Source organism: Lachnospira multipara ATCC 19207 (assembly GCF_000424105.1).
In the GTDB taxonomy this organism is placed as follows: domain Bacteria; phylum Bacillota; class Clostridia; order Lachnospirales; family Lachnospiraceae; genus Lachnospira; species Lachnospira multipara.
The window spans coordinates 57,672-173,014 of sequence record NZ_AUJG01000003.1 but is presented as its reverse complement, the minus strand read 5'-3'; the positions used below and the strand labels follow the sequence as shown (position 1 = coordinate 173,014).

The 115,343-nt window shown below is 35.9% G+C and carries 105 protein-coding genes and 1 other annotated feature (1 of these 106 only partly in view); of the genes, 91 read left to right on the top strand and 14 right to left on the bottom strand.

Annotated elements, in window-relative coordinates; translation table 11 throughout:
* Window positions 1-75: 75 nt before the first annotated feature.
* Window positions 76-810, top strand: a complete 735-nt coding sequence (locus G600_RS0104995; protein ID WP_027430964.1) for an ABC transporter ATP-binding protein — start codon at window positions 76-78, stop codon at window positions 808-810.
* Window positions 800-1,474, top strand: coding sequence for an ABC-2 transporter permease (locus G600_RS0104990; RefSeq protein ID WP_027430963.1), 675 nt, complete (start codon window positions 800-802; stop codon window positions 1,472-1,474). Before G600_RS0104995 ends, G600_RS0104990 begins: the two co-directional genes overlap by 11 nt.
* A 218-nt stretch (window positions 1,475-1,692) precedes the next feature.
* Here the strand turns inward: G600_RS0104990 and G600_RS0104985 are convergent, their stop codons facing one another.
* Complete coding sequence (locus tag G600_RS0104985) at window positions 1,693-3,027, bottom strand: MATE family efflux transporter (RefSeq protein WP_034245587.1); 1,335 nt, start codon at window positions 3,025-3,027, stop codon at window positions 1,693-1,695.
* Window positions 3,028-3,229: 202 nt separating this feature from the next.
* Window positions 3,230-4,258, bottom strand: a complete 1,029-nt coding sequence (locus tag G600_RS0104980; RefSeq protein ID WP_034245584.1) for a branched-chain amino acid aminotransferase — start codon at window positions 4,256-4,258, stop codon at window positions 3,230-3,232.
* 401 nt (window positions 4,259-4,659) lie between these two features.
* Between G600_RS0104980 and G600_RS0104975 the strand changes: the two genes are divergently transcribed.
* From G600_RS0104975 to G600_RS0104965, 3 genes are all read left to right on the top strand, one after another.
* Window positions 4,660-4,884: a hypothetical protein gene (locus G600_RS0104975; RefSeq protein ID WP_027430960.1), complete on the top strand. Its 225-nt coding sequence runs from the start codon at window positions 4,660-4,662 to the stop codon at window positions 4,882-4,884.
* 337 nt (window positions 4,885-5,221) lie between these two features.
* Window positions 5,222-6,763 carry a phosphodiester glycosidase family protein gene (locus G600_RS0104970; RefSeq protein WP_051195367.1) on the top strand — a complete coding sequence of 514 codons (1,542 nt, stop codon included), beginning with the start codon at window positions 5,222-5,224 and terminating at the stop codon, window positions 6,761-6,763.
* Window positions 6,764-6,781: 18 nt separating this feature from the next.
* The gene (locus G600_RS0104965) at window positions 6,782-7,864 is read left to right on the top strand and encodes a hypothetical protein (protein ID WP_027430958.1); all 1,083 of its coding nucleotides are present in this window, start codon (window positions 6,782-6,784) and stop codon (window positions 7,862-7,864) included.
* A 285-nt stretch (window positions 7,865-8,149) separates the two neighbouring features.
* Here the strand turns inward: G600_RS0104965 and G600_RS0104960 are convergent, their stop codons facing one another.
* The gene (locus G600_RS0104960; RefSeq protein ID WP_027430957.1) at window positions 8,150-9,391 is read right to left on the bottom strand and encodes an NAD(P)-dependent oxidoreductase; all 1,242 of its coding nucleotides are present in this window, start codon (window positions 9,389-9,391) and stop codon (window positions 8,150-8,152) included.
* A 205-nt stretch (window positions 9,392-9,596) separates the two neighbouring features.
* On the opposite strand from G600_RS0104960, the gene G600_RS0104955 reads away from it, so the two are divergent.
* The 12 genes from G600_RS0104955 to G600_RS0104895 all read left to right on the top strand — a co-directional run bounded on the left by G600_RS0104955 (window position 9,597) and on the right by G600_RS0104895 (window position 22,578).
* Entirely contained in the window at window positions 9,597-10,193 is a 597-nt protein-coding gene (locus tag G600_RS0104955) for a cytidylate kinase-like family protein (RefSeq protein ID WP_027430956.1), read from the top strand.
* 100 nt (window positions 10,194-10,293) lie between these two features.
* On the top strand, window positions 10,294-10,533 hold the full coding sequence (locus G600_RS0104950) for an RNA-binding S4 domain-containing protein (protein WP_027430955.1): 240 nt from the start codon (window positions 10,294-10,296) through the stop codon (window positions 10,531-10,533).
* Window positions 10,534-10,560: 27 nt separating this feature from the next.
* Window positions 10,561-10,887: an FtsB family cell division protein gene (locus G600_RS0104945; protein ID WP_027430954.1), complete on the top strand. Its 327-nt coding sequence runs from the start codon at window positions 10,561-10,563 to the stop codon at window positions 10,885-10,887.
* Window positions 10,880-12,436 carry a tRNA lysidine(34) synthetase TilS gene (tilS, locus tag G600_RS13785; RefSeq protein ID WP_162141495.1) on the top strand — a complete coding sequence of 519 codons (1,557 nt, stop codon included), beginning with the start codon at window positions 10,880-10,882 and terminating at the stop codon, window positions 12,434-12,436. The genes G600_RS0104945 and tilS overlap by 8 nt, the downstream gene beginning before the upstream one ends.
* Before the next feature lie 144 nt (window positions 12,437-12,580).
* Entirely contained in the window at window positions 12,581-13,114 is a 534-nt protein-coding gene (gene hpt / locus G600_RS0104935) for a hypoxanthine phosphoribosyltransferase (protein WP_027430953.1), read from the top strand.
* Between the two features lie 70 nt (window positions 13,115-13,184).
* Complete coding sequence (gene ftsH, locus G600_RS0104930) at window positions 13,185-15,029, top strand: ATP-dependent zinc metalloprotease FtsH (protein WP_027430952.1); 1,845 nt, start codon at window positions 13,185-13,187, stop codon at window positions 15,027-15,029.
* Window positions 15,030-15,397: 368 nt separating this feature from the next.
* Window positions 15,398-16,744, top strand: coding sequence for a magnesium transporter (gene mgtE, locus G600_RS0104920; RefSeq protein ID WP_242826353.1), 1,347 nt, complete (start codon window positions 15,398-15,400; stop codon window positions 16,742-16,744).
* Between the two features lie 499 nt (window positions 16,745-17,243).
* Window positions 17,244-19,358 (top strand): glycoside hydrolase family 13 protein, encoded by a 2,115-nt coding sequence (locus tag G600_RS0104915; RefSeq protein ID WP_027430950.1) that lies wholly within the window; start codon window positions 17,244-17,246, stop codon window positions 19,356-19,358.
* Window positions 19,359-19,488: 130 nt separating this feature from the next.
* On the top strand, window positions 19,489-20,361 hold the full coding sequence (locus G600_RS0104910; protein ID WP_027430949.1) for a GDSL-type esterase/lipase family protein: 873 nt from the start codon (window positions 19,489-19,491) through the stop codon (window positions 20,359-20,361).
* A gap of 139 nt (window positions 20,362-20,500) precedes the next feature.
* Window positions 20,501-21,211 carry a tRNA (guanosine(37)-N1)-methyltransferase TrmD gene (gene trmD / locus G600_RS0104905; protein ID WP_027430948.1) on the top strand — a complete coding sequence of 237 codons (711 nt, stop codon included), beginning with the start codon at window positions 20,501-20,503 and terminating at the stop codon, window positions 21,209-21,211.
* On the top strand, window positions 21,211-21,849 hold the full coding sequence (nth, locus tag G600_RS0104900) for an endonuclease III (RefSeq protein WP_027430947.1): 639 nt from the start codon (window positions 21,211-21,213) through the stop codon (window positions 21,847-21,849). Before trmD ends, nth begins: the two co-directional genes overlap by 1 nt.
* A 27-nt stretch (window positions 21,850-21,876) precedes the next feature.
* Window positions 21,877-22,578, top strand: a complete 702-nt coding sequence (locus G600_RS0104895; RefSeq protein WP_027430946.1) for a 3'-5' exonuclease — start codon at window positions 21,877-21,879, stop codon at window positions 22,576-22,578.
* A gap of 61 nt (window positions 22,579-22,639) precedes the next feature.
* On the opposite strand, the gene G600_RS0104890 is transcribed toward G600_RS0104895, so the two are convergent.
* The 3 genes from G600_RS0104890 to G600_RS0104880 are packed head-to-tail and all read right to left on the bottom strand — an operon-like array spanning window position 22,640 to window position 27,200.
* Entirely contained in the window at window positions 22,640-24,082 is a 1,443-nt protein-coding gene (locus G600_RS0104890; RefSeq protein ID WP_027430945.1) for a HAMP domain-containing sensor histidine kinase, read from the bottom strand.
* Between the two features lie 23 nt (window positions 24,083-24,105).
* Complete coding sequence (locus G600_RS0104885) at window positions 24,106-24,807, bottom strand: response regulator transcription factor (protein WP_027430944.1); 702 nt, start codon at window positions 24,805-24,807, stop codon at window positions 24,106-24,108.
* Between the two features lie 20 nt (window positions 24,808-24,827).
* On the bottom strand, window positions 24,828-27,200 hold the full coding sequence (locus G600_RS0104880; RefSeq protein WP_027430943.1) for an endonuclease MutS2: 2,373 nt from the start codon (window positions 27,198-27,200) through the stop codon (window positions 24,828-24,830).
* 152 nt (window positions 27,201-27,352) lie between these two features.
* Here G600_RS0104880 and G600_RS0104875 point away from each other — a divergent pair, with 152 nt between their 5' ends.
* The 14 genes from G600_RS0104875 to G600_RS0104795 all read left to right on the top strand — a co-directional run bounded on the left by G600_RS0104875 (window position 27,353) and on the right by G600_RS0104795 (window position 38,248).
* Window positions 27,353-28,582, top strand: a complete 1,230-nt coding sequence (locus G600_RS0104875; protein WP_027430942.1) for a S1C family serine protease — start codon at window positions 27,353-27,355, stop codon at window positions 28,580-28,582.
* Window positions 28,583-28,625: 43 nt separating this feature from the next.
* Window positions 28,626-29,564: a 3'-5' exoribonuclease YhaM family protein gene (locus G600_RS0104870; RefSeq protein ID WP_027430941.1), complete on the top strand. Its 939-nt coding sequence runs from the start codon at window positions 28,626-28,628 to the stop codon at window positions 29,562-29,564.
* 144 nt (window positions 29,565-29,708) lie between these two features.
* Window positions 29,709-31,196 carry a 23S rRNA (uracil(1939)-C(5))-methyltransferase RlmD gene (rlmD, locus tag G600_RS0104865; RefSeq protein ID WP_027430940.1) on the top strand — a complete coding sequence of 496 codons (1,488 nt, stop codon included), beginning with the start codon at window positions 29,709-29,711 and terminating at the stop codon, window positions 31,194-31,196.
* A 720-nt stretch (window positions 31,197-31,916) separates the two neighbouring features.
* Window positions 31,917-32,444: an NUDIX domain-containing protein gene (locus G600_RS0104855; protein ID WP_242826352.1), complete on the top strand. Its 528-nt coding sequence runs from the start codon at window positions 31,917-31,919 to the stop codon at window positions 32,442-32,444.
* Between the two features lie 32 nt (window positions 32,445-32,476).
* Window positions 32,477-32,854 (top strand): histidine phosphatase family protein, encoded by a 378-nt coding sequence (locus tag G600_RS13780; protein WP_242826351.1) that lies wholly within the window; start codon window positions 32,477-32,479, stop codon window positions 32,852-32,854.
* Between the two features lie 247 nt (window positions 32,855-33,101).
* Window positions 33,102-33,398, top strand: coding sequence for a hypothetical protein (locus tag G600_RS0104845; RefSeq protein ID WP_027430937.1), 297 nt, complete (start codon window positions 33,102-33,104; stop codon window positions 33,396-33,398).
* 30 nt (window positions 33,399-33,428) lie between these two features.
* Complete coding sequence (locus G600_RS0104840) at window positions 33,429-34,283, top strand: KilA-N domain-containing protein (RefSeq protein WP_027430936.1); 855 nt, start codon at window positions 33,429-33,431, stop codon at window positions 34,281-34,283.
* Between the two features lie 165 nt (window positions 34,284-34,448).
* On the top strand, window positions 34,449-34,904 hold the full coding sequence (locus G600_RS0104830; protein WP_027430935.1) for a GNAT family N-acetyltransferase: 456 nt from the start codon (window positions 34,449-34,451) through the stop codon (window positions 34,902-34,904).
* Window positions 34,905-34,913: 9 nt separating this feature from the next.
* Window positions 34,914-35,318, top strand: coding sequence for a GNAT family N-acetyltransferase (locus tag G600_RS0104825; RefSeq protein WP_027430934.1), 405 nt, complete (start codon window positions 34,914-34,916; stop codon window positions 35,316-35,318).
* A gap of 101 nt (window positions 35,319-35,419) precedes the next feature.
* Window positions 35,420-35,944, top strand: a complete 525-nt coding sequence (locus G600_RS0104820; RefSeq protein WP_027430933.1) for a cysteine hydrolase family protein — start codon at window positions 35,420-35,422, stop codon at window positions 35,942-35,944.
* A gap of 45 nt (window positions 35,945-35,989) precedes the next feature.
* Window positions 35,990-36,256: a GrpB family protein gene (locus G600_RS13775; RefSeq protein WP_155885937.1), complete on the top strand. Its 267-nt coding sequence runs from the start codon at window positions 35,990-35,992 to the stop codon at window positions 36,254-36,256.
* Window positions 36,257-36,849: 593 nt separating this feature from the next.
* Window positions 36,850-37,167, top strand: coding sequence for an ORF6N domain-containing protein (locus G600_RS16150; RefSeq protein ID WP_051195366.1), 318 nt, complete (start codon window positions 36,850-36,852; stop codon window positions 37,165-37,167).
* A 172-nt stretch (window positions 37,168-37,339) separates the two neighbouring features.
* Window positions 37,340-37,660 (top strand): hypothetical protein, encoded by a 321-nt coding sequence (locus G600_RS0104800; RefSeq protein ID WP_027430931.1) that lies wholly within the window; start codon window positions 37,340-37,342, stop codon window positions 37,658-37,660.
* A 54-nt stretch (window positions 37,661-37,714) separates the two neighbouring features.
* Window positions 37,715-38,248, top strand: a complete 534-nt coding sequence (locus G600_RS0104795) for an RNA 2'-phosphotransferase (protein WP_027430930.1) — start codon at window positions 37,715-37,717, stop codon at window positions 38,246-38,248.
* A gap of 121 nt (window positions 38,249-38,369) precedes the next feature.
* Here G600_RS0104795 and G600_RS14965 read toward each other — a convergent pair whose 3' ends face one another.
* Window positions 38,370-38,822: a hypothetical protein gene (locus G600_RS14965; RefSeq protein ID WP_027436966.1), complete on the bottom strand. Its 453-nt coding sequence runs from the start codon at window positions 38,820-38,822 to the stop codon at window positions 38,370-38,372.
* 299 nt (window positions 38,823-39,121) lie between these two features.
* Between G600_RS14965 and G600_RS0104780 the strand changes: the two genes are divergently transcribed.
* The 3 genes from G600_RS0104780 (at window position 39,122) to G600_RS0104770 (ending at window position 41,168) form a co-directional block, all read left to right on the top strand.
* Entirely contained in the window at window positions 39,122-39,412 is a 291-nt protein-coding gene (locus G600_RS0104780) for a hypothetical protein (protein ID WP_027430928.1), read from the top strand.
* Window positions 39,413-39,532: 120 nt separating this feature from the next.
* Window positions 39,533-40,588 carry an ORF6N domain-containing protein gene (locus G600_RS0104775; protein ID WP_027430927.1) on the top strand — a complete coding sequence of 352 codons (1,056 nt, stop codon included), beginning with the start codon at window positions 39,533-39,535 and terminating at the stop codon, window positions 40,586-40,588.
* A gap of 73 nt (window positions 40,589-40,661) precedes the next feature.
* On the top strand, window positions 40,662-41,168 hold the full coding sequence (locus G600_RS0104770; protein WP_027430926.1) for a GNAT family N-acetyltransferase: 507 nt from the start codon (window positions 40,662-40,664) through the stop codon (window positions 41,166-41,168).
* A 92-nt stretch (window positions 41,169-41,260) separates the two neighbouring features.
* Here G600_RS0104770 and G600_RS0104765 read toward each other — a convergent pair whose 3' ends face one another.
* Window positions 41,261-41,599: a hypothetical protein gene (locus tag G600_RS0104765; protein ID WP_027430925.1), complete on the bottom strand. Its 339-nt coding sequence runs from the start codon at window positions 41,597-41,599 to the stop codon at window positions 41,261-41,263.
* A 176-nt stretch (window positions 41,600-41,775) separates the two neighbouring features.
* Between G600_RS0104765 and G600_RS0104760 the strand changes: the two genes are divergently transcribed.
* The 7 genes from G600_RS0104760 to glmM all read left to right on the top strand — a co-directional run bounded on the left by G600_RS0104760 (window position 41,776) and on the right by glmM (window position 51,730).
* A complete protein-coding gene (locus G600_RS0104760; protein ID WP_027430924.1) occupies window positions 41,776-43,107 on the top strand; it encodes a sigma-70 RNA polymerase sigma factor region 4 domain-containing protein in 1,332 nt (443 codons plus the stop codon).
* Window positions 43,108-43,267: 160 nt separating this feature from the next.
* On the top strand, window positions 43,268-44,020 hold the full coding sequence (locus G600_RS0104755; protein ID WP_027430923.1) for a hypothetical protein: 753 nt from the start codon (window positions 43,268-43,270) through the stop codon (window positions 44,018-44,020).
* Window positions 44,021-44,045: 25 nt separating this feature from the next.
* Window positions 44,046-46,922 (top strand): YfhO family protein, encoded by a 2,877-nt coding sequence (locus G600_RS0104750; protein ID WP_027430922.1) that lies wholly within the window; start codon window positions 44,046-44,048, stop codon window positions 46,920-46,922.
* 18 nt (window positions 46,923-46,940) lie between these two features.
* Window positions 46,941-48,206, top strand: coding sequence for a hypothetical protein (locus G600_RS0104745; RefSeq protein WP_027430921.1), 1,266 nt, complete (start codon window positions 46,941-46,943; stop codon window positions 48,204-48,206).
* 187 nt (window positions 48,207-48,393) lie between these two features.
* Window positions 48,394-49,137 carry a polyprenol monophosphomannose synthase gene (locus G600_RS0104740; RefSeq protein WP_027430920.1) on the top strand — a complete coding sequence of 248 codons (744 nt, stop codon included), beginning with the start codon at window positions 48,394-48,396 and terminating at the stop codon, window positions 49,135-49,137.
* A 91-nt stretch (window positions 49,138-49,228) separates the two neighbouring features.
* The gene (gene galE / locus G600_RS0104735) at window positions 49,229-50,245 is read left to right on the top strand and encodes a UDP-glucose 4-epimerase GalE (RefSeq protein ID WP_027430919.1); all 1,017 of its coding nucleotides are present in this window, start codon (window positions 49,229-49,231) and stop codon (window positions 50,243-50,245) included.
* Between the two features lie 132 nt (window positions 50,246-50,377).
* Complete coding sequence (gene glmM / locus G600_RS0104730) at window positions 50,378-51,730, top strand: phosphoglucosamine mutase (RefSeq protein ID WP_027430918.1); 1,353 nt, start codon at window positions 50,378-50,380, stop codon at window positions 51,728-51,730.
* Between the two features lie 288 nt (window positions 51,731-52,018).
* On the opposite strand, the gene G600_RS0104725 is transcribed toward glmM, so the two are convergent.
* A complete protein-coding gene (locus tag G600_RS0104725; protein WP_027430917.1) occupies window positions 52,019-52,642 on the bottom strand; it encodes a hypothetical protein in 624 nt (207 codons plus the stop codon).
* Between the two features lie 168 nt (window positions 52,643-52,810).
* Window positions 52,811-53,644, bottom strand: a complete 834-nt coding sequence (locus G600_RS0104720) for a helix-turn-helix domain-containing protein (RefSeq protein ID WP_027430916.1) — start codon at window positions 53,642-53,644, stop codon at window positions 52,811-52,813.
* Window positions 53,645-53,850: 206 nt separating this feature from the next.
* On the opposite strand from G600_RS0104720, the gene G600_RS0104715 reads away from it, so the two are divergent.
* From G600_RS0104715 to G600_RS0104695, 5 genes are all read left to right on the top strand, one after another.
* Complete coding sequence (locus tag G600_RS0104715) at window positions 53,851-55,224, top strand: MATE family efflux transporter (RefSeq protein WP_027430915.1); 1,374 nt, start codon at window positions 53,851-53,853, stop codon at window positions 55,222-55,224.
* Window positions 55,225-55,408: 184 nt separating this feature from the next.
* Entirely contained in the window at window positions 55,409-56,296 is an 888-nt protein-coding gene (gene ispE / locus G600_RS0104710) for a 4-(cytidine 5'-diphospho)-2-C-methyl-D-erythritol kinase (protein WP_027430914.1), read from the top strand.
* The gene (locus G600_RS0104705; protein WP_027430913.1) at window positions 56,293-56,961 is read left to right on the top strand and encodes a GntR family transcriptional regulator; all 669 of its coding nucleotides are present in this window, start codon (window positions 56,293-56,295) and stop codon (window positions 56,959-56,961) included. Before ispE ends, G600_RS0104705 begins: the two co-directional genes overlap by 4 nt.
* A 14-nt stretch (window positions 56,962-56,975) precedes the next feature.
* Window positions 56,976-57,542 (top strand): DUF1934 domain-containing protein, encoded by a 567-nt coding sequence (locus tag G600_RS0104700; protein ID WP_051195365.1) that lies wholly within the window; start codon window positions 56,976-56,978, stop codon window positions 57,540-57,542.
* A gap of 107 nt (window positions 57,543-57,649) precedes the next feature.
* Window positions 57,650-58,153 (top strand): hypothetical protein, encoded by a 504-nt coding sequence (locus tag G600_RS0104695; RefSeq protein WP_027430911.1) that lies wholly within the window; start codon window positions 57,650-57,652, stop codon window positions 58,151-58,153.
* Window positions 58,154-58,214: 61 nt separating this feature from the next.
* Here the strand turns inward: G600_RS0104695 and G600_RS0104690 are convergent, their stop codons facing one another.
* Complete coding sequence (locus G600_RS0104690) at window positions 58,215-58,967, bottom strand: lysophospholipid acyltransferase family protein (protein WP_027430910.1); 753 nt, start codon at window positions 58,965-58,967, stop codon at window positions 58,215-58,217.
* Between the two features lie 313 nt (window positions 58,968-59,280).
* Between G600_RS0104690 and tig the strand changes: the two genes are divergently transcribed.
* The 33 genes from tig (at window position 59,281) to G600_RS0104525 (ending at window position 97,653) form a co-directional block, all read left to right on the top strand.
* A complete protein-coding gene (gene tig, locus G600_RS0104685; RefSeq protein ID WP_027430909.1) occupies window positions 59,281-60,468 on the top strand; it encodes a trigger factor in 1,188 nt (395 codons plus the stop codon).
* A 195-nt stretch (window positions 60,469-60,663) separates the two neighbouring features.
* The gene (locus G600_RS0104680) at window positions 60,664-62,322 is read left to right on the top strand and encodes a SulP family inorganic anion transporter (protein ID WP_027430908.1); all 1,659 of its coding nucleotides are present in this window, start codon (window positions 60,664-60,666) and stop codon (window positions 62,320-62,322) included.
* Between the two features lie 135 nt (window positions 62,323-62,457).
* Window positions 62,458-63,624, top strand: a complete 1,167-nt coding sequence (locus G600_RS0104675; protein ID WP_027430907.1) for a DUF3880 domain-containing protein — start codon at window positions 62,458-62,460, stop codon at window positions 63,622-63,624.
* Between the two features lie 76 nt (window positions 63,625-63,700).
* Window positions 63,701-64,135, top strand: coding sequence for a MarR family winged helix-turn-helix transcriptional regulator (locus G600_RS0104670; protein ID WP_027430906.1), 435 nt, complete (start codon window positions 63,701-63,703; stop codon window positions 64,133-64,135).
* A 362-nt stretch (window positions 64,136-64,497) separates the two neighbouring features.
* Complete coding sequence (gene mreB, locus G600_RS0104665; RefSeq protein WP_027430905.1) at window positions 64,498-65,493, top strand: rod shape-determining protein; 996 nt, start codon at window positions 64,498-64,500, stop codon at window positions 65,491-65,493.
* Between the two features lie 69 nt (window positions 65,494-65,562).
* The gene (locus tag G600_RS0104660) at window positions 65,563-66,333 is read left to right on the top strand and encodes a flagellar hook-basal body protein (RefSeq protein WP_027430904.1); all 771 of its coding nucleotides are present in this window, start codon (window positions 65,563-65,565) and stop codon (window positions 66,331-66,333) included.
* 160 nt (window positions 66,334-66,493) lie between these two features.
* Entirely contained in the window at window positions 66,494-67,309 is an 816-nt protein-coding gene (locus tag G600_RS0104655) for a flagellar hook-basal body protein (RefSeq protein WP_027430903.1), read from the top strand.
* A 67-nt stretch (window positions 67,310-67,376) separates the two neighbouring features.
* On the top strand, window positions 67,377-67,862 hold the full coding sequence (locus tag G600_RS14960) for a hypothetical protein (RefSeq protein ID WP_051195364.1): 486 nt from the start codon (window positions 67,377-67,379) through the stop codon (window positions 67,860-67,862).
* Between the two features lie 180 nt (window positions 67,863-68,042).
* Window positions 68,043-70,280, top strand: a complete 2,238-nt coding sequence (gene recD2 / locus G600_RS0104645) for an SF1B family DNA helicase RecD2 (protein WP_027430902.1) — start codon at window positions 68,043-68,045, stop codon at window positions 70,278-70,280.
* Entirely contained in the window at window positions 70,274-71,029 is a 756-nt protein-coding gene (locus tag G600_RS0104640) for a ComF family protein (RefSeq protein ID WP_051195363.1), read from the top strand. The genes recD2 and G600_RS0104640 overlap by 7 nt, the downstream gene beginning before the upstream one ends.
* Before the next feature lie 50 nt (window positions 71,030-71,079).
* Complete coding sequence (locus tag G600_RS0104635) at window positions 71,080-71,490, top strand: flagellar protein (protein ID WP_027430900.1); 411 nt, start codon at window positions 71,080-71,082, stop codon at window positions 71,488-71,490.
* 395 nt (window positions 71,491-71,885) lie between these two features.
* Window positions 71,886-72,167, top strand: coding sequence for a flagellar biosynthesis anti-sigma factor FlgM (gene flgM / locus G600_RS0104630; protein ID WP_027430899.1), 282 nt, complete (start codon window positions 71,886-71,888; stop codon window positions 72,165-72,167).
* Between the two features lie 16 nt (window positions 72,168-72,183).
* Window positions 72,184-72,699, top strand: coding sequence for a flagellar protein FlgN (locus G600_RS0104625; protein WP_027430898.1), 516 nt, complete (start codon window positions 72,184-72,186; stop codon window positions 72,697-72,699).
* Between the two features lie 187 nt (window positions 72,700-72,886).
* A complete protein-coding gene (gene flgK, locus G600_RS0104620) occupies window positions 72,887-74,842 on the top strand; it encodes a flagellar hook-associated protein FlgK (protein WP_027430897.1) in 1,956 nt (651 codons plus the stop codon).
* Window positions 74,843-74,860: 18 nt separating this feature from the next.
* Window positions 74,861-76,426 carry a flagellar hook-associated protein FlgK gene (gene flgK / locus G600_RS0104615; protein WP_027430896.1) on the top strand — a complete coding sequence of 522 codons (1,566 nt, stop codon included), beginning with the start codon at window positions 74,861-74,863 and terminating at the stop codon, window positions 76,424-76,426.
* 126 nt (window positions 76,427-76,552) lie between these two features.
* On the top strand, window positions 76,553-78,091 hold the full coding sequence (locus tag G600_RS0104610) for a flagellin N-terminal helical domain-containing protein (protein WP_027430895.1): 1,539 nt from the start codon (window positions 76,553-76,555) through the stop codon (window positions 78,089-78,091).
* 110 nt (window positions 78,092-78,201) lie between these two features.
* Entirely contained in the window at window positions 78,202-78,666 is a 465-nt protein-coding gene (gene fliW / locus G600_RS0104605; protein WP_027430894.1) for a flagellar assembly protein FliW, read from the top strand.
* 1 nt (window position 78,667) lies between these two features.
* On the top strand, window positions 78,668-78,892 hold the full coding sequence (gene csrA / locus G600_RS0104600) for a carbon storage regulator CsrA (RefSeq protein ID WP_027430893.1): 225 nt from the start codon (window positions 78,668-78,670) through the stop codon (window positions 78,890-78,892).
* Window positions 78,893-79,138: 246 nt separating this feature from the next.
* Window positions 79,139-79,609: a flagellar protein FlaG gene (locus G600_RS0104595; RefSeq protein WP_051195362.1), complete on the top strand. Its 471-nt coding sequence runs from the start codon at window positions 79,139-79,141 to the stop codon at window positions 79,607-79,609.
* Between the two features lie 119 nt (window positions 79,610-79,728).
* Window positions 79,729-81,831: a flagellar filament capping protein FliD gene (gene fliD / locus G600_RS0104590; RefSeq protein ID WP_027430891.1), complete on the top strand. Its 2,103-nt coding sequence runs from the start codon at window positions 79,729-79,731 to the stop codon at window positions 81,829-81,831.
* A 98-nt stretch (window positions 81,832-81,929) separates the two neighbouring features.
* Window positions 81,930-82,346: a flagellar export chaperone FliS gene (gene fliS, locus G600_RS0104585; protein WP_027430890.1), complete on the top strand. Its 417-nt coding sequence runs from the start codon at window positions 81,930-81,932 to the stop codon at window positions 82,344-82,346.
* A gap of 24 nt (window positions 82,347-82,370) precedes the next feature.
* Window positions 82,371-82,844 carry a hypothetical protein gene (locus G600_RS0104580; protein ID WP_051195361.1) on the top strand — a complete coding sequence of 158 codons (474 nt, stop codon included), beginning with the start codon at window positions 82,371-82,373 and terminating at the stop codon, window positions 82,842-82,844.
* A 361-nt stretch (window positions 82,845-83,205) separates the two neighbouring features.
* Window positions 83,206-84,018, top strand: coding sequence for a flagellin N-terminal helical domain-containing protein (locus G600_RS0104575; RefSeq protein WP_027430888.1), 813 nt, complete (start codon window positions 83,206-83,208; stop codon window positions 84,016-84,018).
* Window positions 84,019-84,419: 401 nt separating this feature from the next.
* Window positions 84,420-85,232: a flagellin N-terminal helical domain-containing protein gene (locus tag G600_RS0104570; protein ID WP_027430887.1), complete on the top strand. Its 813-nt coding sequence runs from the start codon at window positions 84,420-84,422 to the stop codon at window positions 85,230-85,232.
* A gap of 437 nt (window positions 85,233-85,669) precedes the next feature.
* Complete coding sequence (locus tag G600_RS0104565) at window positions 85,670-86,482, top strand: flagellin N-terminal helical domain-containing protein (protein ID WP_027430886.1); 813 nt, start codon at window positions 85,670-85,672, stop codon at window positions 86,480-86,482.
* 613 nt (window positions 86,483-87,095) lie between these two features.
* On the top strand, window positions 87,096-87,917 hold the full coding sequence (locus G600_RS0104560; protein WP_027430885.1) for a flagellin N-terminal helical domain-containing protein: 822 nt from the start codon (window positions 87,096-87,098) through the stop codon (window positions 87,915-87,917).
* 225 nt (window positions 87,918-88,142) lie between these two features.
* A complete protein-coding gene (locus G600_RS0104555) occupies window positions 88,143-90,440 on the top strand; it encodes a motility associated factor glycosyltransferase family protein (RefSeq protein WP_027430884.1) in 2,298 nt (765 codons plus the stop codon).
* Window positions 90,418-91,476 (top strand): N-acetylneuraminate synthase family protein, encoded by a 1,059-nt coding sequence (locus G600_RS0104550; RefSeq protein WP_081669409.1) that lies wholly within the window; start codon window positions 90,418-90,420, stop codon window positions 91,474-91,476. Before G600_RS0104555 ends, G600_RS0104550 begins: the two co-directional genes overlap by 23 nt.
* Window positions 91,477-91,539: 63 nt before the next feature.
* Window positions 91,540-92,682 (top strand): UDP-N-acetylglucosamine 2-epimerase, encoded by a 1,143-nt coding sequence (gene neuC / locus G600_RS0104545; protein ID WP_034245562.1) that lies wholly within the window; start codon window positions 91,540-91,542, stop codon window positions 92,680-92,682.
* A 13-nt stretch (window positions 92,683-92,695) separates the two neighbouring features.
* The gene (locus G600_RS0104540; RefSeq protein WP_027430881.1) at window positions 92,696-93,397 is read left to right on the top strand and encodes an acylneuraminate cytidylyltransferase family protein; all 702 of its coding nucleotides are present in this window, start codon (window positions 92,696-92,698) and stop codon (window positions 93,395-93,397) included.
* A 9-nt stretch (window positions 93,398-93,406) separates the two neighbouring features.
* Window positions 93,407-95,347, top strand: a complete 1,941-nt coding sequence (locus G600_RS0104535; RefSeq protein WP_027430880.1) for a glycosyltransferase family protein — start codon at window positions 93,407-93,409, stop codon at window positions 95,345-95,347.
* Between the two features lie 12 nt (window positions 95,348-95,359).
* Window positions 95,360-96,529, top strand: a complete 1,170-nt coding sequence (locus G600_RS13755; protein WP_051195360.1) for a DUF4422 domain-containing protein — start codon at window positions 95,360-95,362, stop codon at window positions 96,527-96,529.
* Between the two features lie 20 nt (window positions 96,530-96,549).
* Window positions 96,550-97,653: a glycosyltransferase family protein gene (locus G600_RS0104525; RefSeq protein WP_027430879.1), complete on the top strand. Its 1,104-nt coding sequence runs from the start codon at window positions 96,550-96,552 to the stop codon at window positions 97,651-97,653.
* A gap of 9 nt (window positions 97,654-97,662) precedes the next feature.
* Here the strand turns inward: G600_RS0104525 and G600_RS0104520 are convergent, their stop codons facing one another.
* On the bottom strand, window positions 97,663-98,868 hold the full coding sequence (locus G600_RS0104520) for a glycosyltransferase family protein (protein WP_034245559.1): 1,206 nt from the start codon (window positions 98,866-98,868) through the stop codon (window positions 97,663-97,665).
* Between the two features lie 54 nt (window positions 98,869-98,922).
* Entirely contained in the window at window positions 98,923-100,098 is a 1,176-nt protein-coding gene (locus G600_RS0104515; protein ID WP_027430877.1) for a CgeB family protein, read from the bottom strand.
* Between the two features lie 186 nt (window positions 100,099-100,284).
* Here G600_RS0104515 and G600_RS0104510 point away from each other — a divergent pair, with 186 nt between their 5' ends.
* Both G600_RS0104510 and G600_RS0104505 read left to right on the top strand, forming a co-directional pair.
* Window positions 100,285-101,679, top strand: a complete 1,395-nt coding sequence (locus tag G600_RS0104510) for a class I adenylate-forming enzyme family protein (RefSeq protein WP_027430876.1) — start codon at window positions 100,285-100,287, stop codon at window positions 101,677-101,679.
* A 514-nt stretch (window positions 101,680-102,193) separates the two neighbouring features.
* The gene (locus tag G600_RS0104505) at window positions 102,194-102,562 is read left to right on the top strand and encodes a hypothetical protein (RefSeq protein ID WP_027430875.1); all 369 of its coding nucleotides are present in this window, start codon (window positions 102,194-102,196) and stop codon (window positions 102,560-102,562) included.
* Between the two features lie 127 nt (window positions 102,563-102,689).
* On the opposite strand, the gene fliD (G600_RS0104500) is transcribed toward G600_RS0104505, so the two are convergent.
* Window positions 102,690-104,015, bottom strand: coding sequence for a flagellar filament capping protein FliD (fliD, locus tag G600_RS0104500; protein WP_027430874.1), 1,326 nt, complete (start codon window positions 104,013-104,015; stop codon window positions 102,690-102,692).
* A gap of 395 nt (window positions 104,016-104,410) precedes the next feature.
* Here fliD (G600_RS0104500) and rpmG point away from each other — a divergent pair, with 395 nt between their 5' ends.
* The 10 genes from rpmG to rpoC form a co-directional block, all read left to right on the top strand.
* Window positions 104,411-104,560 (top strand): 50S ribosomal protein L33, encoded by a 150-nt coding sequence (rpmG, locus tag G600_RS0104495; RefSeq protein ID WP_027430873.1) that lies wholly within the window; start codon window positions 104,411-104,413, stop codon window positions 104,558-104,560.
* A 22-nt stretch (window positions 104,561-104,582) separates the two neighbouring features.
* Window positions 104,583-104,783: a preprotein translocase subunit SecE gene (gene secE, locus G600_RS0104490; protein WP_027430872.1), complete on the top strand. Its 201-nt coding sequence runs from the start codon at window positions 104,583-104,585 to the stop codon at window positions 104,781-104,783.
* Between the two features lie 18 nt (window positions 104,784-104,801).
* A complete protein-coding gene (gene nusG, locus G600_RS0104485; RefSeq protein WP_027430871.1) occupies window positions 104,802-105,335 on the top strand; it encodes a transcription termination/antitermination protein NusG in 534 nt (177 codons plus the stop codon).
* Between the two features lie 139 nt (window positions 105,336-105,474).
* On the top strand, window positions 105,475-105,900 hold the full coding sequence (gene rplK, locus G600_RS0104480; protein ID WP_027430870.1) for a 50S ribosomal protein L11: 426 nt from the start codon (window positions 105,475-105,477) through the stop codon (window positions 105,898-105,900).
* 154 nt (window positions 105,901-106,054) lie between these two features.
* A complete protein-coding gene (gene rplA / locus G600_RS0104475; protein WP_034209983.1) occupies window positions 106,055-106,750 on the top strand; it encodes a 50S ribosomal protein L1 in 696 nt (231 codons plus the stop codon).
* A 69-nt stretch (window positions 106,751-106,819) separates the two neighbouring features.
* Window positions 106,820-106,955 (top strand) — a sequence feature (ribosomal protein L10 leader region).
* A 56-nt stretch (window positions 106,956-107,011) separates the two neighbouring features.
* Window positions 107,012-107,509, top strand: a complete 498-nt coding sequence (gene rplJ / locus G600_RS0104470; RefSeq protein WP_027430868.1) for a 50S ribosomal protein L10 — start codon at window positions 107,012-107,014, stop codon at window positions 107,507-107,509.
* A gap of 140 nt (window positions 107,510-107,649) precedes the next feature.
* A complete protein-coding gene (gene rplL / locus G600_RS0104465) occupies window positions 107,650-108,006 on the top strand; it encodes a 50S ribosomal protein L7/L12 (RefSeq protein ID WP_027430867.1) in 357 nt (118 codons plus the stop codon).
* 124 nt (window positions 108,007-108,130) lie between these two features.
* Window positions 108,131-108,346 (top strand): type II toxin-antitoxin system HicB family antitoxin, encoded by a 216-nt coding sequence (locus G600_RS13750; RefSeq protein WP_034245624.1) that lies wholly within the window; start codon window positions 108,131-108,133, stop codon window positions 108,344-108,346.
* A gap of 247 nt (window positions 108,347-108,593) precedes the next feature.
* A complete protein-coding gene (gene rpoB, locus G600_RS0104455; RefSeq protein WP_027430866.1) occupies window positions 108,594-112,556 on the top strand; it encodes a DNA-directed RNA polymerase subunit beta in 3,963 nt (1,320 codons plus the stop codon).
* A gap of 18 nt (window positions 112,557-112,574) precedes the next feature.
* Window positions 112,575-115,343, top strand: the 5' portion of a protein-coding gene (gene rpoC, locus G600_RS0104450; RefSeq protein WP_027430865.1) for a DNA-directed RNA polymerase subunit beta'. It continues 879 nt past the right edge of the window; the window shows 2,769 of its 3,648 coding nt (coding positions 1-2,769); the start codon lies at window positions 112,575-112,577; its stop codon lies off the right edge, out of view.

Genomic DNA, 115,343 nt, shown 5'->3' with positions numbered 1-115,343 from the left:
TATGAAAGGAGATTGAAAATGAAAAAAGCAACAATTATGAATGTTTATGATTTACTTTAATGCTAAGGAGGACATATGGACACAGTTTTAGAAGTTTCTAACCTATCAAAAAAATATGATGATTTCCGCTTGGATAAGGTATCTTTTAAAATAAAAAAAGGACATATAGTGGGGTTTATAGGAACTAATGGTTCAGGAAAATCTACTACAATTAAGTCAATCTTATCTTTGATAAAAAGCGACAATGATAAGATAGAATTTTTTGGAAAAAAATTATCAAAAGATACAAAGAATAGATTGGCAGTAGTATTAGATGATGGATATTTTTATGAAACATTGAAATTAGAAGAAATGAAAAAAATAGTTGCTGCATCTTATAGTAATTGGGATGAAGATAAGTATAAAAAACTAATTTTAAAGTTTAAACTTAATAATAATCAGAAATTAAAAACCTTATCTAAGGGAATGAAGATGAAATTTTCTATTGCCTTAGCTCTAGCTCATAATGCGGAATTAATAATAATGGACGAACCAACAAGTGGACTAGATCCATTGGTTAGAGCACAGTTAATGGATTTTCTAAAAGAAATAGTTGCTAAAGAAAAATGTAGTATATTTTTTTCAACGCACATAATTAGTGATTTAGAGAAAGTGGCAGACGATATAATATTTATTAATAATGGCAAGATTATATTTGAAGATACAAAGAAGAATATAGAAGAAAAATATAGAAAAATACTTAAAAATGAAAATGCTGGTATTGAGGATATTATGCTCTATCAAGTAAAGGGAGAATGGAATGAAGATTAAGAATATATTTTTATTGACTAGAAAAAATTATATGTTAATTCGCAAGTATATTTATATTTCGGCAGTTATTGCATTTTTAGCACCAGGTATTTTAATAGCTAAAACAGAGATTCCAACAGAATTTACAGATTTTTTTGGAAGAGCGATTTTTTTGATTGTTGAAAATGTTATAGTGCTTTTTTTAGCTAATTCTTTGGCATTGATTGAAGAAAATTCTAGTAAAGGATTGGCATATTTATGTACAACACCTTATAGTCGCAAAGAAATTGTTGTATCAAGTTATTTCTTTGATTACATAGTATATTTTAGTTATTGTCTAATATATGGCTTATCTAGCTTATTGTTTAAAAGTAATTTGATTAAATTAGATTGGAATCTGTTTGTAATGGGCTTGATTAGTGCTGTTTTAATTAGAGCGGTCCTTATTCCAATCAGTTTTAAATTTGGATACGATAAGGCTAAATATATAATAACTGTTTTAATAATTGTTATTCCTTTTATTGCTTCATATTTGCCTAACGTTATTGATGTAAGAAATTTTAATTTAATGAGTTTATTTAACATGTCGATTAAAATGAGTTTACTTGCAATAGCTTCACTGCTTATAGCTGAATTATTATCTATAAATGTTAGCTTTTATATATTTGACAATAAAGAATTTTAGGAGTAAGAGATTTATGAGGCTTATTATATTTATTTTGGCGTTTTTATGCGTTTCACTAATATCGTATTATATTAGAAACAGTAAAAAGAAATAAGATATTGAACATGAAATGAGGTGACCACAAAAGTTAAATTTTAAATTTAATTTTTGTGAGTCACCTCATTTACTATAAATTTTATATAGGAATGAAAGTATGCAAATGTTAAACAAGGATAAATTTAATTTGTCAAAGCTTCTTTTTGTATCCATTTGCCGTTTAGGAATCTAATTCCAAAGAATAGGGAACGGCAGCCCCAGTCAATAAACATACCAATCCATACACCAAGCACGCCAAAGCCTAGGACTAGTCCGAAAATGTAACTACTACCGACTCTGAATATCCACATTGATAGGATGCTTACGATCATGGTGTAATGCACATCACCTGCGGCTCTAAGGGCATTTGGCATAGTAAAGGATAATGGCCAGATAAATAAAGATGTAATGTTAAAGGCTCTAAGTACCACAGTGGCAATATCCACAGCCTCAGGAGATAAGTTAAACCAAGTTGGAATGTAGTGACCAAGGAAGAATAGGGTTATGTTGCATATCCAGTCTCCTATGTAGGCCCAAAGAAGTATCTTTTTAACATAGTGCTTGGCTTCATCTTTTCTACCAGCACCAATACACTGACCGACTACTGTAATAAGTGCAAGCCCCATGGAACTTGCTGGGATATTAGCAAAGTCAATGATTGTATAGCTAATTGAGTTTGCTGCAATAGCAGCTTGTCCAAGGGTTGTAACCATGCGGACTACCATAAGTTTACCAATCTGGAACATACCATTTTCAATACCAGATGGAATACCTATAAAGAGAATCTTCTTAATAAGTGAGAAGTTTGGAAGGTAGTCAGAAAGCTTATTAAGTCTAATCGGAGACTTCTCTCTCATAATGAAGTAGCTCATAATGGCGCTACCAACAACTCTACTTAAAAGTGTAGATAGGGCGACACCAAAGACACCCCAGTGAAAGCTTAGAACAAATATAGCATTGCCAATAACGTTTACAATGTTCATAACTAAGCTTATGTATAAACTGATCTTTGAATTTCCCACACTTCTAAATATCGCAGCTCCGGCATTGTAAATACCAAGGAATGGATAGGAAATAGCTGTAACTGTAAAGTAAAGAACCGCAAAGTTCATAATAGCAGCTTCAGTATTACCAAAGATTCCTGATAAAACCGGTCTTGCAAATATAACGGAAATTCCCATCATAATTAGGGCAAATATAAGAAGTACAGTTTCTAGCTGACCTGCAGCTTTCTTAGTACGCTTCTCGTTACCTGCACCAATATATTGGCTACAAATTACGGCACCACCTGTTGCAAGGGCAGCCATAATTTGAATAATAAGTCGGTTAATATTATCTACTAATGCGACACCAGCCACCGCAGCTTCACCTGCCTGTGAAACCATGAGCTGATCCACAAAACCAACTGTTAAAGAAAGAACTTGTTCGCCCATTAAAGGGATAATAAGCTTTTTTAAGTCCTTGTTGGAAAATATCATATAAAACTCCAATCTAACAAATTTACGTGTAAACGAATTGTATTGTAAGCCTTAGGAAGATTTAAAGCAATAAAGAAAATTTTTTTATTTCCTTGATATTACAGATTTTGTAGAAATGAAAATGTAGACTTATAATCTAGGTAAATAAAAAGATGACAGTAAAAATACTGTCATCTCTTTGATATTATTTAAGAATAGGATTTTAGCAAATTGTATGAATCCAACCTTCTGGAGCTTCAATAGTTCCCTGCTGAATTCCAAGTAATGTCTCATATAACTTCTTAGTTACAGGACCCATTTCTTCCATACCACTTGGGAAGCAGATTTCCTTACCATGATCATTAATCTTACCAACTGGTGAGATTACTGCAGCTGTACCGCAAAGACCACATTCAGCAAAATCCTTAACTTCTTCAAATGGAACAACTCTTTCTTCAACCTCTAAACCTAAGATTTCTCTAGCAACATATACAAGTGAACGTCTTGTGATTGAAGGTAAGATACTATCTGACTTAGGTGTAACAACCTTTCCGTCCTTAGTTACGAATAAGAAGTTTGCACCACCTGTTTCTTCAACGTTAGTTCTAGTAGCTGCGTCAAGGTACATATTTTCAGCAAAACCTTCTTCATGAGCTTTAACGATAGGGTAAAGGCTCATTGCATAGTTAAGACCAGCCTTGATATTACCTGTTCCGTGAGGAGCTGCTCTATCAAAATCTGAAACCTTAATAACGATAGGCTTAGCGCCACCCTTAAAGTAAGGTCCTACAGGAGTTGCAAACATTCTAAACTGGTATTCATCTGCTGGCTTAACACCAATAACAGGATTTGTACCAAACATATATGGTCTAATGTAGAGAGTTGCGCCTGAACCGTAAGGTGGAACCCATTCCTTGTTTGCAAGAACGAGCTTATCAAGTGCCTCTAAGAATCTGCCTTCTGGTAATGTAGGCATTTCAAGTCTCTCACATGAATCATTTAATCTACTAGCATTGAGGTCAGGTCTAAATGTAACGATGTGACCGTCCTTTGTTGTATAAGCCTTAAGACCCTCAAAACATGTCTGAGCATACTGTAATACGCCAGCACATTCGCTTAAAACAACCTTATCATCATCTGTGATGCATCCTTCGTCCCATGCTCCATTTTTAAAATTAGTTACATATCTTGCATCAGTCTTCATGTAACCAAAACCAATATTGGCCCAATCAATATCTTTTTTCTCTGCCATAAAAAGTACTTCCTTTCCCAAATATAGACACAATAAGTAAAATAATCTATGTGTTTTATGATATTTTAACTCTTATAAATAACTTATGTCAATATAAATGTCATACAACTTACAAAACTTGTCATACAACTAAAAGAACTCAGTTAATATCTGTAAGGAAAATGTGTAGCTACACATTAAAAAAGAAAATAGAGGAAACTCTTTCTTAATATTTTACAGTTTTTCTGTCTAACTTTGTATACTGTATATATGAAAAACATTAAAAACAAAAGTGGATTTTAAAAAATAGTTTGTGTTATAATAAGTTTAGTTAGAAGGGGTTTTGTGGTAGGCAGTGGTCTAGCATAAAAAACATCCGTGATGGATTAAAATATGGGGCAATAAGAATTGAGGTGTTTTAAGTGGCAGAGATGATGACTACAGAACGTTTACTTAAGGCTGACGTTTCTATGGAAGAGAGCAAGCAGATTGAGCGTGTTCTTAGAAGAAATAACATTTCATATTTTGAGAAGTGGAATTTACATGGTGGTCTTCTCAAATTTATGAATAACAGTAAATCAAGTAAATGTGATATCTACATTCATGTAGATTCATACGACAAAGCTAAAGCAGTTTTAGGAGAGTAAGCTTTTAGCGTGGAACGGGTACTGTATCCGCAGGGTCGATAGGACTCTAAATACAATCTAATTAGGGAGCTTTGAAAAAATCAGACAAGGCATCTAAAGATTTCGGGATTATATTTAGTAGAAATTACTAGTATAATCCCTTTTTTTACTTGAATATTCGTATATAATAGAGTAATATTTTTATTAGAAGAGTTATAGAAAAATATTTACTAGTAGTTTTTAGGGATGGAAACTATCTAGGCATACTAAAAATTTGAGGCATAATGTTCAATAACTATGGGGAAATTATTTAGTTGTTGGAAGACTGCAGCTTTTGCAGCAGAAAAAGAGGTAGAGGATGTTAAAAAGAAAGAAAAATGTGGAGATCGATTTAATCGAGCTCTCAAAGGAAGAAATTCTTGAGAATGAGAAGAAAATTTGGGGTTATTCTCCGGAGTGGAGAAAAAGAGATGTGGCAGCAGATCAAGATTTTATTGCCAAAAAGAATGCTGCTGAGGCTAATAACGAAGAGGCTTCTGTACTAAAAGAGGATAAAGAAATTCCTAGTAAAAAAGAAGTTAAAGAGGATAAAAAACTTCTAGGAGCTAAGGAAGCTAAGGAAATCAAGGAGGAGACTCCTAAGGATTTATCTAAGCTAGAGGACTTATCGAGGCAGAGCAAAGATGTCAAAAGCCTTCAGCCTAATGATCAGATTGAGATTATTGAAATCGAGGATTTAGATCCAAGGGATTTAGATGCCAAGGATTATAACTTAAATGAAGAAATTAAAGAAGAGCAGGATATTCTTGTAGATGATGATTCTGAAGAAGATTTGGCAGATAATTTTTTTGATGACATAAAAAGTAAAAAGAAGTCTGAAAAAAATTTACCTGATAAGAAAAAACTTGGGGCAAAGAAAATCTTTGGAAGGATTGCTCTTTGTATTCTAACGGCTGTGATTATCATTGTTATAGCCCTTTTAGGTCTAGTACTTATAATTGAGCATGGCCCATCGAAGGCAGCCAGAAACCTTTTTGTAAATTCTGTACTTGAAACTAGTGCAGGAAAGTTTCTAGCTACAACTTTTGTTTCAGCAGAAGTAATTGATGAAATTCAGTCACAAAATTCCATCGAACTAACAGATGAGGTTACAGACTCCTCTTTAATAAATGTGACTTCTGAAAATGTAGACACAGAAAACACAGGCACTACAACTGACGAAGATGGTATCGAATTAGTTGAAATTAATGGTGGCTCTTATAATGGTTATCTTTTAAAGATAAAGGATCCTTCAAGAGTTATGGTAGGAACTTGTGGTACATTTGGCGGCTACGGCTTACACGTAGATGCAATTGTTGAAAGATACGGGGCAGTCGCAGGTGTAAACGGCGGTGGCTTTGAAGATACTAATGGTATGGGAAATGGCGGCACACCAATAGGTCTTGTTATTTCAAATGGGGAATTATTATCTGGTGAACTTGATAAAACTTACGATATTGCAGGCTTTGATAGTAATAATGTCTTAGTTGTAGGTAGTATGACAGGTCAGCAGGCAATTGATAGAGGAATTAGAGATTGCTGTTGTTACGGCCCAACTTTAATAGTAAATGGCGTGGCAACAACAGTTTATGGAACAGGTAGTGGAATCAATCCAAGAACCGCAATAGGTCAGTGCGCCGACGGAACGGTTTTGCTACTTGTAATTGATGGTAGACAGATTAACAGTATTGGTGCTACATTTGCAGACATCATTGACGTAATGTTAGAATACGGCGCTGTAAATGCTTATAACCTTGATGGCGGTAGCTCAACAACTCTTTACTATAATGGAGAATATGTAAATAGTACTGCACCGCTTACAGGCTCAAGACTTATACCAACAGCAATTATTGTTAAGTAGAATTTGGGGAGGAAATTTATGAAGAAGGGAGTCTTCTGGAAGGCCTATGGAATCGTAGTTACTTGCTCGCTTGTTTTAATTCTAGCCGGCTTAGGAGTTCTATGGTTTTACTTAGACAATTATGAGAAGTCTAGACCAGAATATAAGGTTGATGAGATAGTTGAAAAATTGAATAAATCGGACATCGACGACTTACTAACACATTTAGACATTCAGGTTACTGAGTTTGAAAATATGGACTCTGTTAAGGAGTATTTAAAGTCCGAGCTTAGTGGAGAGTGGAGCTACACTAAGAATAGAAATGACAGTACAGATGAGGAGCCTTGTTACATTTTAATAAAGGATGGAGACAAGGTGGGCAGCATTAGCCTAAATAAGGATGGCAAGCAGGGAATTTTTAAAATGTCAAACTATAGCCTAGCAAGTTTTAATACGGAGCTTAATAAAACAAGAACTGTAACAATTAAGGCGCCAAACAATGCTGCAGTTTTTGTTAATGGCATTGAATTATCTGATGATTACGTAAGCTCTAATAATGAAGAAGTTGTGGATTTAGAGTATGTTGTAGATTACATTGAGACACCTACTTATAAGAGCTATAAGCTTGATAACATCTATGGTGATTTAGATGTGAAGGTTGTTGGTGTTAGTGGAAATGAATTGTCAGTAGAGGCAACGGAAACAGAGGACGAGAAAATCGTTGCCTATGAGTATTCTTTTGATTGTAGTGAGGATTTTATAAATTCTGTAGATCAAAGAGTGCGTGATTATATTTACGAATATGTAGACTATGTAATTAATACAAAGCAGGTGAGCAAAGTTCAGAGTTATACGCTTTCTGCTAGTAATGCTAGAAAACTTTTTTCAAATTCTGCTGTGGCTATTGCTTGGAATGGTACACCTAAGAGTATTGATTATGGCGAGATTGAAACAAGCAATTATCAGCAGTACACAGAGGATTGCTTTAGCGTGGAGGCCAGTGTAACAGCTTCTGTTGTGACAAATAGCGGGGATGTAAGGGAGTATCCTACAACCTTGAAGATTATTTGGGTGAAGAAGAGTGGAAGTTGGTATGTAGTGGACTTTAAGTTGGGGCGTTGAAGTGGTGGAATGTGAAGGGGGGATGAAATCCCTTCTTTGTTGGGGGTCCGAGGGGGCCCCTTTTTTAATGCAGTGTTTTGGGGGAGGGGACGCCAAATGCACTTCGTTGTTTGGCTGTGTATCGCGCCCCGGACGCAAATGTGCTGCATTGCATTTTGCAAATTTGCATAAAAAATACCGACTTCATCTTTAGAGCTTTCTCAATATGGAGTATCTTCTAATTATGATAGTCGGTATTTTTTTCTTAAATTTCTTATTGCTTTTTCTTTTATCCAAAATCTTTCTTTAAGCTTCTTTTTCTTCTTCGCTTAATGACTGCATATACTGATGCATTGATTCTGCTACGACTTTTGAATGTGCTACGGCTTCTACTACTGTTCTTGCGCCGTTTACAACGTCGCCGGATGCAAAGATTCCAGGTCTACTTGTGTGGCCTGTTTCGTCTGCATCGAGTAAGCCTCTTGCTGTTGCATTTAAGCCTTTTGTTGTATTAACAATGGTATTCTGTGGGCCTTGGCTGATGGATACGATGATGCTGTCTGCATCATAGAACTTATCAGTGCCTTCAATATCTGTTAATGTGCCATCTTCTGCTTCTTCTACTTCTCTTAAAATGATGCCGTCGTCTTTGATTTCAACTGGCTTTAGGTTGTAGAGGAACTTTACACCTTCTAGCTGTGCGTATGAGAATTCATACTGGCTAGCTGCAACTTCCTTAGTGATTGATACACAAGTAAGGTCTTGTACACCTTTACGGATGGCTGTTCTAGCCACATCCATAGCTGCATTTCCGGCACCGATTACGATTACCTTCTTGCCTAGCTTATAGCTATCTGGGTTGTTTAGGTAGTTGATACCAAAGTGTACATTTCCAAAGGTCTCACCTTTAATATGAAGTGAGTTTGGCTGCCATACGCCAGTTCCGATGAATATTGCCTTGTAGCCATCGCGGAATAAATCGTCGATGCCAATAGCTCCACCGATTCTTGTGTTTGGTCTTACCTGAATGCCTTTTAATTCTAGGTGACGGTATTCAAGGTCATCGATTACTGACTTTGGAAGTCTGAATTCTGGGATGCCATAACGTAGTACGCCACCGATCTTATCTTTACCTTCAAAAATAGTTACTTTATAACCGTATCTTGCTAAAATAATAGCAATTGTAATACCTGCAGGACCTGAACCTATGATTGCAACTCTCATGCCATTTGATGGCTTTGGGCCGGCAACCATTTTGTTTGCGTATGTTGTTGAAATGTAATTTTCTATTGTTGAGAAATGTACAGGTGCACCTTTTCTACCTAGAACGCAGTGTCCTTCACATTGTTTTTCATGATTACAAACCAAGCTACATACAGTTGTTAAAGGATTGTTCTCGAAAAGCATTTTTCCAGCTTCGTCTAACTTGTTCTCCTTTAAAAGTCTAATGGCAGTTGGGATGTCTGTGTGAATTGGACAACCTTTCTGACACTGTGGTACTTTACACTGCAAGCAACGGTTAGCTTCATCCATTACGTGTAATGCCATAACTTCTCCCTCTTTCTGCGCTTTCTTGCGCTTGTCTTTCTTATGTTAAAAATCATATCATTTTTTATTAAATTAGAAAAGAGAAATACAATAAATTAAAATATTAACAATCTTTTCTTTCAAATTGTTATGAAAAGATGTAAAATGTAACTATGAATAATGACACGTGAAAAATGCCAAATTTTAAATTTTGGGGTGATTTTTAATGGATAAACAAATTATTATATGCATTGGCAGACAGTATGGTTCTGGCGGTCATGAAATCGGGGAGAAGTTATCAAGGAGGCTTGGTATTTCATTTTTAGATAGGAAAATGTTAGACAAGCTGGTAACTAGCATAAAAGTGGACAAAAACGCCGCCGACAAGTATAAAAGGAAGAAACTTTTTACTAGGGAGTCGGATATTGTTATGGATAGCGTTGGGGCTGTGGTAAATGAATTGCAGTTTGACTATATTACAGAGATGGCAGACAGCGGGGTTAGCTTTGTAATTGTAGGCAGATTAGGTGATCAGGTGCTAAAGGGTCGTGAAAATGTGATTACCATTTTCATAACAGGTGACAAGCATGCAAGAATTGAAAGAATTATGTCAAAATATAAGGTGGACTTAGAGACGGCTAAGGAAAAGATAAGCAGGCATGATAGCAATAGAAAGAGATTTCACAACAGTCAGCTGCGCAATAGCTGGGGAAATGCTAAGCGTTATGACCTTTGTCTAAACAGTTCAAAGCTAGGTATAGATAAGAGTGTGGATTACATTATAGATTATTTAATGCTAAGATATGGCAGATCAAAATTCTAAGAGTTTAGAATTAAGGAAGCTTCTACCCTTTACTTAATTTCTTAAAATTTATATAATGGTAGGAGACTAAAAGAGAAAAATATTTAATAAGAGGTAAAAAATGAGATTAGATAAGTATTTAAAAGTATCTAGATTAATAAAGAGACGAACAGTAGCAAATGATGCTTGCGATGCAGGTCGAGTTACAATAAATGGAAAAGTTGCCAAGGCTTCTTATGATGTTAAGGTAGGCGATATTATTGACATCCAGTTTGGTAATAAGAACGTTAAAGCTAGGGTTACAGACGTAAAGGATGTAGTCAAGAAAGAAGAAGCTAAGGAAATGTTTGAGTATTTATAGATTGGGTTTGAAAAAATAGGAGAAATTATGGTTAGGGAATCAAGGAGAGAAAAGGAAAGAAGAAGAAAGCGCCAGCGTTGGTCTACAAAATTAGCACTTGGAGCAGCTGTGGCGGTTCTTGTAATGTTTGCTTTACTACTTATAAATAATCAAATGAATTTAAATGCCAAGAACAGAGAACTTGAATCACAAATCAATGAGGTTCAATCACAGGTGGATGAAGAAACTCAGAGAGCCAGTGACTTAGAGGACTATCAAGAATACATTCAATCAAAGAAATTTGTAGAGGAGATTGCAAAGAATAAGTTTGGATTAATCTGTCCAGATGAAATTATTTTTAAGGCCGATGAATAATAGAGTTAAGAGAGTATATGATTTTATAAATGAGAATAATATGCTAGAGAGCGCCAACTTGATAGTGGGACTATCAGGGGGCGCTGATTCTATTTGCTTAATTTCTATTCTAGATAGCTTTATTAAGGATAATAATCTAGACATTCATTTGCTGGCGGTTCATGTAAATCATGGGATTCGAGAAAATGCCACAAGGGACGAAAACTTTGTAAGAGATTTTTGTAAAAATAAGACAATCGATTTAGTGGTAAAAAGAATTGATTGCATCGGAATTGCAAAGGAATTAGGCCTGACAGTGGAAGAGGCAGGCAGATTAAAGCGTTATGAAATCTTTGAAGAGCTTGCAAAAGAACTAGATGAAAAGATTGGGGCGACCACTAAAACAACTACTAAAACAGCAGCTAAAATAGCTAGTAAATTAGAAAACTTCAATAAGCCTACAAGAATCGCTGTTGCCCATCACCAAAACGATCAGGCAGAGACTATTCTTATGAACATGGCAAGGGGCACAAATCTTAAGGGCCTTAGGGGCATTAAGCCTGTAAGGGACAGAATTATTAGACCGCTTCTTTGCCTTAAAAGGTCGGAGATTGAGGAATATATAAGAGAGAATTCTCTTTCCTATGTAGTGGATGAGACGAATTTTAACAATGACTACACTAGGAATTCTATAAGAAATGTTATAATCCCAAGTTTTGAAAAAAATGTAAATAGTAATTTTGTAGAGAACCTCTCTAACATGGCTAGCCGTATGCAGTTAATGGAGGATTTTATTGAAAATGTCACAAGTGATGCATTTTCAAAAGCAGTCTTAGTAGAGGGCGAGGTCTATAAGATAAATTTAAAAGAGTTAGCTTGTCTTGATAGATTTATTGCAAATGAGCTTATATATAGGGTGTTATCTTTGGCAGCAGCTGCTAAAAAAGACATATATGAGATAAATGTAAAAGATGTTTATAAATTAGTGAGCTTAGAAACTGGTAAGGAAGTAAGCCTTCCCTACGGTCTTGTGGCAAGAAAAGGCTATGATTATATTTTTGTAGAAAAAAGACATACAGTAAATATAGAAGAAAGTCAGAATATAAATATAGAAGATAATCCGGAAAAATTAAAACTAGAAATCGATTTGGAAGCTTTGAAAAAAACGGACATGGAAAATGAGCTTTTAATTGAAAGGGATTTTGATGCATTTTACAAAGGAACAATTATTAAGATAAGAGGCCTTAGATTAAGACTAGTTGATAATAAAATTTCAATAAAAGACTATAACAGTGACTATGCTAAATGTTTTGATTATGATAAAATTAAGTCAACAATAGTAATACGCTATAGAGAAGCAGGAGACTTTCTTGTGGTGGATGAACTTGGACATTCTCATAAGTTAAAGAATGAGTTTATTAATAGAAAGATTGATAGGGATTTTAGGAAATCTTGTCTATTAGTTTGTCAGGATAATGAGTGTTTATGGGCATTTGGCGTAAGAAAATCCGAATCTGCATTAGTTAGTGACACAACAAAAAAGGTTCTTATAGTCGAATTTCTATTGTAATTTTTATTGAACAGAACTTCACTACTTTAAAGTTGTAATAAGTTGGCTTGACGACTAAGATTATGGCACTATAATTAAATTTTATCTTATAATAAATAACTTATATTATAAAGATTAGGAAGATTTAATTTTGGAGGTAATATTATGGATAACCATTCAATTAGCGTACTAATTTCTGAGGATGAATTAGCTAAGAGAATTAACGAATTAGGCGAGAAGATTAACGAGGATTACGAAGGTAAGGAGGTTACACTTATTTGCATTCTTAAGGGAAGCATCTTCTTTACTTGCGAACTCGCTAAGAGAATCCATGTTCCAGTAATTATAGATTTTATTCAGGCTTCAAGCTACGGCAGTGGCACAACATCAAGCGGTACAGTTAAGATTAAGAAGGATCTTGATGAGAGCATTGAAGGCAAGGATGTAATTATTATTGAAGATATTATTGATTCAGGTAACACTTTATCAAAGTTAATCCCTCTTTTAGAAGAGAGAAAGCCTGCTAGCTTAGAGGTATGTACATTACTTGATAAGCCAGAGAGAAGAGAAGTAGAAGTTAATGTTAAATATAATGGTTTCAACATTCCAGATGAATTCGTTGTTGGATACGGTTTAGATTACGATCAGAAGTATAGAAACCTTCCATTTATCGGCGTTTTACATATGGATGAGAACTAATACCTAATTACTTATAGAGTAATCTAGATAGATTATTAGGGGAAGAAAAAACTATATAAGGAGGCTTGGGATGGAGTCAAAGAAGGACAACAGGTTTGGCGGAATGGGTGTTTACTTATTTGTCATTATTGTTATTGCTCTTATTTGGTTCGCAGTTTATTTAATAGGTAACCAGTCAGCGGATTATACTTACAGCGATTTCAAAAAAGACATCAAAAATGAGAATATAACCTCCGTAGACATTAAGCAAAATTCAGAGGTACCAACAGGTGTAATTACTATTACACTTAATGATGATACTACGAAGAAACTTAATGTATCAGATGTAACAGAAGTAGAGTCAGTTCTTGAGGATAACGATATAGAATATACTCTAAAAGATGTAACAAGAGTTAGTGTGTGGGTAACAACAATTCTTCCATTTGTACTTAGCATTGTGGTAATTGTTATTATCTTAATGTTCATGACAAGACAGGCCAACGCTGGCGGTGGCGGTTCTAAGATGATGAACTTTGGTAAGAGTAGGGCTAAGCTAATTAATAACGAAGATAATCAGATTAAATTCGAGGATGTAGCTGGTCTTCATGAAGAGAAGGAAGAATTAGAGGAAATCGTTGATTTTCTAAAGGATCCTACAAAATATACTAACTTAGGAGCGCGTATTCCAAAGGGTGTTATTTTGACAGGCCCTCCGGGAACAGGTAAGACTTTACTTGCTAAGGCCGTTGCAGGCGAGGCAGGGGTTCCATTCTTTAGTATTTCAGGTTCAGATTTCGTAGAAATGTTCGTAGGTGTTGGTGCATCTCGTGTACGTGATCTTTTCGAGGAAGCTAAGAAGAATTCTCCTTGTATAGTATTTATTGATGAAATTGATGCCGTTGCTAGACGTAGAGGTACTGGTATGGGTGGTGGCCACGATGAACGAGAGCAGACTCTAAATCAGTTACTTGTTGAGATGGATGGTTTCGGTGTAAACGAAGGTATTATTGTAGTAGCTGCTACTAACAGAGTAGATATCTTAGATCCAGCTATTTTAAGACCTGGTCGTTTTGATAGAAAGGTTGTAGTTGGTAGACCTGATGTTAAAGGTAGACTTGAAATCTTAAATGTACATGCTAGTAAGAAGCCACTTGGCGATGATGTAGATTTAGATAGTTTATCAAGAACTACAGCAGGCTTTACTGGTGCAGATCTTGAGAATCTTCTTAATGAGGCAGCAATTAATGCAGCTAAGAATCAGAGAAGATATATTAGTAATGAAGATGTTAAATATGCCTTTATTAAGGTGGGTATAGGTGTTGAGAAGAAGAGTAAGATTATCTCTGAGAAGGAGAAGAAGATTACAGCTTATCATGAATCAGGTCATGCTATTCTTTTCCACGTATTACCAGATGTTGGTCCTGTTCATTCAGTGTCAATTATTCCTACCGGTCAGGGGGCAGCAGGTTATACAATGCCTCTTCCTGAGAAGGATGAAATGTTTAATACTAAGGGCAAGATGTTACAAGACATTATTGTTTGCTTAGGTGGTAGAGTTGCAGAAGAGCTTGTCTTTGATGATATTACAACAGGCGCTTCACAGGATATTAAGCAGGCAACTCAAACAGCTAGAGCAATGGTTACAAAGTATGGTTTTTCAGAAAAGCTTGGTACAATTAATTACGATACTGATAATGATGAGGTATTTATTGGTAGAGATTTAGCTCATACAAGACCTTATGGCGAAGCTATTGCAGCTACAATTGATGAAGAAGTTAAGAGAATTGTTTCTGAATGTTATGATAAGGCTAGAAAGATTATTCTTGAGAATAAAGATGTCTTAGAAAAGTCAGCTAATCTTCTTCTTGAGAAAGAGAAGATTTCAAGACAAGAATTCGAAGCTTTATTTGATGAGGATAGTACAGTAACAGAGTAAGAGATACATTTTTATTAAGATTAATTAGGATCGGTTTCGTAAAGAGGCCGGTCCTTTTTTTTACAAAACTTGTCAAGAATTAAAAATTTCGGTATACTGTTATGGGTAATGTAAATTTATGTCAATTATGAAAGGAGGATAAACGCATGAACGATATTCCAGGACGAAGTATGGATGATTCTGTTCCATTGCAGAATTTATTTTTTGGAAAATGTATTTCTTGTGTGAAGTCTTCCTCATTTATATATATTTTCTAAGAAGTTATTCTGTCGAATCGAATTAATCTATCGAGTTTAATCACATTTTTAATTTAATACGGAGCAGAATCATAAGCTTTCCTACTAGTTCACAGGCGTTAATATGAACTTATGATGAATGAGAAAAATGTTCTACTTACGACTCTATTAGAGAATCGTGAGTATCTTAATGTGCGCAAAGAATTGCTAGAAATGAATGAAGTGGATGTAGCAAATTTTATTGAAGAGGCACCAGCTGAAGAAGCAGCTGTTGTTTTTAGAATGTTACCAAAGGATTTGGCAGCAGATGTATTCACTGAATTTAACACAGACATGAAGCACCACCTTGTGGTGACCATGACAGACCAGGAACTTTATAGTATTATCAATGATTTAGCAGTAGATGATGCGGTAGATATGTTAGAGGAGATGCCAGCTACAGTTGTAGAGCGTGTGCTAAAGACAGCAGATCCTAACATGAGAAATACGATCAATCAGTTTATGCAGTATAAAAAGGACTCAGCTGCTAGTGTTATGACCCCTGAGTTTATTGGCTTAAAAGAGGACATGACTGTAAGAGAGGCCATTGACTATATTAGGGAAAATGGTCAGGATAGTGAGACTATTTATACTTGCTATGTTATGGATGCCAAGAGAGTTCTTGAGGGTGTAGTAACTGTTAAGACCCTTTTAGTTTCAGAACTTGATAAGAAGATTTCTGAGATTATGTCTAAAAATGTAATCTTTGTTACAACGGATGAAGATCAAGAAGAGGCTGCAAAGATAATTTCTAAGTATGACTTCCTTGCTTTGCCAGTTGTAGATAGTGAGAACAGATTAGTAGGTATTATTACCTACGATGATGCCATGGATGTCATGACAGAAGAGACAACTGAAGATATTGAGCGAATGGGTGCCATGGTGCCATCAGAGACACCTTATCTTAAGACACCCGTAATTAAGCTAGCTAAGAATAGAATTGTTTGGCTTATGGTGCTTATGATTACAGATATGATTAGTGGCGGAATACTTGCTAGTTGGCAGGAGGCCTTTACTGCAATGCCAATTCTTATTTCCTTTATTCCAATGCTAACTGATACAGGCGGAAATGCCGGTGGTCAGGCATCTACTCTTATTATTCGTTCTCTTGCTATGGGAGAGATTAGACCAAAGGATTGGTATAGAGTTTGGTGGAAAGAGGCTAGAGTAGCGGTTATTTGTGGTTTCTTCTTGGCAGTATTTGATGTGGCTAGAATCTGGATTATGTATCCAGGTCAGTATTTAGTTGGTATTACAATTGGTATCGCCCTGTTCTGTACAGTAGTTATGGCTAAGTCAGTAGGTGGAATCCTACCTTTAATTGCAGCTAAGTTAAAGCTTGACCCAGCTGTTATGGCTTCACCAGTTATTACAACTATTGTAGATGCAGGTAGTTTACTAATTTATTTAAATACAGCAGCATTCTTATTAAGAATATAAAAATTAATTGTGTAAAGTTTGGCTAGGTTTTTTACCTAGCCTTACTTTTTTGATGGTTTGTTAAAAAATAGTCATTCAAATTTGATTGAAATAGCCAAAAAATCACGGATTGTATTCTGTATACATGATACAGTTATGCATAACTACCAAAAAAATCTTAATTTTTTTGGTATGTTTGGTAACACTTTCGATTGCTGATTTGCTATTATAATAACTGTAAAAACCCCCAATACATTATATATTTTTTGCTACACCCCATAATAAGTGAAATACCTTCTCGTGAATAAATCGATCCCCCCAGATTTATTTATTCAGAGGAAATGGGAACGTAAGGAGACGTGCTATGGCACGTCTTTTTTCTTTTTATTCTAATATTCTAAATGAGCGTTTATGATTGAAATCCGATATATTTATCATATTATTCCTAGATTTAACTTGAAAAAATTAACTATACGATATAAAATTATTTTAAAGATATAGCTAAGGGGAGAAGTGTCCTATGAGGTTAATGAGAACATTTGAAAACCTAGCAGATTGGGAGAAGAAAGCTGTATTTATGTGCGGTGTAAAGCCTACACTACACACTAAGTACTTATTTTCTGATGGAACTAAAGATTATAGAAGACCAGAAGAGCCAATGCCTGGTGACGAGGTGGCTATTCGCTTAAGAACAGGAAGGTTTAATGTTGATAGGGCAATCTTAGTTGCTAATAATGTGGAATATGTCATGAACAGAGTAGAATCAGACATTGTATTTGATTATTACGAGGCTAAGATAAAGGTTGGTAATGATAGGGTCTTTTATTATTTTAAGGTAGAAATTGGTAAGGCAATCGGGTATTACAATCAAATCGGGGCAACAAAAGATTTGAATCCTTATTATAATTTCCAAATTTCACCAGGTTTCAAAACACCTGCATGGGCGAAGGGTGCAGTTATGTACCAAATCTACGTGGATAGATTTTACAATGGAGATGAATCTAATGATGTATTAGATGACGAATATAGCTATATAGGAGAGCATGTTACTTCTGTAAAGGACTGGGGAAAATATCCTGCAGCCATGGGCGTTAGGGAGTTTTATGGCGGCGATTTACAAGGGGTGCTTGATAAGCTCGATTATTTAGAGTCCTTGGGGATTGAGGTTATTTATCTTAATCCTATATTTGTATCGCCATCTAATCACAAATACGATATACAGGATTACGATCATATTGATCCACACTTTGGAGTTATTGTGTCTGACAAGGGTGAGTTACTTGATAAGGAAGATCAAGATAACACCCATGCCACACGTTTTATTGATAGAGTTACTAATATGAAAAACCTTGATGCTAGTAACGAGTTTTTCGCAAAGTTTATGAAGGAAGTTCATAAGCGAGGTATGAAGGTCATTATTGATGGCGTGTTTAATCACTGCGGTTCCTTTAATAAGTGGCTAGATAGAGAGCATTTATATAGCTCTTCTAATACAAAATATGAAACGGGTGCCTACGAGGTTGCAGAAAGTCCTTATAATTCTTTCTTTAAGTTTTATAGTAATCAGTGGCCAGATAATGATTCTTACGACGGTTGGTGGGGTCATGATACTTTGCCAACACTAAATTACGAAGAGTCAAAGAAGCTAGAGGAATACATTTTAAATATTGGTAAAAAATGGGTTTCACCACCCTACAATGTTGATGGATGGCGACTTGACGTTGCAGCAGACTTAGGACATAGCGCTGATTATAACCACGAGTTTTGGCGAAAATTTAGAAAGGTGGTTAAGAAGGCTAATCCTAATGCCATTATTTTGGCTGAAAATTATGGCGATTCTTATGACTGGTTGCAGGGAGATCAGTGGGATACCATTATGAACTACGATGCCTTTATGGAGCCTATTACTTGGTTTTTAACTGGTATGGAAAAGCACAGTGATGAGTTTAGGGCAGATTCTGTGGGAAATCCTGATTATTTCTTTGGGGCAATGAGACATAACATGGCGAGAATGGGCCATCAAAGCTATATGATTTCCATGAATGAGCTTTCAAACCACGACCATTCTAGATTCCTTACAAGAACTAATAGAATGGTAGGTAGAACTGCTAGCCTTGGTCCTGAGAAGGCTTCTGAAAATGTAAACAAAGCCGTTTTTAAAGAAGCGGTGGTAATGCAGTTTACATGGCCTGGAGCACCGACTATTTACTATGGAGATGAAGCGGGAGTCTGTGGATTTACAGATCCAGATAATAGAAGAACTTATCCATGGGGAAGTGAAGATAAGGAATTAATAGCTTTTCATAGGGATATTATTAAGATGCATAATGAAAATCAGGTGTTTAGAACGGGCTCTTATAAGCCACTTTACTCAGAGCATAACATTTTATCCTATGCAAGGTTTACAAGGGAAGATTCAGCAGTGGTTATTATTAATAACAGCGAGGATGAAAGAAGAGTTAGAATATCCTTAGTAGAGGCTGGCTTCTCATATGATGATGACGTGGAACAGATAATGGTTACTTTTGAAAATGGATATAGTACCGATAAGCTAGGATATCATTTAAAGAACGGATGGCTAGATATTGGACTTAGAAAGACATCAGCAGTTGTATTAAGACGCTTAAGGTGGTAAAATAGGGTAGTGAATTGGACAAAATCTAATTCACTACCATTTGTTTTTTTAGGCAAATGTCATCGTTAGGCCCTAAGATATTATTAACTTAACCTAACCGAAATAAGAAGAAGTGCGAGGATTTTTTATAATGGCTACGGATAATAACAACGGGGGTAAAGCTAAGATTAAGATTAACCGTAAGATGAGAACTTGGAACAAGTTTAAGAAGTATATTATAGGTGGGGGTTTGGCGATTCTAGTTGTTGTACTTGCAATTGTATTTACTAGTGTATTAACTAAAAAGTCAGTTAAGTCTACAAACAATAAAGAGACTACAGCAGTTGCAGAGGCAACTACAGAAATTGTAACAGAAACACAAGCACAGACAGAGGCTGAAACAGAGTCTGAGACAGAAACAACTGCAGCAGCAACAACTGGTAATAGCTATTCAGTATCAGCAACAGCAACAAGTGAGTCTTATACATCAAGTGCTTTCTATGAGAATGCAGCATTCCTTGGAGACTCAGTAATTAGTGGTATTAGCCATTATGGATACGCAGCATCAACTAATGTAGTAACAGATGCTAATATGACAACAGATAAGGCAGCAGGTTTTGTTGACTCAGTTGCAGCTATTAATCCAAGTGTTGTTTATGTAATGGTTGGTCTTAATGATTTCAACTATGGTACAAGATCTTCTAATGATGCATATCAGTATATGCTTCAGTTAGTAGCATCACTTAAAGAGAAGTTACCAAGTGCTAGTATTGTGGTACTTTCAGTAACACCAATTAGTCAGACATATGATGATGCTCATAATGCTAATCAGGCAGATATTGATACATATAACAATTTATTAAGCGAGGGTGCAAGCTCTAACGGTTATACATTCGTTAATATTGCAGATGCCTTTAAGGATTCAACAGGTCATTTATCATCAGATATGACTAATGCAGGTTATGAACTTAAGCCTGACTACTATCCATTCTTACTTAATAAGCTTGCAGAATGTTTACAGTAATAAACTAATCGGTGAAAAAGATTCCGATGAATACTTGATAATATTTAGAAATTGATGCTAAAGTTCTTGGTGTGCGAGGGCTTTAGCATTTTTAATCAGTTGGACTAAGCTCTAACTAAGTTTAGATACGGAGGAATTTATGAAATTTCATGTTTTAACATTATTTCCCCAGATGATTATGGATGCCCTTAATACTAGTATTACAGGCAGAGCAATAGATAAAGGTATCCTCTCAGTTAATGCGGTGGATATAAGAGACTATACTCACGACAAGCACCTTAAGGTGGATGACTATCCTTATGGTGGTGGAGCCGGAATGGTAATGCAGCCGGGTCCTGTTGTGGAGTGTTATGAAAATATTGTCACTAAGGGAACAAAGCCAAGGGTGGTTTATATGACTCCACAGGGAGAAACATTTTCACAGGCAAAGGCTAAGGAATTAGCACAGGAAGAGGAATTAGTGATTCTTTGTGGACACTACGAGGGTATTGATGAGAGAGCCCTAGAGGAGATAGTTACAGACTATATCTCTATTGGAGACTATGTGCTTACAGGTGGTGAGCTTGCGGCTATGGTAGTTATTGATTCTGTCTCAAGACTTGTGCCGGGAGTCCTTAATAACGATGTTTCCGCTGAAACTGAGAGCTTTTCTGATGGCTTATTAGAATACCCTCAGTACACACGTCCTGTGGAATTTAGAGGCAAAAAGGTGCCGGAGGTATTACTTTCAGGACATCATGCCAAAATCGATGAATGGAGACATGAGAAGTCTTTAGAGAGGACAAAGCGCTTTAGACCAGATCTTTATGAGGCGTACTTAAAAGATCATCCAGAAGAAAGGAAAAATTAATGGCGACTAAAAGGACCAAGGAGATTTTAGCTCTTTTAGATGAGCATTATGGAAGGGATTATAGGGTTAGTTTAAATTACAATAGCCCTTGGGAGTTATTAGTGGCTACTATGATGTCGGCTCAGTGTACAGACGAGCGTGTCAATTTAGTTACTAAGGAGCTTTTTAAGAAATATAAGACAGTTTCTGATTTTGCAAAGGCTGACTTAAAGGAGCTTGAAAAGGATATCCATTCCGTTGGCTTTTATCACAATAAGGCAAAGAACATTATTGCCACAGCTAAGATTTTGTTGGAGAAATATAATGGCGAGGTGCCAAGCAAGCTAGAGGACTTAACTAGTCTTGCAGGAGTTGGAAGAAAGACAGCCAATGTCATAAGGGGTAACATTTTCAATGATCCAAGTATTGTGGTGGATACTCATGTAAAGAGGATTTCTAATAGACTTGGATTTACTAAGGAAACGGACCCTGAAAAGATTGAGTTTGAGCTTATGAAGGTTTTGCCAAAGGACCATTGGATTTTATATAACATCCAGATTATTACTTTTGGTAGGGAGATTTGTGTGGCAAGAAAGCCCCTTTGCGATAAGTGTTTTCTAAATAATATTTGTAAGTCAAAGGATAAGAAGCTTTCATGAGTGGGAATATATTTGTAAGGAGAAAGTATGCTAAAGAGATTTGTTGCCCTAGACCTTGAAACTACTGGGGTTGATCCTAGTAACGACAAGATTATTGAAATTGGCATGGCAAGAATTGTGGAGGGGGAAGTTGTTGCAACTTTTAATCAGCTAGTGAATCCTGACACAGAGCTTAGCCAGAGAATTATAGATATTACTTCAATTACACCTCTCGATTTAATTGGTAAGCCAAGCATTGAAGAGATAATTGGAGATGCAGTGGAATTTATAGGGGACGATGTGATTTTAGGTCACAATGTTGCCTTTGATTATAGCTTTTTAAAGGTGGCAGCTAAGGCTAATAATAAAAATATACCTAATAAGGTTATTGATACTCTTAAAATCGCAAGAAAGTTATTGCCAGAGCTTCCCTCAAGAAAATTAGTGGATTTATGTGCTTACTTTAATATAGATCCAGGACATTCTCATAGAGCCTATGATGATGCCATTAGTGCTTTTAGACTTTATGAAAAGTTGGCGGCATTAACTAGTGATGAGGAATTAATTAATGGAGCAGAGGAGGTCTTTTATTCAATAAAGAAGACATCACCTATTACGGCTGCCCAGATTAGATTTCTTTCATCCCTTTGTGCACAGCACAATCTGACTCTTGAAAAGCCTATAGAAGAATTTACTAAGAGTGAGGCTTCAAAGGCTATTGATGGGATTTTATCAAATTACGGTAGATAGCTTTATGAAAAAAGGACATATAAAAAGCGAGCAAGGAGATAATCTCTTTGCTCGCATATTTTTAATCTAGAAAGGAACTATTGGACTTCTTTGCTAGTTCAAGGGTGAAGGTAAATTCTGTACCGACACCTACTGTACTGATTACATCGATGTTTTCATCGTGGGCTGCAATAACTTCTTTGGTAATTGAAAGGCCAAGGCCTGAACCCTTTTTGTCTCTACCTCTTGAAGCATCTGATTTGTAGAATCTATCAAAAATCTTATCAAGATTTTCCTTTGGAATTCCACAACCGTGATCCTTTACAGAAACAAAGGCTTTCTCGCCTCGTTCCTTAACGGTAATTGCAATGGTTGAGTGGTCTGGGCTAAATTTAATAGCATTATCAATTAAGTTATAAATAACCTGACCAATCTTTGATTTATCTCCCTTAACTAATTCCTTAGAGCTTGCGTAAATTATTGAGAAGTTTATGTGTCTTTGTTTACATTTTCCTTCAAAAGTTTCAACGGTGTGTCTTATGATGGAATTTAAATCAAAGGTTGTAATCTCAAGGCGCACACTCTTAGGGTCAAGTTCGTTAAGAGTTAAAATGTTACTAGTTAATTTAGTAAGTCTATCTGTTTCAAATAGAATTATTCGAATATATTTCTTAATCATTTCTGGTGGAACTGTTCCATCTTCAATGGCTTCAAGATAGCCCTTAATTGAGGTAAGAGGCGATCTAAAATCATGGGAAATATTGGATAGGAACTTTTGCTGGAACATATCCATATCTCCAACTTGATTTGCCATATATTCAAGGGAAGAGCTTAACCTACCGATTTCGTCGGTATTTTTAATATTAATCTTGTAGTCAAAATTACCTTTACCATATTCTTCCGTTGCCTTGATAATCTTCTTAAGAGGCTTGTGAACCTGAATAAAGTAGACTATCAAAAAGGCAAGGGTTAGCACAAGCACGATTGTTAGGGTGATGTAGTTTATGTTAAAGGTGGCATCAACTCTATCTTGCACCACGGATTCTGGCATGCTAATAACTACGTAACCTTTAATTTCATAGGTGTAGGTTATTGGCGCATATACTGTGATTGCGGGACTGTCAAAAGTTCCATAAAAATCGCTATATTCCGTGTGTCTTCCCTTTAACTTGCTATAATCAAAGCCCTCTACGGTGTAGAGCACATTTGAATCGCTGCTGTTGCTATTATCATATTCTGTATCAAGTACCACAGTTCCATTTGGTTCTATGAAAATGATACGAGTGCCGTCAAGCTTAGAAATAGTCGCTAATTCTAGCTCAATTTCACGTAAATGTGATTCACTAAAATAGTCTAGGGCATATTCACTAGATATCTGGGTTGCCATTGAATACATATTCTCTGCATAGTAATGGTACTCCCTGGTGTAGTGAGTTTTGTAACATACAGTATTAACTAAAATTAGGCTACAGGCAGTAATTAGCACATATATCAAAATATGTTTATAAAGCATTTTATAGCGCATATTAGTATTCTCCCGTTAATGTCTTATTTTACAACAAATTTGTATCCAATACCCCAAACGGTCTCAAGGGCCCAGTGGTCATTGTCCTTTATCTTTTCACGAATTCTTTTAACGTGTACATCTACTGTACGTGTATCTCCTGCATATTCATAACCCCAGATATTATCTAGTAGCTGTTCTCTTGTAAACACCTGATTTGGTGCAGCTGCAAGGAAATAAAGTAATTCAATTTCCTTAGGTGGCATATCGATATTGCTGCCAGCATAGCTTACAGCGTAGTTGTCTAGGTTAATTGTAAGGTCTGGGTATTCAACACATTTTGAATTAGAGTTTTCTGCTAGAGAAAGCTGTGGAAGGTGGTAGCGACGAAGCACTGCCTTAACTCTTGCCACTAATTCCTTAGTTTCAAATGGTTTAATCATGTAGTCATCAGCGCCAAGCTCAAGTCCTAAGACCTTATCGAAGGTTTCCCCCTTTGCAGATAACATAATGATTGGTGTGTTGCTATGCTTTCTAATTTCCTGACAAACCTGATAGCCATCCATGCCTGGAAGCATTAAATCAAGGATAATTAGATTTGGCTTGAAAGTCTGAAACTGAGAAAGAGCGCTTTCTCCGTCATAAACTATAAGTGTCTCATAGCACTCCTTTGTTAGATAAAGTGAGATTAATTCGGCAATATTCTCATCATCATCTACGATCATTACTTTTTGTTTTGTTGCCATTTTATTTTTCCCCTTTTTTATTATTTAAAATCTACGATTGTAACGCCTGCGTCGCCCTCCCCGATATTTCCAAGTCTAAAGCTTGCAATATATGGAACGCCACGTAAATAGGCGGTAATACCATTTCTTAGGGCTCCAGTACCCTTACCATGTACAATTCTTACCTGTGGAATCTTTGCAATATAAGCATCATCTAGGTATTTATCAAGAACTGAAATGGCCTCATCAACAGTATATCCAAGTAAGTTGATTTCAGTTTTTACATGAGCGGCCTTGCCCATCTTTATCTTGCTAGAACCAGTAGAAGTTTTAGATGCATTTGCCTTAGACTCCTCTGGGTCCTTGTAGTTTTCAAGTATCTCTAAATTCTTAATTGGCATCTTAGTTGATAAGCTACCAATAAGGACATTTACTTGTTTCTTTGTTGGGTAAATATCAGTAATTCTACCGATTACATTCATTGTAAGAACGCGAACATACATGCCCTTCTTGAAATCTTCAATGTTAGAAGATGTGTGCTTTGTAAGCTTAGCAGGTTCAACCTTAAGCTTTTCATTTCGCTTATTAATCTTAGTTCTAACTTCAGTTCTGCGCTTTTCAAGCTCTTTAACAGACATGCCGGATTTATTCATAACCTTAATTGTCTCATCTGCGTAGTCCTTAGCCTCCTGTAGGATGGCAGCAGCCTGTTCGTTGGCACGACGTAAAATCTTATCCTTACTCTGATCGATTTTTTCATTCTTAGATTCAAGCTTTTCCTTAAGACTTTCAATCTCAGCCTTGTAAGCAGTGATTTCTTCCTTCTCACGTTCTAGCTTTGCTCTAGTATTCTCAAGGTCTGTAACTAAGTCCTCAAACTTAATGTCATCTTCTTCTAGACGCTTGCTGGCATCCTTTAAAATGTATTCAGGTAGGCCAAGCTTCTTAGAAATAGCAAAGGCATTACTCTTTCCTGGTACACCAATAAGTAGCTTATAAGTTGGACTTAGAGTTTCTACATCAAATTCACAGCTGGCATTCTCAACTCCTTCAGTAGTAAGGGCATACATCTTAAGCTCTGAATAGTGAGTAGTTGCCATAGTTGTTACATTTTTATTCTTTAAATGGTTAAGAATAGATGTTGCAAGGGCTGCACCCTCAGTTGGGTCAGTACCGGCACCAATTTCATCAAAAAGCACAAGGCTTTTTTCATTGGCATGGCGTAAAATCTTAACCTGATTTGTCATATGAGATGAGAAAGTAGAGAGAGATTGTTCAATACTTTGTTCATCACCAATGTCTGCGAAAACATTTTCAAAGACAGCAATATCAGAATGCTCGAGAGCAGGAATGTTAAGGCCTGCTTGAGCCATGAGGGTTAGTAAACCCACTGTCTTTAGGGAAACTGTCTTACCACCAGTGTTTGGACCTGTGATAATAAGTAGCTTAAAATCGCGGCCAAGGTAAATATCAATAGGAACTACAACGTGCTGTTCAATAAGTGGGTGACGACCCTTCTTAATGTTAATAATTCCGTTGTTATTCATAGTTGGTCTTGCGGCCTTCATCTGCTTTGATAAATTTCCCTTAGCAAAGGCAACATCAAGGTTTGTGAGAAGTTCATAGTCGCTTAAAAGTACGTCCTGATATTCATTGGCACTTGCACTAAGCTTAGCTAAAATGACTTCAATCTCTGCCTGTTCCTTTAGTTCTAATTCTTTAATGTCGTTATTTAATTTAACAACTGAAGCTGGTTCAATAAAGAGTGTAGAACCTGTAGAGGACTGGTCATGTACCATACCTGGAACCTGAGACTTATATTCAGCCTTAACAGGAAGACAGTATCTTCCGTTTCTTGATGTAATAACAAAATCCTGTAGACAATTCCTTACGCTTGAGGAATTTAAAAGACGGTTAAGCTCTGTGTGAATCTTATCGGAGCTAAGTCTTTTGTTTCGTCTAATGTCACTAAGTGTAGCGGATGCCTCATCTGCAATCTCATCTTCTGAAAGAATGCAGCGCTTAATCTGATTGTTAAGGCTAGTGGCCTCTTCAAGGGCATCGATGCTTGGTTGAAGACTATCTTCTTTATATTCGTAATATTCCTTGATTTGCTTAGATAATGTAAGTATATCACTAATGTTTAGAAGTTCTCTAGTGTTAAGTGAACTTCCCATCTTAAGTCTTAAAAGAGAGTCTCTAATGTCACGAACCTTGCTAAAATCAAGGCTGCCCTTCTGGAAAATTCTAGAAAGAGCGTCATTAGTTTCGTCTAGCTTTTCATTTATAATATTAATATCAGTTTCAATCTTTAATTTTCTAAGAATTGCCTTAGCTCCTTCAGAGGAAGCCTTAGCAACTAACTGTTCTTGTATCTTGTTAAATTCTAATGTATATATTGCTTTCTTATTCAAGAAAATGTCACTCCTAACTAATAAATATATCTAATAGGTACAAATAAAAATAGTGCACCAAATTAATTTTATCTTATTTTGAGGTAAAAAACCATAATATTGTGTATAATATAGAATGTAAAAAGGGTTTTATTTATAAAGAAAGGGTTTTTATGACAGGCGACAACGGGGAGAATTCAGATTTTGAGCTATATACTGAAAAGGTAGTTTTAAATCCTAGAGTGAAGTATAAGAAATTAATTAGGATTGTTAGAATTATAGTAATCATTATCTGGATACTTGCAGCAATAATATTATTATATAAATTGGTTTGGCCAAAGATTAAGGCTAAGATTATAGAGAAGAATACTGAAGTCATCTATATTGAGAAGGATGACTATGAAGATTATTTTGATGATCAGTACAGTGAAGATGATATTCCTGATATTGGGGATGACTATGATAGTGCCCTAAATAATCTTAAATCTATGGTGGATGCTTGTAAGTTAAGTGTGGTAACAATTGATTATAAGTATAATGACCTTGAATCTGAACTTGGCGATAACAGCGCTAATCAGATGCCAGGGGTTATTGTGGGGCATGTTAATTCGGAATATTTGATTATAACAAGTGCAAGTGTAAGAGATAAGAATGATAAGGCTGTTGAGTTGGTAGTTAATTTTAGCGATTCAAGTCAGGTAGTTTTAAGTCAAGTTTACACTTTAGAAGAATTAGGTTTAAGTTTATATAAGTTTAGTGATTCTGCGATTTCTGTGAATATAAGAGATTCCTTAAAAGTAGCAACACTAGGTAATTCCTATGTGCTAGATCAGGGAGATATGTTGATATTTGTTGGAAAATTGCATAGTTCTGTGGATACAATTAATTATTGTACTATTACAAGTTTATCTACAAAGATAGCCATAGACCATAATTTCGAGATACTTGAAACTAATGTTGCTAAGACTAGTGGCGATTATGGATTTTTATATAATTCAAGTGGAGCCTTAGTTGGCATAACTTATGAAAGTGAAAATGCTACAGTAAAGGCACTTGGTTTATCAGATTTAAAATGGATCATTGAAGAGATGATTAACAATCAAGGGGTAATGTACTGCGGTATTGAAGGACAGAATATTACTGATGAATTGGCAGAGAAATATTCCCTTCCAACAGGGGTTTACATTTCTTCTGTAGAGATTAATTCACCGGCTTATTTAGCGGGCTTACAGGCAGGAGATGTAATTGTTGAAGTGGATGGAAAAAGCCTTTTGACAATTCAAGAATTTAGTGAGAAACTATATCAGAAATCAGATGGTGATGTAATGGAAATTACCGTTAAGAGAAAAGGTAAAGATAGCCTACAGATGATAACTTTTGACGTTACAGTTAAAAGAAAGTAGGCAGGTTTAATTAGAAAGGATAACTAAAGGTTAGAGAAACAAAATGAGATATATAGAGACATTAAAAGATGGAGAAAGAATTAGCGAAGTTTATTATGTAAAGCAGAAACAGATTGCCCTTACAAGAACTAATAAGGAATATGGCAATGTAATTCTTGCTGATAAGACAGGCCAGATTGATACTAAGATTTGGGACTTAAACTCTGGTGGAATTCAGGAGTTTGAGGTAGGCGATTTTGTAGATGTATCAGGCCAGATTTCAAGCTACAACGGAAGCCTTCAGTTTAAAGTTGAAAGAATTAGAGTGGCTAATGAAGATGAATATGTAATTTCTGATTATGTACCATCCTCAAGATATGATGTGGAGGATATGTTTAAGGAATTACTTGGCTTTGTAGATAGCGTTAAGAATGAATATTTAAAGCAGTTACTTAATTCCTTCTTTAGAAATGATGAGATTTTTGTTAAGGCATTTAAGAATACATCAGCAGCAAAGACAGTTCACCACGGTTTTACAGGAGGCTTACTTGAGCATTCCCTTTCAGTAACAAGACTTTGCGACAAGATGGCAGCAAATTATGATTATTTAAATAGAGACTTACTTATTAGTGCAGCTATGCTTCATGACGCAGGTAAAACTAGAGAGTTATCAGAGTTTCCTAAAAATGATTATACAGACGAAGGAAATTTCCTTGGACATATAGTAATTGGTTATGAGATGGTTATGGAGAAAATCAAGAAGATTGAAGGCTTCCCAGAAATTCTCAAATTAGAAATTGGACACTGTATCTTAGCTCATCACGGAGAATTAGAATATGGTTCTCCTAAGAAGCCAGCAATTGCTGAAGCTATTGCTCTTTCAATGGCAGATAATATTGATGCTAAGTTAGAAACTCTAAGAGAAGCACTTGATGCTAAGGAAACTAACGATTGGATTGGTTTTAACAGATGGTTAGATGCTAATGTTAGAAGAACTATCTAAGAGCATTGTTCTTAAGGGGTTGTAGTTTAAGGGCATTGATGCTTTTAAGAATATATTAACGTTTTGGATTGAAAAAAAGAGACATTATTAAGACAGCTTGTGACGATTCGTTGCAAGCTGACTTTATGTATAGAAAGGATTAACATGTCATATAAAAAGAACGACACAGTTAAATTAACAATTACAGATTTAGGAACTAGTGGAGAGGGTATAGGTAGAGTTGATGGCTACACTTTATTTGTAAAGGATGCCCTAATCGGGGATGAAATCGAAGCCATGATTATTAAGGCTAAGAAAAATTATGGCTATGGCCGTTTAATGAAGATCCTTAAGGCTAGTCCTGCAAGAATTGAGGCAAAATGCCCTGTGGCTAGACAGTGTGGTGGATGCCAGATTCAACAGATGAATTATAAGGCACAGCTTGATTTTAAGCGTTCTTTAGTGGAGGGAAATCTTGAAAGAATTGGTGGCTTCACAGGAGCTTCTAAATTAGAGGTTCTTCCAGTTATTGGTATGGAGTCTGAATTTAATTATAGAAATAAAGCCCAGTATCCTGTGGGATTAAACAAAGAAGGCAAGATTGTTATGGGCTTTTATGCAGGAAGAACTCATTCAATTATTGATAACCAGGATTGCCTTATTGGTGCTAAGGAAAATGTCTACATTTTACAAAAAGTTAAAGAGTGGATGGAGGAAAATGCTATCCCTGCTTATGATGAAACTAAGCATAAGGGACTGGTTCGTCATGTACTTATTAGAACAGGCTTTACAACAGGTCAGATTATGGTCTGTCTTGTAATTAATGGAAATGGCTTAAAGGCGGAGCAGGCAGATAAGCTTAATGAGAAATTACTTTCAATTGATTTTAGTAAAATTAAGACAAGTGCTGCTTCAAGATTTAATGACTTAGAATCAGAAGAATTAAAAAAGGACTTAAAAGCTAAGGGTGATGGTGTTGCAAGAATTACATCTATTATGCTTAATTTGAACAAAAAGGACACCAATGTAATCTTAGGGGAAGAGTGTAAAACTCTTTATGGCAGCAGTTATATTGAGGATTTTATTGCAGATATTAAATTCCAGATTTCACCACTTTCTTTCTTCCAGGTAAATCCAATTCAAACTAAGAAGCTCTATTCTAAGGCTTTAGAATTTGCAGGTCTTACTGGAGGAGAAGTGGTATGGGATATGTATTGTGGAATTGGTACAATCTCTCTTTTCCTTGCTAAAAAGGCAAAGGAAGTGTATGGGGTGGAAATAGTTCCTCAGGCCATTGAGGATGCTAAAAATAACGCTAAGATTAATGCCATTACAAACTCTAACTTTATGGTGGGTAAGGCTGAAGAAGTGGTTCCTGAAATCTATGGTAAAGATGGGGATGCTTCTGCAAAGCATCCAGATGTAGTTGTAGTTGATCCTCCAAGAAAGGGTTGCGATGAGGCGCTTCTTAATACACTTGTATTAATGGCACCAAAAAGATTAGTTTATGTAAGTTGTGATTCAGCAACACTTTCAAGAGATCTTAAGTTCTTATGCGAGAAGGGATTTAAGGTGGAGAAGGTGCAGCCTGTGGATATGTTCCCTCATACTGTGCACGTAGAAAATGTTGTGTTGCTCACAAGAGTGAACTAATAGAAAACCTTAGCATCTGTTTACGCAGATTTTATGGAAAAATGCTAGTATATAAAAAAGGGTAGCATTATAAAAATAATTCCTCTTTTTATAAAGGAACATCATCAAAATTTATAAAGGAGAAAAGTGTAATTAGAGAAGATATAAGTATGCAAATTAGTGAAAAAATTATGATTACAATTTTACACAGTATTAAAAGATAATTAGGCTTATTCTCTTTAATTCGTAAAGAATACGTTTTGAAAATATTATTTTCTGTATGTTCCATGATGTAAATTTTAAGGACAATAGAAATAATAATAAAAGCATACCCTGTAAAATTAAATGCAATAGTATAATTACTAGCTAATTGTAGTTGCTCTGAAGAATTAGATGTATAAGGGTCTATGGATGTGGGGAGAAAACTGATGAAATGATATTTTCCTAGAATTACCATTGCGATAATGGTGATCCCAATTAACCAAAGTAGATTAGAAAGTAATTTCAATTTTTTCATAATAATCACATCCTTATCATCATATAATGTAATAGTATAGCATAAATTTTTTTTAATTGTATACGCCTTTGTGGGAAAACCTGCAAGTCCTGAAAGTAAGTTTACTCCAGGAGATGTTCAGATGATTGAAGATTATCTATGCATTCGAGGAAGAGGAGCGTAGAATCAAGTTTTGATCCTAATTGAAAAATTTAATGTAACGAAAGCATGGTTGTGGAGGGAAAATGAGAAACGGTAATATGAGAAGATTATTTACAATTGATCTTAAAGATTATAGAGAGGATTTTAGGATTTTCAGAAGACCGTCTGTTAGAACAATCATACGAAGAGAAGGCAAACTTCGCATGGTATACAGCCCTGTCGAGAAGTATTATAAGTTTCCTGGTGGAGGAATCCGTGGTAATGAGGACAGGATAGATACGCTCATTAGGGAAGTGCGAGAGGAAACAGGTCTTGTTGTTATACCGGAAACCGTTAGAGAATACGGCAGCGTTTTGAGAAGACAAAACAGTGATAGAGATGAGAATACCATTTTTGAGCAGGAAAATTTCTATTATTTCTGTGATGTAAGTGAAGCAAACATAGGGCAGGATCTTGACAGTTACGAGGAAGAATTGGAGTTTACTTTAAGAGATGTTGATATTGACGAAGCAATCCGGGTAAATGACGAGTATACCAGTGAGAACGCTTTCAATTATCAGATGATAAAGAGAGAGCTGCGTGTGCTTCAAATGCTGAAAGAAGAAGTGTAGATACTATCCAAGCGGCTGCTGATTATTTTTCTATGAGTATCATCACGGATGAAAGATTCTGCGAGAGAAAGAGCGGTGAACACGGAAATGGAATGGGACAATTTTCTAAAAGGTGGACAAATTTTGATTATGCGGAGCAAGGTGGAGAATCCCTCAGATCAACGCAGGAACGCAATGTCAATGCCTTATTTGATGTTCTTGACAGGTTTAATGGGAAAACAATTGTCATAGGTACGCATGGAACTGCACTTAGCACCATTCTGAATTATTATGATCCAGCATTTGATGTGGATGATTTCCTTCGGATCATTGATTGGATGCCGTATATAGTGGAATTATCATTTATAGGTCATGAACTGATAGATAAGAGGGAATTGGCTCATATTTATAAGGAATATCAAAAGTGTTGACTAAGTGTGGTTGTCTAGAAAGAATTGTTATCTAGAATACATAGAAAAAATTAGGATTCAATATATATACCAATAGCCAGAGAAACTTATTTATATGAAAAATTGGTGACCGACTCAAAGATTATTATAGTCAATGTTATCACAATCCAAGCACAGGGATGAAATCAGAAAGAGCATGTGCCAAAAAGCAAGTTGACAGTGACACAGTTCAGAATTACAATAGTGTCAGAAAGCGAGGTGGCACAAGATGAGGATTACAACTCTTGATGAAGCCCTTAAAAGAATAAAAAAATTAGAAAAAGAGGTTGCCGAGCTTAAGGCGGAAAATGAAACGCTTCGTAACCGTAACTTCGGTGGTCGCAAAAAACATGATGAAGCTTGGATGGCAGCATACAATGATTTCATTTTGAAGTATGAGAGTGGCATGACTCTTATGGAGATTGTGGCAGAGGGGGATGTCAGCAGAAGAACAGCATATCGCTATCTGGCATATTATAGGGAATTGCAGAAAACTGCAGATGATTCAAAAATTGTCCGAAAGTGAACACTTTAATCGGATTTTATTGGAGGATATATGGCAAAGACAATAAAAAAAGAAACTATACATGCTGCAGGCATAGATATAGGTATTTACACAACTGATTTTAAGAATGAATTTATATCATTGACAGATATAGCTAGGTATAAAAGCATTGATCCTAGAATTACAATTCATAACTGGTTGCGTGGAAGAGACGTGGTAGAATTTCTTGGGCTTTGGGAAATTTTACATAATCCTGATTTTAAACGTATCGATTTCGATACGTTTAAAGAAGATGCAGGTACAAACGCGTTTGTATTTTCAATAAAGAATTGGACAGATAAATTAGGCGCTATAGGTTTGTTCACAAAATCCGGAAGATATGGTGGTGGGATATATGCGCACATTGATATAGCTTTTGAATTTGCATCTTGGATTTCTCCGGAATTTAAGCTTTATATCATCAAAGATTACCAACGGCTCAAGTCCGACGAAAACAGCCGATTGTCTCTGAATTGGAATCTGAATCGTGAGATAGCAAAGTTGAATTATCGCATTCACACAGATGCTATTAAGGATAATCTTATTTTGCAGGAGCTTACACCGGAGCAGATTTCATATAAATATGCAAATGAAGCGGATATCCTGAATGTGGCATTGTTTGGTATGACGGCAAAACAGTGGCGTGAAAATAATACTGATAAGAAAGGTAACATTCGAGATGACGCAACGCTGAATCAACTTCTTGTACTGGCAAATATGGAAAGTTATAACGCAATTCTCATAGAACAGGGGAAAGCAATGTCGGAGCGTCTTGTATTGCTTAGAGAATTAGCTCTTAAGCAGATGGAAACTTTATCTGCTGTCAGTATGGATGCTATCAAAAGGCTTCCAGGAGGAGAGTCGTAAATGAAAAAGAAACAAGATGAACCAGAAGAGGTTCCGGATCGTTTAAAGTGGCAAATTGTGACTTTAAACGGAAGCAACAATAAACGTGGAATGGACATAAAAAAATGCCATATGCTTTGAAATATTTTCAGATGATATAAAAAACAATCATAGGAGTGAAAAAACATGGAATATAGAGTGGCAACTTTGGATGATATTGATTTATTGACGGCTTCCCGTGTTAAAGTTTTAAGAGCGGCAAATAAGTTAGATGATTCTGTTGATATGACAGAGGTAGAAAAAGAATCTTATAATTATTATAAAAAGGCATTGGCAGACGGTACCCATTTTGCGATTCTCGTAATGGATGATGGTAAATTCATAGGCGCAGGCGGTGTTAGCTTTTATAATGTTATGCCGACCTATCATAATTCAAGTGGCAAGAAAGCCTACATCATGAATATGTATACAGATCCGAACTATAGACGGCAAGGAATTGCGTACAAAACATTAGATATGCTTGTTAATGTTTCAAAAGAACGTGGAGTTAAACAGATATCATTAGAAGCAACAGATATGGGGCGACCTTTATATGAGAAATATGGTTTTGTTAAAATGAAATCAGAAATGGAATTAATTTAGGAGGCAGCGTTGGATATCAAATATACAGATAAACATGATTTTAATAAAAATGAACTGGAAGAATTATTTTTGTCGGTTAATTGGTCTTCAGGTCATTACCCGGAAAAACTATGCGTTGCAATGAAAAATTTCAACACAGTTTTTTCTGCTTACGATGGGGATAAATTAGTCGGGATGGTATGTGCTATGGATGATGGAATAATGAATGCATATGTCCATTATTTGTTAGTTAATCCAGAATATCACAATCAGATGATTGGCAGAACACTAATCAATAAGATTAAAGATAAGTATCAGGATTATCTTAGAATAGCTGTAATTGCTTATGACAATGAAATGCATTTTTACCAGAACTGTGGTTTTGAAAAGAGTAATGATGCATCGCCAATGTTTATAACATCTTTATGGACATAAAAATGCTGTGAATACGCTCTAAAGAGGATAGATTGGTTAAAATATTGAATTATAGCTAAATGTATCGTGGTTGCTATAGATAGGACTTGGAGGAATATTAAGTGAAGCTCATTGTGATAGACATACAAAAAGGGATTACGGATGAAAGATTATATGATTATGCTGGATTCTTAAAGAATGTGACAAGTATTATTGATGCCGCAAGGAAGAATAGTGTTGAGGTTATTTATGTTCAACACGATGATGGACCCGGGACAGGATTTTCTATTGGTGATGTGGATTTTGAGATAGCCGACCAGGTTGCTCCGGAAGCCGGAGAGAAGATTTTTGTAAAAGAGATTAACAGTTGTTTTGGGAATAAAGAGCTTGCTACGTATCTTGATAAACAGAAAGACAAGGAACTTATGATTGTGGGGCTTCAGACAAACTTTTGTATTGATGCCTCTGTGAAATCAGCTTTTGAAAGAGGATACAGAGTAATTATTCCAAGGGGAACGAACTCTACGTTTGATAATGATTACATGGATGGAGAAACGACTTATAAATATTACAATGAAATGATGTGGCCAAAGAGATTTGCTGACTGTATTTCATTGGATGATGCAATTAAAATGATGGAGAAATAGCTTAATGAGAACAAAACATGTTGTTGTACTTCCTTATGATGAAAACTGGAAGCAGGACTTTATTTACAGAAACATCATTTATATGTGTGTCCGGAGGATTCTTTGGAATTGAAAAGACATTTGGCATTCAGGGATTATCTTAGATTGCATCCAGAGGATGTAAATGAATACAGCAAAGTTAAAATAATTCCTCTTTTTTATAAAGGAACATCATCAAAATTTATAAAGGAGAAAAGTGTAATTAGAGAAGATATAAGTAGGCAAATTAGTGAAAAAATTATGATTACAATCTTACACAGTATTAAAAGATAATTAGGCTTATTCTCTGTAATTCGTAAAGAATACGTTTTGAAACTATTATTTTCTTTATGTTCCATGATGTAAATTTTAAGGACAATAGAAATAATAAAAAAAGCATACCCTGTAAAATTAAATGCAATAGTATAATTACAAGCTAATTGTAGTTGCTCTGAAGAATTAGATGTATAAGGGTCTATGGATGTGGGGAGAAAACTGATGAAATGATATTTTCCTAGAATTACCATTGCGATAATGGTGATCCCAATTAACCAAAGTAGATTAGAAAGTAATTTCAATTTTTTCATAATAATCACATCCTTTTCATCATATTATGTAATAGTATAGCATAAAATTTTTTAATTGCACACGCATTTGTCGGAAAACCTGCAAGTCCTGAGAGTAAGTTTACTCCAGGGGATGTTAAGATGATTGAAGATTATCATAACCTCAGAGAAGAGCTGCAAAAGCGTCTTATGGCTTATATGGAGACTCTGAAGAAGATAGAGAGTCTTGAGAATATGTAGGAAAGAGTTTAAAAAATTGAAAAGGTGGTTTGCGGTCGATTTTTGCGACCGCAAATAATTATGTTTTAAACGCGGAAGCACATGAAGTCGCAAAATGCGACTTCAAGAAATGGTTCATTTTTTGAAGGGCAGGGTGGTGGTAGAAGAAAAATGCCTTATGCTTTTACAGAGCAAGGAATCTATATGTTAGCGACAGTTCTTAGAGGTGAGTTAGCTGAGCAACAAAGCATTTTTATCATGCGTGCTTTTAAGGAGATGCGTCACTTCATTGCTAATAATGCTCTAATGTTTGAGAAGATTAATGCTATCGAACTGAAGCAGTTGGAATATCAAAAAGATACAGATGAGAAGTTTGGCAGGATATTTGAGTATATGGCAAATCATTTGGCTCATACCTAAAAGAGGTTATAAAAAATGGTTCTGTGGTTAGTAATCGACTCGTAAACATAGGTAATGGAAGGCAAGGCTACGAGAGGGTTTATGAGTATAAAGGAAATTACTATACAATGACAGGAATTGGTACGAATGGTTTTATTGTTTCAGCGTATCCATTTAGAAAGGATGATTTATAATGTATACAATCAAATTGATGAATGAGTATCTTCATGGCCCTATATGGGTATACGATGAAGAGGGATTTATAAGAAGGAAATATCCATTAATCGATAGCAATGAAGATTTAAAAAAACTGAATGAACAAGCAAGAAATCTATATGATTCTTTTTATTCATTTAATGAAGACGATAGCGCATGCGTTTTTGATGAGGATGGATATAAGGCAGCGTATGAAGAGATGATTGGCATAATTAAGCAAATAGTTCAGAAATTGCAGTCAATTAATAATAATGATTTTGTGATTGAAGACTATATTACGAAAGATATTACTGATTAATCTTGAAGAAATTAGGTTAAAAGAAAAATACGGAAAATAAGGAAGGGATAATATATGAGTTTAAACGATACAAGCAAATTCATGAGTCTTATTCTTAGGCATAAACCAGAGACAATAGGCATCAGCTTAGATGAACATGGCTGGGCCAATGTCGATGAATTAATTGAAGGAATAGCAAAGACTCATGAATTTAACATGGATATTTTGGAAGAGATTGTCAGGACTGATAATAAACAGAGATATTCATTCAATGATGATAAGACACTAATAAGAGCTAACCAGGGACATTCAATCCCGGTTGATGTGGAGCTTGAAGAAACTGAACCGCCGGAAGAATTATGGCATGGTACTGGTGAGAAGTATGTTAATTCTATTGATGCGCAAGGACTGATTCCTAAAAGCAGATTATATGTACACTTGTCGAAAGATGCGGACACTGCTGTAAAAGTAGGTCAACGCCATGGCAAGCCAGTATTGTATATTGTTAAGGCAGGAGAGATGCATAGAGAAGGATATAAGTTTTTCTTATCTAAGAATGGTGTATGGCTTACTAAGGAAGTTCCGGTTAAGTATTTAATAAAGCAATAATGAAAATTGGGCAAAGGAGAATATCCAATGCCCATTTGTTATTTATATAGTTCGGTCGATTTTCATACCACGCTTTTCGAGCTGCGTGAGGATGAACTCATATAAAGCGCCTAAGTTAACATTAACGATTTTTCCATCGTTCAACTGCTGCTATTATTTCAGGGTCATTTTCAGGTGCATAATTGGGGTTATCAATGAGACTTACTTTTCCAATTTTTCCAAGTATACCTATTGCAATACCATCAAATACTGTTTGTGCCTCATCGACATATTTAGCAACATCCACTTTGAAGTATAAATATCCCAAAAATTCATATGGGTCAGGGATTGGTTTTTCGAAGCCGCCATACCAATAGAAGAGGTTGGCCCAGTTAATGACTTCTTCAGGGGTGTTGCAGTTTGCTTTTAAATAATCGAACCAGCAGTTAAATATATCATTCCATGAATACTCATCTAATAAAGCAGAAGCTCTATCGTAGTATTCTTCTTCAACTTCTTCTGGAATATCATTATCGTTAAAATCATAGTTGAATATATAATTGGTTTCTGCCTGAATATGTTCTTTGTTATCCATTACTTCTTCCTCCATTCGGAACCTTTATCAAAAAGATTCGGATTTTCTTTATATAATTTATCAAGTGCTGCTTTTACCTTAGGTAATGATTTTGAGTTAGGCCTAAAATGACCGCTACTATTATCATATGAATATATTTTACCATCGAAAAATTTGGTGACCAACTCAAAGATTATTATAAGCAATGTTATCACAACCCAGGCTCAGTGATGAAATCAGAAAAGAGCATGTGCCAAAAAGCAAGTTGACAGTGACATAGCGTAGAATTAAAATAGTGTCAGAAAGCGAGGTGGCACGAGATGAAGATTAAAACTATTGATGAAGCCCTTAAGAGAATAAAAGAATTAGAAAAAGAGGTTGCCGAGCTTAAGGCGGAAAACGAAAAGCTTCGTAACCGTAACTTCGGTGGTCGAAAAAAACATGATGAAGCTTGGATGGCAGCATTCAATGATTTCATGTTGAAGTATGAGAGTGGCATGACTCTTATGGAGATTGTGGCAGAGGGGAATGTCAGCAGAAGAACAGCTTATCGCTATCTGGCATATTATAAAGAACAGCATAAAATTGCAGGGACTTCAAAAAGTGTTTAAAAGTGAACACTTTAACTATAAAGTTAAAACCGGTCGAATTCGATGGGGTTAAAAAGAAAAAAGGTTAAAACGTAGAATCTTGAGGTCAAAATTTTTTACCTCAAGATTGGAAAGGAAAATATGGGCGATAAAAAGAAGGAAGTGGTCGAAAATACTGAATTAGTTCCAGTAGAAGTTACAGAAGAATTTTTGAGAGAAATACTATATGAAGTTCGTGGCGTAAAGGTAATGCTTGATGCAGATTTGGCAGAAATATATGGATATGAAACTAAAAGGTTAAACGAGCAGGTAAAGAGAAATATAGGAAAATTTCCTGAAGACTTTATGTTTCAAGTGACTGATGAAGAAGTGAAAATTTTGTGGTCGCAAAATGCGACCGCAAATATTAATTCAATGTCGCGTAGTAATTCATACGTTTTTACAGAGCAAGGATTGTATATGTTAATGACAGTTTTAAAAGGAACACTGGCAGAAAAACAGAGTATAGATTTAGTTCGTACTTTCAAAAAGATGAAGGACTATATTATTGATAACCAGAGTCTTATTGGTCAGCGTGAAATGATGCAGCTATCAATGCAAACTGCAAGCAATGTGGTCGAGATAAAAAAGCTCCGAATGGATCTTGTTTCTGTGGAAAAACAAATGTCAGATGTCATGGATGGACTTAGCGATGTTGTGACAAAATCTGATCTTGCAGACATGATGAATAGTTTTGTTAGTGACGAGGATAATGGCTGGCTCATGTATAATACAAAGTATTGCAGTGCGGATGTGGCATATTCTTCAATATACAGTAAAGCCAAGAAATCAGTATATCTTGTTGATAATTATATTGGAATTAGAACGTTGGTACACTTGAAAAATGTTAATTCGGGAGTGGAGATCAAGGTGTTTAGTGATAATGTAGGTACTTCAAAACTCCACAATATTGAATACAAAGATTTCTGCAAAGAATACCCAACATTAAAAATTACAATGCAACGTACCGGTGGAATTTTCCATGACAGATTTATTGTTCTTGATTACGGAACAAAAGATGAACGTGTATTCTTATGCGGCGCATCGTCAAAAGATGCGGGTGGTCGAATTACAAGTATTGTAGAAGATTTTGGAATAGATAAGTATAAACCGATGATAAAGAAATTATTGCAAAATGGATTATTGCAACTTCCATAGGAGAAAGTGATAATAAATGATAAGATGACATTGATAGATTATTAGAAAAGATAAAATTATGGAGGTGTGAAAAGTGAGACTGAGACCATATAAGAGCTGTGATGCCAAAAGGATTATTAGCTGGATAAGGGATGAAGATGTCTTTCATAAGTGGGGCGGAGATCATTTTGGATTGTACCCTATTAGTGCAGAGACTGTTGATAACAAATATTTAAAGGATAACGGCGATTGCAAAGAGGAAGATAACTTCTATCCTTGGATTGCATTTACAGATGAAGATGGTGTTATTGGGCATTTTATCATGAGATATATTCATGGAGATAACAAAGTCCTTCGTTTTGGCTGGGTAATAGTTGACGACTCCATTAGAGGAAAAGGTTATGGAACAAGTATGCTTCGCACAGGACTTAATTATGCTTTTAATATCCTTGGAGTCCAGACTGTAACAATTGGTGTATTTGAACATAATGACATTGCTCATAGCTGTTATAAAAAAGTTGGCTTTGTCGATAAAGAGATTGTCCCACATGAGAGAGAAAATATCATTGAAATGGCAATTACAAAAGAGGAATTTATTTGATATACAGCGTGTGAATGTAAACAAATAGTATGTAAGAAATTAAAATTTGATGCGTCCCAATATTATAAAAAATGGACGCCTCTTTACTTGTTCTAAATTGGAGTGCTTTCGTCTAGCCAGGCAATCTCTTTTTCGACTTGCCAGAATGTTTTTCCCTCGAAGGGAGTAGCTTCAAGAAACTGTTTTTTGATTGAATCTAAATTATTACCATGTATTTCCAAAACTCGGTCATAGGAAAGAGTTCCATCATTGTTTAATATAGAATGATAGTATTTATTATCTTCATTCTGAGCTTTCCATCGATCAATGAAGAAAACAGATTCAATATCATCTGTTTGAGCCTCTAACCAATAAATATAGCCATTGTAGTAAAGTGTTGCTTCAGAGAACCATCCGGTATCAAGAAATTGATCTAAATTACCATTAATCATAATCCGTACTCCTTTAAATATTTTTTGTTATCGCTATTTTGCTATACAAAGAAAACAGTTATACTGACTTTTATTAATTTAAGTGTTATAATTATACAGAATATGGGTATGTATACATTTTTATCATACCAAAGTGAAGTTAAGTAATGAGAAGAAATAATAAGAGGAGTAATCATATGAATAACGAAACTATGCTTTCGTCACTAGTTAGAGGAGCGTTAAATAACGAGAACAGCAGAGAAGAATTTCTTAAGAAAATGTATGATGACGTGTATGCCTTAGTTTATCCGGTTATGAAAAACAAGAATGATTCTAAGGATTACACAGAAGATGCCCTAGATTATGTATATGATAATCTATCCCAGATTAATTTAAATAAGAACATTTATCGACAAATCGCAACATTAGTTTCTAGTTTCTTAGTCAAGGATTTATTAGAAGAAGCTAATGATTACGAATTAAAGGATTGTGCTTATAGTTATGATAATTTAAAGGAAGATGAGGAATTACATAACGTTTGCAAGAATAATGTTACAGCCTTTAGAAACGTGAAGGACTTTAAGGGTTGTGGAAAAAAGTTTAAAAAGTTGCCGGCTGTTCTTATGGCAATGTTAGAGCTTTTCGGTTATGAGATGCGAAGTGTAGCAGAGATTGCAAAGCTTACTAATCTTAGTGAAGATAAGGTTAGAGGTTTCCTTAATGAAATAAGAAGACATTATGGTTATGAAATCTTAGATGGATTTAAGGCAATTAGTGAGGATACTAACGAGCTAGATGGCTTTGAATTTATTGATGAGAATATAAATCCTGATTTAGTTACAGTTACTAATTTGAAGGAAAATGTTACAAGGGTTGAAACAGCTCCAATTCCTGAAGTTGAAGCAATAACTGAAGATTCAGAGGAAGATTTAGAGTTAGAGACATTATCAGTTGAAGCTGATGATGACTTTGAAGTTGATAAGAGTGAGACTGATGGGGAAGAAAAGGAGGAGAAAAAGGCAGGCCCTATTGTGGGCTTCTTTGCTAGACTTTTCCCAGATCTTTCTGTGGGTCAGGCAAGAATTGTAACTGTGGCTTTATTTGGCTTGGTGGTAGCAGTAGTTGCCGTTCTTGTATTTGTGCCATTACTAGGTAAGGATGAGGTGGCATCAGATCAGGTTCAGGTTGAATCAACTACTGAGGCTGAAAGCGAAACAGAGACTAGTGAGGCAACAACTGCTAGTCAAACAAAGGCAGCAACAACAAAGGCAACAGTTGAGTCTACAACAGAAGCTACAAAGTCATCAAATAGTACAACAACTTCTAGTACTGAAACTACAACAAAGGCTACAGAAGCAGCTAGTTCAAATGATTCACAGGATTCAAAAAGTTCACAGAATGTAGAAGAGTCTGGTAAGGAATCAGGAGAGGGAAGTTCTAAGGAAAGTTCCCCAAAGACAGATGATAGCACAGGAGCTAATGCTACTGAAGCAACACAGGAGGCAACTACAGAAGCAGCAAGTAATTAGTTAAACAATATATTTTATAAAGGAATGAAATATGAACAACAACACACGATTTAAAAAGCCTCTAAGAAGGCTATTATACGGAGCGAGTGCTGTTTTAATTTTATTTTATCTCATTGTTTTATATCTAGGGCTTAAACCTGATGTAGGTGTGGAGTATGAAATGTATTACATTAGCCACGAAATAACTGAGTGGCCGGGTTACGGTAATCTAAGTTATGACTATGGTCAAGTGGAGTATTTGACTGAGAATACTTATCGTAACAGTGATGGTAAATACGTAAGCCATCCCGTAGCTAGACGAAGAGGTGATGGATGGCATACTTCAGGAAGATTTGATGGTACTTGGTCTAATGACGAAGAATCGATTCTTTACTACATTTTTAATGAAGATACGAATAAGGTAACAATCAGCATAACAGTTAAGGATTACTTAACCGAATACGGTTTTGTAAGAGCTAATTCAGGCCTGACTATGAAAGATGCCGCTGTTTTATCTAAGCAGAGAAAGTCGGCGGATAAAATAGTTTCAGGAACAATTGAAACGGCAATAATTGCAGCTACTGATGAGGGAAACTCTCATAGATCCTGGGTGCTTAAGGTGATTAATATGGCAAAGGAAGCCAATACTAATGGAGAAGAGTTAACACTTCTTTCTGTAGCTAGCGCTTTTCCATCTGAAAGCTTAAGAAGAGCATCTTATACAGGTTGTGAGTATGTAGAGCCATCAACGGATGGAACTTGTTCGGTAGATATTTATCTTGGTGAGACTTATATAGGTACATTTAATCAGCCGGGAGAGTTTGAATTTAGTGTAGATGCAGACATAGTAAAGGATGAGCTTTACGAACTAAAATTTGTCTCAGATGAAGATACAAGTTTCCTTTTATGGAAGGTTAACATAACGAATCAATAAAAAATAAAAACTAGGAGTTAGATTTATGAAAAAAAATCGATTAGGGTCTCTAATTAAAGAATTTAGTATTCCAGGCCTTATAACACTTATCACACTTTTAGTGGTTTTCTTACTAAAGGGAATTTGGCCTCTTGGTCAAAATAGAATTGATTTCTTTGATAACATGCAGCAGGTTGCCCCATTATATGCTCATTTATGGGATTTCATGCATGGCAAGGCAAGCATTTGGTTTGATTGGTACACAGGCTATGGTACTAATGTTTCAATGAGTATTTCAGCATTTTCAATGCTAAGTCCATTTAATATCTTATTATATTTTTGCCCAAGAGATTACATTTTAGAGTTTATCTCAATTCTTACATTAGTTAAATTAACTTTTGCTTCTGTAGCAATGTATGGATATCTCTATGTTAGCTTTAAGAACTTAGATAGAAAGGCAAAGGTTGCTCTTTCTGTTCTTTATTCATTTGGTGGATATGTAATTGTTTACGCTTCATGCTTTACACCATGGATGGATATTGTAGCAATTTTCCCACTTCTTATGATGGCTTACGATAGATTATTCTACACAGGCAAGAAGTTATTCTATACAATCATGGTAGCAATTATGTTTATTATTAATTACTATCTTGGTGCTATGTCGCTTATTTACATTCTTTTAGTTGGTGGAATCAGAATGTTTGCTACTGGAGATAGAAAGGCTTGGAAGAAGAAGACTTTAAATACTGGTCTTGGTACAGCAGGTGGTCTTGCACTTTCTTGCTTCGTGCTTATTCCTGTATTTATGCAGCTTTCTACTTCACAGCGTGGTGGCAGCAGTGAAAGTTTAATTTCACAGTATTTAGGTTGGATTGTTAAGCCAGTGGCTACAAGCATTTCCCTTGGTATTATTGAACGTTCTATTATGATTTTTGGACTTTCTTTCTGCTTCGTGTTTGTAATCGCAGCAATGATTAGAGAAAAGAAGAATTCAAAGAACTTTAAGGAAAGCTTAGGAATGCTAATCCTAGTTTTAGCTCCTGTAGTTTCAGAGGGTGTAAACCTTATGTGGCACTTTGGTTCTTATAACGGTTATACCTTAAGAAATGGATTTATTATTGCCTTTACAATGATTATTCTAACAGCAAAGTATCTTGAGATTCACATGCAGGATTCTTATGAAAATGCATCTAGAAAGCCACTTATTAACGATGATAAGCTTTCTAATAAGGAAAGAATTATTAGCTGTTTCCTTATAGCCTTTGTTTGCATTGGCTTTGCTCTTCTTTATAACAAGGCAGGAAGCCTTGGAGAAATGGCTGGCTTTATATTTGTAAATGCAGTATTTGTAATTTTCCTATTGATTTACATTTTCATGCTAATTAAGTCAAAGAAGGGGCTTAATCTTAAAAGGGTTATTTCTTTCATGATCGTGGAGGTATTCTTAGGAGTATATGCCTTTACTGGCCCACCTAAGTTCTACAGCTACGCAGCTTACCAGTATGGCGATTATGTTCAGTTAGCAGTGGAGGCCGCTAATAACCTTGAAATTGAAGAGTCTGCAACAGATAGAATTGTAAACCCTGATATTTCCCTTAATGCTAACTATCCATTGATTTTAAGAAGAGGCGCAACATCAAGCTTTACAGCAGCCCTCCTTGAAAATACACAGGATTACAGTAGAAACTTTGGTTACTCTAAGTACTTCTTATGGTTACTTGATTCTGGCGGAACAGTATTTACAAATGCCTTATTTCACGTGACTGAGGCAGTTAATCAGTTAGATTTAGATAATTATTTATATACACTTGAAAGACAGGAAGGGGACTTTAAGTTATATTCTTGTAACTACACACTTCCTTTTGCCATGACTATTAATAAGTCTATCTTAGATGAGGGCTTAGCAAATTATGGCGATGCAACAAATTGGGACAGAGGCGCTCATGGCGACTGGATTGATTTACATAACATTTTCTATTCAGCAATGGTAAACGATAGCGAGGCTACTCTTGTAAAGCGTTACGAGGATGAGGCAGAGATTTCAAAGACTGACACAGTTCTTTCTGCAAGTTATTCTTACTACATCAATGGTACACAGGCACTTTATATCGGTCTTGATACTAATAATGATGATAACGATGCTAACTCATCAATGCTTTATGAGGACTTAACTGTCTATGTAAACGGTGAGGCTGTCAATGCTTCAACTCTTGGTGATTTAGAAAATGTATCAACACCTGATAACTACAACAATGGTCTTCTCTACTTAGGTACATTTGCAGATGAGGATGTAGAAATTGTTGTTGAGTGTAAGGATATTGATAATTACGAAAGACTTATTACAACAGTTGGTGGAGTTGATTTAGGAAAGCTTGGAGAACTTTGCGATTCTTATAACAACAATACAGAATATGAGGTAAGTTATGATAACTCCTCTTTAACACTTACATATAATAACTACTATACAGAATCAGAATCTGATGATTCAGATGGTAGCGTTTCTTCAGATTGCTATATTATTATGCCAGTTATTTATAATAGCGATAATTGGAGCGTAACAATTAATGGAAAAAGCGTAGAAGCAGATAATGTATTTGGCTTATTTACTGGGGTTAACCTAGAAGAAGGCAATAATACAATTACTCTAGAATTTAAGGCAAAGGGTACAACACCAGGTCTTTTAATTTCTATAATTGCTTTAATTATTATTGTTGCTGGCAGTCTTTATGGATATTTTACAAAGAAGGGTAAGTTAAAAAGAGTTGCTCTCTTTGGAGTTTGCGAAAAGATTCTTTCAAGAATTGCGGTTTGGGTATACGGTGCAATCTTTGTACTCATGACAATATTTATGTTTGCAATTCCTATCGTTACTAGTGTATTTGCAAATCTAATTCAGATCTTTAAAGGCTTAATGAATTTATAGAAAAGGAGAGTGCTATTTATGTCCAAAATAAAAGACAAATTTAGAAGGCTCCTAAAGGAAAACGTAAATTTTAGAATATTAATGACAATTCTTATGGTATGGGGGCTTTCAAGACTTATAATGATTGCCCTTGTGCCAATCACTAATTTGATTTGTGATACTCATAAGGATTTTGCCATGTCCATAAATGTGTGGGATGCAGAGCATTACGCAGACATTATGAAATACGGATATACTTATCCAACAGATGTGGACCCTCAGGCTAACTGGGCATTTTTCCCACTTTATCCTTTGATTTGCATGTTTGTAAGAGCCATAAGTTTTAATCATCTTTCGGCTTATGTAACAGGTATGATTGTGTCTAACATTTGCATAATAATTGCTGCTTTCTATTCCGCAAAGATTGTTACGGATTTAGGTCTTAACTACGGAGATGGCAAGAAGGTCAAACTAAGAGGCAGTGAGAGTAAGGAAGGAAAAGTTGAATATTCTTGGATACTTATTTCAATCTTACTTTTTGCTAGTCCTTATGCTTTTTATGCAGGTTCAACTTATACAGAGAGTCTTTTTATAATGACTATTGCTTTAAGTTTCTACAATATTATAAAGAAGAACTACTTGGCAGCGGGCTTTTTTGCCATGCTTACCTCAGCTACTAGAATAGTTGGTTGCATACTTGTTTTCCCAATTATTATAGAAATGTTCTTTGATTGGATAAGACTTGAGGATAGAAAAATTCCTCACATTAAGGACTTTAAAAAGTTTTGTAGATGTTTATGGGATTTCATTCTTTATGAATTAAAGAGACCAGTTGATATATTCTCAGTGATGATTGCCCCTCTAGGTACATTTGCATATATGTTCTTCTTAAGAATCTTTTGCGGTGACCCTTGGGCTTTCATGCATGTGCAGATTGCATGGAGAGATGATAACTACTTTCCAATTATTGAGGTTTTATGGAAGGCCTGCACAGGCCAGCTAGAGCTAAGATACACCTACATGGGTTGGTTTTGTATTGTAGCTTTCGCCCTTTATGGATATATGATTTATAGAAAATATATCTCTATGGCGATTTTTGGAATTATAGCTCTACTTATTCCACTAACTAGTCATGTTATGAGTACACCTAGATTTATTATTGGAGTTTGGGTAACTTATATTGGAGTTTATGACCTTTTAGCTAGAATGCCAAAAATCTTAAGAGTGCTTATCACAACGGCTTTAATTGTTATAGAAAGCTTTATGATTTTTTATTGGTATCAGGAATTTTATTGGTTTATGTAAGTATTGGCTTTAGTGAACTTTTTATGAAGGCTATAATTTTACTTGTAATATTCATATTTAGGTATTATAATTAACAAGCTTGTGAAAAAACTGTCAGTTTATGAGAGTTTTTGCCTTATATAGGGCATTTTTAAACAAGTGATTACTATTAGATTAAAATTTAGATTAGATTTTTAGGAGGCAAACAATGTTATCAGTTGTTATTCCAACATTTAATGAAGGTAAGAACATTAGAAATCTTGTAACTCAGATTGATGATGCTCTTAAGGGAATTGATTATGAGATTCTTTTTGTAGATGACAGTAAGGACAACACACCAGAGATTATTATGGAAGTTGCTAAGGACTTCCCACAGATTCGTATGGAACATAGAACTAACGAATCAGGACTTGCTACAGCTGTTTTAAAGGGATTCAGATTAGCAAAGGGTGATTATATGGCGTGTATGGACGCTGATTTACAGCATCCTCCAATCGTTTTAAAATATATGTATAAAGCAATGGAAGCTGGCGCAGACTTCTGTATTCCATCAAGACTTATTCCTGGTGGTGATGACGGTGGTCTTAACTGGTACCGTAAGTTTGTATCAGGTACAGCAAGAAAGATCGGTCAGATCATGTTACCATGCTTAAGAAAGATTACAGATCCTACTTCAGGTTTATTCATGTTTAGAAGAGAAGTAATTGAAAATGCTGACTTACAGCCAATTGGTTGGAAGATTATGGTTGAGGTACTTGCTATGGGTACTTACGCAAAGGTTACTGAGATTCCTTATAAGTTCCAGCAGAGAACTGAAGGTGAATCAAAGCTTTCAGGTAAGGTTACTATGGAATACCTTAAGCAGTTAGTTAATCTTCGTAAGAGATACAACAAGGCTAATAAGTATACAGTTGAGACATGGACAACTGAACGTATGATGCAGGGCGAATAATTAGTGCCTTAAACTAAAATATATGGTATTATTAAACGTGGGTGCGCAACATGCGCCCACGTTATTTTTTCTTTTTGGAGGATATTTTGATATGGCAATTTTAGTAACAGGCGGAGCAGGATTTATTGGCAGTCATACAGTGTTAGAGTTACTTAATGCTGGATATGAAGTAGTAGTAGTGGATAATTTAGTTAATGCAAGTAAAGAGTCTTTAAAAAGAGTAGAAGAACTTTCAAATAAAAAGGTTACATTTTATGAGAATGATATCTTAGATAGAGACGCTCTTAATAAGATTTTTGATAAAGAAGATATTGATAGTGTAATTCATTTTGCTGGTCTTAAGGCAGTTGGTGAATCAGTAGCTAAGCCACTTGAATACTATCACAATAATATTTCAGGTTCTTTAGTACTTTTCGATGTTATGAGAAATCATGGTGTTAAGAATATCATTTTCTCATCATCAGCAACAGTTTACGGAGACCCTGCCTTTATTCCTATTACAGAGGAATGCCCAAAGGGTAAGCCAACTAACCCTTATGGTATGACAAAGTGGATGCTTGAAGAGATCCTTATGGATATTCAGAAGGCAGATCCTGAGTGGAATGTTATTCTACTTAGATACTTTAATCCAATTGGTGCACATGAGAGTGGCAGAATGGGTGAGAATCCTAACGGAATTCCAAATAACCTTATGCCATACATCACTCAGGTTGCAGTTGGTAAGTTACAGCAGCTTGGTGTATTTGGTAATGACTATGATACTCCAGATGGAACTGGTGTAAGAGATTACATTCATGTAGTTGATTTAGCTCTTGGTCACGTGGCAGCTATTAAGAAAATTGCAGAAAATCCAGGTGTTAAAATATATAACTTAGGTACAGGAAATGGCTACTCAGTTCTTGATATCGTTAAGAACTTCGAGGAAGCAACTGGCGTTAAGATTCCTTATGTTATTAAGGAAAGAAGAGCAGGAGATATTGCAACATGTTATTGTGATGCAAGCCTTGCAAAGAAGGAACTTGGCTGGGAAGCAAAGAGAGATTTAAAGCAGATGTGTGCTGACTCTTGGAGATGGCAGTCAAATAACCCTAATGGGTATGAAGGATAAGTGATAGTGTTTTGGCACTATGACAGTAGTGGGAAGCTCTCGCATTAGATTCGCTTCGCGAAGGCTCGAGCCTACATAGCAATTCCTAAAGGAATTGCTACAATAGTGGTATTATTTAGGAGGAACTAACAAATGGGAAAATATTTTGGTACTGATGGCTTTAGAGGTGAGGCAAATGTTACATTAACAGTTGACCATGCCTTTAAGGTAGGTAGATTTTTAGGATGGTTCTATGGTAAGAATCATGAAGACGGTAAGTCAAAGGTAGTTATTGGAAAGGATACAAGACGTAGTAGTTACATGTTTGAATACGCATTAGTTGCTGGTTTAACAGCTTCTGGCGCAGATGTATATTTACTTCATGTTACAACAACACCTTCTGTATCTTATGTTGCAAGAACAGAGGACTTTGATTGCGGTATTATGATTAGTGCAAGTCACAATCCATTTTACGATAACGGAATCAAGCTTATTAACGACAGAGGCGAGAAGATGCGTGAAGACGTTATTGGCGAGATTGAGAAGTATCTTGATGGAGACTTAGGTGAAATCCCTTATGCAACTAAGGAGAATATCGGACGTACAGTGGATTATGTAGCTGGACGTAACAGATACATGGGTTACCTTATGAGCCTTGCTATTCATTCTTTCAAGGACAAGAGAATTGGTCTTGATGCAGCTAATGGTAGTGCTTGGACTCTTGCAAAGGCAGTATTTGACGCTCTTGGAGCTAAGACTTATGTTATAAATGCTAACCCAGACGGTACTAATATTAATACAAATTGCGGTTCAACTCATATTGAAGGTTTACAGGAATTAGTAAGAAGAGAACATCTTGATGCTGGTTTTGCCTTTGATGGTGATGCTGATAGATGTTTATGTGTAGATGAAAATGGTGAAATCATTTCCGGTGATCACATCCTCTACATCTATGGTTGCTACATGAAGGAGCAGGGTGCTCTTGAAGGCAACAAGGTTGTTACAACTGTAATGTCAAACTTTGGTCTTTACAAGGCCTTTGATGCAGTAGGCATTGAATATGAGAAGACTGCTGTAGGTGATAAGTATGTTTATGAAAATATGCTTCAGAACGGATACAGACTTGGTGGTGAACAGTCTGGCCACATTATCTTCTCTAAGTATGCTACAACAGGTGATGGTATTATTACAGCCTTAAAGATGATGGAAGTTATGATTGCAAAGAACAAGACATTATCTGAACTTGCTGCACCATTTGCAGTTTATCCACAGGTATTAAAGAATATTAAGGTTACTAATAAGACTGAAGCTCAAAACGATAAGGAAGTTAAGGCAGCAGTTGAAGAAGTAGCTAAGATGCTTGGTGAAGATGGTAGAATCTTAGTTCGTGAAAGTGGTACAGAGCCACTTGTACGTGTAATGGTTGAGGCAAACTCACTTGATTTATGCGAAAAGCTTGTAGATAAGGTTATTGATGTAATTAAGGCTAGAGGTTATGCAATCTAGAATTAGCATTAAATAATGAATAAAGCTAGAAATTAGCTAATATAATAAAGAAGCAGAGAGTTAAACTCTCTGCTTCTTTTATTTAAAGGCCGTAGCCTTGGTTTTTAAAAACATACCCAAATTTTTAAAAAGTAAAAAACATTAAATTAAAATTGAAATTTTCTAATCAAGGTTAATATCATAATTTCTGATGAGAAAGCAAGCCCCCTTGCTTTTTATGATCATTGGTACCCCTACTAATGATTTCATCAGATATGAAAAAATTCTAAGTCAAAGAAGAAACGTTTCTTAAGCGTTAGTGCTTTCGCTCTTGCTATTGTAGAAGTCTTCAAACATTGTATTAACTGCGTTGAGGGTCTGATTTGAAATATTAGGAAGTTCCTTGCCCCAAGTTTTAGTTGCGGCTTTGAAACCCTTCTCAACGGCAGCCTGCATCTTCTTCATAGTCTCCACATCATCACCTGCTAAGGCTTTTGCGAAGGAGAAGATTCGCTCAGATGTCTGTTTAACACCCCAATAACCGTCTTCAGAAATGTCTTCTTCTGCTTGTTTTCTTGTTGCTTCATCTACAGTGAAATTTCCACTAGCTAATTGTTTCCACATGTCATCGGCTGAACCAATGGCAATTCCTTGTTTCTGGAACATCTGTGTAACAAGTGACTGCATCTGTGAGGTACGTGCCTCAAGATCTGCTTTTAATTGTTCCACTAATTCCGGGTTAGCTATTTGTCTTGTTGTAGATGCTGTTTTGCTTGAATTGCTTGAACTCTCGTAAGTTGCTGCGACATCAGAAAAAATAGCCTTCTCCGAAGTGGATGAGCTATTAGACTTGCTTGCCTTACTAGAGTACTTTGATGCTACGGTCTCTGTAGCTGCTACAGAGATAGCTGAATTAACTCCATTTAATTCCATAAGCTTTACCCTCCTTGGTAAAAAAAGATTCTATTAAGATATTTAGTTTAAGAAAAGATTTCTTATAACTCAAGTATCGGCATCTTAATATGAAAACTTAACCCTTAAATTACATTTTTTTTGAAAATTTTTTTAAGACCGAAATTTAGCGATACATTTTCAAAAAAATTAGAATGTTTCTGCGTTCTTTCTATACTTGTGAGGAGACACGCCCTTAATTCGCCTAAAGGCATCTCCAAAGTAGTTGCTGTCGTTAAAACCGCATTCAAAGGCAATCTCTGTAATGGTTTTGTTGGTACCAAGTAAAAGCTCACAGGCTTTTTTAATTCTAATATTAATCATGTACTCCTTAAAACCAAAACCAGTGGATGCTTTGAATTTCTTAGACAGGTATGAGCGACTTAGGTTAAACTGGTGAGCAATGTCATCAAGCATAAGTGGCTCATTGTAGTGATTGTATATGTAAGTTGCGATTTCTTGCATAATCTGGTTGTTCGTGTCGATCTCTTTTACAACGTTATCCTCAAATTTCTTGCATCGAATTATAAAAAGAAGTAACTCGGATAGGGATGTACTTATAAATGCCGGGGATAAGATGTCGGGATTGTTCTTCTCAAATAAAAGCTTGTTCATTAGAGTCTCTGCATAATCCCTTCTTCTATCTGGTATTGAAAATACATCATTAGCCGATAAAAATTCTTCAACCACGCCGTCTCCAGCATAATTGTTTAGCCAGTGCACCTGTTCTTCTGTAAAACTTATTACGATACGTTCATGAATACCTTTACCTGTGTAGTCAGTCTTGTGAAGAGTGCCTGCAGGTACAATGGCAATATCGCCCTTGTTGAAGGTATAGATGTTGTGATCAATAAAAACCTTACATTGTCCGCTTACCAAATAAAAGATTTCATGGAAGGGATGAGAGTGGGTGCTACTTGGTTTAAAAGAAGCATCTCTTTTTATACGTTGTATATTGAATTCTTTCGGAACATTCTTTAACATAATTATATAACTCCTTAACATATATTAAAAGTAAAAAATATTTACTGGTTTTGTATTAGTTAACAAAATTTCTGTATTTTCTCTTATATCAAGGTATAAATTTGTAGAAAATACATATTTTTATGCTAATATAATTATTGTTTATAATTTGATAATTGTCAAGAAACATTTATAGATAACATGTTGAAAAAATATTAGGAGAAGTTATGGCAAAGAAATTAAGCGCGTCTAAAAGGAATGAAATTCTTAGCGGAAATTTGGTCAAGGCGATTTTAACCCTTGCAATTCCTGTTATGATTAACAGCTTTATTCAGAGTATGTATAATCTGACAGACACTTACTGGCTTGGAAAGATTGGTACAGATAGCCAAGCAGCAATCACTTTAGTATCGCCTTTTCAGAATATATTGATTAATTTTGGAAATGGTTTTACTACAGCAGGTGCGATTTTAATAGCCCAATATTTAGGTGCAAGAAAGGATGAGGAGGCCAACTCCATGGCTAATCACATTTGTCTTACAGCTTGGGGCTTTTCTCTTGTGTTAGCAGTATTTTGCTATCTTATATCTCCAGGCCTTGTGGCTTGGCTTGGTGCAAGTGGCGATATTTATCGATTTGGTTTAACTTACATTAGAATAGTAGTTTTGGATTTACCATTCCTATTTACTATTAATTTGTTTACCTCGGTTAAGCAGTCTCAGGGAGATACCATAAAACCTATGCTTCTTAATACATTAGGTGTGGTGGTTAACTTATTACTTGATCCTTTATTTCTTATGGTATTTGGTTGGGGCATTAAGGGCGCAGCTCTTGCGACATTACTTGCAAAGGTGCCATGTGCAATCGTTGCAATATTTATCCTTTCAAGAAAGACTCAGTTAATACGAATTAACTTTAGAGGCTTTAAGCTAGACATTAACAAGGTGTCTAACATTTTCAAAATTGGACTTCCAACCTCAATCGGTGGTAGTACAATGCAGTTTGGCTTTATGCTTATGACTAAAAATGTAGCTGTTTACGGTACTATGGCCACTGCGGCTTACGGTATCGGCAATAAGATTAACTCTCTTATTACAATGCCGGCAAACGGTCTTGGTTCAGCTATTTCTACAATCGTTGGTCAAAATATCGGTGCAGGGAATAAGGAGAGAGCGGATAAGGCTTATCACATTACCTTAAGAATTGGTGCGGTTTTCCTTTTCGTATTTGGTATGCTTTTATCTAGAAGACCTATTGCTTCTTTCCTTGTAAAGATATTTACTAGTGATATGAAGGTTGTGCCTCTTGCAACGGATTTCCTATCTATAATGGCAGCTTGGTGTTTTACTAATGCATTTTACAATGTAACTCAGGGCCTCTTTAATGGTAGCGGCCATACCTTAGTTACAATGCTTGTTGATGCATCAAGAATTTGGATTTTTAGATTCTTAACTCTATGGGTTTGCTCAAGTATTCTTCACATGGGCGTAGAATCTGTATGGTACGCAGTTGTTGTATCTAATGCAACATCCGCTGTAATCCTATATATTCTCTACTGGACAGGCCTTTGGAAGAGAGAAGTAATAAAGATAAAAAGGTAGTTTGTATGTTATAGATACTAGATAGTAATTAATTAAATTGTTCTAAAATAAATACAAAAACCTTGCAAATAAAAAAGTGATTTAATATAATAGACGTGGAGTGTATCATGTATACACGATACGTCTATTTGCTTTTTACGGGGAAATTTTAAGCAAATAATGAGTTTTTTAATTAGGAGTAACTATGGAAAGTGTTAGGCTAAAGGCTAGAGCTAAGATTAATCTTGGCCTTGATGTCGTTGGAAGAAGAGAAAACGGATACCATGATGTAAGAATGATTATGCAGACAGTGGGTATCTATGACAGACTTGTTGTAACAAAGATTGAAGAAGATGAAGTAAAGATACATACTAATCTAGGATTTTTACCGGTTAATGAGAATAACCTTATATATAAAGCATTTATATTAATGAAGGAAACTTACGGCTTTAAAGGCGGAATTGAAGTTGACTTAAGAAAATTTATTCCAGTATCGGCTGGTATGGCGGGTGGAAGTACAGATGCGGCTTCTACTTTATTTGCAATTAATAAGTTATTTTACTTGGGTCTTAATTTAAGACAGCTTATGGAATTAGGCGTAAAGCTTGGTGCAGATGTTCCTTATTGTTTACTTAGAGGAACAGCCCTAGCAGAAGGAATTGGTGAGGAATTAACTACTCTTAGACCAATGCCAGATTGCCATATTGTTATTGCTAAGCCACCTATTTCAGTATCTACAAAGCTTGTTTATGAAAAGCTTGATTCTGATGAAGTGGAAATTAAGCACCCTGATATTGATGGGATTATATCTGGACTTGAGGCAGGAGACCTCTATGAGGTTGCTTCAAAGATGGGAAATGTGCTTGAACAAGTAACAATTCCTATGTATCCGGTTATTGATACAATTAAAAATGATATGTTAGAATGCGGGGCTCTAAATGCCATGATGAGTGGTAGCGGACCGACAGTATTTGGACTTTTTGAGGATGAGGAAAGAGCTAGGGCTTGTCAGGAATTTTTAAGACAAAAGCAGGATGCAAGACAGGTCTACATTACAGACGTATTCAATTTAGTAAATGGAGGTAAAAAATGAAAGGCGAGTTAAAGATGGATGTAAGTGAGTATTTACCACTTAGAGATGTTGTATTTAATACATTAAGACAGGCTATTTTAAAGGGCGAGATGGAACCAGGCGAAAGACTTATGGAAATTCAATTAGCTCAGAAGCTTGGAGTTTCAAGAACTCCTATTCGTGAGGCTATTAGAAAGCTTGAGCTTGAAGGCCTTGTAATTATGATTCCAAGAAAGGGCGCTGAAGTTGCTCATATTACTGAAAAGGATATGAAGGACGTACTTGAGGTAAGATCAGCTCTTGAGGAATTAGCAGCAACTCTAGCTTGTAGAAATGTAACAGCTGATAGATTAAGTGAATTAAAGGCTGCTAATAAGGTATTTGAATCAGCAATCGTTTCAAAGGACGTAGTTGCTATTGTTGATGCCGATGTAGCTTTCCATGATATTATTTATGCAATGACAGAGAATGCTAGATTAATTCAAATTATTAATAACTTATCTGAGCAAATGTATCGCTACAGACTAGAATATGTTAAGGACGCAAGAACACATTCAATCCTTATTTCTGAGCATAATGATATTATTAGACAGTTCTCAATCCGTAATGTTGATGAAGCTAAGACAGTAATTAGACAGCATATTAATAATCAGGAGAAGGGAATTATTAGATTACTTAATAGATAATTATAGTAGGGAATATGAAGAATAAAGAAAAAGTATTTGTTAAAATCAAGGGAATGTATGATGACCCTTTTTCTATAGATATAGATGAAGGATTAAGTGACCCAATGCTTATTAAAGATGCAGAACTTGTTGAGATTCCTAATCTAAATGATATTGAAGTAAGAGATGAGGAAACTAAGAAGGATAACGATGACGATCTTGAGGTGATTCATCTTGGCCGTTATGGAGTGCTTAATGGAAGCGAATATATCAAGTTTGATGAGCTTGATGAGGATTCAAATGTAATTAAGAATACCATTAAAATCGCATGTAATGAGGACGGTTCTCAGGTTGTAGAACTTATTAAAAAGGGCTATTATTCAACACATATGATTTTTCAGGCTGGAAAGAAGAATACAACCGCTTATGAAACACCTTTTGGTAGTTTGTTAATTGGTATTTATACTAAAAATTTAAGAATAAAAAGAGAAGAGAATAGAATTGTAATCAAATTAAATTATTCACTAGATGTTAATTACAATACAATATCTGAGTGTAATGTGGAAATATGTATAACTAGCAAACTAGAAGAGGAAATTTAATACTAAAATAATAATAAATTTCGATGCTTTTCAATGCCTAATAGTCATGCTATAATATTTTAGGCGTCAGATTTGATGCAGTTTTATAATGTAGGAGGAAGTACACCATGCCAGTTTGGCTCATAGTTTTATTGGCTATTTTAGCCGTTGTTGTAGTTGCACTTATTGTGCTTGTTATTGTTGGAATGAAATTACAGAAGAAGCAGGCTGCTAATCAGGAGCAGATTGATGCTGCTAAGCAGGTGGTTTCTATGTTAGTTATTGATAAGAAGACCATGAAGATGAAAGATGCTGGATTGCCTAAGATCGTTTTAGATCAGACACCTAAGTATCTTAGAGGTCGTAAGATGCCTATCGTTAAGGCAAAGGTTGGCCCACAGGTTATGACACTTTTAGCTGATCCAAGAGTCTTTGAACAGATTCCTGTAAAGGCAGAAGTTAAGGCAGAAGTAAGTGGTATCTACATCGTAGGTATTAAGTCAGTTCGTGGTGGTAAGATTGCTGTAACTGAGAAGAAAAAGAAGGGCTTCTGGAAGAAGGTAGCTGATAAGGCTAACGAAACAGTAGAGAAGAACAATAAGGCTACTGCTAAGAAGAATAAGAAGAAGTAATTTAATTACGAATATAATAAGAGCTTTGGAATTGAGGAAACTCAAATACCAAAGCTCTTTTTTATATTTCTTTTTTTGTTTTTGTAAACTCTTCCTGATGCTTGTTATAATTTTCAAGAATAATATTATAGACCTTACTTGGAATTTCCTTCTTCTCATCACGACTCATGTTAGTCATATCTATAGGCTCTAAGAATTCAATTCTTGTGTGAGTCCTTTTAATAAATGGGAAGTGGGCTTCAAAGATCTGATCTGTATTATTCTGAACCATAGGAATAATCTTACAGCCAGATTTTTCAGCTAATTTAAAGGAACCTGTGTGGAATTCCATCAATCCATCATCGCTGTTTCTTGTACCTTCTGGGAAGATAACAATAGAAGTTCCGTCTTTAATATAGTCGATACCTCTTAAAATGGTCTTTAAACCTTCCTTAATATTATCTCTATCAAGGAATGGACATCTAAGTAATCTCATCCATTGTCTAATAATAAGGATTCTATTCATTTCCTTTTTAGCAACAAAACCAGTCTTTAATGGAACCAATGTATATCCTATTACTACATCGAAGTAGCTTCTGTGATTACCTACAAAAAGTACAGCCTCGTCTTTAGGAATATTTTCAAGACCAACCACTTCAGTCTTGGTGCCAGATAGGAATAAAATCACTTTAAAGACGAACTTAACTAGGGTGGCTGCATAGACCTGGCTAGCGCCACGATTAATTTTAGAAATTATATAGCCTATTGGAAGTAAGATTATGCTTAAAATGCAGTAAAATACAATCCAAATAAGCACTAAAAGAACACGAATCATATCATTCTCCTTAATTTTTTATCATCTTAATTATACCTTTAGTTTGTAGATTTTAAAAGCGTTAAAACTAGTATTTAAGAAAAGAATTGGGGTTTATAAAAATTAGTTTAATCGTTGAAAAAAATGTGAATAACCTTTTAAATAATTATGAAATATGGTATAACTAAAAAAGTCCACGCATGTTTGATTAAACGGGGTCTAGCAAAGGAAAGACGGATGTTTAATTGGGGCCGTAGGAAAGATTTTCCTATGACAATAGAGAAGATAGAACTTGCTGGTATAAATTAAATAATAAAGAGGAAATGGTGGAATTATGAAGAGAAGATTCATGGGCATTATGCTCGCAGCTACTTTAGCAGCATCTTTAGTAGCTTGTTCTAGCAAAGATAGTTCAACAACAACAGCAACATCTACAGTTAATTCTGAAATTACAGCAGAGGAGTATGCAGATACAATCGTTGCTAATGCTAACATTTATAAGAACTATGTAACTATTAATTCAGAGGATTATTTAAATCGTGAAATCGATGTTGACACATCCTCATATACAGTTTCAGATGATGATGTTAACAGTCAGTTAGAGACACTTCTTGAACAGCTTACAGAGACTGAGAACGTTTATGAAGGTGAGACAAAGGAAGGCGATGTAATCAACCTTGATTATTCAGGTACTTTAGATGGCGTCGCATTTTCAGGTGGTACAGCAACTTCATATACATATACAGTAGGTTCAGGAGCATTTATTGATGACTTAGATCAGGGTCTTATTGGCTTAACAGTAGGTCAGACATATGATATTCCTTGTACTTTCCCATCTGACTATTCATCAACAGATTTAGCAGGTAAGAGCGTTATCTTTACAGTTACTGTTAACTATATTGAGAAGGACGTAGTTCCTGAATTAACAGATGACTGGGTAGCAACTAATGCTTCAACACTAGGTTATGATGGATGTACAACAGTTGAGGAATTAACAGCAGCAGTTAGAGCTAGTCTTGAGACAACAGCAGCATCTAACCTTGTTAGTGCAAAGTACAGCGCTGTATATGCTTTAATTACAGAAAACTTAGAGGTAAATGATTACCCAGCTGATGAATTACAGCAGTTACTTGATACATTAAATGATAATATTCAGTCTGAATTTGATACATACGGTTCATACTATGGAATCACAGATTTAGAGACATATATTACAACTGTTTATGGCTTTGAAAGTACAGACGCTTTCAATGAATATGCAGATGAGTATGCAAAGAGCTACTTGCTTGAGAAGATGATCGTAACAATCATTGCAGCAGATAATGATATTACAGTTACTGCTGATGAAATCAATACAACAGGTGAGGAATTAGCATCTTACTATGGTTATGATAACTATGATGCAATCTTAAGCGAATACGGTAATGAAATGAATGCTGAAATTGGTTACCAGTGCTTATATACTAATGTAACAAACTTCCTTGCTGACAATAGCGTTTTAACAACTACAACAGCTGAATAATAAATATGTGTTTATGCACTAGGCCTTAGGGTCTAGTGCTTTTTTTAGTTTTTGATAATGTGAATTTTGATAAAAATATATCTATATGTTTTATTCTAAGAAATACCTTGAAAAAGTTCCTACAGTATGGTAATTTTACAAACGGTTTATAAAAAATTTATATTTAGATAAAAAATAGAAAGTAGGAAGTGTATCATGAATCAGTTTGTACCAAAGCTATTCGACTGTATGAAGAACTACTCAAAGAAGCAGTTTGCAGCGGATTTTGTTTCAGGTATCATTGTAGCGATTATTGCGTTACCATTATCCATTGCCCTTGCGCTTGCATCTGGCGTAGGTCCAGAAGAGGGTATTTACACTGCGATTTTTGCAGGTTTTGTTATTTCATTTTTAGGCGGAAGTAATGTTCAGATTGCTGGACCAACAGCAGCCTTTGCCACAATTGTAGCAGGTATTGTTGCTAAGAATGGAATGGATGGCCTTGTAGTAGCAACTATTATGGCCGGTATTATCTTAGTAGTTATGGGCTTTTTAAAGTTTGGTAATCTTATTAGATTTATCCCATATACTATTACAACAGGCTTTACCTTTGGTATTGCAGTAACTATCTTAGTTGGACAGATTAAGGATTTCTTAGGTTTAACATTTAAGACATCTCCTATTGAAACTATGGATAAGATTAAGGCTTGTATAGAGTCAATCGACACCTTTAATTATCAGGCTTTAATCGTAGGTGTAGTAGCTTTAGCTATTTTAATAATCTGGCCAAGATTTAAGGCTTTAGAAAAAATTCCTGCTTCTTTAATAGCAGTTATTGTAACTGTTGTTATGGTAAAGTTAGGAATGAAAGTTAAGACAATCGGAGATTTATATACAATTTCTAATAAGTTACCAGGACTTACAGTTCCACATGTTAGTTTAGAGATGATTAAGAACTTAACACCAGACGCCTTCACAATCGCTATCCTTGCTGGTATTGAGTCATTACTTTCATGTGTAGTTTCAGATGGTATGATTGGTAGTAGACATAAGCCTAATCAGGAATTAGTAGCACAGGGTGCCGGTAATATTGTATCAGCCCTCTTTGGTGGTATTCCTGCTACAGGCGCAATTGCTCGTACTGCTGCAAATGTTAAAAATGGTGGACGTACCCCAGTTGCTGGTATGGTTCACTCAATTACTCTTTTACTTATTTTAGTAGTGCTTATGCCTTATGCAGCATGGATTCCAATGCCATGTATCGCAGCAATTCTTTTCCAGGTTGCTTATAACATGAGTGGCTGGAGAGAAATGCTTAACTTACTTAAGCACTCACCAAAGAGTGACATTTTAGTATTACTTGTAACTTGTATCTTTACTATTGTATTTGACTTAGTTGTAGCTATTGGCGTAGGTATTGTCCTTGCAGCTCTTCTCTTCCTTAACAGAATGGCCAATGTTACAGAGATTAAGTCTTGGAAGTACATTGGTGAGGGCATTGACGAACACAATGACCCAGAGGCTATTAGACTTAAGGAAGTTCCAAAGAACACAGTAGTTTATGAAATCATTGGACCTATGTTCTTTGCGGCAGCAGATAAATTTGTAGACATTGAACTTGGCGCTGAGGTAAAGGTTTTAGTTATTAGAATGCGTGGCGTTCCAGCTATGGATGTTACAGCCCTTCGTTCTTTAAAGAACATTTACACACTTTGCAAGAAGAGAGGAATCACTCTTGTACTTAGCCATGTTCAGGATCAGCCAAAGTCTGTTATGGAACATGCAGATTTCATCAACCTCGTAGGTAAGGAAAACTTCTGTAAAAATATAGACGCTTCCCTTGAGAGAGCTAGAGAAATCGTAGAGATGGCATAAAATTTTAATAATAAATATAGAGCTTCAGATAAGTTAATCTTGTCTGGAGCTTTTTTAATGTTATAATAAATTTAGATATAGGAAATGTGAACTAAATTTATATAGATGCAAAACTTTGTAGCTTAAGGGGGAACTATGAAGATACTTTATTATAGCTGGGATGAGATGATTTGCGTAGACGTAATGGAGGCTTTTAAGGAATTAGACTGCGAATTTAAAAGGGTAAGATATGAGCATAAAAGTGACTTTTACGAGCCGGATTTTCAAAAATTTATTGAAAAGGAATTAGAAGAGGACAACTACGATTTACTATTTAGCATAAATTATATTCCGGTTTTATCCATGGCTGCCTTTAATAAAAAGATTTTTTATATGTCTTGGGTTTATGACTGCCCTTGTGGCACCATGTATTCTGAAACTATAAAGAATCCCCTTAATATAGTCTTTGACTTTGACGAGACAGAAGTGCGCAAGTTTAATAATATGGGTATTGAAAATGTATTTCACATGCCACTGGCGGCTAGCATTAACAGAATGGATAGGCAAATGAAAGAAGCTAGTAGTAAAGACCATGATTTGTATAAAAAGGACATCTCCTTAATAGCTAGCATTAGTGAATATAAGAGTCAGTTTGAAGCCTTAGAAGGCTATAATAGAGGTTATGTGGAGGCTATTATAAAGACTCAAACAAAGGTATTTGGTGATGAGATTGTAGAAAAATTTGTAAGCTCTGATATGGGTGAAAAGATTGCAAAATGTCTTAATTTTACAAAAAATCCAGATATGATAATTAGAGATTCTGATTTACTTGAAATGCTTTGTAATAAAGAAATTAGAGACATTGATAGATTAGAACTTGCTCGTCTTTTAAATGATAAAGTTTCAAAGAAATATGATACGGCTCTTTATACAGATTACAAGGGAGATGCATTTTCAAAGGTAAACAAGGGTATAGTGGATACATATAAAGGTCAGTACTTGGTTTATAAAAATAGCAAGATTAATCTTAATCCTACTCTTAGGGGGATTAAATCAGGCATTAATCAAAGGTCTGTGGATGTGGCGGCTTGCGGAGGCTTTCTACTTACAAATTACAGCCACGAACTAGCTAGGGATTTAGAGGCTATTGGGGCCTGTGTAATTTATTATGATTTAATGGATCTTGAGGCGAAGATTGATTATTATATGAGCCATGAGGATGAAAGGCTTGAAATTGCAGCTAGAGCCCATGATTTTTACAAGAAAAACAGAACTTATACAATAGTTCTTGGGAAAATGCTTGAAAGTTTTAGGAAAATATGATAAATTGAATACAATTAAATTGCCTATTTAGTATGTCGGATAAATGTATAAGATAGATTTTGGAGGAATTATTGTTATGAAAGATAAGTATGACGCTATAAAGTTGGAGAATCAGTTATGTTTCCCTCTTTATGCTGTATCAAAGGAAATTGTTAAGAAGTATAAGCCATATTTGGACGAGCTTGATTTAACATACACACAGTATATAACAATGATGGTAATGTGGGAACATAAATCTATGAATGTTAAGGAATTAGGAGAATATCTTTACTTAGATTCAGGTACATTAACACCAGTTTTAAAGAAGCTTGAACAGAAGGGCTGGTTAGTTAGAAAGAGAGATTCTAGAGACGAGAGAGTTCTTAATGTTTCTTTAACAGAGGAAGGCCTTGAATTAAGAGAGAAGGCATGTAAGGTTCCAGAACAGATGGGCAATTGCTTGAAGCTTTCAAAGGAAGAAATAGATATCTTATATAAGGTTTTATATAAGGTATTAGATACAATTAATTAGGATTAGTAAGATTTAAGAATTAAATAAGAATTTTTTGACAAAATATATTTCTAAGGGGTTAAGTTTTAGAAATCGTTTACCGATATACTACTAGAAATCCCTAAATGGCAAAGACTTTTATTTGCTTATTTAAACAGAAGTATATTTTGTCTTATTTTATTGTTTTTTTAAATTTAGGACTTTAAAAACTTGACTAAATTGTATATAATGTTTATCGACTATGTGATTTCTTATTATAAAGTGTTTTTAAAGTAAGATATACATAGGGTTTAGTGTAACATTGAGTGTAAATAATTATGTTTAAATAAGAGGAAGCGGGGCAAGAATAACTTGCTACAGGATTTGAAAGGAGAACATTTAGGATGATTTCAACAGATATCGGAATAGATTTAGGTACTGCAAGTATCTTAGTATACATTAAGGGAAAGGGTGTAGTTTTAAAAGAACCTTCAGTAGTAGCTTTTGATAGAGATACTAACAAGATTAAGGCTATTGGTGAAGAAGCTAGATTAATGCTTGGTAGAACACCTGGTAATATCGTAGCTGTACGTCCTTTAAGACAGGGTGTTATCTCTGATTACACAGTAACAGAGAAGATGCTTAAGTACTTTATTCAGAAGGCAGTAGGCAAGAGAATGCTTAAGAAGCCTAGAATCAGCGTTTGTGTTCCTTCAGGAGTTACAGAAGTTGAGAAGAAGGCAGTTGAGGATGCTACTCTTCAGGCTGGAGCTAGAGAGGTTGCTATTATTGAGGAACCTATCGCAGCTGCAATCGGTGCAGGTATCGATATTTCAAGACCATGTGGTAACATGATCGTTGATATCGGTGGTGGTACAACAGATATCGCTGTTATCTCACTTGGTGGTACAGTTGTAAGTACTTCAATTAAGATCGCTGGTGATGATTTTGATGAAGCACTTGTTAGATTTATGAGAAAGAAGCACAATCTCTTAATTGGTGAGAGAACTGCTGAAGATATTAAGATTAAGATTGGTTCAGCTTATCCAAGAGCAGAAGTTGAAACAATGAATGTTAGAGGTCGTAACTTAGTTACAGGTCTTCCAAAGACTGTTGAAGTTTCTTCAGAAGAAACAGAAGAAGCTTTAAGAGAAGCAACATCACAGATTGTTGAAGCAGTACACTCAGTACTTGAAAAGACTCCTCCAGAATTAGCATCAGATATTGCTGATAGAGGTATCGTTCTTACTGGTGGTGGTGCACTTCTTAACGGACTTGAAGACTTAATCGAAGCTAAGACAGGTATTAACACTATGACAGCAGAGGATCCAATGACAGCTGTAGCTATTGGTACAGGTAAGTTTATTGAATTCTTAGCAGGTTACAGAGACGATAAGTAATTGTCTATAGAGAGACTAAACTTTTAACTTGCTTGATAGACTATAGGTGATTGCTAGATAGGAGTCGCTATGGTTAAAGGTCTTTATACTGCATATTCAGGATTAACACTACAACAGAAGAGATTAGATTTGGTATCTAATAATTTGGCTAATTCCCTTACAACAGGTTATAAGAAGGAAGGATTAACAGCTCAGTCCTTTGATACTGTTTATGGAATCAAGGTTAATGATTCATCGGTAAACTATGTTAATCAGTATATTGGTGATTTAAATCTTGGTGCGAAGATTGGTGAGAGTTATAGATGCTGGGATCAAGGAGCTCTTAGAAGTACTGAAAGCGAATTTGATTTTGCTCTTTCAGGAAGTGGTTTCTTCTCTATTGAATTTACCAATAAGTCAGGAACAACATCCACTATGTATACGAGAGATGGTGCCTTTCAGATTAATGCTGATGGATATCTTTTAACTAAGGATGGAGATTATGTTCTTGGTGAGAATGGATATATTCAGATCCCAACTAACACTGACGAATTTAGTGTGGATGTCCTAGGTAATATTTATGCAGATGATGTATATATTGATAAATTTGCGTTGGTAGATTTTGAAGATTACGATTATTTAGAGGCCTATGGCGAGAATATGTTTCAAACAGTAGATGGCTATACGGAAAAGGAAGCCACAGCAACTGTTAATCAAGGTTACTTAGAAGCGTCCAATATCAATGTAGTAACGGAGATGATTGATATGATTTCCATTGCTAGAAACTTTGAAAGTAATCAGAAGATTATGAACTCCATAGATACTATGTTATCTAAGATGGTGACAATTTCAGAATTATAGAATTTAACGGATTTAATTTTTAACTCAGTCGGAGTACAAGCTCCGCGAGCGAGTCTTGACAATTAAATCCGTTTTTTTAATTTAGGGGTTAAGTATCTCTAAGGATTGTCCGATAAGATATATGAACTAGAAGATTATATACATTTGGAGGTAATGTCCTATGATGAGATCATTGTGGACTGCTGCATCAGGAATGACATCGCAGCAGACTAGTGTAGATACAATTGCTAATAACCTTGCTAATGTAAACTCTGTTGGCTATAAGCAAGAGTCCACTCAGTTTAAGAGCCTTTTATATCAGGATTTACAAAGTAAAACTACCACTGCAAATGTGGAACAAAAGCCAGTAGCAGCACAGGTAGGTCTTGGTACTAGAGTTTCTTCTATTACATCATATTTTACACAAGGACCTCTAAATGCCACTGATAGCGACACAGACTTTGCTATTATTGGTGATGGATTTTTTGCAGTAACTAATCTTGATGGTGATACAGTTTATACAAGAAACGGTAATTTATATATGGCAACCGCCACAGAAGGCATGATGCTTGCAACAGCAGAAGGTTATCCGGTGCTAGATGTGGATGGACAGCAAATCATTTTAGATGATACTTATCAAGTAAGTTCTATTACAATATCAACTGAAGGGGAGTTATTATATCCAGATGAGGATAGCAACCCACAGCCGATAGGTTATAAAATTGCACTTTATCAGTTCACTAATCCTTCCGGCCTTGATAAGCTAGGTACTAGCTACTATGCAGAAACAGAGGCTTCTGGAGTTCCTATTAGTGAAGAGTATGATGGGGTTACAAAAAAGAGTAGCTTAAAGCAGGGCTACTTAGAAGCTTCAAATGTACAAGTTGCTACAGAAATGGTAAACTTAATTACAGCACAGAGAGCTTACGAGCTTTGTTCAAAGGCCATTACTACATCAGATACAATGATGGAGCAGGCAAATAATCTAAAGAGATAATTAGAGGATATATATTTTTCTAGCAATTCATAGGAATTGTTACAGAGGGGATAAAAGGAGGAAAAATATGAGTAGTGTTTCAGGAATAGGTGCATCATCTAGTTATGCAGATGTTTATGATGCAACTAGCAGTGCACTTACAAGTAAAATTAATTCAACAAACTTTGAAACTGCCACAGATGAAGAATTAATGGCAGTGGCAAAGGAATTTGAGAGCTATCTTTTAGAGCAGGTTATGAAGTCTATGCAGAAAATGACTTCAGTTACGGGAGATAGCGACGGAGAAAGTGCTTCAGCTTCCCTATTTAATTCACTCGTGGGTATAACTGGTGAGGAAACAGATTCGGCTATGTCTACACTTAGTGATTACTATGGAGATGAGCTTATTTCTCAGCTTGCAAGTACTTTAACAACAAGTGTTAGTAATAATAATGGTGCAGGTCTTGGAATTGCCCAGGCACTTTACGAGCAGATGAAGAGAAATTATTCTACTGTGGCTGAGGTAAATCAGGTACAGTCAGTAGGAACAGCAGACGACAACACATTAGCTTAATAATAAAGGAATAAGTCTTATAAGACCAGTGTTTAAGAGAATTAGAGCAGCTTAAATTGGCTGCTCTTTTTTTGTATTATAATCTGTGTTACAATGTCTTAGTCATTATTATCAAATTTTGTTGGCAGTCGCCAAAATTTTCCAAAGCATATAAGAGGTGAAAGAATGGACTACGACAATATAAAAGAAGTAGAGGGCTTTATAGAGAGTATTATTTATCGTAATGAAGATAATGGCTATTCCGTATTTGAGATAGATAACGAAGGAGAAGAGATTACTTGTGTGGGTACATTAAGTTACATAAGCGAAGGCGAGTATATTGTTGCCACAGGTAATTACGTTAAACATCCCGTTTATTATATGCAGTTTAAGATAGATTCCTATGAATTTCAGGCACCTAATGATACCGCTTCTGTCCAGAGATATTTGGCAAGTGGGGCAATTAAGGGTATTGGTGAGAAAATGGCTTCGCGAATCGTAAAGGAATTCGGAGACGATACCTTTAGAATCATGGAAGAGGAGCCAGAAAGATTAGCAGAAATCAAGGGAATTAGCAATAATAAGGCAATGGAAATAGCTAATCAGCTTATGGATAAAAAGGACATGCGCAAGGCCATGATGTTTTTACAAAAATTTGGAATTGCTATGAACCTTGCCACCAAGATCTTTAAGCAGTATGGTAATCAAATCTATAATTTAATAGAGACTAATCCTTATAAATTAGCAGATGATATTGAGGGTATAGGCTTTAAGACAGCAGATGAAATCGCCTCTAGGGTAGGAATTAAGATAGATTCTGACTTTAGAATTAAGAGTGGAATTTCTTACTGTTTGAGTCAGGCTTCCCTTAATGGACACATTTTCTTACCAAAAGAGGAACTAGAAAAAGATGTAGTTAGCCTGCTTTTAATAGACATTGAGGACTTTGATAAGTACTTAATGGACTTGGCAGTGGATAAGAAGGTGGTTTGTAAGACCATGGAGGATGGCAGTGTAAATGTCTACTCTAGCCTTTATTACTACATGGAAGGAAATGTGGCTGCTAGATTAAAGGGCCTTGCCCAGGTGGAGTCTAGGTCTTTAGAGGAAATTGATGAGAGAATCAAAAGAATCGAGAAGGAAGAGGACATTGAGCTTGATGATATCCAAAAAGAAGGAATTAGAATGGCAGCAACTAGCGGACTTCTTGTAATTACAGGTGGTCCTGGTACTGGTAAGACTACAACCATTAATTCCATTATTAAGTTCTTTATGCTAGATGGTTTAGAGATTAGGCTTGCAGCTCCAACAGGTCGTGCAGCTAAGCGTATGACAGAAGCTTGTAATATGGAAGCACAAACTATTCACAGACTTCTTGAAATTAACGGCGGTGGGGCTAGTGAAAGTAATTCTAGGGCTTCAGGTCTTTCTATGTTTTTTGAAAGAAATGAAGATAATCCCCTTGAGGCAGATGTAATCATTGTAGATGAGATGTCCATGGTGGATATTAATATTATGTATTCCCTAATTCGCGCCGTGGCTGTGGGTACAAAGCTTATACTTGTAGGTGATGTGGATCAGCTGCCATCTGTGGGACCGGGTAACATTTTAAAAGATATAATTGCTTCTGGCTGTTTCCCTGTGGTTAAATTAGAGAAAATTTTTAGACAGGCGGAAACTAGTGAGATTATTATGAATGCCCATAAGATTAATAAGGGAGAAGAGGTTGTGCTTAATAAGTACAGCAAGGATTTTCTCTTTGTTAGACGTAATGGTGCGGATGCTATTATAAATGCTATGAAGACCTTGATTTCTGACAAGCTGCCAAATTATGTGCATGCGGATATTTCAGAAATTCAGATTTTGACACCATCAAGGAAGTCGGCTACAGGTGTTGATAGATTAAATTCAATTATGCAGGATTTCTTAAACCCTTCTACTCAGACTAAGCAGGAGAGAGTTCACGGAGACACTACTTATCGTGAAGGGGATAAGGTTATGCAGATTAAAAATGATTATCAGCTGGAGTGGCAGAAAAAATCCAAGTATGGTGTAACCTATGATAGAGGAACTGGAGTCTTTAACGGAGATACAGGAATAATCGAGGAAATAAGCCAGTTTAATGAAACAGTAACCGTTAGATTTGAAGATGGCAGATTTGTAGATTACGAGTTTAGCCAGCTTGATGAATTAGAGCTTGCTTATGCTATTACAGTGCATAAGTCCCAGGGTAGTGAATATCCGGCGGTTATTATTCCTATGTATCAGGGACCTAGAATGCTAATGAATAGAAATATTTTATATACCGCTGTTACAAGAGCTAGAACCTGCGTATGCATGGTTGGCGAAGAAGAAATTTTTAGACAGATGGCAAAAAATATTACAGATACCAAAAGATATTCCTCACTTGATCAAAGAATTAAGGAGATTATGTGTTAAAAACTAAAAAGAATATGTTAATAAGAGATAATTTTTTGGAGGGCTTGGTGGATATCTTCTATCCACCAGCTTGTCCGATATGTTTAAGACCCCGTCCCATTGTGGAGGGCAGGAGGGAAAACATTTGCAAAATCTGTAGAAAAAAAGCCCCATATATAACAGGACCTAGCTGTTTTAAGTGTGGCAAACCTCTAGATAATACAGATAGCGAATTCTGTAAGGATTGTTTGGAAAATCCTCACGTTTTTAAAAAGTCTATGGCTGTTTTTGAATATACAGACAGTATTAGTAAATCCATTTATGAGTTTAAATATTATAACAAAAGAGAATTTGGCAAGGTCTTTGCTAGTGAATTAGTCCTTAGGTTAGAGGATGAGATTAGAAAATTTGATCCAGACGTTATAGTGCCGGTGCCCATTAGTAATGAGAGAAGAAAATTTAGAGGTTTTAATCAGGCGGAAATCTTGGCAAAAAACATGGCAAAGGACCTAAATATCCCCTATGATGAGAATCTGATTTACCGCGTCAAAAATACAATTCCCATGAAAAAACTGAGCAATACTAATAGAATAAAAAACCTTGAAAACGCTTTTCAAGTGTCTAGAAATGTTGTAAGATATAATAAAGTAATAGTCGTGGATGATATATATACAACAGGAGCAACTCTAGATGCCATAACTAAGGAATTAAAGCGTTTTAAGGACTTAGAAGTAGTTGGCATTGTTATTTGTGTGGGACAGGGTTTCTAGAAAATAGCTTCTGAAAAATAAAATGTATAACTGTATGCAGGAGGTTTACTATGGAAGTTAGAAATTGTCGTGGATGTGGAAGATTATACAACTATGTTGGCGGTAGCTACAGAAATTTATGTCCTGATTGTGTAAAGAAGTTAGAAGAGAAGTTCCAAGAGGTAAAAAGATATATTGAGGATAATCGCGTAGCAAGTATTAGACAGATTTCTGAGGCTTGCGAAGTTAGTACTAAGCAGATAGAACAGTGGATAAGAGAGGAAAGATTGGTATTTTCTGATGATTCGCCAATTGCAATTTATTGTCAGTCATGTGGTGCTCCTATTAAATCTGGAAAATATTGTGAGAACTGTAAGGAGACTATGTCAGATCAGTTAGACCAGCTCTATGGCAAGAAACCGATTGAGGAGCCAAAGAAAAAGAGATCTGCTACTGCTAAGATGCGTTTCTTAGATAACTAGTAAATAGAGCAAAGGGGTCGGACAACGACCCCTTTAATTTTTATAAGGAGTGATACGCCTATAAGATTTGCTTTGTGCACTTAGAGTTTATTAAGTTCTTATGTTACAATTAGAATCATTAAAAAATTGACAATATAAATTTTCTTTTTTATACTTTAAAAAGAGCTTATGAAAATGTTTTTCTGGTCGATATATAATTCAGAGATGATACAGGACTAGAAAAAGAAAATTTTTAGGATTGTATTAAAAAAAGAACAATATTTATTTATAAAATCGGTTAAGTTTTGAGATTAAACTTCCGATAAATAAGGCATAAAGCAGAAGAGTCTCTTTAAACTAAGAGTATGGAGGGGTTCTTTATAAGTCTTAGAAAGTATGAAAGGACGGCGAAGAGTATGAGAATAGACGCTTATAATGCAATTAGCCAGGTTTATCAGGCAAATGCTACTAGCAAAGTTAATAGCACAGGCAAGGTGGCAAGTGCTAATGACAAATTCGATATTTCTGATACAGCAAAAACTTATTCTGTTGCAAAGACAGCAGTTGCTGAAAGCTCAGATGTAAGAGAGGATAAGATCGCTGATATCAAGGCAAGAATTGCTGCTGGTACCTATGCTGTATCTGCAGAGGATGTTGCAGATAAGATAGTTAATAGCGTTTCTACTTTGACATTCTAAAAGTGAGGTTTTGACTATGGCTAGCATGATTGATTCATTAATTGAAGATATGAACAAAGAGAATAGCTTGTATTTAGAGCTCTATGGCTATGCCAAGGAAAAGACCAATGCGATTGTGAGTAGCGATGTAGAGTCTCTGCAAGCTATTCTTAAGTACGAACAAGCATTAATTAATAAGATAAATGCAGTAGAAGAAGATAGACTAGCAGTCGTTGATGAAATATGTAGAGTATTACATCTTTCCCCAAAAGACGTGAAGGTAGAAAGAATTGTAAAGCTACTAGAGAAACGACCTAGAGAACATGATAGATTAGAAGAAAGTTACCTGGCTCTTAAAAGGACAGTAAAGAGCCTAATGCAGATAAATGAGAATAATAAAACACTACTTAAGGCGTCTATGGAGATGATTGAGTTTGATATTAATGTTGCTAGATCAGCAACCCTTGCTCCACAGACAGCAAACTATGGAAAGACAGCTACAGAGGCATCGGTGATGACCTCAAGCATTGGAAGATTTGATGCAAAGCAGTAAATGTAGCTTAAAGATAATAGGGGCGTTTAGACGCTCCTTTTTTTATGCAAAAATTTTGCTATACATTTTCATAAGGAAAAGAAAAATAGAGGTTAATTCTAGCTAGATTTTACCGATATAAATAGCAGATGGACTAACTAGAAGTGACTAAATTTAAACTCTTTTTCATATTTAGAGGTGAAATATTATGGCAAATGGAATGTCAGGACTTTATGTGGGCATGACTGGTGTAAGATCAAACCAGATTGCACTTAATGCAACAGCCCACAATCTTGCAAATATAAATACAGAAGGTTATACAAGACAGCAGGTTACCTTTGAGGATACTGTTTACATGCCAGTTATGACTAATGATAAGGTAACTACTCCTGTTAGTGGTCTTGGCGTGTCTATTTCTGAGGTAAGAAGAATTAGAGATACCTTTATTGATGCATCTTATCGTTCAGAGAATTCTAGACTTGGCTTTTATGATGCACAGTATCAGGCAGTTAACGAGATTGAGGATTTATTTGGTGAAATGCAGGGCGTAACCTACCAGTCTTATTTAACAGATCTTTATAATTCTTTAAATGAGTTAACTAAAAATCCAACAAGTACTGTTGCTAGATCTTCCCTTATTCAGACTGCAACAGCTTTTATAGATAAGTCAGAGGCAATTTACGAGGGCTTAATTACTTACCAGACAACCCTTAATACTGAAGTAAGAAATATGGTTACAACAATAAATGATTTAGGTCAAACTATTTATAGTTATAACAAGAAGATTACAGCTATTGAGGCAGCAGGGGTTGAGCATGCCAACGATTTAAGAGATGAGAGAGATAAGGCTATTGATGAGCTTAGTAAATATATGGACCTTGATTATTATGAGGGACCAAATGGTGAAATCATTATTAATGCCGAGGGTGTACCTTTTGTTTCTCTTAATGAAGTGGCAGAGATGAGTACAGAATATGTCACTGGTACAAGCCTTGTTATTCCAACTTGGCCTTGCTATGACAGAGAGGTATTTACAGCGACATCTCTTGCTAAGACCTCTAATGAGACAGACACAGATAAGGGTCAGTTAAAGGGTCTCATTCTTTCAAGAGGTAACATGGTGGTGGATTACACTTATGTGGCTGAAATGCCATCAAGCTCAGACTACGACTTAACTACAGCTGAGGGTTTAGCTGAATATAATAAGGATTATGCAGCATATGAGGAAAAGCAGGAATATTACAATACATACATTTTGCCATCTCAGGTTTTAACTGCCATGGCAGGATTTGATTATTTGGTAAATGGTATTGTTACTGCCCTAAACGATATTCTTTGTCCGGAAAAGGAAGTAACACTTACAAGTGAGTATACAGATAGTAATGGCAACTTAGTTCAGGCAGATAAATACATTTACACAAACATAACTAGAGACGTTCTTTACAATAGATTCGGCGAGGAGGTTGCTGGTACATTAAATTCTAGTGGTAGCTATGATTATGACTCAGAAGAAAAGCTCTATAGCAATTCCAATGGTGATGGAACTGGAGTGGTTGCCTTTGATTCGGTAACTTACTCACTCCTTGACCTTGATAAGACAGATTATGGCATGGATAATAATAAGACTGTGGGCCAAGAGCTATTTTCAAGAGCAAATACTGAAAGATATGTGGTTACAACCGATTCTAATGGCGACACAATCTATATTAGAAATAATTTAAATGATCAAAAGTACGAGTCTTACTACAGACTTGGTAACTTAAGCATAAATTCAACAGTAGCCCAGGATTTATCCCTTCTTCCACTTTCCACTGTAACGGATAAGGAAGATTTTGAGAGGGCCAACGAACTTGTAGATGCTTGGGATGTGAAGTTTGGAACCTTTAACATCGAAGAGTATTCAAAATCTACATTTAATTCTTATTACAATAACTTCGTTGGAAAATATGCCACTTGGGGCGACGTTCTTAATAGTTATGTAGCTAATCAGGAAAATATGGTAAATGGTTACAACAACCAGAGAACTGAAACAACGGGAGTTTCTTCAGATGAAGAACTTCAAAAGATGATTAAATTTCAGCATGCTTACAATGCTAGTTCAAGATACGTAAATGTAGTAAGCGAAATGCTTGAGCATCTAGTAACTTCACTTGGTGCGATTTAAAAAGAAAGAAGGTAGTTTATGGCATCAACATTTTTTGGATTAACAATTGCATATTCTGGATTACAGGCATCCCAGGCATCTATTAATGTAACTGCTCATAATTTGTCAAATGTAGATACAGACGGTTACACAAAAGAGACTGCCGTTAAGGAGGCAGCAAGCTCTCTTAGAACTTATGCCCCTTACGGTACACTTGGTGCCGGTGTTGATGTTACAGAGATTAGCCAGACAAGAGATAGTTACTATGATGAGAAGTATAGAAATAATCAGACTTATTACGGGGAGTATGAGGCTAAGAATAATTACATGTCACAGATTGAGAGCTTCTTTAACGAATTTATCCTAGATGGTTACACAGAGGAATATAACAATTTCTTTAAAAATGTTAGTCAGACCATGTTAAATCCTGAGGATAATTCTACTAAGAATTCTCTTATTCAAAGTGCAGTAAGTATGACAGATTATTTTAATTATCTTGCTTCTAATTTAAAGGAAATTCAGGAAGATGCTAACAACGAAGTTAAGGATGCAGTAGAACAGATAAATTCATTAGCTCAGTCTATTTATCAGCTTAATAAGCAGATCAATCAGATTGAGGCTTGTTATGGAAATGCTAACGACCTACGTGATTCTAGAAATGCCTTGGTAGATGAGCTTGCAAAGATTGTAAATATTACAACTAACGAAGAGGATTTAGGTAATAACTTAACTAATTACACCATTAACATTAATGGTAGCACCTTGGTAAATTCCTATGGTTATCACGAACTTGTGGTAAAATCAAGAGCAGATACAGATGCAAGAAATAACTCAGATGTAGCTGGTCTTTATGATATTAGCTGGGATACAGGTCAGGAGTTTAACATTTACTCAAGCTCTCTTGGTGGTCAGCTAAAGGGACTTATAGATATTAGAGATGGCTGTAATGGCCAGATCGAATCCGTTGTGGTAGATGACAATGGAGATTATGTCTATAGTACTGATGGATATTTTACAACTGAGTTTTCTGATTACGATGGTAAAAATACAGACTTTAAGGGGATTCCTTATTATCAGGCTCAGTTAAATAAGTTTATGACAGTATTTGCAGATGCAGTTAATGAGATTTTAAAGACAGGTTATTCTTCAGATGGTGAGACAAAAGGTGCTTCGCTTTTTGTAATTAAGGATAATCAGGTGGCCTTCTCAGCAAGTAATGTAACAGTCAATAAGGATTTACAGCTTGACCCTTCAAAGCTTGCTACAAAATCAAGGCTAAATACTGGAGCTGCAAATGCCGATATAATTGAAAAGCTTAATACATTACAAACAGCACAGATTTATAACGGTGGTACAGGTTCTTATTTCCTTGAAAGTATTATTTCAGATGAATCTATTGATACTAACAAGGCAAAGAATTTCCTACAGAATTATACAAACCTAAAGACCACTATTCAAAATCAGAGATTATCTGTTATGGGCGTTGATTTTGACGAAGAGGCTATGGATTTAGTAACCTTCCAGCAGTCTTATAATCTAAGCTCAAAAATGATGTCGGTGTTAAATGAGATTTATGACAAATTAATCAATCAGACAGGTACTTGACTTTAATTGCGAAGCAATTCAAGTCCTAACGCCCGACGATTTGCGAAGCAAATTCTAATTCGGGCTTTCCATATCCTGTAGTGGTTGTGGAGAAGTATATAGATTGTAAAAGAAAGGAAGTAGCCTATGTCCATGCGAATTACTAACGGCATGATGGTAAACAGTTCACTTGCCAACATCCAGGTTAATAAAAACCAACTTAATACCCTAGATACTCAGTTATCTACACAGAAGAAAATTAACAAGCCATCAGAAGATCCTATCGTAGCAATTCGTGCTCTTCGTCTTCGTTCAAGTCTTGATAAGGTAACACAGTATCTGGATAAGAATATTCCTGATGCAGATAGCTGGCTTTCAGTTACTGAGGATGCCCTTGATGAAGGATATTTGATTTTGTCCGATTTATACAATTATTGCGTGCAGGCCTCAACAGATTCTTATTCATCTGCTGAAAGAAAAACTATTGCAGATAGTTTGGAAAATCTAAAGGAAGCCTTTTATGCAGAAGGTGATATTGACTATGCTGGCCGTTATGTATTTACAGGTTTTGCAACAGATGTGCCCCTTACATATCAGTCAGATGATACGGCAGCAGATGTAGATTATACAATTACTCAGAATTTTACCAGAGAGAACCTCTCTTTAAAGACAGCTTACACCAATGCTTACACTAATACAGATATTATTAATCTTGATGCAAAATATGATGCCACAACGGGACGTCTTGTAACTCCTAATGTGAAGTCGGTACACAGATTACAGCTTGCCTATAAAGATATTGCTACATCTAAGTTTTCCATTACAGATGCAAATGGAAACACAGCCGCAATAACCATTGATAATAGTGGAAATGTTACAACAGATAATACATTACAAACATCTGGTGGAAACGCAATAACTATTACTCATACAGTGGATGATAATTATGTACCAGGAGAAGATGAAATTGCCATTAATACTACAACTGGAGAGATTTTGTTAGGTGAAAATGTTTACAAAGACGTTTATACCAACAATACATTTTCAGTAACTTATGATAAGAACAATTTCATTAAAGGGGATTTAAATCCTACTATGTATTTTGATTGTATTGATAATATTTCTGGAATAGAGTATAATAAAGTACAAGAAAACATTGAGTACAATATAAATTTTTCGCAGAAACTAAAAATTAATACTGAAGCTAGAGAAGGCTTTGATATTTATCTTGGTAGAAATATCGATGATTTGGTAACTGCAGTTCAAAATGTTTTGGATTTAGAAGACCAGATTGAACAGGTAAATTCTATGCTTACACAGGATCAGTATTCGGATAGTAGTTCCCAGACTAAGTTAAATGATATCTTAGAGGGACTTACTAAGCAGTTAGAACTTGCGGAAGATAAAATGACTGATGTTTATGAAGATGGTGTAGGATGGATGCAATCTTACCAGACTACAATTTCTGAATGTAAGGCAGATGTAGGTAATAGAAAAACAAGATTGACCTTAACAAAATCTAGACTTACAGAGCAGGAGACTAACTTCAAAAATCTAAAGTCGCAAAACGAGGATATTGATCTTGAAGAGGTAGTTGTAAATTATTCTGCAGCGCAGTTAGTTTATAACGCATCTCTAACAGCATCAGCAAAATCGGTTCAGCAGACACTTTTAGATTTTCTTTAAAGAGGGAAGAGTCCGCCCATGAGAGCAGCTTTCAGCTGAAGGGCGGCTCCTACATCACAACTTGCAGAGCAAGTTGTGACATTAAATTACGGGGAAAGGTTAGGTGTGACATGAAGGTAGAGACTAAATGGTTTGGGACTATTGAAGTGGGAGAGGAACAAATTCTCACATTTGAAAAAGGTATTATAGGCTTTGAGGATTGGAAGAAGTATACTCTAATTTACGACGCCGAAAAGGGAGTTGAAGAAAGTTCAATTTTCTGGCTTCAGGCAATTGATGAGCCAACTCTTGCGCTTCCTATTATGGACCCTACTCTAGTTTATGAAGGGTATGATCCAATAGTTGAAGACGAAATTATTAACACACTTGGAGATAATATTGCAGATGCTACACTTCTTGTAGTTTGTACTGTAACTGTTCCTGAAAAGCTTGAGAATATGACAGTTAATCTTAAAGCACCAGTTATTATTAACATGGATACTAATAGAGGTGTTCAGTTAATAGCCGATAACGATGATTATCAAGTACGTTACCCTATTTATGACATTCTCAATGCTGAAAAGGACGGTGAATAATATGCTAGCATTATCAAGAAAAAAAGACGAAGCCATTATTATTAATGATGATATAGAAGTAACTGTAATTGAAATTAAGGGAGAGCAGGTAAAGCTAGGTATTACTGCCCCTAAATCTGTTCCAGTTTATCGTAAGGAAGTTTATGTTCAGATTCAGGCAGCTAATAAGGAAGCAGCAGCTCAAAAGGTTGATGTTAATGCCTTAAAGAATCTTTTTAAAAAGTAGATTATTAGGATTTATTTAACTTTATTTTGGGAGAGACAGGGGAAGGACAAGCCAGAGGATAAATAATATCTATTCAAAATACACAAAATATGAAGATTTATTTGTAGAAATTGTACAAACTTTGTATAATTTCTGATTTTGGCGTTAAGTTTTTATATTTGTTAGTCGATATATAAGACAGCAAAGTCTTATTTATATATATAAACGCAACTAAACAAATTAATTCTTCACATGGAGGTGAAACCTATGGCTATTGATGTAGGTAACGTAGCAAGTTATCAAAGTAATTCAACTGTAAATGCTAAACCAGCTTCAAACGTTGGCACTGTTAGCGTGGAAAATGCTAAAAGTGGCAGCGTTGTAACTGCGTCTAGCCAATCTTCAACCACAGATCAGGCAGTGGCAATTCCAAAAGTTTCTGACATTGTACCAGCAAAAGCTAAGGAGGAAGATCCTACTAATTTTGAAAATGTTAATGTTAACGTTAATGTAAAGACAAAGGAAACTTCCCTTAAGGATGTCACTGACATTAGTAAAATTGTCAATAATAATACTGTGGCGGAATTTAGTTATAATGAACCAACAAAAAGAATAGCAATTAAGATCAAGGACAAGAGTACTAACGAGGTTATTAAAGAAATTCCATCTGAGAAAGCTCTAGAGATGTTGGCTAAGGCATGGGAGCTTGCAGGCATTATGGTTGATGAAAAACGATAATATTAGTGAAAAGACTAATATTTTAAACACAATATTCCGATGCATATACTATACAGAATACTATGTAAACATGGATGTTTGATTTTGTAATGCAAGGACGCAAAGATAGGAGAGGTTATATGACAGTAAGAGTATCGGGTATGGTCTCAGGAATGGATACTGATTCATTAGTAGAAGCTCTTGTTTCTTCATACAAAGTAAAAAAGGATAATTTAGTTAAGGCACAGACTAAGCTGAGTTGGAAAAAAGATGAGTGGAAGACAATGAATACAAGCATTTATAGCTTTTATTCAGGAAAATTGTCGGCTGCAAGACTTTCTACTAATTACAATTTAAAGACAGCTACTGTGTCTAATAGTTCTGTAGCTAAAGTTACAGCTTCATCATCAGCTGTAAATGGTACACAGACTTTAAAGGTAAATAAATTAGCATCTACAGGTTACTTAACAGGTGGCGAGATTACTGATAGCTCTGGATCAAGTTTAACTGAGAGTTCTAAAGTATCAGAGGTATCAGGACTTTCAAGCTTTAGTTCAGGTAATATTACTGTTAAAGTAAATGGTGAAACAAAAGATATTAATATTACATCTGATATGACTTTAACAGCGGTTGCAAATGCATTTAAAGGTGCAGGCTTAAATGCAAGCTTTGATGCAAATAATGGTAGATTTTTCATTAGTGCTAAGGAAAGTGGTGCGGATAATGATTTTACATTAACAGCATCAGATTCTTCAGGCCTTTCACTTTTACAAAATTTGGGTATCTATAGCACTAGCACAGCGACTACAGCAGAATACACTACCTGGGCTAATTATACAGATGAAGAATTAGAAAATTTAGCTAGTGAGGCGGCAAATAAAAATACTAAATCCGTAGAAGATAGAGCAGAAGCTTATGCTAAGCAATATAATTCAGCTTATAACGCTTCTAAAGCTATTACTGATGCAAATGGTTCTCTATCTGAAATGGAGACAAAGAAGGCAGAATATGAAAATGCAATGTCTGCCTACGATTCTTATAAGACAACAGATGAAGACGGAAATGAGACTTATGATACAGCAGCAATAGAGGAAGCAGGTCTTACAAGTGAATTTAATACAGCTAAGACAAATCTTGAAAATATAAATACAGCTATTACAAATTATAATAATTATCAAACTACAATATCTGAAACAGCAGACTATGTTGTTATTTCTGATGATGGAACTGCAACAGCAGCAACAGAAGGCACAACTGCTTATGACAATATTAAAGCCGAGTATGATAACGAGTATGCAACTAATTATGATAGTTATTTGGCCAATTATACAGCTAAGAGGGAATATGCTCAAAACGTTGTAGATGGTACAGTTTCAACAGCAGCAACAGGTGCCTCTGCAAATGCAGTTAGAATCACAGGAACAGATTCAGAGATTGTTTTAAATGGAGCGAAATTTAAGAGTGATTCCAATACATTTTCAATCAATGGTTTAACAATTCAGGCAACAGCTCTTACAGGAGACGAAGAAGTTTCTATAACCACTGATACAGATATTGATGGAATCTATGATTTTGTAAAAGGTTTTATTTCAGATTATAATAAACTTATTAAGGAAATGGATGTAAAATATAATGCTGCATCAGCTAAGGGATATGAGCCTTTAACTTCAGAAGAAAAAGATGCAATGTCAGATGATGAAGTAGAAAAGTGGGAAACTAAGATTAAAGATTCTCTCCTTAGAAAAGATAACATCTTAGGACTTACAATGAATTCTTTAAAGGCAGATATGGCTTCAGCATTTACAATAGATGGAAAGGGTTATTCTTTAGCATCTTTTGGTATAAGTACTTTAGGATATTTTGCATCACCAGAGAATGAAACTGGTGTTTATCATATTGATGGAAACTCAGAGGATTCAGCAACTTCTGGTACTGATGATAAGTTAAGAGAAGCAATAGCTAATGATTCAGAAACAGTTATTTCCTTCTTTTCACAACTAGCAACCAAACTTTATACAGATCTTGGTAATAGAATGGCAAGTTCTTCAACAAGTAGTGCCTACACTATTTATAACGATAAAGAAATGAATACTCAATATTCACAATATACATCAAAAATTACAGATGCAGAGGATAAGGTTACCACATGGGAAGATTATTATTATAAGAAGTTCTCAGCAATGGAATCTTCTTTAGCATCACTTAACTCACAGCAGTCATCTCTATCAAGTTATTTTGGATAAAGAAAGGCAAGGGTATACTAACTAGAGGTTAATCGTTTTATGAAAATGTATCATAGCAATACATTTTCAAAAATGATTACAAATAAGGAGGAACTGGTATGGCATTAACTCAAGGGCAGAAGCAACAGCAGCAAGCATTAGCAGAACAATATAAAAGAAGTAAGATTCTTACAGCATCACCTGCAGAGCTTACCCTTATGCTTTATGAGGGAGCGATTAAGTTTTGCAACATAGCAATTATGGCTATTGAAAAAGGTGATATGGAAAGAGCTCATATTTATATCAAGAAGACTGAGGATATTATTATTGAATTTAGATCAACTCTTGATAGAAAATATAAGGTGGCTGAAGATTTTGAGCGCGTCTATGTTTATATCTATGACCTTTTAGTAGAAGGTAATATTAAAAAGGATACTGAGATACTAACAAGGGCTCTTAATGAAATTAGAGGAATGCGCGATACCTGGAAAAAGGTTATGGAAAAGACAAAAGGACAATCGCCAAAGAATAGCTAAGAGGGTATATCAAGAGGGGATATTATGGAAAATTATTTAGAGATTATGAAGGACAGCTTAAAAAAGAAAATAAAGGTGCTAGAAAAAATCGAGGAGCTTGATAGAGTTCAGACAGAACTTTTTAGTGCCGATCCTTTTGATGAGGAAAAGACTAGAGCTAGCTTTGAAGAAAAAGGAAAGTACATCAATGAGTTAGATAGACTTGATGCAGGCTTTCAGTCTCTATTTAATAAGATGAAGGATCAATTAGATGGCAAGAAAGACCAGTACAAGGAAGAAATAAAGGAAATGCAAAGCCTTATTAGAAGAGTCACTGAACTTAGTGTAACAATAGAGAGTCAGGAGAAGCGAAATAAGGATTTGGCAACTAAAAGATTTAATAGTATGCGCAAGGAAATTTCCAATGCAAAACGAAGTACTAGTCTTGCAAAACAATATTATAGTGCAATGAATAATGTGCTAAATGTAGACCCTCAATTTATGGACTCAAAGAGTTAAAAAAGCTAGTGTTTAAGGCTTTTTTAGCTAAATCATTTGTTAGGAAAAATTTTAAAAAAATAGTTTACAAATAACTAATTAAATGGTATATTAGTACTAGAAAAAGATAGATTTTCTATCTAGGTGGTAAGAATAACAGAATATACGAGGCAGCAACACCAAATTCTTTTTTAGTTAATTACCGTTAGCTGTGACAATTGCAAAGCAATTGCCATGTAGCCACGAGCAGATTGCCGAAGGCAATTCTAATGCGAGCTGGTTCCCAGGATAGCGGATAATTAATAGATGAAGCAATAACGCTTCACTAAATCTTAAAATGCCAAGGAAGGCATTAGTTCTTTTTTTCAAGGAGGAAAAAATTATGGTAGTACAGCATAATATCACAGCAATGAACACAAACAGACAGATGGGTTCAATTCAGACCTCATTGTCAAAGTCAACTGAGAAGTTATCATCAGGTTACAAGATCAACAGAGCCGGTGATGATGCAGCAGGTCTTTCAATTTCAGAAAAGATGCGTGCACAGATTAGAGGTCTTAATAAGGCTTCTGCAAATGCACAGGATGGTATTTCACTTATTCAGGTTGCTGAAGGTGCATTAAATGAAACACATTCAATCTTACAAAGAATGAATGAATTAGCAACACAGGCAGCTAATGATACTAATACAGCTACTGATAGAACAGCTCTTGCAGCTGAAGTAAATCAGTTAGTATCTGAAATTGATAGAATTCGTGAGACAACACAGTTCAACACAATGAACCTCTTAGATGGTTCATTCACAGGAAAGAACTTACAGGTAGGTTCACTTGCAGGTCAGAAGATTCAGATTAGTATTGGAAACATGAATTCAACTTCATTATCAGTTAATGGATTATCACTTGCAAATTATTCTTCAGCAGGTCAGGCTGTTACAAAGGTGCAGGCAGCTATTGATAAGGTATCTACACAGAGATCTACACTTGGTGCTTTACAGAACAGATTAGAGCACACAATTAACAACTTGGATACTACTAAGGAGAATACACAGGCAGCTGAATCACGTATTCGTGATACAGATATGGCTTCTGAGATGGTAGAATACTCAAAGAATAATATTCTATCACAGGCAGGTTTATCAATGCTTTCACAGGCTAATCAGGCTAACCAGGGTGTACTTTCAATTCTTGGTTAATGATAACAAGGCTTAAAAGAGTGTTTAAGTAAACTACTATAAAGGAGGCAGTCAAGAAAATTCTTGACTGCCTCTTATTTTTTTGCAATAATTATAATAGTGAAAAGATGTGAATAATTAAAAATTGGGAAGAGTCCACAAAGTAAAAAGTTCTAATGTTAGATTTTTTTTTAATATTGGGGTTAAGTTATGTTTAATTCGTCCGATATATGAAGTATGAAGAGTGAAAGCAATGGTACCCTATTATGAAATTCACTTAAAGGGCATCGAAATTGAAAATACCCAATCAATTTAAAGATGCAAAAAAACATTAAAAGTGCATTACAAGATTAGCTAATGCAGAGGTGACTAGAGATAGTTATAAACATATGGAAATTTTCTAAATCAAGGAGGAAACAAATATGGTAGTACAGCACAATCTAACAGCAATGAATACAAACAGACAGATGGGTAATGTTCAGACAAATTTAGCAAAGAATACTGAAAAATTATCATCAGGTTATAAGATTAATAGAGCTGGCGATGATGCTGCGGGTCTTTCAATTTCAGAAAAGATGCGTGCACAGATTAGAGGTCTTAATAAAGCTTCAACAAATGCAGAAGATGGTATTTCACTTATTCAGGTAGCTGAAGGTGCATTAAATGAAACACATGCGATTCTTCAAAGAATGAACGAACTAGCAACACAGGCAGCTAATGATACTAATACAGCTACAGATAGAACAGCCCTTCAGGCCGAAGTTGATCAGTTGGTATCTGAAGTTAATAGAATTCAGAGTACTACACAGTTTAATACAATGAACCTCTTAGATGGTTCATTTACAGGAAAGAACTTACAGGTAGGTTCTCTTGCAGGTCAGAAGATTCAATTAAGTATTAATAACATGGATGCTACTTCATTAGGCATTAATGCATTATCACTTTCTACATTTGAAAAAGCTGGATCTGCAATTACAAAGGTGCAGGCAGCAGTTGATTTAGTATCAACACAAAGATCTACACTTGGTGCGGTTCAGAATAGATTAGAGCATACAATTAACAACTTGGATACAACAAGTGAGAATACACAGGCGGCTGAATCACGTATTCGTGATACAGATATGGCTAGTGAAATGGTTGAGTACTCAAAGAATAACATTTTAGCTCAGGCAGGACAGTCAATGCTTACTCAGGCAAACCAGGCAACACAAGGTGTATTATCAATTTTACAGTAATAAATATAAAAATTTTTAGGGCGTCTATGACGCCCTTTTTTTACTGTCGCAATTTGCGAAGCAATTGCCATGTAGGAGCCGCCCTTCAGCTGAAAGCTGCTCTCATGGGCGGACTCTTCCCAGTACTGTCGTAACTTGCCTTGCAAGTTACGATGTAGCCGCGAGCAGATTGCCGAAGGCAATTCTAATGCGAGATGGTTCTTTTTTTACATTTTCAAAAAAATTTTAAAATCCCCCTAAACTAATAAAAAAGTGTGCCGATATATCTAGTAGCAAATAAATATATGGTACATAAATAATTTAAAAGTACCAAGGTATTTGCTAAATAGGATATACCAACAGCCTTAGGCATAAGATTTGGTCAAGATCCTATTATTAACTAAATAATTGCATCATGGATGATGTAAACATTTTTTATTTTCAAGGAGGAAAAAAATATGGTAGTACAGCATAACGTAACAGCAATGAACACAAACAGACAAATGTCTTCAATTCAGAGTGCATTGTCTAAGTCAACTGAGAAGTTATCATCAGGTTACAAGATTAACAGAGCCGGCGATGATGCTGCAGGTCTTTCAATTTCAGAAAAGATGCGTGCACAGATTAGAGGTCTTAATAAGGCATCTGCAAATGCACAGGATGGTATTTCACTTATCCAAGTTGCTGAAGGTGCATTAAATGAAACACATTCAATCTTACAAAGAATGAATGAGCTTTCAACACAGGCAGCTAATGATACTAATACATCTACAGATAGAACAGCTCTTCAGGCTGAAGTAAATCAGTTAGTATCTGAAATTGATAGAATCCGTAGTACAACACAGTTCAATACAATGAACCTCTTAGACGGTACATTTACAGGAAAGAACTTACAGGTAGGTTCTCTTGCAGGCCAGAAGATTCAGATTAGTATTGGAAATATGGATTCAGCATCATTATCAGTTGGTGGATTATCACTTGCAAATTATTCTTCAGCAGGTCAGGCTATTACAAAGGTGCAGGCAGCTATTGATAAGGTATCAACTCAGAGATCTACACTTGGTGCTTTACAGAACAGATTAGAGCACACAATTAACAACTTGGATACTACTAAAGAAAATACACAGGCAGCTGAATCACGTATTCGTGATACAGATATGGCTTCTGAGATGGTAGAATACTCAAAGAACAATATTCTATCACAGGCAGGCTTATCAATGCTTTCACAGGCTAATCAGGCTAACCAGGGTGTACTTTCAATTCTCGGTTAAAAGAATACTACTATAGAAGAAGGGGGTCGATGCATATCGGCTCCCTTTTTTTTACTGTCGTAACTTGCAAAGCAAGTTACGATGTAGGAGCCGCCCATCAGCTGAAAGCTGCTTTCATGGGCGGACTCTTCCCCTACTGTCGTAACTTGCTCTGCAAGTTGCGATGTAGCCACGAGCAGATCGACGAAGTCGATTCTAATGCGAGATGGTTCCCCTACTGTCGTAACTTGCTCTGCAAGTTACGATGTAGCCACGAGCAGATCGACGAAGTCGATTCTAATGCGAGATGGTTCCCCTACTGTCACAACTTGCTCTGCAATATATTTTGTAAAAATTAAAATTTTTCTACAAGAAGGGTTAAGTTTTTTTTATTTACTCCGATAAATATACTGTAAGTGATAAACAAGGTACCCAAAAAGAAATTCACTTGATTCTAGTCCTACCCAGACTAAGAATAAAAAATACTTAATGAACCCAATTAAGTAAAAGGTATAGCAAATAGCAAATTTTTAAAAAGCAAATTAAAAGAAAAACAGTTAAAAAGAAAGAAAGTAAAAAGCATATCAAAAGTAAATTAATTATGGAGATTTTCTAAATCAAGGAGGAAACGATTATGGTAGTACAGCACAATCTTTCATCAATGAACACTAACAGACAGTTAGGCGGAGTTTCAGGAGCATTATCAAAGGCAACAGAGAAGTTGTCTTCTGGTTATAAAATTAATAGAGCAGCTGATGATGCAGCAGGTCTTTCAATTTCAGAAAAGATGAGATCACAGATTAGAGGTCTTACAAGAGCATCAGATAATGCACAGGATGGTATTTCACTTATCCAGGTTGCTGAAGGTGCTTTAAATGAAGCTCATTCAATCTTACAAAGAATGAATGAATTAGCAACACAGGCAGCAAATGATACTAATACACTAACAGATAGAACAGCTCTTCAGTCAGAAGTAGATCAGCTTGTATGTGAGATTAATAGAATTAAGAGTACTACACAGTTTAATACACAGAACCTCTTAGATGGTACATTTACAGGAAAGAATCTTCAGGTTGGTTCTATTTGTGGACAGGCAATTACACTTAATATTACAACATTTAGTGCAGGTACAAATGGCCTTGCAGTAGATCAGGTAAAATTATCTAGTTTTACAGCAGCTGGTTGCGCAATGGCAGCAATTCAGTTAGCAATTGATAAGGTATCAACACAAAGATCTACACTTGGTGCTGTTCAGAACAGACTTGAACATACAATTAACAACCTTGATACAACAACTGAGAATACACAGGCTGCTGAATCACGAATCCGTGATACAGATATGGCAGAGATGATGGTTGAGTACTCTAAGAATAACATCTTAGCTCAGGCTGGTCAGTCAATGCTTACACAGGCTAACTCTCAGACACAGGGAGTATTATCACTCTTACAGGGTTAATAAAAAGACAATTACGATTTTTGATAAAAATAGACAGTATCATAAATCTCTTTATAAATTTCAAATCCTTCAGAAGGGGAGCCAGTCTTTTGACTGGCTCCTTTTCAGTAATTGAAAAGAAACTATTTATATGGTATTATAAAGTTAGTTTAAACGTGTTAAAAATTTAATAAAATACAAATATTTTTAAGATGAATATCTTTTAAAAGCTAGAATGGAGGAAATATGACAACTAGTGAAATTATATCTGTAGCTAAAGGACTGTATACTAATGCAAATATAGATAATGACTATATAAATAAACTAAATATGGTTTTTAATGAGTTGTTAGAAATAGCCAATGTTACAACAGATTCTATAAAAAGAAATGTTTTGTTGCAAATGATTATGGATTTAAAAGATAATCTTGAAAGCGGTTTTAGGTCTAGAAGTGCGGATATAATTTTTGAATTCTTAGCTACAATTGAGGGAGAGAAAAGAATAGAAAAAGATATTGATAAAGAGTTTAACAGGAAAACTCTGATTGATACATTTAAAGAGAATTTAAAGGTGTTAAGTAAATATAATCATTCATTGTTCATTGGATTAATGAATGAATTATATCCCGAAGATTGTCTTATAGAAGGAAAAATTAGTGAGTCAGATGTTGAACATGTTATAAATGAATTTAGTAAATATATAGATAAATATAATGGAGAATTTATAGATGGCAAATTTGTTGATCGTGTGGATTTAGACAAAATGGATGAGATAAATAGAAATAATCTTTATATGAATCCAGAAAGACAATATGATTTTGATTTGGATTATTGTGGGAATAAGTCTATAAAGATTGTGGAAAAAGATAAGATTTTTTTCCTTCCTAGTGGATATGATAGCAATTTAGAAGCAAAAATTTTATTTAATGACTCTAATTACCAGGTTGATACAGCATATGTTTTAGTAGGGTTGGGAAATGGCAGTATTTTAGATTATTTTCTAAAGCATACTAATATAGATAATGAAATTATATGCGTGGAACCTGATATTGAAGTCTTTATTAAAACGATGCATTTTTATAAGTTTCCAAGTCAAAAAGAAAGATTAAGATTTTACATTTTTGTTAATGGAATTAATGATCGTAATTTGGAAGGTGTATTTCAATCGATTGTTACACCACAAAGAATTCCTGTTACAACTATAGTTACAATTTCTAGTTATTACTCTAGTTATTATGATGAAGTTCAAAAATTTAATGAAAGGTTTCAAAAAGCAGCAAAGTGGAACACAATGAACCTTAATACTAAGGTTTTTAGAGGGGCTAATGCTGTTGAAAATATTATCGAAAACCTTCCAATATTAATTAAAAATAGTAGCATCTATGACTGTGTAACAAGTATGAAAAGTTACAAAGATAGAACAGCTTTTATAGTTGGTGCTGGACCATCTCTAGATAAAAATATCGATGAGCTAAAAAGAGTGAAAAATAAAGGTATTATTATAGCAGCTGATACTGCTGTAAAAATATTATTAAATCATGGAATAGTTCCAGATATGATGGTTACTATTGATGCGATAAAAAAGAAGGAAACATTTGATGATGATAGAATGAATGATATTCCTATTTTGACAGGTGGAGAAGCCTTAAATATCGCAATAAAGAATCACAGATCAAAACTCTTTTTTCTAACAGATTTAGAATATGTTAGATATTTTATTTTGAAATATGATAAGCCAGATATATTTTTTAGCACTGGAGGTTCAGTTGCGACTTCTGCAATGTTTTTTTCATACCTTGTGGGCTTTAAAAGAATAGTAATGGTAGGCATGGATTTGGCTATGACAAAAATGAAATACCACGCTAGTGATATTTATAATGAGGGAACATTTGACTTAAATGATCCTAATATAGTTGAATGCGAGTCTTATGATGGAGCTAAAGTATATTCAACTTTAGATTTAGTTGCTTATGCAGAATGGATTGAAGAGAGCTTGAGTAAGTTTAGAGATAGCGAAGTAATTAATGCAACAGAGGGCGGATTAAAAATTAAAGGAGTTGAAAATGTTACCCTAGACTATGCTGCTTCTTTGGTTGAAAAGGAGTTAGAAGTGGATTTTTCTAAAGCGTTAGCTGAAGTTCCTATAACCTTTACAAGCAAGGAAATACAGGAAATTTTAGAAATAAATGCATCTTATGTTGAATTTGCCAAAGCACAGGATAGAAAATTGAAATTATTAATATCCGATTTAGAGCATGCTAAAAATGAGTTCGAAATGGGGAAAAAAGTGGATTTTACACCGCTATTTGATAGAATTCATGAATTTGATGATAGTAGGAGAAATGATGCTTTTCAGGATTTGGTTTCTATTAAGGCAAAGCAGAAGGAAAAGGAAATAGCAGACGGAGTTATTAATTTTAATAAAAAAGCTGCTGATGATAGTACGGAGGAATTATTAGAAGCAGTAATAAATATGTTAAAGGCAACACTTGAAGCAAACAAGGAAGTGGGGGAAAAGTTTAGTGAGGTCTACAAAAAAGTTTAATATTGGAGATATTACTATTGGAGGGGATGGTAAAGATAAGGTTTTAGTTATCCCTGAAATAGGAATTAATCATGAGGGCAGTTTAGAGACAGCTAAAGAAATGGTGCTTTCTGCTAAAAGAGCAGGAGCTAGACTTATAAAGCATCAAACTCATATTGTGGATGATGAAATGAGTCATATGGCAAAGGAAGTTATTCCTGGTAATGCTAATGTCTCAATTTATGAGATTATGAAAAGATGTGCTTTAAACGAAGAAGAGGAACTTGAATTAAAAAGATATACAGAGGAGTTAGGAATGGTTTTCTTATCGACTCCATTTTCAAGGGCAGCAGCTAGGAGATTAAAGAAGTTTGGAGTTAGTGCCTTTAAGATTGGGTCGGGAGAATTAAATAACTATCCCTTAATTGAAGAAATAGCAGAATATGGGAAACCAATGATTGTCTCAACTGGTATGAATAGCATGGATTCTGTGGATAGAGCTGTTAATATACTTGAAAAGTATGGGGTTGATTATGCGTTAATGCATACAACAAATATATATCCAACTGATCCAAAACTTGTAAGGCTTGGAGCAATGGAAGAGATGATGGAACATTTTCCTAATATTCCTATTGGACTATCAGATCATACATTAAATAACAATGCTTGCATAGCTGCTATGGCGCTTGGGGCAAATTTAGTAGAAAGACACTACACAGATAGAAGGGATAGAACTGGGCCGGATATTGTATGCTCCATGGATGAAGGAGAGTTAAAAGATTTAATAGAGGCTGCAAATACTATTCCTTTAATGTTAGGTGGAAAAAAGGAGGCTGCAAATGAAGAACAGGTAACTATTGATTTTGCCTTTGCAACAGTTGTAACTATTAAGCCGATTAAAAAAGGAGAGATATTAACTAAGGAAAATCTTTGGGTGAAAAGGCCAGGAACCGGGGAAATCAAAGCTAAGGATTATGAAGGGATTCTTGGGAAAAAGGCGATGATGGATATTGAAAATGACTGTCAGCTAACTTGGGACATGATCGAGGAAGACTAGAGTTTCTAGCTTATGGCTAGGTTTTAAAGAAACTAGTAGGAAAGACTAAAATGGGTGGAGCAAATGGAAAAATGTCAAAAGAAAATCGTTTTTGTAACGGGGACAAGAGCGGATTATGGAAAAATTAAAGCATTGATTTCAGAAGTGGAAAAATCTTCATCTTTTGTAGCCTATGTGTATGTATCAGGTATGCATTTAATTAAGAATCTTGGATCTACTTATAGAGAGGTTTTAAAGGATGGATATAGTAATGTCTATGTAGATTTTTCTCAAAGAAATACTGGAGATATGAGCTATGACCTAGGCAGTGTAATATGTAATTTTACCAATTATGTAAGCCATGTGAACCCAGATTTAATTGTGGTCCATGGAGATAGAAACGATGCCTTGGCTGGGGCTATTGTTGGAGCTCTAAAAAATATTAGAGTGGCTCATATTGAAGGAGGCGAGCTTTCAGGAACAATTGATGAATCTATAAGACATGCCATCTCAAAATTTGCTCATATACACCTGGTTTCAAATGAGGGTGCAAAAAAGAGATTGCTTCAATTAGGGGAGTCAGAAGAGAGAATCTTTATTATGGGATCTCCTGATATTGATGTTATGTTATCAAAGGATTTGCCAAGTCTTAATCTTGTAAAAATAAGATATGACATTCCTTTTGAAAATTATGGAATTTGCATGTATCACCCGGTAACTACTGATTATGACAATTTACATTGGAAGATAAAAAATTTAGTGGATGCTTTAATTGAGTCAGAGAAAAACTACGTAGTTATTTATCCTAATAATGATTTTGGTTCAGAACTTATTCTTAATGAATATAGAAGACTTGAAAAAAATGGACATTTTAAAATATACCCATCCATTAGATTTGAATACTTTTTAACCCTTTTAAAAAATGCAGAATTTATGATTGGGAATTCTTCTGCAGGAGTTAGGGAAACAAGTGTTTATGGGGTTCCAGCAATTGATCTTGGCAGCAGACAAACTAATAGATATAGTTTGAAAGACTCTAATGTGCAGCATTGTAATGAAGATAAGGGAGAGATTTTAGAGGCGATAAAAAACGTCGGGAATTATAAGATCACAAGGAATGATTTTGGTCTTGGAGACTCTAGGGGGAAATTTATGGAGATTCTAAGGCGTGATGAAATATGGAATTTTGATATTCAGAAACATTTTGTAGATAGGAATATTTACTAAGGTAGGTGTAGCTATGATTAATGGTAAGAAAGTTTTGGCATTAATTCCAGCTAGGGGAGGAAGTAAAGGAATTCCAAATAAAAACATTTTAAAAATCAACAGAAAGCCCTTGATTGCTTACACAATCCACGAGGCGCTTAGCTGTGATTATATTGATGCGGTGGTGGTATCAACAGATAGCGAGGCTATTGCAAAAGTTGCCACAAAGGCGGGAGCAGAAGTTCCCTTTATGAGGCCAGAGGAGTTAGCAGGAGATAAGGCAAAGTCCATAGATTCTGTCTTGCATGCGATTACTATGTTAAAAAACATGGGGAGAGAATATGATTATGTGGTTTTACTTCAGGCAACTTCCCCACTTCGTAATGCCTCAGATATTGCAGGAGCCTTAAAGACCTTTGTTAAAAATGAAGAGAAGGGATTAGCTTCTGTTTCAGAGGTATTAGAGTCACCAATTCTTATGAGAAAATTTGATGAGAAGGGAAAGCTAGTAAATTTAATTGAGGGCTCAAGTACTATGAGAAGGCAGGATATGCCAACCTTTTATAAGGTAAATGGTGCAATTTATATAAATAAAGTTGAAGAGCTTACAAAGGATACAAGTCTTAATGACAATGAAGTTGGTTATATTATGGATAGAACCCACTCGGTAGATGTGGATGATTATGAAGATATTGCAGTTGTTAATTATTATCTTGGCGCACTAGGAAGGAAATAGGGTAGTTAAATGAACTGGATAGAGCTTAATAAGTCAAAAGCACTAGTGACAATGGTAGTTATTGTCAATGATTATGATTATCTTGAAAATGTAAAGAAAAAGGCGAATGAGTTAATAAACGAGGCGCCTTTACTTAACTTGAGCTTAATTGGCATATGGGATGATGAGGAAATTGACAATTACGCTAAGGCTAAGAATAAGGCCCTAAAATATGTCTCTACAGAATATGTAAGCTTTGTAAGGGATAGTGATTTTGTTGCGGACTACTATGAGAAGGATTGGTTAAAACTTCTATCTAGTTGTGAAAAAATGTCGGACTTTGAGTCAAACCCTGTGGAAAACTACAGCTTTGAAAGGATAATTATGCTAACGGCCTCAAGACTATCAGGCCTTGTGGTGCAGGTGGAAAGCATAAAGACCTTAGGAGGCTTTAATGAATATCTACAGTCAGCAGAGGAGTATGAGTTACTTACTAGACTTAAGGAATATGCACCTTTTCTTTCAAAATATGCCTTTGTAGCTAAATTTTCAAACTTCGAGTCAAAGCCTATCTTTAAAGAGGACTTTATGACTTATGCTTACTGCCTTATTAGATTTAAGGACTATCTAACAAAACATAAGCTCTGGAATCAGGCCTTGATTCGTAAAGCTAACTGGGCCATTACCTTTGAACAGGAAAAGGAGTTTGAAAATATCCTCTTTGGTATCTTAGGGGATGAGAAATATTTTAAAAAGATAATGTCAAAATACGATCCAATTCTAATCGTAAATGACTATGAATATGTCTGCATTGATGTGCTAGAGAGTTTCACTAGGGAATTCTATGAGGCCTGCAAGGCTAGTGGCAGGGCAGCTATTGTGGTTAATGGACACAACAGAGACCTTATATATAAGGCAAGGCAAATGCATATTAGTGCGGTGCTAGGCATTCAGTCGGGCATCTTTTCTGATGTAGATCCTAATAAGTTAAATATTAATAGTTTGGATTGTCCGAAGTTTATTAACATTTTCGATCATCCACTTTATATAAGTTATCTTCTAATGTTTGTGGTGGATAGGTTCTACTGCTTAGCTTGCGATGGGGACTATGCAAAATTTGCCAAGACAAACTTTAATTCTGTTAAGGATTCCTTTATCTGGTATCCCGGAGGCAAGAGGGCAAAGAGCCTAACGGGAGTGGCTAAGGACATAGATATTGATGAAAATAGGGAATACGACCTAAGCTTTCTTGGCAGTTTCACAGACTATAGAAGTCTTATGTCTTCTTTTTACAAATTGCCAAAGGGAGAACGAATTATTGCCAATGTCATGCTTAGAATCTTAAGAAAGGACTCTTCTCTTAGTTATGACAAGGCCTATAAAAGGGCTATTGATGAGCTCTTTAGAGAGGATGAATATACTCATGAAATCTATAATGAGAGAAAGCAAAGGCTAGTAACTATGCATCATCTCTGGCCGGTGGCAAGGCTTGTAAGTGCTTATTATAGGGAGAAGGTTATTAGAAAACTCCTTGATGATGGCCTTACAATTCATGTCTTTGGAAATAGCTGGAAATCTCCGGTTTTAAAGGACTACAAGAAGCTCATTATTCACGAGGAACTAAACTATAACGAGGCCCTTGAGGTCTATGCGAAATCTAAGATAAGTCTTAACATTTTCGCATGGCACAAGGATGGCCTATCGGAGCGAATCTTTAACGCTATGTTTAATAACAGCTTGTGCGTGACGGATAGTTCAAAAGCTTTAAAGGAGAACTTTAAGGATAAGGAGGAGCTAATAGTTTATGAGCTAGATAAGCTAGAGGAGCTCTCAGAGACTATTAGATATTATCTAAGCAATAAAGAGGAGCGAATTAGGATAACTAATAATGCCTATGAAAATGTAAAGGCTAATCACAGTTGGAAGAAAAGAGTTCAGGAGTTTGAGGATATTCTTGAAAATGTAGACTAGAGGGGAGAAGTTATGGCTAAGGTTTATGTTATGACCCATAAAAAATTTAATCCACCAGAGAATAAGGATTATGTTCCTATTCATGTGGGCAGGGAGAAAAGTGAAGATTTAGGCTATATTGGCGATGATACAGGGGATAATATTTCTGGCCTTAATTTCTTATACGGCGAATTGTCGGGAGTTTACTGGCTCTGGAAAAACCTGGATTCTAATGAAAATATAGGAATTTGTCACTACAGACGCTACTTTATTGATGACAATAAGAAAATCATAGACCCGGCGGTTTTTGATGAAGAATTGAAAGAATACGACATGATTGTCTCTTATGAGAATAAGCTTTCTAATATGAATTTTAGAGAGGCCTTTGCAAGGGCTAATAATGTGGAGATTCTTGATGAAATGGGGAATTACATCAAGGAAAATTTCCCAGAGGATTACATTGCTTTTAGAGAAGTTATGAAGTCTAAAAGCTCTTATATTGGCAATTTAATGGTTTGTAAAAAAGAGACCTTTGATGATTATTGTAATTGGGCCTTTGCCATTCTTTTTGGCATGTCAAATCGCATTGATTACACTAAGTTTACAGATCTTTACCACCTTAGAATCTTTGGCTTTTTAGGTGAAGCCTTGCTAAATATATACATTTTCAAAAATAATCTAAAGGTTAAGTCCCACAGAGTTTTAATTACGGATGAGAAGGCGGAAACTAGGGAGCTTAGGCTTGCAGTTAGCCAGCTAATTAAGCTACACCAAATTGAGGAGGCCAAGGAGCTCTTCTATAAGGTGCTTGAAACTAGGCCAGACCTTAATTTAAAGGATTCTGATTTGACTAACAGCATGACAATTATTGCAAGCATTCTTGATGTCCTTAATGCGGAGAAAAATATTGCCATGAAGGGAGCTCTTGATTATAGTGATGACCTGAATGTGCTTATTGAGCATTTTAAAAAGGTGGAGGAAATCCTTGAGGAGTCCCTTGGTATCGGGGATGACGATGGTTTAATGGGCTTAAAGACCATGAAGAAAAACGCCTATTATGAGGGCTTTAAGGACTACTTTGAAAAGACTCATACTAGCGCCTTTGTGGTGGAGGCAATTTGTCAAAAAAGTAAGCGTCTAAAGCGTTGGACGAATGACTTTATTAGAATTCATCTTGAGCTTATGGAAGAGGGAAAAATATAGCTTTTGAAAGTGGGGAGAATATGAAAATTCTGCTTTTTAAATGGAATGCTTTTATGCAGCCTGAAGTGGAGGAAACTTTTAAAGAATTAAATTACGATTATGAGGCCTTTTATTTAGTTCCAAAGGATTGGAATGAGGATGAAAGGCTTTTTGAGATTACAAGGGAGAAGCTGCTTAAAGGAAACTTTAGTCATGTTTTTTCAATAAACTATTCCTCTATTATTGCCGAGGCCATTAAAAGCCTAAATAAGGATATTCTCTATATAAACTGGAATCACAGTGTGCCTTTTGAAACTAGGAATTTAGAGGGGCTAAATTACGACTTCAACCGCAGCTTCATCTTTGATAGGGCCTATACTAACAGGCTTTTAGAGGCGGGTTATAAAAATGTATATCACTTGCCACTTGCTACAAAGATTAGGGATATTGCCTTTAAAAATCCAGCCTATACATATGACGTATCTTTTGTGGGCTCTATGTATGTGTCAGAATATAAGGATTTTAGTAGACCCTTAAGCCAAAATTTAAGAGGTTATCTTGATGGCCTTGTGGAATTTCAGTGTCAGCTAAATGGTGGAAATATCTTTAATGACTGCATAAATAATGAGCTTTTGGAAAAGATAAATGGGGAGATTAGTAAGGAGCAAATCTACTACCTACTTAGCAGGGAGGCCACAAAGAGGCAGCGTCTTCTTGCTTTAATGCTTTTAGAGTCCAGGTTTAAAACTGCCCTTTTTTCAAAGGATGAGATGCAAGAATTAAAGAATACTTACATGGGTGGTTATATAGACTATAGTACCAAGATGCCAGAAATCTTTAGGAATTCTAAGATCAATCTAAATGTTAGTCTTAGCTGCATTGAAACGGGAATTCCTTTAAGAGTTCTTGATATTATTGCCTGTGGCGGTTTGGTACTTTCTAATTTCCAACCAGAAATTTATGAATATTTTAGACCAGATGAAGATATTATCTGCTTTAATAATAGCGAAGAACTTCTAGCTAAAGCAAGCTTCCTCATTAAAGAAGATAGCTTTAGAGAAAAGGTCATTGAAAATGGCCTTGAGATTATAAAGAAAGCCTTTAGCTATAAAGATAGGGTGGAGGCTATGTTTGGGATGAAGTAGAAATTCTTATTACAAATCTGACAAAATTAAATTTAGAATTTTTTCGTAGCTGTGGTTTTCCTTTACCTTTTCATAGGCAGAGAGTGCCATAGCTTCCCTTTTGTCTTCGTGTTCTAGGTAGTAGTTACATTTTCTTAATAAATCCTCTTTAGAATCATAGAGGCATAAATCCTCGCCGTCTACGAAGTGCCTTAAAAAATCTTCCTGATAATTAGACATCAAAAAGCCCTTAGAAGCTAGGATATCCATGCATCGAAGAGGGATTCCTGACCTTATACTTCTAAGGCTGATATTAAGATTTATCTTTGTCTGCCTGAAAATGTGTGGCATATGGTCGTAATAGTCCACAGGTCCGAAAGTGTGCACATTTTCAAGAAAATCTACAGGATTATGGGTATAGAGACTTACCTTATAATTCTTAGCAAGACTCCTATCAAGGGCTTGTAAAATATGGGTGCGCTCCTTGTTTGCTAGCTTCCTGCACAAAAAATAATTGGCATAGACATAGCTTACAGTTTCCACGCCGTCTGGATTTGCCTTCACTTCCATCTTATCAAGCATCTCCTCAAGGATAGGGCCTGTTATGAGGTCCTCTAAATAAAAGCTACCATAGACCTTCTCCTGGGCATCCATAATGGCCTCAAGATAGCCCCTAGTGTAGTCATTAATCCCAGCCCTTACTAGGCGGTCGTAGAGGTTGTGCTTCTCGTTATACATAGAGCCAATAAAGGAAATGTCGGCGCTATAGTTTGGATGAGTGATATTAGTTGTGGACTCGGAAGTCTTATCATAAGGGCTTCCAAGCTGCTTATCAAGCCTATGAACATTTACAGGAAGGGGCATGTAGTGAATGCTTTTAATGCCCTGGTCTGCAAAGCGGAAGTAATCGGCACTATCAAAGGTGTAGATGTGATTACAAGGGTTGATTATGGTATATGAAAATGTATTTATCTGGGGACTGTCATAAATCAGGCACACATAAGGCAGATTAATTAAATTGCAGCAATTAGAAATTAGAGGAGAGTAATTAAAGCTAAAGGTGCAGTCGTAGTGGCTTTTCTCGCACTCTGTAAGGAAACGAGTCTTAAAGCCTTCATCTACCCTGTCTCTTATGGCTGGGTCTGATATGAGTTTGTAGCTGTGGCCCATTCTTTTTAGGGCTTCCTTTAAATCTTCAATTCCAAAACTCTTATAATCTAAAATCAGTATATTCATGCTATCCCCTAATCTTTGTTGGTTAATTATTTCTTGGCTTTCTGCCTTTTTTATCTAGTCTCTAAAGGCTTGGTCAATAATTTGCAAAAGTCTTGTGGTTACATTGTGATATTTTTTAACAGTTTCATGTCCGTTTTTTGCAATTTCTATTCTCTCTTCGTCGTGCTCTAAATAGTAGCCGCAAAGCTCTACTAAGTGGTCTAGGTCCTCGTAGACTACAAGGTCTTTTCCATTTTCAAAAAACTCTAAAAGCTCCGTTTGATAGTTACTAATAAGAAAACCACCACTTCCTAAAATGTCAAAGACTCTTAGTGGAATGCCGGTTTTAATGGCCTTTGAGGTGAAGTTTAGATTAATCTTTGACTGATTAAAAATTATTGGCATCTCCTCTAGGCTGCTGGCGTTTCCTCTATATCTCACATTTCTAAAGTCCTTTAGGGAGCTTTGGGTGTAGAAATCTAATTTATACTTTTGCCCTAGCATATTTAGGGCTAGTTTTCTTTCTTTTTCTGCCACGCGGTAACTAAGGTGCGCCTGTGTAACTAGGGCTTTCTTGTCTTCTCTGGCGTCTGGTGGGAAACGATAAAGATGGTCTACATTTTCAATAAAATAATCACAAAATTCTTCGCTTGCCGCCTCGTCTAGGAAGTTAAGTCCATAGACGTTTAGTTGGGCGTCAATTAGGGCGTCGTGATAGCCCTTATAATAGTCGCTAAATTTGGCGGTACTATAAGGGTTTTTCTCTTCGTAACTTGAACCAATAAAGGAAATGTCTGCCCTAAACTTCTCTTTTTGCGCTTCACTGACACTCTCAAGATAGCTATCTAGACGGTCTGTGTTAGCGTAAAGGGGAGTGTGATAAATGTGGCCTGGATTCTCATTTTCAAAGTCATTATATAGGCTTAAATCAAAGAGAAAGACTCTGTTAAAGGAGTTGGATAGGGATTTTGAAAATAGCTCTAGCACGGGACTATCCACAATCAGGCTAATGTAGCGCAGCTTTAGAATCTGGCACAAATCCGATAGCCAAGGGAAGAAGTTTATGGTAAAGACAAAGCTAAAACCTCCTGGCAAGAGGACTTTTGATACCTGTTCTACGCACTGGGCAGGAAGTAGATTTTTATTGGTTACTTCAATATTAATTTCTTCGACTTCAAAGCCTAGGTTTTTGAAGCCGTGAATGATATCTGGCTCGCAGATACTTCCATATCTGTAAAATAATATTTTCATAAGCTTTTCTCTCTTTATTTGGTCACGATAATTTCTTTAAATATTATAACAAAAGCGTAAGAATATGTAAATCTCCTTAAAGACTTCCCTCTTTTTGTTCTAGCTTTAAAACATTAATGGAAAAATGGGGGTGGTTGTGATATTATTTTTAATGTAATTATGATTGCAAAATAAGGGGAATTTGCTATGAATAAAGATTGTTTTATTTATAATTTTTTAGAGGAAGCGGCGGCCAAATGGCCTGAAAAGCGAGCTATAATTTATGATACTTTTGAGGTGAGCTACAAGCAGCTTTTTGATGATGTGGTTAGAAAGGCTATTCATATGCAGCGTTTCCAGGGTCAGAGAGTGGCAATTTATGGCCCATCTTCATATAGATGGATTGTTAATATGTTAGGTACTGTGGTTTCTGGTAAGGATGTAGTTTTGGTGGATTTCTTCTTGCCTGCACAGGTAAGAAAGGGCTTGCTTGCTAAGGCTAGTGTGGAATTTATTCTTACTTCAACTAATCAGTACATTTTGGCAGATAAGGATGCTAGAATTATTAAGAATGCAGAGAAGGACAACGTTGAAGGTCTTAAGCTTGATTTAAAGCGGGGAGAGGGTAACATTTTAATGTTTACTGCAACTGGTGGTGAGTACGACAAGGCTGCGGTGCTAACATCGGAAAACCTTGTGGCAGCAGCGAATGCAGTTAATAGTAAGTTAACATGTGGCACTAAGGATGTAGTTCTTACTCCTATTTCAATGCATAGAATCTTTGCAGTGCTTTATGGACTTATGTGGCCTTTAGCAAATGGCGCTTGTGTTGCTGTTGGCAGGGGCTTAAGACATATAGATGCGGATACATATTATTACAATGCAACGGTTTTACCTATTACACCGGCTATGGCTAGATATCTTACAAGGGTTAATGGCTATAATAAGGAGTTAAAGAAGATTATCGTTGGAGAGGCTAAGTGCCCTAAGAAGTATCTTGAAAGCATGATGGCTCGTGGGGTTGAGGCCTACACAGTCTATGGTGCCCTTGAAACTTCTGGTTGTATTGGCATTGGCAGGGCTGACGAGGACGGTTTTGAGCTTTATGATGGTGTAAATGCAACAATTGCCGAGGATGGAGAAATCTTAATTGGCGGTGACATGATTATGGCGGGTTACGAGACTGACCCTGAGTATACTTCAAAGGCCTTAGATGGTGGGGTTTACCACACTAAGGACTATGGCGAGTTTACAGCGGATGGTCGTCTTCGTCTTAATAAGACTAATCCTGATCTTATTCAGCTTGCAACAGGCGAGAAGATTAGTAAGAGGGTTACATGCAAGCAGTTATCTGAGTTAAATGGCATTGCAGATACTTGCGTAGTTAAGTATGCAGACCTGTTAACGGCAATTATTGTTCCTGTTGATAAGTCGGATAACGAGGCTAAGTTTAGACATCTTATTGATAAGTACAATGCTAAGAAGGGTTACAGATGGGAAATCCAGAAGATTATTGTTAGCCAGGAGGCTCTTCCTACTAAGGAAAATGGAGAGCATGACGAGGCTAAGATTATTGATAAGTATTTGGCTTGTAACCAGTAAAAAATTAAATTTGTGATTTAGGCAGGTGGCTTTTGAGGTGACCTCAAAAAGTTAGACTTTTATAAGCGTAGCAGTTTTATGGCTGCTACGCTATTTTTATGGAATTTAGGCGGGGTGGCTACATTTTCATAAAATTTAAAAGAAATTCTAGAAAGGGTTAAGTTTTGAAACTTTGCTCCGATATATATTACAGATGTGCTGTAGGGCTGGCGTCGACTAGTTTAGTTACGCGTGTACCATAGAATGTGATTTGACGAAATTGCATTTAGCGTACGGACGCCAGCTATATACAAAGCACAGGGCTAATTAACTAATTAGCATCGAAACTTTAACTTAACGGAACAATGAAATTTAAGGGGGACAAAGATCACAAGCTCTCAAGTCCTATCCTTGCTCCGGTGTAGGTACAAACCGGTTGCACATCTCAGTGGTTATGCCAGATTTATATCTGGCATCCTACCTACAGTATCATGTGGAGAAACGCCTGTAGGTATACAAGTAAGGAGGTTTACTTATGAGTAATTATGAAATGGAACAGATTGAAGCACTACAGGCTGCTAGCCCATATTGCGAGAAGTTAATTACAGCTATTGGCCGCATTATTAAGGAGTATTCTGGTGATAAGTTACCTGATACAGATGAGTATATGCACCACATCCTTAAGGGCCTTTACTGGATTTTTAGCATTTATGGTTCTACACAGGATATGATTAATCCTAACGGCGAGGTTATTGATCAGGACGAGGTTAACTCTTATGTTCTTGAGCTTAACAAGGCTAATAAGGAAGAAGATGATGAGGCTAGAGTAGAGGCTTTCACTGGTATTTTAAAGTTTGTAGAGGACTTTAAAAGAGAAGCTGATTTAAAGATTTCAGCTGCTTAAAGGAAAAGAAAAAAGTTTATTATAAAAAGGGCGTGTGAAAAAAATGAGAAATCATTTTTTATGCGCCCTTTTATATTTGATGTGCTATAGAGCTGGCGAGTCGAATCCTTAACGGTTATACTCGCCGCTACGTATAACCGTTAAACATCATGCCTGTGTAGGCAGAGAGGTTATACGGGTCAGTAGTTGTTCTTTGTGGATTTTTATAAGCCACTATTTTATTGTTTACGTAGTTCATAGGATCTAGGGAAATGTCTTCGGCCTTCTTTTGGATATCACTCTTAAAGGAATCGAGGCTATTAAAAACGTCTTTCAAATTGCCCTCTTGAGCCTTTTTAACAATTTCCTCCTTGTCTACGCGTATTAAACCTTGGTCATCTACTGAAAGACCGCTTTGGCCTAGCTGTTCTTTATAGGAACTTGCTATGGCCAGTATCTCTTTACGTAGCTTCTCGTTGCCACCAAATTGATTATTGGTTTCATCCGTAGCTACAGAAATCAAGTTGTTGTAGCCGGATACCAGCTCCTCGATGCTTTCTGCAATGGAATCTGCATCAGCGAGAAGACTTATAGTAGCCGGCAGCTGCGTGACGGTCTTAAGGTTTAGTATAAATGCTTTGTCATAGGTTATGTCATTATTAGGACTTGCCCTTTGACTGCCATTTATAGTATATGAGGCATTAGATGGGAATTGGGAAATTCGATCTAAGCCTAGGGTTCTTACTAGATTTTCGTTTTTTGTAGCATTTTCCATACTAGTAGCTGCATCTATATTGAAGTTATCTTCCGTGTCGGTGTTTGCTACTATGTTAAAGGTAATTGGCTTTATGCCTTTAAAACCGGTGGCGTTGGATTCAATGGTTAGGGCGGTGTTTCCTAAACTATCCTCTAAAACCATGGAACTTAAGCCGATGTTTGATTTATTAATAAGCCTAGATACATTTTCCTGAACATCAATTGTTGCTTCATTATCATAGATGCTAAACTGGAATTCGTAGGTGATGTTATTAATATTTAAATCAAATGAATAATCCCCGGCGGCAAACAAATTGGACTTTGGCTGCAAATAATTACCTATATTAACCTGATTCTGGGCAATCTTATCTACAGACACAGTCAAATCTTCTATATTTAATTTCGAATCACCAATAAATACAGCATCTACGGCTTCTGGATTTGAGGAAACGGCTGTCTTTTTATAGTTCATTCCTGTTCCGTCGGCGTTTGATAGCTCGTTGGCGATATTATTCAATTCTCTTGCATTCTCTTTTAAGTCGATGGCATACTTCACCGCATCGTCTGAGGTGTCAGTCTTATAGGTTGGAGACTGGCTGTTATGCTTTACAACTTTATTATATGTAGTTTTTAGTTGGTTTTTCGTATGGGAGTCGTATTTAGAGTTAGCCTTATGCCCATACTGAGATAAATAGTAATCGTATACGCTACTGATCATAACAGTCACCTCCTTGTCTGTATAATCAATAAAGAAAGTAATAGGAATCCTTTCCCTACTTCTAAAATGTATTAAATTCTCTTGCTTTAGTAAAATGGTCACGTCTTAGTAGTAAAATTTTACAATATACTACCCTTTATCATAATTTTATAGTACCATAGTCCTATAAAAATGTAAAGCTATTTTTTTAGAATAGATAACAAAAATTTATCAAAAGAATATTTTTTAATTTTGTTGTTGACTATTGTCTTTTGTCTATGCTATATTAGAACGGCTATGGAAGAGGTCTTTTTTTTATGCCCTGAATTTAATAACCCTAAGATTTAGGCATGGAATTAAGCAACCAATTGGTGTTATAAACACCTACAAAATTAAGTAAATTGGAGGTGGAAGTTGTGCGTATTAAGATAACATTGGCATGTACAGAGTGTAAACAGCGTAACTACAACACAACTAAGGATAAGAAGACACATCCTGACAGAATGGAAACAAAGAAATACTGCAAGTTCTGTAAGTCACACACATTACACAAGGAAACAAAGTAATCTAAAACAGTGAGGTGCAATTATGAGCGAAGCTAAGACAAAAAAGCAGAAGAAGAGCTGGTTTAAAGGATTAAAGGCAGAGTTTTCTAAGATTGTTTGGCCAGATCGTCAGACTCTTACAAGAGAGACAGTTTCAGTTCTATTTGTATCCGTATTATTAGGTGTAATTATTGCAGTAGTGGATTTAGCAGTCCGCTTTGGTATTGAATTCATCGTAAAATAATAAGGAAAAGGTGATAGAATGGACGAAGCAAAATGGTATGTTGTACATACTTATTCAGGATATGAGAATAAGGTTAAAGTCAACATAGAAAAAACAGTTGAAAACAGAAATCTTCAGGACCAGATTCTAGAAGTGCTCGTTCCTCTCGAGACTGTAGTCGAAGTTAAGGACGGCTCTAAGAAGACTGCTCAAAAGAAGATGCTTCCTGGATATGTCCTTATCAAAATGGTTATGAATGATGACAGTTGGTATGTCGTTCGTAACACAAGAGGCGTTACAGGATTTGTTGGACCTGGATCAAAACCAGTTCCACTTACTCCAAGTGAAATCAAGTCACTAGGTATCAACCTTCCAACTGGCGAATTAAAGCCAGCTGTTCAGTTCGACGGCAAGGTTGGAGATAAGGTAATGATTCTTTCTGGTGCTTGGGAAGATACAATTGGAGAGATTACTAGTATCAACGAAGGTAAGCAAGTTCTTACTATTAACGTTGAAATGTTTGGCCGTGAAACACCGGTCGAAATTGATTTCACAGATGTGAAATTGATGTAACAATTAAGGTCTACATGGGTAGACAGCCTATTTCGGGCGTGGGAGACCGCAGAATATAAGATGTTTCATAGTACTTATATTCTTAAGTTAAAGATTATAGCGGTCGCCAATTACCACATTATTTTTAGGAGGTGCCACTATGGCAAAGAAAGTAACAGGTTATATTAAATTACAGATCCCTGCAGGCAAGGCAACACCAGCACCACCAGTTGGTCCAGCACTTGGTCAGCACGGAGTTAATATCGTAGAATTTACTAAGCAGTTCAACGCAAAGACAGCAGATCAGGGCGATTTAATCATCCCTGTAGTAATTACTGTTTATGCTGATAGAAGCTTTAGTTTTATTACAAAGACACCACCAGCAGCAGTTCTTCTTAAGAAGGCTTGCAACATTAAGTCAGGTTCAGGCGTACCTAACAAGACTAAGGTTGCTACAATTAAGAGATCTGAAGTTCAGAAGATCGCAGAGCTTAAGATGCCAGATTTAAATGCTGCATCAATTGAAGCAGCTACTTCAATGATCGAAGGAACAGCTAAGAGTATGGGTATTGTTGTAGAGGACTAATTAGTCTTTAGTTAACAAACTTACACAAGCTATTTAGAAACAGCTCTTTATCACTTTATGTGAATTGCAGGAGCAAAATACAACATATATCACATACCGATATATGTGGGAGGAAAGTTAATCCTTCCGTTATTACCACTAGGAGGTTTATATAATGAAAAGAGGAAAGAAATATGTAGAAGCAGCCAAGAATATTGACCGCGCTACATTATATGATGCAACAGAAGCAGTTTCATTAGTTAAGAAGACTGCAGTTGCTAAGTTTGATGAGACAATCGAAGCACATATCAGAACAGGTTGTGACGGACGTCACGCTGAGCAGCAGATCAGAGGTGCTGTTGTTCTTCCACACGGAACAGGTAAGACTGTAAAGGTTTTAGTATTTGCTAAGGGTGCAAAGGCTGATGAAGCTTTAGCAGCAGGCGCTGATTTCGTAGGAGCTGAGGAATTAGTTCCAAAGATCCAGAACGATGGTTGGTTTGACTTTGACGTAGTTGTTGCTACACCTGATATGATGGGTGTTGTTGGTCGTCTCGGTAGAGTACTTGGTCCTAAGGGCTTAATGCCAAACCCTAAGGCTGGTACAGTTACTATGGACGTAACAAAGGCTGTTAATGATATCAAGGCTGGTAAGATTGAGTACCGTCTTGATAAGACAAATATCATTCACGTGCCAATTGGTAAGGCTTCTTTCACAGAAGAGCAGTTATCAGACAACTTCCAGGCTATTATGGATGCAATCGTTAAGGCTAAGCCAGCAACACTTAAGGGACAGTATTTAAGAAGTGTAGTTTTAACTTCTACAATGGGTCCTGGTGTTAAGGTTTCAACAGCTAAGTATGTTGGTTAATTTTTAACGCTTGACAACCTATATATTTTGATAGTATACTATCACACGTTGGTAATTAACTTATTGTTAATTAACATATATTATTGCCCTAAGACAGTGAGTCCGTAAGGTTAAAGGTTAAACGCTCGCCGAGGAAAGAAATTAAGATTATTATGTAATTTCAAGCCCTCTGTCTAAATGGCAGAAGGGCTTTTTTCTTTACTTTCATGAGGCAATTCCCCGTTATATAACGGAAAGAATCTAAATAGGAGGTAAAATTTAATGGCAAAGGTAGAACTTAAAGCACCTATCGTAGACGAAATTAAGGCTAACTTAGATGGCGCTTGTGGCGTTGTTTTAGTTAACTACCAGGGTTTAACTGTTGCTGAAGATACAGAACTTCGTAAGCAGTTAAGAGAAGCTGGTGTAGTTTACAAGGTTTATAAGAACACTTTAGTTAAGAGAGCAATTGCTGGTACAGAATTCGAGAACTTCACAGAGTTACTTGATGGTACTAACGCTATTGCAATTTCTAAGGACGATGCTACAGCTCCAGCAAGAGTTTTAGCTAAGTTCGCAGAAAAGGCAGAAGCACTTGAGTTAAAGGCAGCTGTTGTTGAAGGTACATTTTATGATAAGGATGGCGTTAAGGTTATCGCAAGCATCCCTTCAAGAGAAGAACTTCTCAGCAAGTTACTTGGCTCTATGCAGTCACCTATTACAAACTTCGCTCGTGTTATTAAGCAGATTGCTGAACAGAACGAAAACGGTGCAGCTTAATTTAGCTGTTGGATAGTTAGCAAGCATTAGTTTGCAAGTTATTAGATACGTGAGTTGGTAGCAAGTCTACTAACAACTATCAGAGATATTTATAAATCGTGGCTTAGACCACAACTATAAGAAAAGGAGATTTAGTGATTATGACAACACAGGAAATTATTGAAGTAATCAAGGGTTTATCAGTTTTAGAATTAAATGATTTAGTTAAGGCATGTGAAGAAGAGTTCGGCGTATCTGCAGCAGCAGGCGTTGTAGTTGCAGCAGCAGGTGCTGGCGCAGCAGCAGAAGAAAAGACAGAATTCGACGTTGAGTTAACAGCTGGTTCAGGCGTTGGCGTTATCAAGGTTGTTCGTGAAGTAACAGGTCTTGGCTTAAAGGAAGCTAAGGATATGGTTACAGCAGCTCCTAAGGTAATCAAGGAAGGCGCTTCTAAGGAAGAAGCTGAAGAAATCAAGAAGAAGCTTGAAGATGCAGGTGCTACAGTTACATTAAAGTAATTTCACTTGAACATTCTAGTTGAAACTATGATATAATTATTAAGAGCCCAACGATGAGCTAGCTCTCGATTGGGCTCTTTTATTTTGATTAGTAATTAAATAAAAAACGGAGGTCCTGCTTGATATGAAATCTGTAGATTATTATAATGATTTACCATATAAGGTTAGAATTATTCCGAACAAAACAAAGGACACATTTACTGTGGCTTACCCAGAACTTCCAGAGGTGATAAGCGAAGGAAAGACTATTGAAGAAGCCCTTAACAAAGCAAAAAAAGCGAAGTATGAGTGGCTTTCATTAGCAGTTAAAAACGGAACAAAAATTGTGGAGCCAGATTAATGGCAAAACAAGTTATAATACATTTTCTAAAAAGTACTGCAGTTATTGCGAATCTAATTTAGCGGAGTAACGTAATGCAGTACTTATTCTATAAAAATAATTCTTAAAAAATCCCTATGTTGGTATTGACTAACTTGACTTATTGTGATAATATGGACAATGCACTATTGTGGTATTTGTGTCTAATTGGCACTTTGATTTATTGAAAAACCACATTTGCGAAATAAACACAAGGGGTGAAACGTCAATGGAAAAGAACAGATTACGCCCGGTAATGTCAGGCAAATCAATGCGTATGAGCTTTTCTAGAACTAAGGAAGTTCTTGAAATGCCTAACCTTATTGAGGTCCAGAAGGATTCTTATCAGTGGTTCTTGCGCGAAGGCTTAAAAGAGGTCTTTGATGACATATCTCCAATTGCAGACTATAATGGTAGATTAAGTCTTGAATTTGTAGATTATGAATTGTGCGAGGATGAAGTAAAGTATTCCATCGAAGAGTGTAAAGAAAGAGATGCAACATATGCAGCTCCACTTAAAGTTAAAGTAAGACTTCACAATAAAGAAAGTGAAGAAATCAGTGAACATGAGATTTTCATGGGTGATCTTCCTTTAATGACTAGAACAGGAACTTTTGTAATTAATGGTGCTGAGCGAGTTATCGTAAGCCAGTTAGTACGTTCACCTGGAATATATTATGACATTCAGAAGGATAAGTACGGTAAGATTTTCCTTTACAGCGCTCAGGTAATTCCTAATAGAGGTGCATGGTTAGAGTATGAAACAGATGCTAACGATGTGTTCTATGTAAAGGTTGACCGTAATAAGAAAGTACCTATTACAGTTCTTATTAGAGCAATGGGTGTTAATACTAACGCCGAAATTATAGATATTTTTGGTGAAGAACCAAAGCTTCTTGCTACTATGGAGAAGGATTCTTCTTCTAATTATCAGGAAGGTATTCTTGAATTATATAAGAAGTTAAGACCAGGAGAGCCATTATCAGTAGAAAGTGCTGAATCGCTTATTCATGGTATGTTCTTCGACCCTAGAAGATATGATCTTGCTAGAGTTGGTAGATATAAATTTAATAAGAAGTTATCTTTCAGAAGCAGACTTAATGGTCAGGTTTTAGCTGAAGATGTTCTTGATCTTAATGGTAATGTACTTGCTAAGGCAGGGGAAACAGTTACTAGAGAATTAGCTCAGGAAATTCAGGATGCTGCCGTTGCTTCTGTATTTGTTAGTGTTGAAGTTAAGGGCTTTGATGGCTCTGTTTCTAATAGAACAGTTAAGGTTTTATCAAACCGTGCTGTAGATATCCGCAAGTGGGTAGATATTTCAGATGAAGAAGCTAAGGAATTAGGCGTTACTGAAGCTGTATATTATCCAGTACTTGAGCAGATTTTATCAGAGAATTCTGACATTGAAGATATTAAGGATGCAATTGAGAAGAATATTGCTGACTTAGTTCCTAAGCATATTACAGTAGAAGATATTTTTGCTTCTATTAACTATAACATGCACTTAGAGTACGGCGTTGGTACAAAGGATGATATTGATCACCTTGGTAACAGACGTATTAGAGCTGTAGGTGAATTATTACAGAACCAGTTTAGAATTGGTATCTCTAGAATGGAAAGAGTTGTTCGTGAAAGAATGTCAACTCAGGACCTTTCTGGTATTTCACCACAGTCATTAATTAATATTAAGCCTGTAACAGCTGCTATTAAGGAATTCTTTGGTAGTTCACAGTTGTCACAGTTCATGGATCAGAATAACCCATTAAGTGAGATTACTCATAAGAGACGTCTTTCTGCCTTAGGTCCTGGTGGTCTTTCAAGAGATCGTGCAGGTTTCGAGGTTCGAGATGTACACTATACTCACTATGGTAGAATGTGTCCTATCGAGACACCTGAAGGTCCTAACATCGGTCTTATTAACTCATTAGCTTCTTATGCTAGAATTAACGATTATGGTTTCGTTGAGGCTCCATATCGTATCGTTGATAAGTCTGATCCTAAGAATCCTAGAGTAACTAATGAAGTTAGATACTTCACAGCTGATGAAGAAGATGATTTCCATGTTGCTCAGGCTAATGCTGAAATCGACGAAGATGGTTACTTCGTTCGTAATACAGTTTCTGGTAGATTTAGAGAAGAAACTTCTCAGTTTGCTAAGGAACAGATTGATTTAATGGATGTATCTCCTAAGATGGTCTTCTCAGTTGCTACATCTATGATTCCATTCCTTCAGAATGATGACTGTACTCGTGCCTTAATGGGTTCTAACATGCAGCGTCAGGCAGTACCTCTTCTTATGACAGAAGCACCAGTTATTGGTACAGGTATTGAGAATAAGACTGCAGTTGACTCAGGTGTTTGTGTAGTTGCTGAAGAAGATGGTGTTGTATTATTATCTGAATCTAACAGAATCGTTGTTAGAGAATTAGATGGTAATGTAAGAGAATACAAGTTAACAAAGTATTCAAGATCTAACCAGTCTAACTGTTACAACCAGAGACCTATCGTATTTAAGAACGATGAGGTTAAGAAGGGTGATGTAATCGCTGATGGTCCTTCAACATCTAATGGTGAAATTGCCTTAGGTAAGAACCCTCTTATCGGTTTCATGACTTGGGAAGGTTATAACTACGAGGATGCTGTACTTCTTAGTGAGCGTCTTGTTAGAGATGATGTTTATACATCAATTCATATTGAAGAATATGAAACAGAAGCTAGAGATACTAAGCTTGGACCAGAAGAAATCACAAGAGATTTACCTTCAACTGCTGCAGAAGCTGTTAAGGATCTTGATGAGAATGGTATCATTCGTATTGGTGCTGAGGTTCGTGCTGGTGATATCTTAGTTGGTAAGGTTACACCTAAGGGTGAAACAGAACTTACTGCTGAAGAGAGATTACTTAGAGCTATCTTTGGTGAGAAGGCTAGAGAAGTTAGAGATACTTCACTTAAGGTACCTCATGGTGCATACGGAATTATCGTGGGCGTTAAGGTATTTACAAGAGAGAACGGTGATGAATTAGCTCCTGGAGTTAATAAGTCAGTTCGTATCTACATCGCTCAGAAGAGAAAGATTGGCGTTGGTGATAAGATGGCCGGTCGTCATGGTAACAAGGGTGTTGTTTCAAGAGTTCTTCCTGTTGAAGATATGCCATATCTTCCAAATGGTCGTCCTCTTGATATCGTGCTTAACCCATTAGGTGTACCTTCACGTATGAATATCGGACAGGTCCTTGAAATTCATTTAAGTTTAGCTGCTAAGGTTTTAGGCTTTAACATTTCTACACCTGTATTTGATGGTGCTGATGAAAATGATATTACTGAAACATTACAGCTTGCTAATGACTATGCTAATACTCCATTCGATGCTAAGGAATTAAAGGAATGGAAAGAAGATGCTGAAAAGCAGGGTGAGGAATTACCTAGCGATTTAGTAACATTTGAAGATAAATATAAGGATGTTCTTACAGAGGAAGTATTTGACTACCTTTCAAAGAACAGAGATCATAGAGCTGAGTGGAGAGGTGTTCCAATCGGTAGCGATGGTAAGGTAAGACTCCGTGATGGTAGAACTGGTGAATTCTTCGATAGCCCAGTTACAATCGGTTTCATGCACTACTTAAAGTTACACCACTTAGTAGATGATAAGATTCATGCTCGTTCAACAGGTCCTTACTCACTTGTAACTCAGCAGCCACTTGGTGGTAAGGCTCAGTTCGGTGGACAGAGATTTGGTGAAATGGAAGTTTGGGCTCTTGAAGCTTATGGTGCTGCATATACACTTCAGGAAATCTTAACAGTTAAGTCTGATGATGTTGTTGGACGTGTTAAGACATACGAAGCTATTATTAAGGGTGAGAATATTCCTGAACCAGGTATCCCTGAATCATTCAAGGTATTACTTAAGGAATTACAGTCACTTGCACTTGATGTAAGAGTTCTTGATGCAGATAATAACGAAGTTAAGCTCCTTGAGAGTTCTGAATACGAAGTTACTGACTTTAAGAAGGTCTTAGATGATGGTAACTACAGAAGAAACTCTAGAGAACAGGAAGCTGAATATGCTAAGGCTGGTTCAACTATTCAAGAAATAGGTGAAGATGGTTTTGAAGATGCTACTGATGTAGATGATAGCTTTGATGATAGTTTTGATGAAGCTGATGATTACGGTGACGGTAGCGAGGAATAAAGAGAAGGGAGCACTATAATGGCAGAGAATTTAAAGAGCAATAAGTCTTTAAAATTTGACAAGATTCAGATTAAGCTTGCATCTCCTGAAACAATTAAGGAATGGGCTCGTCGTAGTGATGGTTACTACGGTGAGGTAACTAAACCTGAAACTATCAATTACAGAACACTTAAGCCTGAAAGAGACGGTTTATTCTGTGAGAAAATATTTGGACCTAGTAAAGATTGGGAATGCCACTGCGGTAAGTACAAGAAGATCAAAGATAAGGGTATTATCTGTGATAAGTGTGGCGTAGAAGTTACTAAGGCATCTGTACGTAGAGATCGTATGGGTTACATTCACTTAGCAGCTCCTGTATCACATATCTGGTACTTTAAGGGTATTCCAAGTAGAATGGATCTTATCCTTGATATCGGTCCTAAGAACTTAGAGAAGGTGCTTTATTTTGCATCTTACATTGTAATTGACCCAGGTGAAACAGACATTCCATTTAAGAAGATTTTATCTGAGACAGAATATAGAGAATTATATGATCAGTATGGCAATACTTTCAGAGTAGGTATGGGTGCTGAAGCTATCCTTGAACTTCTTTCAATGGTTAACCTTGAAGAAGAAGCTGAAAAGCTTAAGGAAGAGTTAGCAACTACAACTTCTCAGAAGGCTGCTAGACTTATCAAGAGAATTGAGGTTTTTGAAGCATTTATTAGTGCTGGTCAGAAGCCTGAATGGATGATCTTAACAGAGATTCCAGTAATCCCACCAGATTTAAGACCTATGGTTCAGTTAGATGGTGGTAGATTTGCTACTTCAGATCTTAATGATCTTTATAGAAGAATTATCAATAGAAATAACCGTCTTGCTCGTTTATTAGAGCTTGGCGCTCCTGAAATTATCGTTCGTAACGAAAAGAGAATGCTTCAGGAAGCTGTTGATGCACTTATTGATAACGGTCGTCGTAATGGTCGTCCTGTTACAGGTCCTGGTAACAGAGCTCTTAAGTCATTATCAGACTTATTAAAGGGTAAGCAGGGTCGTTTCAGACAGAACTTACTTGGTAAGCGTGTCGATTACTCTGGACGTTCTGTTATCGTTGTTGGACCAGAACTTAAGATTTATCAGTGTGGTCTTCCAAAGGAAATGGCTATCGAATTATTTAAGCCATTCGTTATGAGAGAATTAGTAAGACGTGGTCTTGCTGACAATATTAAGAAAGCTAAGAAGAGTGTAGAACATCTTGAAACAGAAGTATGGGATGTATTAGAGGATGTTATTAAAGAGCATCCAGTAATGCTTAACCGTGCTCCTACACTTCATAGACTTGGTATTCAGGCATTCGAACCTATCCTTGTAGAAGGTAAGGCTATTAAGTTACATCCACTTGTTTGTACAGCCTTCAATGCCGATTTCGATGGTGATCAGATGGCTGTCCATCTTCCATTAACTGTTGAAGCTCAGGCTGAGTGTAGATTTATGTTACTCTCACCTAACAACTTACTTAAGCCATCTGATGGTGGTCCAGTTGCTGTTCCTTCACAGGATATGGTACTTGGTATTTACTACTTAACACAGGAAAGACCTGGTGCTAAGGGTGAAGGTAAGTTCTTTAAGAGTACTAACGAAGCTATCTTAGCTTATGAGAATGGTGTAATTACACTTCATTCAAAGATTTTAGTTCATGTAACTAAGAAGGATGCTAACGGAAACGAAGTATCTGGTAACGTTGAAACTACACTTGGTAGATTATTATTCAACGAAATCCTTCCTCAGGATTTAGGCTATGTTGATAGATCTAAGGAAGAAAATTTCCTTCTTCCTGAAGTTGATTTCCATGTAGGTAAGAAGCAGCTTAAGGACATCTTACAGCATGTTATTAATACACATGGTACAACAACAACAGCAGAGGTATTAGATGATATTAAGGCAATGGGTTATAAGTATTCTACTAGAGCGGCTATGACAGTTTCTATTTCAGAAATGACAGTGCCACCTATTAAGAAGCAGCTTATTGCTGAAGCTGAAGCTAAGGTTGAACAGATTACAAGAAACTACAACCGTGGTCGTTCAACTGATGAAGAAAGACATAAGAATGTAATTAGAGTATGGCAGGAAACTGATGATAAGTTAAAGGATGCCCTTCTTGAAGGTCTTGATAAGTATAACAACATCTTCATGATGGCCGATTCAGGTGCCAGAGGTTCTAACCAGCAGATTAAGCAGTTAGCTGGTATGCGTGGTTTGATGGCCGATACATCAGGTAACACTATCGAACTTCCTATCAAGTCTAACTTCCGTGAGGGTCTTGATGTACTTGAATATTTCATTTCTGCCCATGGTGCTCGTAAGGGTCTTTCTGATACAGCCTTAAGAACAGCCGATTCAGGTTACTTAACAAGACGTCTTGTTGATGTATCTCAGGATCTTATTATTAGAGAAACTGATTGTTCTGAAGGTAAGGCAATTCCTGGTATGTATGTTTACTCATTTGTTAATGAGAGATCATCACATTCAGGTTCTAAGGAAGATATCCTTGAGCCATTACAGGAAAGAATTACAGGTAGATACTTAGCTGAAGATATCGTTGATCCAGAAACTGGTGATATCATTGTTAAGGCTAACCACCTCGTAACTCCAAAGAGAGCTGAAGCTATTTGTAAGACAGGCGTTAAGCAGGTTAAGATTAGAACAATCCTTACTTGCCGTTCACATATTGGTGTTTGTGCTAAGTGTTATGGTGCAAACCTTGCAACAGGTCAGACAGTACAGGTTGGTGAAGCAGTTGGTATTATC

Coding starts and splice junctions, on each gene's coding strand:
- G600_RS0104995 (WP_027430964.1), top strand. CDS start 76: ATGGACACAGTTTTAGAAGTTTCTAACCTATCAAAAAAATATGATGAT.
- G600_RS0104990 (WP_027430963.1), top strand. CDS start 800: ATGAAGATTAAGAATATATTTTTATTGACTAGAAAAAATTATATGTTA.
- G600_RS0104985 (WP_034245587.1), bottom strand. CDS start 3,027: ATGATATTTTCCAACAAGGACTTAAAAAAGCTTATTATCCCTTTAATG.
- G600_RS0104980 (WP_034245584.1), bottom strand. CDS start 4,258: ATGGCAGAGAAAAAAGATATTGATTGGGCCAATATTGGTTTTGGTTAC.
- G600_RS0104970 (WP_051195367.1), top strand. CDS start 5,222: ATGTTAAAAAGAAAGAAAAATGTGGAGATCGATTTAATCGAGCTCTCA.
- G600_RS0104965 (WP_027430958.1), top strand. CDS start 6,782: ATGAAGAAGGGAGTCTTCTGGAAGGCCTATGGAATCGTAGTTACTTGC.
- G600_RS0104960 (WP_027430957.1), bottom strand. CDS start 9,391: ATGGCATTACACGTAATGGATGAAGCTAACCGTTGCTTGCAGTGTAAA.
- G600_RS0104955 (WP_027430956.1), top strand. CDS start 9,597: ATGGATAAACAAATTATTATATGCATTGGCAGACAGTATGGTTCTGGC.
- G600_RS0104950 (WP_027430955.1), top strand. CDS start 10,294: ATGAGATTAGATAAGTATTTAAAAGTATCTAGATTAATAAAGAGACGA.
- G600_RS0104945 (WP_027430954.1), top strand. CDS start 10,561: ATGGTTAGGGAATCAAGGAGAGAAAAGGAAAGAAGAAGAAAGCGCCAG.
- tilS (WP_162141495.1), top strand. CDS start 10,880: ATGAATAATAGAGTTAAGAGAGTATATGATTTTATAAATGAGAATAAT.
- hpt (WP_027430953.1), top strand. CDS start 12,581: ATGGATAACCATTCAATTAGCGTACTAATTTCTGAGGATGAATTAGCT.
- ftsH (WP_027430952.1), top strand. CDS start 13,185: ATGGAGTCAAAGAAGGACAACAGGTTTGGCGGAATGGGTGTTTACTTA.
- mgtE (WP_242826353.1), top strand. CDS start 15,398: ATGATGAATGAGAAAAATGTTCTACTTACGACTCTATTAGAGAATCGT.
- G600_RS0104915 (WP_027430950.1), top strand. CDS start 17,244: ATGAGGTTAATGAGAACATTTGAAAACCTAGCAGATTGGGAGAAGAAA.
- G600_RS0104910 (WP_027430949.1), top strand. CDS start 19,489: ATGGCTACGGATAATAACAACGGGGGTAAAGCTAAGATTAAGATTAAC.
- trmD (WP_027430948.1), top strand. CDS start 20,501: ATGAAATTTCATGTTTTAACATTATTTCCCCAGATGATTATGGATGCC.
- nth (WP_027430947.1), top strand. CDS start 21,211: ATGGCGACTAAAAGGACCAAGGAGATTTTAGCTCTTTTAGATGAGCAT.
- G600_RS0104895 (WP_027430946.1), top strand. CDS start 21,877: ATGCTAAAGAGATTTGTTGCCCTAGACCTTGAAACTACTGGGGTTGAT.
- G600_RS0104890 (WP_027430945.1), bottom strand. CDS start 24,082: ATGCGCTATAAAATGCTTTATAAACATATTTTGATATATGTGCTAATT.
- G600_RS0104885 (WP_027430944.1), bottom strand. CDS start 24,807: ATGGCAACAAAACAAAAAGTAATGATCGTAGATGATGATGAGAATATT.
- G600_RS0104875 (WP_027430942.1), top strand. CDS start 27,353: ATGACAGGCGACAACGGGGAGAATTCAGATTTTGAGCTATATACTGAA.
- G600_RS0104870 (WP_027430941.1), top strand. CDS start 28,626: ATGAGATATATAGAGACATTAAAAGATGGAGAAAGAATTAGCGAAGTT.
- rlmD (WP_027430940.1), top strand. CDS start 29,709: ATGTCATATAAAAAGAACGACACAGTTAAATTAACAATTACAGATTTA.
- G600_RS0104855 (WP_242826352.1), top strand. CDS start 31,917: ATGAGAAACGGTAATATGAGAAGATTATTTACAATTGATCTTAAAGAT.
- G600_RS13780 (WP_242826351.1), top strand. CDS start 32,477: ATGAGTATCATCACGGATGAAAGATTCTGCGAGAGAAAGAGCGGTGAA.
- G600_RS0104845 (WP_027430937.1), top strand. CDS start 33,102: ATGAGGATTACAACTCTTGATGAAGCCCTTAAAAGAATAAAAAAATTA.
- G600_RS0104840 (WP_027430936.1), top strand. CDS start 33,429: ATGGCAAAGACAATAAAAAAAGAAACTATACATGCTGCAGGCATAGAT.
- G600_RS0104830 (WP_027430935.1), top strand. CDS start 34,449: ATGGAATATAGAGTGGCAACTTTGGATGATATTGATTTATTGACGGCT.
- G600_RS16150 (WP_051195366.1), top strand. CDS start 36,850: ATGAAGTCGCAAAATGCGACTTCAAGAAATGGTTCATTTTTTGAAGGG.
- G600_RS0104800 (WP_027430931.1), top strand. CDS start 37,340: ATGTATACAATCAAATTGATGAATGAGTATCTTCATGGCCCTATATGG.
- G600_RS0104795 (WP_027430930.1), top strand. CDS start 37,715: ATGAGTTTAAACGATACAAGCAAATTCATGAGTCTTATTCTTAGGCAT.
- G600_RS14965 (WP_027436966.1), bottom strand. CDS start 38,822: ATGGATAACAAAGAACATATTCAGGCAGAAACCAATTATATATTCAAC.
- G600_RS0104780 (WP_027430928.1), top strand. CDS start 39,122: ATGAAGATTAAAACTATTGATGAAGCCCTTAAGAGAATAAAAGAATTA.
- G600_RS0104775 (WP_027430927.1), top strand. CDS start 39,533: ATGGGCGATAAAAAGAAGGAAGTGGTCGAAAATACTGAATTAGTTCCA.
- G600_RS0104765 (WP_027430925.1), bottom strand. CDS start 41,599: ATGATTAATGGTAATTTAGATCAATTTCTTGATACCGGATGGTTCTCT.
- G600_RS0104760 (WP_027430924.1), top strand. CDS start 41,776: ATGAATAACGAAACTATGCTTTCGTCACTAGTTAGAGGAGCGTTAAAT.
- G600_RS0104755 (WP_027430923.1), top strand. CDS start 43,268: ATGTATTACATTAGCCACGAAATAACTGAGTGGCCGGGTTACGGTAAT.
- G600_RS0104750 (WP_027430922.1), top strand. CDS start 44,046: ATGAAAAAAAATCGATTAGGGTCTCTAATTAAAGAATTTAGTATTCCA.
- G600_RS0104745 (WP_027430921.1), top strand. CDS start 46,941: ATGTCCAAAATAAAAGACAAATTTAGAAGGCTCCTAAAGGAAAACGTA.
- G600_RS0104740 (WP_027430920.1), top strand. CDS start 48,394: ATGTTATCAGTTGTTATTCCAACATTTAATGAAGGTAAGAACATTAGA.
- galE (WP_027430919.1), top strand. CDS start 49,229: ATGGCAATTTTAGTAACAGGCGGAGCAGGATTTATTGGCAGTCATACA.
- glmM (WP_027430918.1), top strand. CDS start 50,378: ATGGGAAAATATTTTGGTACTGATGGCTTTAGAGGTGAGGCAAATGTT.
- G600_RS0104725 (WP_027430917.1), bottom strand. CDS start 52,642: ATGGAATTAAATGGAGTTAATTCAGCTATCTCTGTAGCAGCTACAGAG.
- G600_RS0104720 (WP_027430916.1), bottom strand. CDS start 53,644: ATGTTAAAGAATGTTCCGAAAGAATTCAATATACAACGTATAAAAAGA.
- G600_RS0104715 (WP_027430915.1), top strand. CDS start 53,851: ATGGCAAAGAAATTAAGCGCGTCTAAAAGGAATGAAATTCTTAGCGGA.
- ispE (WP_027430914.1), top strand. CDS start 55,409: ATGGAAAGTGTTAGGCTAAAGGCTAGAGCTAAGATTAATCTTGGCCTT.
- G600_RS0104705 (WP_027430913.1), top strand. CDS start 56,293: ATGAAAGGCGAGTTAAAGATGGATGTAAGTGAGTATTTACCACTTAGA.
- G600_RS0104700 (WP_051195365.1), top strand. CDS start 56,976: ATGAAGAATAAAGAAAAAGTATTTGTTAAAATCAAGGGAATGTATGAT.
- G600_RS0104695 (WP_027430911.1), top strand. CDS start 57,650: ATGCCAGTTTGGCTCATAGTTTTATTGGCTATTTTAGCCGTTGTTGTA.
- G600_RS0104690 (WP_027430910.1), bottom strand. CDS start 58,967: ATGATTCGTGTTCTTTTAGTGCTTATTTGGATTGTATTTTACTGCATT.
- tig (WP_027430909.1), top strand. CDS start 59,281: ATGAAGAGAAGATTCATGGGCATTATGCTCGCAGCTACTTTAGCAGCA.
- G600_RS0104680 (WP_027430908.1), top strand. CDS start 60,664: ATGAATCAGTTTGTACCAAAGCTATTCGACTGTATGAAGAACTACTCA.
- G600_RS0104675 (WP_027430907.1), top strand. CDS start 62,458: ATGAAGATACTTTATTATAGCTGGGATGAGATGATTTGCGTAGACGTA.
- G600_RS0104670 (WP_027430906.1), top strand. CDS start 63,701: ATGAAAGATAAGTATGACGCTATAAAGTTGGAGAATCAGTTATGTTTC.
- mreB (WP_027430905.1), top strand. CDS start 64,498: ATGATTTCAACAGATATCGGAATAGATTTAGGTACTGCAAGTATCTTA.
- G600_RS0104660 (WP_027430904.1), top strand. CDS start 65,563: ATGGTTAAAGGTCTTTATACTGCATATTCAGGATTAACACTACAACAG.
- G600_RS0104655 (WP_027430903.1), top strand. CDS start 66,494: ATGATGAGATCATTGTGGACTGCTGCATCAGGAATGACATCGCAGCAG.
- G600_RS14960 (WP_051195364.1), top strand. CDS start 67,377: ATGAGTAGTGTTTCAGGAATAGGTGCATCATCTAGTTATGCAGATGTT.
- G600_RS0104635 (WP_027430900.1), top strand. CDS start 71,080: ATGGAAGTTAGAAATTGTCGTGGATGTGGAAGATTATACAACTATGTT.
- flgM (WP_027430899.1), top strand. CDS start 71,886: ATGAGAATAGACGCTTATAATGCAATTAGCCAGGTTTATCAGGCAAAT.
- G600_RS0104625 (WP_027430898.1), top strand. CDS start 72,184: ATGGCTAGCATGATTGATTCATTAATTGAAGATATGAACAAAGAGAAT.
- flgK (WP_027430897.1), top strand. CDS start 72,887: ATGGCAAATGGAATGTCAGGACTTTATGTGGGCATGACTGGTGTAAGA.
- flgK (WP_027430896.1), top strand. CDS start 74,861: ATGGCATCAACATTTTTTGGATTAACAATTGCATATTCTGGATTACAG.
- G600_RS0104610 (WP_027430895.1), top strand. CDS start 76,553: ATGTCCATGCGAATTACTAACGGCATGATGGTAAACAGTTCACTTGCC.
- fliW (WP_027430894.1), top strand. CDS start 78,202: ATGAAGGTAGAGACTAAATGGTTTGGGACTATTGAAGTGGGAGAGGAA.
- csrA (WP_027430893.1), top strand. CDS start 78,668: ATGCTAGCATTATCAAGAAAAAAAGACGAAGCCATTATTATTAATGAT.
- G600_RS0104595 (WP_051195362.1), top strand. CDS start 79,139: ATGGCTATTGATGTAGGTAACGTAGCAAGTTATCAAAGTAATTCAACT.
- fliD (WP_027430891.1), top strand. CDS start 79,729: ATGACAGTAAGAGTATCGGGTATGGTCTCAGGAATGGATACTGATTCA.
- fliS (WP_027430890.1), top strand. CDS start 81,930: ATGGCATTAACTCAAGGGCAGAAGCAACAGCAGCAAGCATTAGCAGAA.
- G600_RS0104580 (WP_051195361.1), top strand. CDS start 82,371: ATGGAAAATTATTTAGAGATTATGAAGGACAGCTTAAAAAAGAAAATA.
- G600_RS0104575 (WP_027430888.1), top strand. CDS start 83,206: ATGGTAGTACAGCATAATATCACAGCAATGAACACAAACAGACAGATG.
- G600_RS0104570 (WP_027430887.1), top strand. CDS start 84,420: ATGGTAGTACAGCACAATCTAACAGCAATGAATACAAACAGACAGATG.
- G600_RS0104565 (WP_027430886.1), top strand. CDS start 85,670: ATGGTAGTACAGCATAACGTAACAGCAATGAACACAAACAGACAAATG.
- G600_RS0104560 (WP_027430885.1), top strand. CDS start 87,096: ATGGTAGTACAGCACAATCTTTCATCAATGAACACTAACAGACAGTTA.
- G600_RS0104555 (WP_027430884.1), top strand. CDS start 88,143: ATGACAACTAGTGAAATTATATCTGTAGCTAAAGGACTGTATACTAAT.
- neuC (WP_034245562.1), top strand. CDS start 91,540: ATGGAAAAATGTCAAAAGAAAATCGTTTTTGTAACGGGGACAAGAGCG.
- G600_RS0104540 (WP_027430881.1), top strand. CDS start 92,696: ATGATTAATGGTAAGAAAGTTTTGGCATTAATTCCAGCTAGGGGAGGA.
- G600_RS0104535 (WP_027430880.1), top strand. CDS start 93,407: ATGAACTGGATAGAGCTTAATAAGTCAAAAGCACTAGTGACAATGGTA.
- G600_RS13755 (WP_051195360.1), top strand. CDS start 95,360: ATGGCTAAGGTTTATGTTATGACCCATAAAAAATTTAATCCACCAGAG.
- G600_RS0104525 (WP_027430879.1), top strand. CDS start 96,550: ATGAAAATTCTGCTTTTTAAATGGAATGCTTTTATGCAGCCTGAAGTG.
- G600_RS0104520 (WP_034245559.1), bottom strand. CDS start 98,868: ATGAATATACTGATTTTAGATTATAAGAGTTTTGGAATTGAAGATTTA.
- G600_RS0104515 (WP_027430877.1), bottom strand. CDS start 100,098: ATGAAAATATTATTTTACAGATATGGAAGTATCTGCGAGCCAGATATC.
- G600_RS0104510 (WP_027430876.1), top strand. CDS start 100,285: ATGAATAAAGATTGTTTTATTTATAATTTTTTAGAGGAAGCGGCGGCC.
- G600_RS0104505 (WP_027430875.1), top strand. CDS start 102,194: ATGAGTAATTATGAAATGGAACAGATTGAAGCACTACAGGCTGCTAGC.
- fliD (WP_027430874.1), bottom strand. CDS start 104,015: ATGATCAGTAGCGTATACGATTACTATTTATCTCAGTATGGGCATAAG.
- secE (WP_027430872.1), top strand. CDS start 104,583: ATGAGCGAAGCTAAGACAAAAAAGCAGAAGAAGAGCTGGTTTAAAGGA.
- nusG (WP_027430871.1), top strand. CDS start 104,802: ATGGACGAAGCAAAATGGTATGTTGTACATACTTATTCAGGATATGAG.
- rplK (WP_027430870.1), top strand. CDS start 105,475: ATGGCAAAGAAAGTAACAGGTTATATTAAATTACAGATCCCTGCAGGC.
- rplA (WP_034209983.1), top strand. CDS start 106,055: ATGAAAAGAGGAAAGAAATATGTAGAAGCAGCCAAGAATATTGACCGC.
- rplJ (WP_027430868.1), top strand. CDS start 107,012: ATGGCAAAGGTAGAACTTAAAGCACCTATCGTAGACGAAATTAAGGCT.
- rplL (WP_027430867.1), top strand. CDS start 107,650: ATGACAACACAGGAAATTATTGAAGTAATCAAGGGTTTATCAGTTTTA.
- G600_RS13750 (WP_034245624.1), top strand. CDS start 108,131: ATGAAATCTGTAGATTATTATAATGATTTACCATATAAGGTTAGAATT.
- rpoB (WP_027430866.1), top strand. CDS start 108,594: ATGGAAAAGAACAGATTACGCCCGGTAATGTCAGGCAAATCAATGCGT.